Genomic DNA, 80,861 nt, shown 5'->3' on the forward strand with positions numbered 1-80,861 from the left:
GATGTAGTTCGACACCAGCGTCGGGATGCCGATCCCGAGGTTCACATACATGCCGTCGCGCAGTTCCTTCGCGGCGCGGGCGGCCATCTGATCACGGTTCCAGGGCATCTCGTTGATCTCTCCGGTGAGCGGTTGTTGATCGGTCAGTGTCGCGTGACGAGGGCGGGGGTGGGGGCCGCGTCGAGAAAGTCGAGGATGCGCGCCAGGCAGATCTCGCCGTAGGCCGCGTTGGCGTGCGAATGGTCGTCCTCGCCATGCGGCTCGCCCTGGGCGAGGTTGATCGAACCCTGGCTGAAGCGCGCGGCCGTCAGCCCGTTCGGCTGGATGGTTTCCCCGGGCTGGCGGATGAGGGAAATGTCCCGTTCGGCGAGCACCGAGGCGAGCACGTCGGAATAGGCGCCGAGCACCGCGGCGATCCCCCGCGGGTCGGGCGCCAATCCGCGCCAGCCCCGGTACCGCGGATCCTCGCTTCCGACGCAGGTCTCGGCGGGGCGGCTCTTCTCGAGGACCGCCACCGGCCCGGCGGAGAGGCGCGCCAGGAACTTCACCGGCAGGACGCCTTCCGCGATGGTCCGGCAGATCGCCTGGAAGGCGGAGGGCGAGAGACGGCTCTGGGCGCCCACCTCGCGGAGCCCGTCGACGTCGCAGCCGAGCATGAGTTCGCTGAGCGCCTTGAAGCGATCCACGAATCCTACCAGCAAGATCAGGTCGAACTCCGAGAGATCGACATCGGCGCGGCCGTTCAGCCGCTCCGCCATCTCGGTGATCCGCGGCCGTTCCCCGCGGCCCGTCGGGGCGCCGAAGCGCCGGCCGTTCAGGCGCAGGAACCTGAAGAAGGGCATCGGCACCGCGAAGAAGCTGATCCGATGCCGCGGATGCTCCTCGCCAAGGGCGCTCCAGGCGTGGCGGAGCGGGACGGTGTGCGAATTGCCGAGAATGAGCGCGTGGGTCATCCGGCGAAGGCCTCCAGCAGGGAGTCCTCGCAGATCGCCCGCTCGGCCCGCCTGAACCGTTTGGCCTTCGTGCCCGCCCGACGGGCCGGCTTCCTCGCCGGCGCGGGGCGCGCCTCGATGCCATGGGCGCGCTTGAAGAGATCCATGGCCGCTGCGACACCCTGGGCCGAGACGCTCCGCAGGTCGGGTTCGAAATAGGCGCCGCGCGCGTTCTGGGAGGTGATGACCTCGAAGGAGGGGAAGTAGTCGATGTCGTCATGGCGCGCGACCAGCATTCCGCAGACCGCGCGCAGCACCGACTTGGAGTAGCAGGTCGCGACCTCGACATGCTCGCCGCTCGCCGTCGCGGTGAGCGGGACGGGCGAGACGGTGACGAGGAAGCGCACCTTCGGGTTCACCGCCTTCAGGCTGGCGCGGAAATGCTCGAAATCCGCGAGAACCTCGCCGGCGTCGTAGTTCTTGAACGAGTAGACCTCGGGATCGTGCCGGCCGGCGATCGTGCCCGGCGCGGTCGGATAGACCGTGCCGCTCGCGGTGTGGATCCAGGCCTCCGTCAGCCCGAAGGTGAAGACGAAGAGATCGGCGGAACGGAACGCCTCCGCGACGCGCGCGAGGTGATGGCGGCGATGCGCGCGCACCAGTTCCTCGCTCTCGAGCCCGTCGGGCTCGACGCCCGGGCGCTGCGCGTCGAAGAAGCGCGGGCCGCGGCGCCAGACGGGTTCCGCGGGCCGGACCCGTCCCTCCGCCTCGTCGAAGAGCTGGGCGAGCTGGCGGGTGGTATAGATATTGGCATAGCGCCCGGTGAAGACCCGGTAGCCGAAGCGCCGTGCCAGCGCGTCCGGGACCGACGCCGGCAGCGGCTCGGCGTCGAGCACGTTGAAGCCCGACTCGCGCAGCGCGCGGCCGACATGCTGGGCGAAGCAGCTGCCGGCGGTGGCGATGCGCATGTCGCGCGTCACCGGGAAACGGGGCGTGTAGACCTCCCCCGGATCGAGGGGCGCGCGCTCGCTCACGCCGGCGCGCCAGAAGGCGCGCGGCGGGAGCGTGGAGTAGGGAGAGGTGTTCTCCTGCTCCGTCATGCTCAGGCGGCGCGGATGGTGCGCTGCTCGACCCGCTTTTCCGCCTTCGCCTCGACGATGCGATGGACGAAGATGCCGGGCGTGTGGATGTGGTCGGGATCGAGGCTGCCGACGGGGACGATCTCCTCGACCTCCGCGACGCAGATCCGGCCGCAGGTCGCGGCGTTCGGATTGAAGTTCCGCGCGGTCTTTCGGTAGACGAGGTTGCCCTGCGCGTCGCCCTTCCAGGCCTTCACGATCGAGAGGTCGGCGACGATCCCGCGCTCGAGGATATAGGTCTCGCCGTCGAAGTCCTTTTGCTCCTTGCCCTCGGCGATCACCGTGCCGACGCCGGTCTTGGTGTAGAAGCCGGGGATGCCCGCGCCGCCGGCGCGCATCCGCTCGGCGAGCGTGCCCTGCGGGTTGAACTCGAGCTCGAGCTCGCCCGAGAGGTACTGGCGCATGAATTCCGCGTTCTCGCCGACATAGGAAGAGATCATCTTCCTCACCTGCCGGGTCTGGAGCAGCAGGCCGAGGCCGAAATCGTCGACGCCCGCGTTGTTCGAGGCGACGGTCAGTTCCTTGACGCCCGCGTCGCGGATCGCCGCGATCAGGCTCTCCGGGATGCCGCAGAGGCCGAAGCCGCCGGCCGCGATCAGCATGCCGTCCGTGAGCAGCCCGTCGAGCGCCGCCGCCGCCGTTGGATAGACCTTCTTCTTCATCTCGACCCCCTGTTCGTCCGGCCTTCGCAGTCCGCTCAGTCTTAGTCCAGAAAGGCGGCTTCCGTGTCAAGCTGCGGCCCCGGTATCGGCCGAGACCCGGGGGTCAGAGCCGGTTGAGCAGCGCCGTCAGTTCCGCCCGGAGCCCCGCGACCTCGGCCGCCGCGGTCGAGCGCGGCTGGGTCTCGTTCGCGGTCGCGCCCGAGAGGAACGCCTGGCCATAGGCGATCCGGTTGCCGAACTGGGTCGCGAGCAGGAGCGCGCGCGCGTCGCCGAGCAGCCCCAGCACCTCCTCGATCGAGCCGTGCCGGGGCGGCACGCGGTTGAGCAGGATCCGCAGTTCGGTTCGGGCCTTGCGCGACGCGTCGAGCACCGATCCGAGCGCCCAGACATCCATCGCCGAGGGCTGGCAGGGGGCGACGATCAGGTCGCTGTCGCGGATCACGCTGTCGAGCAGGGTGGAGGCCGCGCCGGGGCAGTCGATCAGCACGTAGTCATGCGCCTTGCGCGCCGCCCTGATGTCGGACGAGGCGCGGTAGTCCTTCGTCTCCACCAGCGTAAGCTCGGGATCGGCCCGGATCTCCGCCCAGCGGCTGAGCGAGGCCTGCGGATCGAGATCGACCAGCGCGACAGAGCGCCCCGCCATCGACCAGGCGGTCGCGAGATGCGCGAGCGCGGTGGTCTTGCCCGAGCCGCCCTTCTGCTGGGCGAACGTCACGACCTTTCCCATATTCTGGGTCTCCCTGCCCGTTTTCCTCTTTATATTGCGATTTCGTGAACGTGGAAGCGCCAATTCGCCCGGGGCGGAGGGTGCACCCGCGCGAATGGCTATGGCCCCGGGGCGGCGGGCGCGCTAGACAGCCGCCGCGACGCGCGCGGTCGGGAGATGATGAGCGAATGGCCAGGATCACCTATATCGAATTCGACGGCACCCCGCACGAGGTCGAGGTCGCGAACGGCCTGACGGTGATGGAGGGCGCGCGCGACAACGACATTCCCGGGATCGAGGCCGATTGCGGCGGCGCCTGCGCCTGCTCGACCTGCCATGTCTATGTCGATCCCGCCTGGATCGACCGGCTGCCGCCGCGCGACGAGATGGAGGCGGACATGCTCGATTTCGCCTGGCAGCCCGATCCGGTGACGAGCCGGCTGACCTGCCAGCTGAAGGTCACGGACGCGCTCGACGGCCTCGTCGTGCGGATGCCCGAGAAGCAGATCTGAGGCTCGAGCCGCGCCCTCGCCGGGGCCGCCTGCCCAATTTTGGATCACTGCCCGCTCCCGCCCGATCATCAGGCAATCCCTGAAGCAGTTTCGCCGGCTGGCGCCGCCGCTTTTCTGGACATGATCCCGGTGTGAACGGATGATGACCGGAGCGAGGGGTGTACGCCGCGCTTCCGTGCCGCCGCCGGCGGTTCCGACGCGCGCATTGGCGGCGACCGACCCTCGGATGCAACGAGGAGATTGCCGATGGCGGAAGCCGTTCATGCCGTGGACCAGGTGTTGCCGGCGCCGAAACTGTTCACGCTGGGCCTGCAGCACGTGCTGGTCATGTACGCGGGCGCGGTCGCCGTGCCGCTCATCGTCGGGCGCGCGCTGCAGCTCGCACCCGAGGACGTGGCCTTCCTGATCTCGGCCGATCTCTTCGTCTGCGGGATCGTCTCGATCATCCAGTCCTTCGGCATCGGCCCGTGGTTCGGCGTCAGGATGCCGGTGATGATGGGCGTGACCTTCGCCTCGGTCGGGCCGATGGTCTCGATCGCGCTCGCCAATCCCGGGCCGGACGGGGCGCGGATGATCTTCGGCGCGATCATCGGCGCGGGCATCCTCGCCATGCTGATCGCGCCGCTGATGGGGCGGCTGCTGCGCTTCTTCCCGCCGGTGGTGACAGGCACGATCATCCTCGTGATCGGCGTCTCGCTGATGCGGGTGGGCATCAACTGGATCTTCGGCACCCCCGTCGGGCCGACCGCGCCGAAGCTGGTCGACCCGGCCTTCACCGACTGGCTGAAGGCCGCGACCGACGCCGCGGCGACGGGCGCGATCCCCGCGCCGCCGGCGAAATTCGCCCCGGCCGCGACGATGGACAACCCGCTCTACGCGCCACCGCTCAACATGCTGATCTCGATCATCGTGCTCTGCGTCATCGTCGCGATCGCGCGCTATGCGAGAGGGTTCCTCTCCAATATCGCGGTGCTGCTCGGCATCGTCGTGGGCGGGCTGCTCGCCGTCGCCTTCGGGATGATGCATTTCGACAAGATCGCCGCCGCGCACTGGTTCGCCCCGGTGACGCCGTTCCACTTCGGCGCGCCGATCTTCGACCCGGTGCTGATCCTCACCATGACGCTGGTGATGATCGTGGTGATGATCGAATCGACCGGCATGTTCCTCGCGCTGAGCGAGATGACCGGCAAGCCGATCAACCAGAAGCAGCTGACCGCCGGCCTCCGGACCGACGGGCTTGGCACGCTGATCGGCGGGATCTTCAACACCTTCCCCTATACGAGTTTCTCGCAGAACGTCGGGCTCGTCGGCGTGACCGGGGTGCGCTCGCGCTTCGTCTGCGTCGCGGGCGGGCTCATCATGGTCGTGCTCGGGCTGCTGCCGAAGATGGCGGCGATGGTCGAGTCGCTTCCGACCGTGGTGCTGGGCGGCGCCGGGCTCGTGATGTTCGGCATGGTCGCGGCGACCGGCGTGCGCATCCTCTCGGCGGTCGATTTCGCGAGCACGCGCAACAACCTCTTCGTCGTGGCGATCTCGCTCGGCCTCGGGATGATCCCGCTGGTGGCGCCGAACTTCACCATGTGGCTGCCGCATGCGATCCACCCGCTGATCGACTCGGGCATCCTGCTCGCCTCGATCGGGGCGGTGCTGCTCAACGCCTTCCTCAACGGCGCGGGCGGCACGGCGGAGGAGATGCGCGCCGCGGCGATGGCGGGCGGCGAGCACTGAGAGGGCCCGCCCGTCCCCGCCACCGGGGACGGGCGGGCGTCGCGCCCGGAACAAAGCCTCCGCCGCCCGGTTCGATCTCCATAGGAGAGCCATGGGGAGGCGAGCGATGGCGGCGGAGACGGGCGTGCGGAGTTTTCCGGTTTCGGCGGGCATCCTGCTCGGGCTGGGGATCGGCGGTTTCTTCGACGGGATCGTGCTGCATCAGCTGCTGCGCTGGCACCACATGGTGAGCGGCTGGCGCCCGGTCTCCGACCTGCCGGCGCTCGAGTTCAACACGCTCTGGGACGGCCTCTTCCACCTGACCACCTATGTCTTCGTGATCGCGGGCCTGCTGATCCTGTGGCGCGCGGCGCGCCGGCGCCAACTCGCCTGGTCGCATGGGATGTTCTTCGGGACGCTGCTGATGGGCTTCGGCCTCTTCAACCTGGTCGAGGGACTCGTCGACCATCAGCTGCTCGGCGTGCATCACGTGAATGAACTGGCACCGCCGGAGCAGTGGATCTACTGGGACATCGGCTTCCTGATCTGGGGCGCGGCGATGCTCGTCTGGGGATGGGCGCTGATGCGCCGGGGCCGGCGGGAGATGGAGATCACCGCCCGGATCCTCGGGGAGCGGGTCTGACGCCCGCGTTCCGCGGAGCCTCCGCGAAAAAGCGGAAGCCGCCGCCCGGGGTCGGGCGGCGGCTTCTCTCGTCCGGGCGGCCCTTGTCAGGCCAGCATGCCGAGCGGATGCTCGATGTTCTCCTTGATCGCCGCGAGCAGCGTCGCGCCGAGCGCGCCGTCCATGACACGGTGATCGACGGAGAGCGTGACCGACATCACGTTGGCGACCTTGATCTCGCCATCCTCGCCGACCACCGGCTTCTTCACGCCCGCGCCGACGGCGAGGATCGCCGAATGCGGCGGGTTGATGACCGCGTCGAAATTCTCGACCCCCATCATGCCGAGGTTCGAGATCGCGAAGCTGCCGCCCTGGTATTCGTGCGGCGCGAGCTTGCGGTCGCGGGCGCGTTTGGCGAGGTCCTTCATCTCGGTCGAGAGCGTCGAGAGCGCCTTCGCATCCGCGTCGCGCAGCACCGGGGTGAAGAGGCCGCCCTCGATCGCCACGGCGACGGCGATGTCGGAGGTCCGGAGCCTCAGCAGCCGGTCGCCCGCCCAGACCGCGTTGGCCTCCGGCACCTGACGGAGCGCGACGGCGCAGGCCTTGATGATGAAGTCGTTGACCGAGAGCTTCACGCCCCGGGCCTCCAGTTCCTTGTTGAGCTGGGAGCGGAACTTCATCAGCGCGTCGAGCTGGACGTCGCGGCGCAGGTAGTAGTGCGGGATGGTCGACTTGGCTTCCGACAGGCGCGCGGCGATCGTCTTGCGCATGCCGTCGAGCTTGACCTCCTCGTAGGGACGCCCCTCGTACATCGCCTTGATCGCGTCGAGCGCCGGTCCGACGGGCCCCGCCGCCTTCGCCGGCGCGGGCGCCGCGATCGGGGCGGTGTCGGCGGGTGCGGCGGCCTTCGGCGCGGCGCCCGGCTTCGCGCTCTCGACATCGGCCTTCACGATCCGGCCGCCCGGACCCGTACCCTTCACCTGCGCGAGGTCGAGCCCCTTCTCCGCGGCGATTCGCCGCGCGAGCGGCGAGGCGAAGACCCGGCCGCCCTCCGGTTTCGCGGTCGGCTCGACCGGCTGGCCGGCGCTCGCGCCGTAGCCCTTGAGCCCCGCGGGCAGCGCGTCCGCGGCCGGTTCGGCGGCGGCGGCCGCCGCCGGGGCCGGGGCCGCCGGAGCGGGAGCGGCGGCGAGCGCGTCGGCCGATTCGCCTTCCTCGAGCAGGATCGCGATCGGCTCGTTCACCTTCACGCCCTCGGTGCCCTCGGCGATCAGGATCTTGCCGACGGTACCCTCGTCGACGGCCTCGAATTCCATCGTGGCCTTGTCGGTCTCGATCTCGGCGAGGACCTGGCCGGAGGAGACGGTGTCGCCCTCCTTGACCAGCCATTTCGACAGCGTGCCCTCCTCCATCGTCGGAGAGAGCGCCGGCATCAGGATGTTGATGGACATGTGCGCCCCCTCAGCGATAGGTGACCGACTTCACCGCCGCGATGACTTCCGCGGTGGTGACGAGCGCGAGCTTCTCGAGATTGGCGGCGTAGGGCATCGGCACGTCCTTGCCGGCGCAGTTGATCACCGGCGCGTCGAGATAGTCGAACGCCTCCTGCATGATCGTGGCGGAGACGTAGTTGCCGATCGAGCCCTGCGGGAAGCCTTCCTCGACCGTCACGCAGCGATTGGTCTTCCTCACCGAGGCGATCACGGTCGCGGTGTCCATCGGGCGGAGCGTGCGCAGGTCGATCACCTCGGCCTCCACGCCCTCCTTCGCCAGTTCCTCGGCGGCCTGGAGCGCGTAGTTCATGCCGATGCCGAAGGAGACGATGGTGACGTCCTTGCCCGGCCGCGCGATCTTCGCCTTGCCGAAGGGGATGGTGAAGTCATCGAGTTCCGGCACCTCGAAGGAGCGGCCGTAGAGGATCTCGTTCTCGAGGAAGATCACCGGATTCGCGTCGCGGATCGCCGATTTCAGGAGGCCCTTCGCATCCGCCGCCGTGTAGGGCATCACTACCCTGAGGCCGGGGATGTTGGCGTAGAGCGCGGCGAAATCGTGGCTGTGCTGCGCGGCGACGCGCGCCGCGGCGCCGTTCGGCCCCCGGAACACGATCGGGCAGCCCATCTGGCCGCCGGACATGTAGAGCGTCTTCGCGGCCGAGTTGATGATGTGGTCGATCGCCTGGAGGGCGAAGTTGAAGGTCATGAACTCGACGATGGGCCGGAGCCCCGCGAAGGCCGCGCCGACCGCGATGCCGGTGAAACCGTGCTCGGTGATCGGCGTGTCGATCACGCGCTTCGGCCCGAATTCGTCGAGCAGGCCCTGGCTGATCTTGTAGGCGCCCTGGTACTCGCCGACCTCCTCGCCCATCAGGAAGACGTCGCCGTCGCGGCGCATCTCCTCGGCCATCGCGTCGCGCAGCGCCTCGCGCATGGTCTGGGTCTTGAAGGTGGTGCCCTCGGGCACGTCGGGCTCCTGCGCCACCGGCTCGGCCACCGCGGCGGCGGGCTGGGCGGCGATCGGCGCCTCGGGCTTGGGGGCCTCCTCGGCCTTCTCGGCCGCGGGGGCGGGCGCCGCGGCGGCCGACTCGGCGGCGGAGGCGTCCTCGCCCTCGCCGAGCAGCACGGCGATCGGCGTGTTCACCTTGATTCCCTCGGATCCCTCGGGAACGAGGATCTTGCCCACCGTCCCCTCGTCGACCGCCTCGAATTCCATCGTGGCCTTGTCGGTCTCGATCTCGGCGAGGATCTGGCCGGAGGTGACGGTGTCGCCCTCCTTCACCAGCCATTTCGAGAGCGTGCCCTCTTCCATCGTCGGCGAGAGCGCCGGCATCAGGATCTGCGTTGCCATCTCTTTCGCTCCCCTCAGGCGTAGACGTCGGTCCAGAGCTCGGCCTCGGCCGGCTCGGGGCTGTCCTGGGCGAATTGCGCCGCCTCGTTCACCACGGCCTTGATGTCGCGGTCCACCGCCTTCAGCTCGTCCTCGGTGGCGAGCTCGCCCGCGACGAGCATGTCGCGCACATGGTCGATCGGGTCGCGTTCCTCGCGCATCTTCTGCACTTCCTCGCGCGTGCGGTACTTCGCGGGGTCGGACATCGAATGGCCGCGGTAGCGATAGGTGTTCATCTCGAGGATGTAGGGGCCCTCGCCGGCGCGGCAGTGGCCGATCGCCTTCTCGGCCGCCGCCTTCACCGCGAGGACGTCCATGCCGTCCACGGCCTCGCCCGGGATGCCGAAGGCTTCGCCCCGGGTGAAGAGGGCGGGGGTCGAGGAGGCGCGCTTCATCGACGTGCCCATCGCGTACTGGTTGTTCTCGATCACGAAGACGCAGGGCAGCTTCCAGAGGCTCGCGATGTTGAAGGTCTCGTAGACCTGGCCCTGGTTCGCCGCGCCGTCGCCGAAATAGGCGAAGGAGACGTTGTCATTGCCGCGGTACCAGTTCGCGAAGGCGAGGCCCGCGCCGATCGGCACCTGCGCGCCGACGATGCCGTGGCCGCCGTAGAACTTCTTCTCGGAGGAGAACATGTGCATCGAGCCGCCCTTGCCGCGGGAATAGCCCCCCTCGCGGCCCGTGAGCTCGGCCATCACGCCCTTCGGGTCCATGCCGCAGGCCAGCATGTGCCCGTGGTCGCGGTAGGAGGTGACGCGCTGGTCGCCTTCCTTGGTCGCGGCCTCGAGCCCGACGACGACCGCTTCCTGGCCGATGTAGAGGTGGCAGAAGCCGCCGATCAGGCCCATGCCGTAAAGCTGGCCGGCCTTCTCCTCGAAGCGCCGGATCAGCAGCATGTCGCGGTAGTAGGCGAGCAGTTCCTCCTTCGACGCGTTGGGCTTGGCGGAGGCACGTCTTGTCGTAGCCATCAGTGTTCCCTCCCGGGGATCCCAGATAGTTCAACCTTAAACTATTTCATTATAGCTGGCTGGCGGGGAGATGAAACCCCCCCTGGCGCGCGGCGGCGATGGTCAGCGGATGATGATCTCGTCGGGCCGGCCGAGGCCGAGCACCTGGCGCGCGCGCTCGTCGAGCAGTTCGAGATCGACCGAGCCGGTCGAGAGGCGGTGGGTCTTGCCCGCGAGCGCCGCGCGCTCGGCGCGCAGCGCGTCGAGTTCGGCCTGGAGCCCGCGGGCCTCGGCCTCGACCTGGAAGAGGCGGAAGAGCCCGTATTCGCCCTGCAGCGCGGCGAAGGCGAGATAACCGATGAGCGCGGCGACCACGATCACGAAGACCGCCCCGCCGACGCCGCCCCGGCGCTGTTCGATGTCCTGATAGCTCACGCGTCTTCTCTGCCCGGTGGTTTTGCCGGACAGCATGGCAAAGATCGCGGCGAAAGGGAATTCAGGATCTTGCCGGGAGGTGTTTTCACGGCGGGGCGGGCCGGAGCCCGCCCCGCGCGGAGCCTACGCGCGGCCCTTGTAGATGTCGACGAGCTTGTCGAGCATCGCCATCGCGTCGTCGCGCGAGCGCTGGAAGGTGTTGCGGCCGATGATCGAGCCGTTGCCGCCGCCGTCGCGGATCGCGCGGGCGTCGTCGTAGACCGCGTCCGCGCCCTTGGCCGCGCCGCCGGAGAAGACGACGATGCGCCGGCCGGCGAAGGCGGCGTCCATGCAGTGCCGCACCCGCGCCGCCTGGGTCGAGACGTCGATGCCCGCCTTCTCGTAGGCCTTCTTCGCCTCGCCCTGTTCGAGATGGTCGGTCGAGAGCTTGATCTTGATGATGTGCGCGCCGAGGAGCGCGGCGATCTGCGCGGCGTAGGCGCCGACGTCGATCGCGGTCTCGCCGGCCTTCGACAGATCCTCGCCGCGCGGATAGGACCAGATCACGGTCGCGACGCCCTTGGCCGCCGCTTCCTCGCGCATCGCCGAGATCTCCTCGAACATGTCGAGCGCCACCGAGGAGCCGGGGTAGATCGTGAAGCCGATCGCCGCGCAGCCGAGGCGGAGCGCGTCGTCGACGCCCGAGGTGATCGCCTGGCTGAAGGGCGCGGCGCCCGGAACGAGCGAGTTCGACGAATTGACCTTCAGGATAGTCGGGATCTGGCCCGCGAAGGTGTCGGCGCCCGCTTCCAGCATGCCGAGCGGCGCGGCATAGGCGTTGAGCCCGGCGTCGATCGCGATCTGGTAGTGGTAATGCGGGTCATAGGCGGGCGGGTTCGGCGCGAAGCTGCGCGCGGGGCCATGCTCGAAGCCCTGGTCGACCGGCAGGATGATCATCTTGCCCGTGCCGCCAAGACGTCCGTGCATCAGCATCCGGCAGAGGTTGCCCTTCACCCCCGGGTTGTCGGTCTCGTAATAGCCGAGGATCTTCTGCACGGTACGCGTCGACTTCATGGTCTTACCTCTAAGGAATGAACTCTGGAAACGGGAGAAGCCGGGGTCAGGCCTCGAGCGCGGCGACGCCCGGCAGGGTCTTGCCCTCGAGCCATTCGAGGAAGGCGCCCCCCGCGGTCGAGACATAGGTGAAGCTCTCGGCCGAGCCGCTGGCGTTGAGCGCGGCGACCGTGTCGCCGCCGCCGGCGACCGAAAGGAGCCTGCCCGCCTTCGTCAGCGCCGCCGCCTCGCGCGCGGCCGCGTCGGTCGCGGTATTGAAGGGCGGGATCTCGAAGGCGCCGAGCGGGCCGTTCCAGACCAGCGTCCTGGCCGAGTCGAAGGCGGCCTTCACCGCCTCGGTCGCCGCGGGGCCGGCGTCGAGGATCATCTTGTCGGCCGGGCAGGCGTCGGCGGCCACGACCTCGGAGGCGGCGCCCGCCTTGAACTCGCCCGCCACGACCACGTCGGAGGGCAGGAGCAGCGCGCAGTTCGCGGCCTTCGCCTTCGCCATGATCTCCTTCGCGGTGCCGGTCATCTCATGCTCGCAGAGCGACTTGCCGACGTCGATTCCCTCGGCGGCGAGGAAGGTGTTCGCCATGCCGCCGCCGATGACGATCGAATCGACCTTGTCGATCAGGTTGCCGAGCAGTTCGAGCTTGGTCGAGACCTTGGCGCCGCCGACCACGGCGACCACGGGATGCTCGGGCTTGCCGAGCGCCTTCTCGAGCGCCATCAGCTCCGCCTGCATCAGCCGCCCCGCGCAGGAGGGCAGCAGGCGCGCGATGCCCTCGGTCGAGGCATGGGCGCGGTGCGCCGCGGAGAAGGCGTCGTTGCAGTAGACGTCGCCGAGCGCCGCGAGCTGTTTCGCGAATTCGGGATCGTTCTTCTCTTCCTCGGCGTGGAAGCGCGTGTTCTCGAGCAGCAGGATACCGCCGTCGGGCAGATCCTTCACCGCGGCCTCGGCGGTCGGGCCGACGCAATCCTCGGCGAAGAGGATCGCCTGGCCCAGCACCTCGGCGAGCGCCGGCAGCGTGACGCGGAGGCTCATCGAGGGCGTGACCTTGCCCTTCGGCCGGCCGAAATGGGCGAGCAGCACGGGCCGCCCGCCCTTGGCGAGGATGTCCTGGATCGTCGGGGCGATGCGTTCGATCCGGGTCGCGTCGGTGACCTCGCCGTTTTCGACGGGAACGTTGATATCGACCCGGGTCAGGACGACCTTTCCGTCGAGATCGATGTCGTCGAGCGATTTCCAGCCCATGTAGCCCCCTCAAACTGCCGGCCGGAAGGGCCGGCGATCACAGCAACGCCTCGGCCTCCGCGGCGACCGCCTCGGCGGTGATGCCGAAACGCGGGTAGAGATCCTCGATCGGGCCGGAGGCGCCGAAGCTCGACATGCCGACGAAGCCCGCCTTCTTCTCCGCGCCGCGCTCGCCCATCAGCCAGCGGTCCCAGCCCTGGCGCACGCCGGCCTCGACCGCGACGCGGACCGCGCCGGAGGGCAGAACCTTCTTGCGGTAGCTCTCCTCCTGGGCGGCGAAGAGTTCGAAGGAGGGCATCGAGACGACGCGGGTGCCGATTCCCTTGCCCTGCAGGATGTCGCGCGCCTTCATCGCGATCTCGACCTCGGAACCGGTCGCGAGCAGGATCGCGCGGCGCTTGCCCTCCGCCTCGGCGAGGACATAGGCGCCCTGCGCGGAGAGGTTGCGGCGGCTGTGCGCGGTGCGCAGCACGGGCAGGTTCTGCCGGGTCAGTGCGAGCACGCTCGGCCGCTCCGCGCCCGAGAGCGCGATCTCCCAGGCCTCCGCGGTCTCGATCGTGTCGGCGGGGCGCAGCACCTGGAGGCCCGGCATCGCGCGGAGCGCCGCGAGATGCTCGACCGGCTGGTGCGTCGGCCCGTCCTCGCCGAGGCCGATCGAATCGTGGGTCAGCACGTAGACGACGCGGAGCCCCATCAGCGCCGAGAGCCGGATCGCGCCCCGCGCGTAGTCGGAGAAGACGAGGAAGGTGCCGCCGTAGGGGACGAGCCCGCCATGCGCGGCGATCCCGTTCATCGCGGCGGCCATGCCGTGCTCGCGGATACCGTAATGGACGTAGCGGCCGGCGCGGTTCGTCTCGTCGAAGACGCCGAGATCCTTCGTCAGCGTGTTGTTGGAGCCGGTGAGGTCCGCCGAGCCGCCGATCGTCTCGGGCAGCACCGCGTTGATCACCTCGAGCGCCATCTCGGAGGATTTGCGCGTGGCGACCTTCTTCGCCGCCTCCGACTGCTCCTTCTTGAAGGCGTTGATCGCGGAGGCGAGCTTCGGATGCGCCACGCCGCCGGCGATCCGCTCGAATTCCGCGCGCTTGGTGTTCGAAAGCTTGCCGAGCCGTTCGGACCAGGCGGCGCGTTCCGCCGCGCCCCGGCCGCCGGTCGCCTGCCAGGCGGCGCGGATGTCCTCGGGGATCTCGAAGGCCGGGTAGGGCCAGCCGTAGATCTCGCGGACCTTGGCGATCTCCTCGTCGCCGAGGGGCGAGCCATGGGCGGATTTGGTGTCCTGCTTCGTCGGCGCGCCCCAGCCGATATGGGTCTTGCAGTCGATCAGCGCGGGCTGGCCGCTCGCGCGCGCCTCGCGGATCGCGCGGTCGATGTCCTCGGGGTCGTGGCCGTCGCAGGAATGCGTGGACCAGCCGGAGGCGGCGAAGCGCTGGAGCTGGTCTGTCCGGTCGGAGAGGCTGACCTTGCCGTCGATCGAGATGCCGTTGTCGTCCCAGAAGACGACGAGCCGGTCGAGCTTCTGCATGCCCGCGAGGCCGACCGCCTCCTGGCTGATGCCCTCCATCAGGCAGCCGTCGCCGGCGATCACATAGGTCCAGTGATCGACGAGCTTGCGGCCCCACTGCGCGGCGAGATGCGCCTCGGCGATGGCCATGCCGACCGAGGTGGCGATCCCCTGGCCGAGCGGGCCGGTCGTCGTCTCGATCCCGTTGCCGGCGTGGCGCTCCGGATGGCCCTCGGTCTTCGAGCCGAGCTGGCGGAAGCGCTTGATCTCGTCGATCGACATGCCCGGATAGCCGGTGAGATGCAGGAGCCCGTAGAGCAGCATCGAGCCGTGGCCGGCCGAGAGCACGAAGCGGTCGCGGTCGGGCCAGTTCGGATCGGTGGGATCGAACTTGAGGTATTTCTCGAAGAGCACCGTCGCCACGTCGGCCATGCCCATCGGCATGCCGGGGTGGCCGGAATTGGCCTTCTGCACAGCGTCGATCGCGAGCATTCGGAGCGCCGCCGCCTTCTTCCAGTGATCCGGGTGGCGCTGGCGGAGTTCTTCGATGGTCACGGCTGCGGGCCTTCTTGTTATGGCGCGCGGGGGCCCCCCGCGGGCGACTTGCGCACTGATAGCAGGCGATTCCGGCGGGTCAAGGCGGTTCTGGCGCCATTCCGCGCCGGAATCCGCCCGTTCGGCGCGCCCGGGCCCGTTCGGCGGCACGCGCAGATTGCATTGCGGCAAGGCACTGCCTAAAACGGCTGGGTCATCGTTGAAGGCGCGGATATGAGTCAGATCACAGAGCTCGAGGACCAGATCACCGGGGCGCTGGACCGCCTGCGCGCCGCGCTCGACGCGCGCGCCGCCCAGGCCGCGGCCCAGTCCGACGGGCCCGACCCGAAGGAGCGGATCGCGGCGCTGGAGGGCGAGAAGGCCGAGCTGGAGAACGAGCTCGAACGGCTGCAGGCGAAGCGCGACAAGGATGTCGCGGCGCTCGACGACCTGATCGCCCAGTTGAAGCCGCTGATCCAGGAGGTCGGAGATGCCTGAACTGCTGCTTGAGATCGGGGGGCGGATGTTCGAGGTCGCCTGCGAGCCCGGTCAGGAGAACTCGCTCCACCGCGCCGCGCGCCTGCTCGACACCGAGGCGACCAAGGTCGAGACCGCGATCGGGCGCCAGCCGGAGAAGCGGACGCTGCTGCTCGCGGGGCTGATGCTCGCCGACACGACGAGCAGCCTCGAGGACCGGCTGGCCGCGACCGAGGACCGGCTGCGCAGCGCCGAGGAGCGGGTGCGGATCGCCGAGGCGAAATCGGCGATGCTGGCCGCGAACGCGCTGAAGATGGAGACGGAGGCGACGCATCGCATCTCCGCCGCCGATATCGAGAAGCTGCGCGAGGAGAACGAGGGCGCGGTGCTCGCGCTCACCCGCGTGCTGCAGGAGGTGAACGAACTGGCCGCGCGCGTCGAGAGCGGCGAGTGAACGAAAGAGGGCGGATCCCGGTCCGCCCCCGAAGCGGCGGGCGGACCGGGGTCCGCCGCCCCGCTCAGCTGTTGGCTTCGCGGATCTTCTCGGCCGCGGCCGCGTCGAAGGCGATGCCGTTCTCGCTCAGGAGCTGGTCGAGCTCGCCCGAGAGCGTCATCTCGGTCACGATGTCGCAACCGCCGACGAATTCGCCCTTCACGTAGAGCTGCGGGATCGTCGGCCAGTCCGAGAAGCTCTTGATCCCGTCGCGGATCGCCGGATCGGCCAGCACGTCCACGTCCTTCCAGGCGATGCCCATGTAGTTGAGCACGCCCGCCACCCGGCTCGAGAAGCCGCATTGCGGCATCGAGGCGGTGCCCTTCATGAAGAGCACCACGTCGTTCGCGGTGATCTCGGCGCGGATCTGGTCGTGCGCCGCCGTCTGCGTCGTCGTCTCGGTCGTCATCTGTCGGTTACTCCGGTGCCTTGGTCGTCAGCGCGAGCGCGTGCAGCTCGCCGTTCGAACCATCCATCTTTCCCTTGAGGGCCGCGTAGACGAGCTGGTGCTGCCTCACCCGGTTCAGCCCGCGGAATTCCTCCGCCGTCACGGTCGCCGCGTAGTGGTTGCCGTCGCCGGCGAGGTCGGTGATCTCGACCCTGGCGGTCGGGAAAGCCTCCCGGATCAGATGTTCGATGTCAGCGGCTTCCATCGCCATGGCGGCGGCTCTCCTCGCAAGTCTTGGAACAAATCTAGGTCGGGGCGGGCGCGCGTGCAAGGCCGCGCCCCGGCCGATGGACGCACCGACGCCTGGGCGGATCAGTCGTGGATGAAATCGCCGAAGGAGCGCGGGCCGTCGCCGGTCTCGAACTCGCCCGTCACCTTCATCGCCACGGGGTCGATCCGGCTCATCGTGTTGTCGAACCAGTTCGCGACATAGAGCGTCCCGCCGTCCTTCGTCGCCTCGATCCCCTCGGGATAGTCGCCCACCTCGATCTCTCCCAGCGGCTCGAGGCTCGCGAGGTCGAAGACGGTCAGGTCCGAGCCGTAGGAATTGGTGACGAAGCCGCGGCCCCGGGCGAGCGCGACCTTGTAGGGCCGCTCGTCCGTCTTCACGGTCCCGACCACCTTGCGCGCGGCGATGTCGATGACGCTCACCTGGTTCGCGTAGACGTCCGCCGTGTAGGCGCGCCGGCCCTCGGCGTCGATCGTGACGCCGAACGGGTGCTGGCCGACCGGGATCACGGCGAGGCGCGTGAGCGTCTTCGCATCGATCACGCTCACCTGGTCGCTGTCGCGGTCGGCCGTCAGGATCGTCGCCCCGTCGGGCGTGACCGCGATGCCCGATGGTCCCTCGCCGGTCTCGACCGAGCCCTCGACCGCGCCGTCGCGGAGCACGCTCAGGCGGCCGCCGTACCAGTCGGCGACGTAGATCTCGTCGGTGACGGGATTGGCGGCGATGCCGAGCGGGCCGCCGCCGACCTCGATCGGCGTCAGCGCCGCCGTCTTCGGGTTGATCGCCGTGACCCGGCCGTTCTCGGGGCTCGTCACGTAGACGAGGCCCGAGGGCGCGACCGCGACGCCGGCGGGCGCCCCGGGGATCGACCATTCGCGCAGCTTCTCCCCGGTCGCGAGATCGACCTCCCAGACCGAATTCGCGCCCTGGTTGGTGACGAAGCCCAGTTCCGCGCGCGCCGCGCCGGGCAGCGCCGCGGCCAGTGCCAGGCAGAGGGCGGGGAGGGGGGAGGGGCGCCGCATCGGGCTCAGTTCGTCTTCTCGATCTCGGATTTCAGCGCCGCCAGACCGGACTGGTAGAGCTTCGTCACCGCCGCGATCGCCGCCTCGTCGTTGAGTTCCGCCGGCGGATCGTTGTTCGGGAAGCCGCGGTAGAAGGCGCCCTTCCAGTGCACGGTGCTGCCGCCGTCGGGGCCGTCGTCCACCTCGATGGTCGAGGAATAGTTGGTGACCGGCAGGACCTTCACGTCGACCGACTCGATGCGGTACTTGTAGGAGCGTTTGGTGGCGTCGTACTTGTCGAGTACTTCGACGATCTTCGGGCCGCTGGCGTCGTTCAGCGTCAGCGTGCGTTCCGAATCGATCTCGTTGCCGTTGGTCGCCTCGGTCGAGACGACGCCGGGCAGCCAGGACATGTCGTCGAAATTGCCGACCCGGGCCCAGACCGTTTCGGGCGGGGCGGCGATGTCGATCGTCTCCTCGACCTTCTGGCGCACCGGGCCGTGCGCCGAGGCGGCGACGGGTGCGAGGGCGACCGCCAGGGCGGCGATCGCGACAGACACGAATTTCATGGTTCCTCCCACGCGGGTTCCCGCTCGCGGCGGATGTTGGACCCCCGCCCGTCAGCTTTCAACCGCGGGGGTGTCGTACATTAGTCTCGGTAGCCCGCCCTCGAAACCGGCGCGCAGTTCCGCGAGCGGGATCGACTCCGCGCCGAGCACGAAGGCCGCGCCGCCGGCCCGGCCCACGACCTGCGCGGGCACGCCGGCGCGGTCGGCGGCGGCGAGAAGCGCGCCGTGATCGGTCGTCGCGACCAGATAGCGCGCCTGATCCTCGCCAAAATACCAGCCGAGCGGCTCGCCCTCGGCCTCCGCCAGCGCGAGACCGAGGTTCGCGGCGAGCGCCATCTCGGCGGCGGCGACCGCGAGACCGCCGTCGCCGAGGTCATGCGCGGCGGTGATCAGGCCTGCGCGATGGGCGCTCCGCACGAACTGGCCCGCCGCGCGTTCGGCGGCGAGATCCACCGGCGGCGCGTCGCCCTCCTCGCGGCCGAAGAGTTCGGCGAGCAGGATCGACTGGCCGAGATGGCCGGCGGTCTCGCCGAGCAGCACGAGCGCGTCGCCCGCCCTCGGCGCCACGCCGATCACCTCGTCGAGCGAGGCGAGCAGGCCGACCGCGCCGATGGTGGGCGTCGGCAGGATCGCCGCGCCGTCGGTCTCGTTGTAGAGGCTGACGTTGCCCGAGACGATCGGCATGTCGAGCGCCGCCACCGCCGCGCCGATGCCTTTGATACAGCCCACGAACTGCCCCATGATCTCGGGCTTCTCGGGATTGCCGAAGTTGAGATTGTCCGTGGTCGCGAGCGGCTTCGCGCCCGACGCGCAAAGGTTGCGGAACGCCTCGGCCACCGCCTGCATGCCGCCGCGTTCCGGATTCGCGCGGCAGTAGCGGGGCGTCACGTCTGAGGTGAAGGCGATGGCCTTCTCCGTGCCGTGCACCCGCACGATCCCGGCGTCGGAGCCCGGGCGGATCACCGTGTCGGCCATCACCATGTGGTCGTACTGGCTCCAGACCCAGGCGCGGGAGGCGAGGTTCGGGCTCGCCATCAGCCGCCGGAGCGCCTCGGCCGGCGCGATTTCCGGCAGCGGCCCGAGCGGCTCCGCGGCCGGGGTCGGCACCCAGGGCCGGTCGTATTCCGGCGCCTCGCCCGAGAGCGCCTTCAGCGGCAGGTCGGCCTTCACCTCGCCGTTCAGCGTGATGAGGAACCGGTCCTCGGGGATCGTCTCGCCGACGATGGCGAAATCGAGGTCCCATTTCTCGAAGACCGCGCGCGCCTCGGCCTCCTTCTCCGGATTGAGCACCATGAGCATCCGCTCCTGGCTTTCGGAGAGCATCATCTCGTAGGCGCTCATGTGCGTCTCGCGCACCGGCACCTTCTCGAGGTCGAGCCGCACGCCGAGATCGCCCTTGTCGCCCATCTCGACGGCGGAGCAGGTGAGGCCGGCGGCGCCCATGTCCTGGATCGAGATGACCGCGCCGGTCTTCATCAGCTCCATGCAGGCTTCCATCAGCCGCTTCTCGGTGAAGGGGTCGCCCACCTGCACCGTCGGGCGCTTCTCCTCGATCGAGTCGTCGAATTCGGCCGAGGCCATCGTCGCGCCGCCCACCCCGTCGCGCCCGGTCTTGGCACCGAGATAGACGACGGGCATGCCGACGCCCGAGGCCGCCGAGTAGAAGATCGCATCGGTCCGGGCGAGGCCGGCGGCGAAGGCGTTCACGAGGCAGTTGCCGTTGTAGGCGGCGTGGAAGCGCAGCTCGCCCCCCACGGTCGGCACGCCGAAGGCGTTGCCGTAGCCGCCGATCCCCGCGACGACGCCGGAGAGCAGCGCGCGGGTCTTCGGGTGGTCCGGGCTTCCGAAGGAGAGCGCGTTCATCGCGGCGATCGGGCGCGCGCCCATGGTGAAGACGTCGCGCAGGATGCCGCCCACGCCCGTCGCCGCGCCCTGGTAGGGCTCGATGTAGGAGGGGTGGTTGTGGCTCTCCATCTTGAAGACGAGCGCGTCGCCGTCGCCGATGTCGACGATGCCCGCGTTCTCGCCGGGACCGCAGATCACTTGGGGGCCGGAGGTCGGCAGCGTGCGGAGCCATTTCTTCGAGGATTTGTACGAGCAGTGCTCGTTCCACATCGCCGAGAAGATGCCGAGCTCGGTCAGCGTGGGCGTCCGGCCGATCAGGTCGAGGATGCGCCGGTATTCGTCGGGCTTCAGCCCGTGCGCCTTGACGAGATCCTCGGTGATTTCCGGCTCGCGGTCGAGAAGGGCGCCTGACATGAATGATCCCCGTGGGTCGCTCCGATGCCCGCTTTTACTGGCGCGCGCCGGGGAGTGAAAGGGGGCCGGGGGCCGGGATCGGACGGAAGGACCAAGGCGAAGGTGCGTATTGCGCCACCGGCCGATCCGCGGTTCCCTGCGCCCGATGGAGTTCTGGTTCCGCGGCAAAATTGGGCGGCGACGGCTTTCGGCGTCCGGTCTTTGGCCAGTTCCGCGAAAGAGGGCGGCCTTCGTCCCCAAAGGCGGGACGGGGCGGCGATCTTGCTCCATGAAGGACATCGGGAAGGACATCGGGCGAAAGGGCTCCGTCCGACCGACCGAAATTCTCGTGGCAGGGGGCAAGCATGGCTGCAGATGGGGAAACGCGGATCAGCGCGCCGGCGACGGAGGAGGACGAGGCCATCCGCTTTCTCGGCCGGCTTCTCGGCAACACCCTCCGCGCCCAGGAGGGCGGGCTCGCCTACGAGACGATCGAGGAGATCCGCCGCGCCTCGGTCGAGCTGCACCGGGTCGGCGACGAGGCGGCCTATCAGCGGCTGCACGACATGATCGCCGCGCTGCCGGAGGACCTGACGCTGCAGGTGCTGCGGGCCTTCACCTATTTTCTGCACCTGCTCAACATCGCGCAGGACGAGCAGATCCTCATCGATCATCGCGCCGCCTCCGGCCAGCCGTTGGCCGATGCGATCGACGCGGCGCGCGGCGCGGGGCTTTCCGATACCCAGATCGCGGCCTTCTTCCGCGAGGCGCTGGTCAGCCCGATCCTCACCGCGCATCCGACCGAGATCCGGCGGCAGAGCACGATGCGCGCGGAATTCGCGCTCTCGCGCCTGCTCGACGAGCGCATCCAGGCCCGCCGGGTGGGGCGCGACAGTTCGGAGATCGAGAAGGGGATCGAGCGCGAGGTCGAGACGCTCTGGCAGACGCATCTGCTGCGCCGCTCGAAACTCAGCGTCACCGACGAGATCAAGAACAGCCTCGCCTATTACGACCACACCTTCTTCCGCGCGGTGCCGAAGCTGCAGGACACGCTGCTGAAGGCGCTGGGCAGGACCACCTTCGGCTATGACTTCCCCGCCTTCCTGCGCGTCGGAACCTGGATCGGCGGCGACCGCGACGGCAATCCCTTCGTGACCGAGGAGGTGCTGCGCGAATGCTTCCGGCTCCAGGCCGGCCGCGCGCTGCGCCACTATCTCGAGGAGGTTCACCGGCTGGGCGCCGAGCTTTCGATGTCGGCGCGGGTGGTGCGGGTGAGCGACGAGCTTCAGGCGCTGGCCGACGCCTCGCCCGACATGTCGCATCACCGGCAGGACGAGCCGTATCGCCGGGCGCTGATCGGGATCTATGCCCGGCTCGCCGCGACGCTGAAGGAGATCGACCCGCTGACGCCGATGTCGCTCGCGACCGTCGATCCCAAGATCGGGCCGTCGATGCCGACGACGCCCGGCGAGCCCTATGCGAAGGCCGAGGATCTGCTGCGCGAACTCGACGTGATCGACCGGTCGCTCCGCGCGCATCAGGCGATCGCCGTCGCCGATGGCCGGCTGCTCGACCTGCGCCGCAAGCTCAGAAGCTTCGGCTTCCACCTCGCGAGCGTCGACCTGCGGCAGAACTCGGCGGTGCACGAGGCCACCGTGGCCGAGCTCTTCGAGGCGATCGAGCCCGGAAGCGACTATCTCGGCATGGACGAGGCGGCGCGCGTCGCGGCGCTGCGGCGCGAACTCAACTCGCCCCGCTCGCTGATCCGGCCGTTCTGGACCTATTCGGAGAAGACCGCCGGCGAGCTTGGCCTCTTCCGCGCCGCGAAGGAGATCATCGACCGGTTCGGCCCGAGGGCCATCGTCACCTCGATCATCTCGAACGCGCAGTCGGTCTCGGACGTGCTGGAACTCTGCGTGCTCCTGAAGGAGGCGGGGATCCTCGGGCTCGACGGCAAGTGCTCGGTCGCGATCGTGCCGCTCTTCGAGACCATCGCCGACCTCCAGAACGGCCCGGGCATCATGCGCGCGCTGTTCGACACGCCGGAATACCGCCGCGTCGTCTCCGCCCAGAAGAACGAGCAGGAGATCATGCTCGGCTATTCCGACAGCAACAAGGACGGCGGCCTCGTCACCTCGAGCTGGGAGCTCTTCAAGGCGGAGCGGGCGCTGGTGGCGCTGTTCAGGGAAAGGGAGATCCGGCTCCGGCTCTTCCACGGCCGGGGCGGCTCGATCGGGCGGGGCGGCGGCCCGACGCGGGAGGCGATCATCGCCCAGCCGCCGGGCGCGGTCGCGGGCCAGATCCGGCTGACCGAGCAGGGCGAGGTCATCTCGTCGCGCTACTCGCATTCCGAGATCGGCTACGCGCATCTCGAGACGCTGGTCGCGGCGACGCTGGAGGCCACGCTGATGCCCGCCGCCGAGGCCTCGCTGGAGGAGCATGTCGGCATCATGGATGCGATGTCGGAACATGCCTTCCGCGCCTACCGGAGCCTCGTCTTCGAGACCGAGGGGTTCGAGGAGTTCTTCTGGTCCTCGACCGTGATCAGCGAGATCGCCGCGCTCAACATCGGCTCGCGTCCCGCCTCGCGCGCCAAGACGCGCTCGATCTCCTCGCTCCGCGCGATCCCCTGGGTGTTCTCCTGGGCGCAGTGCCGGATCATGCTGCCGGCCTGGTACGGCTTCGGCTCGGCGGTCGCGGAATGGTGCGAGGCGAACGGCGATCCGGAGGGCGCGCGGCTCGCGGCGCTCAGCGCGGAATGGCCGTTCTTCCATGCGATGGTCTCGAAGATCGACCTGATGATCGGCAAGAGCGATCTCGCAATGGCCGCCAACTACGCCGATCTCTGCGAGAACCGCGAGATCCGCGACCGGATCTTCGGGCGGATCACCCGCGAATGGGAACTGACGGTGCGCGCGCTCGAGATGATCACCGGCTCCTCGCCGGTGGAGCGCAACCAGGGCGGCGAGGCCAAGGCGAAGCTGCGCCACCGCACGCCCTATCTCGACGCGCTGAACCACATCCAGGTGGAACTGCTGAAGAAGACGCGGCTCGCGGGACCCGACGAGATGTCGGAGAAGACCCACCGCGGGATCCTGCTCTCGATCAACGGCGTCGCCTCGGGCCTGCGCAACACCGGCTAGGCCGGCGGTCCGGATCTCCCCGCGGCACAGCCCGCGGGGAGATCCGGAGGCCTCAGCCGATCCGGTAGTTCGGGCTCTCCCGCGTGATCTGCACGTCGTGCACGTGGGATTCGCGCAGGCCCGCGTTGGTGATCCGGACGAATTCGCAGTTGCCGCGCATCGAATCGATCGTCGCGTGGCCGGTATAGCCCATCGCCGCGCGCAGCCCGCCCACCATCTGGTGCAGCACCGCGTTGACGCCGCCCTTGTAGGGCACCTGACCCTCGATCCCCTCGGGGACGAGCTTTTCCGCGCTGACCTCCTTCTGGAAGTAGCGGTCGGCCGAGCCGCGCGCCATCGCGCCGAGCGAGCCCATGCCGCGGTAGGACTTGAAGCTGCGGCCCTGGTAGAGGATCACCTCGCCCGGCGCCTCGTCGGTGCCGGCGAGGATCGAGCCCACCATCGCGCAGGCCGCGCCCGCGCCGATCGCCTTGGCGAAGTCGCCGGAGAACTTGATGCCGCCGTCGGCCACGACCGGATGGCCGGTCTTCGCGGCCTCCTCGGCGCAGTCGCTGATCGCGGTCATCTGCGGCACGCCGACCCCCGCGACGATGCGCGTGGTGCAGATCGAGCCCGGGCCGATGCCGACCTTGACCGCGTTCGCCCCGGCGTCGAGCAGCGAGCGCGTCGCCGCGGCGGTCGCGACGTTGCCGGCGAGGATCTGGCAGTCGGGCGCGTGTTCCCTGAGCCGCCTGACCGCGTCCACGACGCTCGAGGAATGGCCATGGGCGGTGTCGATGACGATGAGATCGGCGCCCGCCTCGAGCAGCGCGACCGAGCGCTCGAACCCCGCCTCGCCGACGGTCGAGGCGGCGGCGACGCGGAGCCGGCCGAGGTCGTCCTTGGCGGCGCGCGGGTTCAGCACCGCCTGTTCGAGATCCTTGATCGTCAGGAGCCCGGTCAGCCGCCCGCCCTCGTCGACGACGAGGAGCTTCTCGATCCGGCGGCTCTCCATCAGGCTCTTGGCCTCGTCGAGCGCGGCGGGCTCGCGCAGCATCGCGAGGTTCTCGGAGGTCATCATCGCGCTCACGGGCGTGTCGTCGCTCGAGGCGAAGCGCATGTCGCGATTGGTGACGATGCCGACGACGACGCCCCGGTCGTCGACGACCGGGAAGCCGGTGATCCGGTAGCGTTCCTGCAGCGCCTTGGCGTCGCGCAGCGTCTGGTCGGGGCGCAGCGTCACCGGGGCGTAGACCACGCCCGAGACGAAGCGCTTCACCCGCTGCACCTCGGAAGCCTGGCCCGCGACGTCGAAATTGCGGTGGATGACGCCGAGGCCGCCCGCCTGGGCCATCGCGATCGCCATGCGCGATTCGGTCACCGTGTCCATCGCCGCGCTCAGCAGCGGGATGTTGAGCGTGATCTTCTCGGTGACCCGGGTCCGGACATCCGCGGTCGCCGGCAGGATCTCCGACGCGCCCGGCACCAGCAGTACGTCGTCGAACGTCAATGCTTCGCGAAATTCCATCTGCGTGACTCTCCAGGACCGGCCGCGAGGGGATTGGCCCGTCCTATTCCACGCGGCCGGGGAAAAGGGAACCCTTTCGAGGCGGGTTGACGCCGGTCGGCGCCGGGACGTTGAAACCCGGCGCCCCGGGCCTAGCCTCGCAAGGCGCGGGGCGCGTCGCCGCTCCGCGTGGCACGGGAGAGAGAATGATCGAGATCGGAGTGATCAGCGAGCGCTGGCTGGAGGCCGCGGCCGGACTCGCGCGGGCGGGTGTGCCCTATCTGATCCTGGCGGGGGCGGTGATCGCCGCGCTCGCGCTGCATCGCGCCGGCGTCTGGATCATGGCCCGGCTGCTGGTGCATGACCGGAGCTTCGCGGCGCGGGCGATCCGGCGCACCAAGCGGCCGACGCGGCTCGCCTTCGTCGCGGTGGCGCTCCTCATCGCGCTCTCCACCGTCAGCCTGCCCTTCGCGGTCGAGGCGCAGGCCCGCCACCTGGTCGCGGCGATGCTGATCGTGCTGGTGGGCTGGGCCGCCGTCCTGCTGGTCGCGCTCGTCTCGGACATCCTGCTGAGCCACTACCGGCTCGACGTCGAGGACAACCTCCAGGCCCGGCGCCAGATCACGCAGGTGCGCATCCTGCGGCGCACGGTCCAGAGCCTCGTCGTGCTCTTCACCATCGCGGCGGTGCTGCTGACCTTCCGCCAGATCCAGCAGTACGGCGTGAGCCTGCTCGCCTCGGCGGGGGCGGCGGGGATCATCCTCGGCCTCGCGGCGAAGCCGGTGCTCTCGAACCTGATCGCGGGCATCCAGATCGCGATCACCCAGCCGATCCGGATCGAGGACGTGGTGATCGTCGAGAACGAATGGGGCTGGATCGAGGAGATCGGCTCCTCCTTCGTCACCGTGCGGCTCTGGGACTGGCGGCGGCTGGTCGTGCCGCTGAGCTATTTCGTCGAGCAGCCGTTCCAGAACTGGACGCGGGAATCGGCGGCGATCATCGGCGAGGTGCGCTGGCACGTGGACTATGGCGTGCCCGTCGGCGCGGTGCGGAAAAAGTTCGAGGAACTCGTCGCCGCCTCGCCGCTCTGGGACCGGCGGGTGGTGAACCTGCAGGTGGTCGACTCGACGGGGGAGGGGATCCAGCTGCGCGGCCTGATGAGCGCGCGCAATTCGCCGATCGCCTGGGATCTGCGCTGCGAGATCCGCGAGAAGCTCATCGACTGGCTCCAGGCCGAATATCCCGAGCACCTGCCGCGCCAGCGCTTCGAGACCCGCGCGCGTCCGGCGCCCGAACCCGCGCGCGCCGCCGCCGAATGAGGGGCGCCCCGCCAAGGGCCGGGCGCCCGGTCCGTCAGGGCTCCACCGGGAGGTAGAGTTCGCCCTTCTCGCGGAACTTCTCCGCCATCTCCGCGAGTCCCGATTTCCGGGCCTCCGCGCGGATGTCGTGGCTGATCCGCATCGAGCAGAACTTCGGCCCGCACATCGAGCAGAAATGCGCGACCTTGTGCGCCTCCTTCGGCAGGGTCTCGTCGTGGAAGGCGCGCGCGGTGTCCGGGTCGAGGCCGAGGTTGAACTGGTCTTCCCAGCGGAACTCGAAGCGCGCGCGGCTGAGCGCGTCGTCGCGGATCCGCGCCGCCGGGTGGCCCTTGGCGAGATCGGCGGCGTGGGCGGCGATCTTGTAGGTGATGACGCCGGTCTTGACGTCGTCGCGGTCCGGCAGGCCGAGATGCTCCTTCGGCGTCACGTAGCAGAGCATCGCCGTGCCGTACCAGCCGATCATCGCCGCGCCGATCCCGCTGGTGATATGGTCGTAGCCTGGCGCGATATCGGTCGTGAGCGGCCCGAGCGTGTAGAAGGGCGCCTCGCCGCAGAGGTCGAGCTGCTTCTCCATGTTCTCCCGGATCTTGTGCATCGGCACATGGCCGGGGCCCTCGATCATCACCTGGCAGTCCTTCGCCCAGGCGATCCGCGTGAGTTCGCCCAGCGTCTCGAGCTCCGCGAACTGCGCCGCGTCGTTCGCATCGGCGATCGAGCCGGGGCGCAGCCCGTCGCCGAGCGAGAAGCTCACGTCATGGGCGCGCATGATGTCGCAGATCTCGTCGAAATGCTCGTGGAGGAAGCTCTCGCGATGGTGGTGCAGGCACCATTTCGCCATGATCGAGCCGCCGCGGCTGACGATCCCCGTGACCCGGTCCGCGGTGAGCGGGATATGCGCGAGCCGCACGCCCGCGTGGATGGTGAAATAGTCGACCCCCTGTTCGGCCTGTTCGACCAGCGTGTCGCGGAACACCTCCCACGAGAGATCCTCGGCGATCCCGCCCACCTTCTCGAGCGCCTGGTAGAGCGGGACGGTCCCGATCGGCACCGGGCTGTTGCGGATGATCCACTCGCGGATGTTGTGGATGTTGCGGCCCGTGGAGAGGTCCATCACCGTGTCCGCGCCCCAGCGGATCGCCCAGACCATCTTCTCGACCTCCTCCTCCATCGAGGAGGTGACGGCGGAATTGCCGATGTTGGCGTTGATCTTCACGAGGAAGTTGCGCCCGATCACCATCGGCTCGAGTTCGGGGTGGTTGATGTTGGCGGGCAGGATCGCGCGGCCGGCGGCGATCTCGGCGCGGACGAATTCGGGCGTGACCTGATCGGGGATCGCGGCGCCGAAGCTCTCGCCGTCGCGGGCGGCGGCGCGGCCGAGGTTCTCGCGGATCGCCGCGTATTCCATCTCGGCCGTGACGATCCCGGCGCGGGCATAGGCGAGCTGCGTGACCGCCGCCGTCCCCTTCGCCCGGCGCGGGCGCGGCGGGCTGGCGAAGGCGGGGACGAGCCGCGCGCCCTCGGCGAAGCCGTTGTCCTCGGGCTTCACCACGCGGGGGGCGGCCACTTCCTCGGTGTCGCCGCGCGCGGCGATGAAGGGCGCCCGGGCGGGCGCGAGGCCGCGGGCGATGTCGATCTCCGCCGCGGGATCGGTGTAGGGGCCGGAACTGTCGTAGACCGCGACCGGCGGCTCTCCCGCGCTCGGGTGCGGGTCGATCTCGCGCAGCGGCGCGCGGAGGCCCGCGTGCAGGCTACCTTCGCGATAGACCTTGCGCGAGGCGGGGAAGGGGCCGGTGGTGACGCTCGGGGGCGCGGTATCTTTCATGGCGATGCTCCCTGGAAGAGGACGAACCTTCCGGAGCGACCGCGTGGATCACGGGATGCGCGCTTTCAGCGCGGATATGAGCCATGGCACCGTCCCTCCGCCAGCGTGAACTGGATCAGGTTCAAAGGGTCACCGCGCGTTCTAGCGGTATCTCAGCCCCTTGCCGGGACTCCCCTGGTTAGGCCTCGCAATAGAGCGGCGAAGCGCCGCCGGGTCAACAGTCTACTTCCTCCGTCGCCTCCCCGGCCCTGGCCCCGCCGCGGAAGCCGGTCGCGACCACGAACTTCTCCGAGGAGTCGCTCCGGCTCGAGGGCGGCTTGACGTGGCGGACCTTGGCGAAGAGCCGGTTCAGCCGGGTGACGATGGAGGGATCGGCGCCGCCGCCGAGCACCTTGGCGACGAAGGTGCCGCCCGGGACCAGCACGTCCTCGCAGAGGTCGATCGCCGCCTCGACGAGGGCGGTGATGCGCATGTGGTCGGTGCGCGGATGGCCCGAGGCCGCCGCCGCCATGTCCGACATCACCACATCCGCCTGGCCGCCGAGCCAGTCGCGGATCTGTCCGTCCGCCCCCTCCTCGAGGAAGTCGAGCACGTGAAGCTCGGCCCCCGGGATCGGCTCGACCTCCTGCAGGTCGATGCCGAGGACGCGGCCCCGGGGCTTGCCCGCCCGCTCGCCGAGCGCGTTGACGCGCGCGACCGCGACCTGGCTCCAGCCGCCGGGGGCGTGGCCGAGATCCACGACGCGCGCGCCGGGCTTGAGGAAGCCGAACTTGTCGTCGATCTCGGTGATCTTGTAGGCCGCGCGGCCGCGGTAGCCCTCGGCGCGGGCGCGCTGGACATAGGGATCGTTCAGCTGGCGCTGGAGCCAGAGCGTCGAGGAGAGCTTGCGGCCCTTCGCGGTCTTCACCCGCACGGTCAGATCGCGGCGGCCGCGGCCCGAACCCTGTTTCCTGCTGTCGCTCATCTTCCGTCCGTTTCGGCGCTGGCCCGCCCCCTCTCTGCGCGGGCGGGGCGGCGGGGTCAAGCGTGGGGGCGGTCCCGGGCCTATTCGGGGCGCGGTCCGTCGCCGAAGGCGCCGTTGGCGCTCATCATCGCGAACAGCATCCCCTCGCGCAGCCCGCGGTCGGCGACCCGCATCGAGTCGGTCGGCCAGACCCGGAGCAGGGTCTGCAGGATCGCCGCGCCCGACATGATGAGTTCGGACCGGTCGCGTCCGAGGCCGACATCCGTCCGCCGCCCCTCGGGGCCGAGGCGCAGGAACCGGCCGATCACCTCGTCGATCGCCTTGGCGCTCAGATGCATCCCGTCCACCTTGCGCCGGTCGTAGCGGCGGAGCCCGAGATGGGCCGCGCCGACGGTGGTCACGGTCCCGGAGGTCCCGATCATCTGGAAGCCCGTGCTGTCGCGCTCGGCCAAGCCCTGGAGATAGGGTTTGAACCCGGTGATCTGCTCCTCGAAGAACCAGGACATGAGCGCGAAGCGCGCCGCGTCGTCGGCCACGTCGTTGTAGCGTTCGTGCAGCGTCGCGACGCCGAGCGGGACGGAGATGAAATCGACGATCCGCGCGCCGCGCGCCAGCGGTTCCGGCCCGACGCGAAGGTTGACGATGGCCTGGGCGCGGCCCTCGGGCGGCACGTCGGAAAGGTCGATCCAGACGAGCTCGGTCGAGCCGCCGCCGATGTCGAAGACCAGCACCTGGGTCGCATCCTCCGCGACCAGCGGCGCGCAGGAGATGACCGCGAGCCGCGCCTCCTCCTCCGGCCGGATCACCTCGAGCCGGAGCCCGGTCTCGCGCGTCACGCGGGCGAGGAAATGCCGTCCGTTGCGCGCGCGCCGGCAGGCCTCGGTCGCGACGAGCCGCATCGTGCCGACCTGATAGCGGCGCAGCTTGTCCGCGCAGACCTCGAGCGCGGAGATCGTGCGCGCGATCGAGCCATGGGAGAGGTGGCCGGTCCGCTCGAGCCCCGAGCCGAGCCGGACCGATTTCGCAAATGCGTCCACGACGCGGAAATGCCCGCCTTCGGGGGTTGCGATCAGCATCCGGCAGCTGTTCGTGCCCAGATCGAGGGCTGCGTACAGCTCCGGTTCAGCCCGCGCAGGTTTACAACCTGGGCGCTTTGGGGGCGCCGGTGCGACACGATCCTGCGCGGACACCTGAAGGTCCTGCGCCATTTGGTAACCGAGACATGCGCCGGCGGGTCAGTCCGCCGGTTTTGTCAAGAAAGTTACATGAGTGATGGACGCGACGCAAGGAGAGCCCCCGACGCTCACGTCGGGGTGTCCGCCACGCGCCGGCCGGAAGCCTCAGGCCGCGCCGCTCTTCGCCAGCGGGATCTCCCGGTAGCCGAGCGAGACGCAGAGGTCATAGGAGAGATTGGGATTGTTGAGCGTGTAGATGTGCAGATGCTCGACGCCCTCGGCCATCAGCGCCTCGACCTGCTTGCGCGCGAGTTCGATCGAGAGCGAATAGGCGTCCTCCGCCGTTTCCGTCTTCTCGAAGGCCTCGTGCATCCAGGCCGGCACCCGCGCCTGGCAGCGGGCGGCGAAATTGACCATCTTGCGGAAGTTCTCGACCGGCAGGATGCCCGGATGGATCGGCGCGGTGATGCCGGCCTTCGCGCAGAGGTCGCGGAAGCGCAGGAAATCCTCGTTCTCGAAGAAGAACTGGGTGAGCGCGTTGCTCGCCCCCGCCTCCAGCTTGCGCCGGAGATTGGCGATGTCGCTCTCGAGGCTCTCGGCCTCCGGATGCTTCTCCGGATAGGCGGCGACGGAGATCTCGAAATCCCCGGCCTCGCGCAGCGCGGCGACGAGTTCGGCCGCGCCCGCGAACCCGCCCGGATGCGGGGTGAAGCGGGTCTCGCCCTTCGGCGGATCGCCGCGCAGGCCGACGATGCGGCGCAGTCCGAGCCGCGCGTAGTTGCGCGCGACGCCGAGCGTCTCCTCGCGCGTCGCGCCGACGCAGGTCAGATGACCCGCGACGTCGAGCCGGGCGCGGTCGAGGATCGCCTGGATCGCGGCGTAGGTCCGGTCCCGCGTCGTGCCGCCCGCCCCGTAGGTGACCGAGACGAAGTCCGGCCCGAGCGGCGCCAGCCGCTCGACCGAGCGCCACAGGCGCAGGCTCGCCTCGGGGGAATGCGGTGGAAAAAATTCGAAGGAAAGGCTCGGAAGAGCCCTGGTCGCTGTCTCAGCCATGATGCACCGGTCCGTACCGACAATGATTTTCGCGGGTGCGACCATACATGAGCTACGACTTTCCGGCAACGGCTAACGCGGGGCCGGACGCGGAACGGCGGCGGGTTCCGCGCGCCATCCGGGCGCGGCGCGCCGGCGCGCCGGCGCGCCGGCGAAGAGCGCGGCGAGCTTCGCGGCTTCGCGGTCGATGTCGTGGCGCTCCAGTACCCGCGCGCGCGCCGCCAGCCCCATCGCGGCGAGAGCCGGGCGCGGCGTCCGCGCCAGCGCGACCAGCGCCTCGGCCAGCGCGGCGCCGTCTCCCGCCGGAACGAGCCAGCCCGTCTCCGGCCGGACCAGTTCCGGAATGCCCGCCACATAGGTCGAGACGACCGGCCGCGCCGCCGCCATCGCCTCCATCACCACCATCGGCAGCCCTTCGGCGAAGCTTGGCATCACCAGCGCGTGCGCGGCGTCGAGCTCGGCGCGTACCCGCGCCTCGTCGACCCAGCCGGTGATCGTGACGCGCCGGGCGAGCCCCCGGGCCGCGATCGCGGCCTCGAGCGCGCCCCGCAGTTCCCCGTCGCCGACCAGCGTCAGGCGGATGTCCTCGTCCCGCGCCGCGCGGGCCAGCGCGTCGATCAGCAGCAGCTGGCCCTTCTGTTCGACCAGCCGGCCGATCGAGACGAGCCGGACCGGCCCTTCGGGCAGCGGCGCGGGGGCCGGGAAATGCCCGGGCTCGATCCCGCAATGCACGACCTCGATCCGGGGCCAGTCCGCCGCCGGCGCCCAGCGCCGGAGCTGCGCGCTTCCGAAGGCGCTCACCGCGACCGTGAAGGCCGAGCCCGCGATCTTGCGCCCGAGCGCCAGCGCCTCGGGCCGGTCGAATTCCTCCGGCCCATGCGCGGTGAAGCTGTAGCCGAACCCGCCCAGCGCCGCCGCGAGCAGCGCGACGGCGGTCGAGTTGGTGCCGAAATGCGCGTGCACGTGAGATATCTCCCCGGCGCGGCAGCGGCGCGCGAGCCAGGCGGCCTCGGCGAGATAGACGAGATGGCGAAGATAGCGCCGCTCCGCGCGGCGCCCGAGCCAGAGGGCGAGGCGGAGCGCGCGCGCGGCCCGGAGCGGCGCCCGCGCCGCCTCGAGGCCCAGCGTGGCGAGCAGCCGGGCGGGGCCGCGGGCGAGGATGTATTCGACGCGCTCCTGCTCGGCGATGTCGCCCGGATCGACGAGCGGCGCGCCGTGGCCGCGGAGCGCGAAGCGCCGGATCTCGACGCCGCGCCGCTCGAGCGCCCGGATCTCGCGGCGGATGAAACTGTGCGAGGGCGCTGGATAGGTGTTGATGAGATAGGCGATCCGCATCCCGTTCCTCCCGCGCGGGGCGCCCGCCGGGGCGCCGTCGTCAGGGTTTTGTTTAGGGCTTTGGCCCAAACGAACCGTAAACGCCGTGACCGCCGGAGCCCCGAGATGACGACGATCCCCGACGATCCCGGCGCGCGCGCCCGTTTCCGCCCGGCCCGGCGCGCCGCTCCGCTGGCCGATCCCGGCCTCGTCGGCCGCGTCCTGCGCGGCTCCGCCTTCGTGATCCTCGGCTATGGCGCCTCGCAGGCGATCCGGCTCGCCTCGAACCTGATCCTGACCCGGCTGCTCTTTCCCGAGGCCTTCGGGCTGATGGCGCTGGTGACGGTCGCGATGATCGGGCTCGGCGCGTTTTCCGATGTCGGCGTCGGTCCGGCGATCGCGCACAGCCGCCGGGGCGACGATCCGGCCTTCCTCCACGCCGCCTACACGCTGCAGGTCGGCCGGGGCTTCGCGCTCTGGATCGGCGCCTGCCTGGTCGCCTGGCCCGTCGCCGCCTTCTATGGCGAGCCGGCGCTCGCGCGGCTCCTGCCCGCCGTGGGCTTCTGCTCGGTGATCACCGGGTTCAATTCGGTCGCGGTCGAGACCGCGCACCGCCATCTGCTGCTCGGCCGGGTGACGCTGATCGAACTCGCGAGCCAGGCCGCGGGCACGATCGCCATGGTGATTCTCGCCTTCGCCACCCGGTCGATCTGGGCGCTGGTGCTCGGGGGCGCGGCGGCCTCGGCCGCGAAGCTCGCGCTCAGCCATCTCTGCCTGCCCGGACCGCCGAACCGGCTCGGCTGGGAGCCGGCGGCGCGGCGCGAGCTGGTCCGGTTCGGGCGCTGGATCTTCCTCAGCACGCTCTGCGGCTTCCTGCTGTCGCAGGGCGACAAGCTGATCCTCGGCAAGTATCTCCCGCTCGAACTGCTCGGGATCTACAACATCGGCTTCTTCCTCGCGAGCTTCCCGCTGCTCCTCGGCAAGGCGCTGACCGAGCGGATGGTGATCCCGCTCTACCGCGAGCATCCGCCCGCGCGCTCGGCGCGGAATTTCGCGCGGCTCAGGCGGATGCGTGCGATCCTGACCGGCGGGATCCTCGCGCTTCTGGCGCTGATGGCCTTCTCCGGCGTCTGGCTGGTCGATCTGCTCTATGACGCGCGTTTCGCGACGGCGGGGCCGATCGTGGTCCTGATCGCGGTGGCGCAGATGCCGCAGGCGATCGGGCTCACCTACGATCTCGCCGCGCTCGCGGCGGGGGAGTCGCGCCGGTTCTTCCTCCAGATGGCGCCGCGCGCGCTGGCGCAGGCCGCGCTCCTGCTTCTGGGGGCGGCGAGCTTCGGCCTGCCGGGCGCGCTCGGGGGGCAGGCGCTCGCGGCCGTGCTCACCTATCCGCTGATCGTGCGGCTCGCGCGCCGCTACGGCGCCTGGGACGCGGCGCATGACGCGGGCTTCGCCGCGCTCGGCCTGCTTCTTGGCGGGCTCGCGCTCTGGGCGCGCTGGCCGGAAGTCGCGGGGCTCGCCAGCCTCGGCTGACACGGGCCCCGCGCGCCCTCAGGCGTAATAGGGCTCGACCGGCCCGTCCTCGGCGCGGTTCAGGATCACGCCGAGAAGCGGCGTCTCGCCGAAGAGTTTCTCGCAGCTCCGGATCTGCGTCGGGGTGGTGATCCCGGCGCCCGCGACGAGCAGCAGCGCGTCGAGCCGGGGCAGGATCGCCAGCACATCGTCGCAGGCCAGCGCCGGCGGCAGGTCGCAGAGGATCACGTCCGGGGCGAAGCCGGCCTCGATCCGCGCCAGCGCCGCGGCCGTTCCCGGCTCCTCGAGCAGTTCCGCCGGATTGCCGACCGGCGCCGCGTTGAGGCCGAGGGCGAGGTTGGGACCCACGCGGCGCAGATGGTCCGCCGGCGCGGTCCGGCCGGCCAGCAGATCCTCGATGCGCGCGCTTCCCCGCTGGCCCAGCGCCTTCGCGAGGCTCGGGATGCGCAGATCGAGATCGAGCGCGATCACCCGGCAGCTCTCCCGCCGCGCGACGCTGAGCGCGAGATTGGCGGTGACGAAGGTCTTGCCGCAGCCGGGGCTCGCCGAGGTGATCCCGACCCGCCGCCAGCCCCGCTCGCGCAGCGCGCGCAGCATGCGCGTGCGCAGGAGGTCGAAGGGCACATGCGCGGGATCGCTCCGCCCGCCGGCCACGATCCGGTTCCGCGCGAGCCGCCGGGGCTCGAGCACGGCCTCGGCCAGCGCCGCCCAGGCGGCTTCCGATCCCGGCGCGGTCCCCCCCGCGAGCCCTCTCTCCATCATCGTCATCGTTCCCAACTCCCACCGCGGCGACCAGACGCCATGGGGCGAAGATAAGCGCGCATCAGGCTCTCAGGAGTAAACTCCCGAAGCGGATCTCCGTCATGGTTAATCTTAACGCTGTTAGAGTTCGAAAACAGGTCGTCATCCGTGTATCCGTTGTTGCGTGGGGTTTGGGTGGTTCTCTGGTATATTCGGAAAACTACCCAGTAGTTGGGTGACATATATTAAAATGAGTGGCACGTTTTCGTTACGTGTTCGTGGCGTTGATATCGCCGTGAACATGCCGGACCGGGTGCGTCTTCTCGACGACGTCAGGGCGCGGCTGCGCGCCGGCGCGGGTTTCGCGATTGCGACGCTGAATCTCGATCACATGGTCAAGCTGCGGCGGATCCCGGAATTCACCGACGCCTATCGGCGCCAGGATCTCGTGACGGCGGATGGCAATCCGATCGTCTGGCTCTCGTGGCTCGCGGGGCGGCCGGTGTCGCTGGTTCCGGGTTCCGATCTCGTCGAGCCGCTGGCGGCGCTGGCGGCGGAGGAGGGCAAGCCGGTCGCGCTCATCGGCTCGACGCCCGCCGCGCTCGAGCGCGCGGCGCGGCATCTCGGCGCGGCGCATCCGGGGCTTCGCATCGCCGCCTGCCTCGCGCCGGGCCGGGGGTTCGATCCGGCCGGGGCGGAAGCCGATGCGATGATCGCGGCGCTGGGCGCGTCCGGGGCACGGATGGCCTTCCTCGCGCTCGGCGCGCCGAAGCAGGAGATGTTCGCGGCCCGCTGCCGCGAGGCGCTGCCCGGGGTGGGGCTGGTCTCGGTCGGCGCGGGGCTCGACTTCCTCGCGCGGACCCAGCGGCGCGCGCCGGCCTGGATGCGTCGGGCGGCGCTCGAATGGCTCTGGCGGGTCGGCACGGACCCGCGGCGGCTCGCCCGGCGCTACGCCGAATGCGCGCTGGCCCTGCCCGGGCTCGCGCTGGGCGCCGCGCGGACGCGGGGCTGAGGAGCCGCGCGGAAGGCGTCGTCGCGCCGCTCGGGCTCAGCGCTCCGGCGACGCGGTCGTGTCGGCGGCGGGGGGCGGGGCGGCGAGGCCCGCCGCCCGGGCGAGCCGGGCGACGATCGGGCCGAGCGGCGTCACGGCCCGGTCCACCGCGCCAAGGCCGAGGCCGAGGAGCACGACCAGCGCGAGCCAGCGCAGGCGGCGCCTCCGCCGCTCGCCCGGCGCGTGGACATAGGGGATCGCGACGACCGGGCGCAGGCCGAGCCGGCGTTCCATCGCCGCGGAGCTTCGGGGCGCGCTGTTCAGGATCTCGAGCATGAACCCGATCCCGCCCGCGAGCGCGACGCTCGCCCCGGCGCCGAGCGCGACGATCTTCTTGCGGTTCGGCCCGACCGGCAGTTCCGGCACCTCGGCGGATTCGACGATGCGGAACCGTTCCGCCCGCTCGCTCGCCTCCAGCTCGGCGCCGGTGCGGGCCTCGGCGTGGCGCCGGGTCACGTCGGTCGAGAGCGCCCGCGCTTCGCCGAGCCCGCGGCTCAGCGCGTCGAGTTCCGCGCCGACCCGCGGCGTGTCGCGGATCGAGGCCTCGAGCACCTCCGCCCGGGCGGCCATCTCGTCGCCCTGCGCCCTCAGCCGATCGATCTGCGCCGAGAGCTGGGCGCTCTGCCGCTCGAGCGCGGCGCGGCGTTCCGCCGCCGGGCCGTCGCCCGGCGCCGCGCCCCTGGCGCCGGCGGGCGCCAGCAGCGCCTTCACCGCCGCGATCTGTTCGCGCAGCTTGCGGATCTCCGGATGGTTCGGCGCCAGCGCGCTTCCCTTCGCGATCAGCGCGAGTTCGAGTTCGCGCAGCCGCGCCTCGCCGGGATCGGCGGTCGCGCCGTCGAGCGGGCGCGCCCCGGCCGCGGCCGCGCCAAGGTCGGCGCGCTTGACCTCGAGCTCCATCGCCCGGCGATCGATCCCCAGCATGTCCTCGCGGAGCCGGGCGAGCGCGCCGCGGCGCGACTCGAGGCTCTCGGGCAGCGCGTCGGCATGGGCCGCCTTGAAGGCGGCGATCTCGGCCTCCTTCGCCTCCAGCGCGGCGCGGAGCCGCGCATCCTCGGACTGGAAATAGGCCAGCGTGTCCTCGGCCCGGCCGGCGCGGACCAGCCGGTTGCGCGCCACCGCCTCGGCCGCGAGATCATTCGCGATCGTCGCCGCCTTGACGGCGTCGTCGAGCGTGACGGAGATCGTGAAGGCGAAAAGCCCGCCGCCGGTTCCGCCCCCCCAGGGGTTCGTCTGGCCGGTCGCCGTCGAGATGCTCTCGATCCGCGTCGCATCGCGCAGGAGTTCGCGCCGCGCCTCGCGCGTCGCGCCGGGCAGGTCGAAGAGGTCCATCCGGTCGAGCAACGCGTCGAGACTGTCCCGCGCCATCAGCTGTTCCTCGATCAGCTGCAGCCGGGCGGTCGCGGACAGATCGACGGTCGAGCGGGCCAGCTCGTCCGGGATCCGCGGGCTCTCGACGAGGATCTTGGTCGTCGCCTCGAAGCTCGGCGGGCGGGAGAGCGCGAAGGCGACGGTGAGCGCGCCGCCGGTCAGCACGAGCGGCAGCGCGAGCGGCAGGCGCCGCCGCGCGATCCGGGCGAACTCGCCGATCATTTCCTTCGGGTCCATCCGCGTTCCTCCCGGTCGTCGCGACTTCGCCGCGCATCCTCGGGGGCGGGGGTTTACAACCCGTGACCGGATCCCCACGATCGCGAACGCGGATCCGGACGGAGGGGGCTCGCCTCACATTCGCGGCATCGCGGGTGCGAAGAACCCTGACAGCCCGCCGAAAACACGCTAAAACAAGGACTTCCGTCAGCGGTGGCGCTGTGGCGTTTTCGCGACGGAAAGGTTTCCGTCCCCCGTTGAACTTCCGTGACGATCAGAACGAGGCGCCCCTGACACAGATGTATCAGACACCGATCGCCCCGCCGCCCCCGTCCGAGGACGCGCGGGACAGCACCGCTCCGGCCGAGACGGCGCGCCCGGCGCGGAGGTTCCGCCCCGGCCGCTGGGCCGTGCTGCTCGTCGTCCTCGCGGCCGCGGGCTATGGCGGGTGGCGGGCCTGGTCGGCCGACGAGGCCACCCTGCTCCGGCCTCCCAGCGCGCCCGTGACGGTCGGCGACGTCGAGGTGAACGTGCTCGCGACCGGCATGCTGAAGCCTTCGAAGCTCGTCGCGGTCGGCTCCCAGGCCTCGGGGAGGATCACGGATCTGCCGGTCAGCGTCGGGGATACCGTGAAGCGGGGCGACCTGATCGCGACGATCGATTCCACCCGGCAGGAGAACGACCTCAAGACCTCCGAGGCGACGCTCGCCGCGACGAGGGCGCAACTCGTCGAGAAGCAGGCGACGCTCCTGAACGAGAAGAAGACGCTGGAGCGGCAGCGCACGCTCGCCGCGCGCAACACGATCGCGGCCTCCGATCTCGACACGGCCGAGGCCGCCGTGGCGGTGACCGAGGCGCAGATCGAGGCGACCGGGGCGCAGATCGAGGCCGCGCGCGTCGCGGTGGAGAGCGCGAAGGTCAACCTCGGCTACACGCGGATCACCGCGCCGATGGACGGAACCGTGCTCGCCGTCGTCGCGCAGCAGGGGCAGACGGTGAATGCGACGCAGTCCGCGCCGACGATCGTGGTGCTCGGCGATCTCTCGACGATGACGATCCACGCCGAGATCTCCGAGGCCGACGTGGTGCGCGCGCGGCCCGGGCAGCCGGTCTGGTTCACGATCCTCGGCGATCCGGACACGCCGCATCCTGCGACGCTTTCCTCGATCGCGCCCGCGCCCGACAGCGTGGTCGACGACCAGATGCTGACCGGCTCGACCAGCGACGCGAGTTCGGAGGCGATCTATTACAACGGGCTCTTCACGGTACCGAACCCGGACGGCGAACTCCGCACCTACATGACGGCGCAGGTCCGCGTCGTCATCGACCGCGCCGAGGGCGTGCTGACGGTGCCGGCCTCGGCGCTGGGCCAGCGGCGCGAGGACGGCCTGACCGAGATCGGGGTGCTCGGCGCCGACGGCGCGGTGGAGTGGCGCTGGGTCGAGGTCGGGTTGAACGACCGCGATCGGGCCGAGGTCCGCTCCGGCCTGACGGAGGGGGAGCGCGTCGTGCTCGGCGCCGGAACGGCGGCGGACGACGGCCAGCAGGGCAGCGCGGCCCGGCGCGCGGCGGCGCGCATGCCTCCGCCGCCGATGGGCCTCTAGGGGGCGGGCGCGTGAGCGAGAGCGCCTATCTGGAGGCGGCGCCGCGGCGGCGGCCCCGCGCCCGGGCCGCGGCCGGGACGCCGATCCTGTCGCTGCGGGGGATCCGGCGGGAATATCCGTCGGGCGAGGAAACGGTGACGGTGCTGCGCGGCGTCGATCTCGACATCGGCCGGGGCGAGATGGTCGCGATCATGGGCGCCTCGGGCTCCGGCAAGTCGACGCTGATGAACATCCTCGGCTGCCTCGACCGGCCGAGCGGCGGGCGGTACCTGATCGAGGGCCGCGACGTCGCCGCGCTCGACCCCGACGCGCTGGCCGCGCTGCGCCGCGAGCATTTCGGCTTCATCTTCCAGCGCTACCACCTGCTGCCGGAACTGAGCGCGCTCGGCAACGCCGAGATCCCGGCGGTCTACGCCGGCGCCCCGCCGGGCGCGCGGCGGGCGCGGGCCGCGGAGCTGCTCGGGCGGCTCGGCATGGGCGAGCGACTCCACCACCGGCCGGGCCAGCTTTCCGGCGGCCAGCAGCAGCGCGTCTCCATCGCCCGCGCGCTGATGAACGACGCCGACATCATCCTCGCCGACGAGCCGACGGGCGCGCTCGACAGCCACAGCGGCGAGGAGGTGCTGCGCATCCTCGAGGAACTGCACGCGGGCGGCCGGACCATCGTGCTCGTCACGCACGACCCGAAGGTGGCCGCGCGGGCGGAGCGGGTGATCGAGGTCAGCGACGGCGAGATCGTCTCGGACACGCGCCAGCCGCGGGCGGCCAATGTCGCGGTGCTGCCGGCGCGCGGCCGGTTCGGGGGGCGGGAAGATGTCGGGCGGCGCGGCCTCCCCGGCTTCGCGGGGATCTGGCTCGGCCGGCTCGGCGAGGCGTTCCGGATGGCGCTGATCTCGATGGCCGCGCACCGGCTGCGCAGCTTTCTCACGATGCTCGGCATCATCATCGGCATCGCCTCGGTCGTGAACGTGGTGGCGCTCGGCCGCGGATCGCAGGAGCGCGTGCTCGCCAACATCTCGAGCCTCGGCACCAACACGCTGGAGATCTTCCCGGGCGAGGACATGGGCGACGTGCGCTCGGGCCGCGTGCGGACGCTCCTCGCCGCCGACGCCGCCGCGCTGGCGCGCGAGCCCTTCGTCGTCGCGACGACGCCCACGGTGCAGAAGGGGGTCACGCTGCGCTACGGCGCGATCGAATCGAGCGCCCAGGTGGTCGGGGCGAGCGCGGGCTTCTTCGTCACCAAGGGGATGACCATCGCGAGCGGCGCCTTCTTCGGCGACGACGCGGTCGCCGCGCGCGATCAGGTCGTGGTGATCGACACCAACACCCGCGACCTGCTCTTTCCAGACGAGCCGAGCCCGATCGGCAAGGTCATGCTGGTCGGGCGCATGCCCGCGCGGGTGATCGGCGTCGCGGAGCGCCAGGCGACCTTCGGGAACGCGACGAGCCTCGTCGTCTACATGCCCTATACCGCCGTCCAGACCCGGCTCATCGGTGACGAGAGTCTCAGGAGCATCAATCTCCGGGTCGACGACGCGACCGACATGGGCCAGGCGCAGCAGGCGGTGACCGCCTTCCTCGCCGCCCGGCACGGGGCGCGCGACTTCTTCATCATCAACAACGACGACATCCGCCAGACGATCACCAGCACCGCGAACACGCTCGCGATGCTGATCGCCGCCATCGCCGTCATCTCGCTCGTCGTCGGCGGGATCGGGGTGATGAACATCATGCTGGTCTCGGTCAGCGAGCGGGTGTCGGAGATCGGCGTCCGGCTCGCCGTCGGCGCCCGGCGCGGCGACATCCTGCGGCAATTCCTGGTCGAGGCGGTCGTGCTCTGCCTCGTCGGCGGCGTGCTCGGCATCCTGACCGCGCTCGGCATCGGCTGGGCGATCACCGCGGCCAACGCGCAGTTCGCGCTGGTCTATTCGACCGGTGCGATGCTCGCGGCCGTCGGCAGCGCGACCGCGATCGGCGTCGTCTTCGGCTACCTGCCCGCGCGCCGCGCGGCCCAACTCGATCCCGTCGCGGCGCTGAGCCGGGCGTGAGGCTCAGGGGCGGATTCCATGCTTCGCGAGGCGCCTGGCCTGGCCTGGATCCGGCCTCCTGCTCGCGTCCCGTCCACTCCTTCGATGAGCCATGCCCTGAACTGTAACGCGAAGGGTACCCCGGAACCGGCTTGTCGCCGGGGCGCAGGATCGTGTGTGTCTCAATCCATTGAGATAATGAGATAATAAATTCAGAGCCTGGATGAAGTGGTGCCGCGTGAGGGATTTGAACCCACGACCTTCGCTTTACAAGAGCGCTGCTCTACCAGCTGAGCTAACGCGGCGGTGCGGGGGTTATAGCGTCGGGGGCCGGTCGCGCACAAGCGGCGGTGGTCAGGCGAGGACGTTCTCGATGCGCGACACGCCCTCGTCGATCACCACGCGCATCGCATTGGCCGCGCGCTCGGGATCGCGGGCGGCGATGGCATGGGCGATGCGCAGGTGGTTCGCCGCGCAGCTCGCGAGGCCGCTCGGGCTCAGCGCCGGCGAGGAAAGCTGGAGCGAGACGGCGAGCGCCGCCTCGATCAGGCTCGAGACCGAGCGCATGAACGGGTTGCGCGAATATTCGGCGATGGCGATGTGGAATTCCAGGTCGACCTTGGCGATCGATTCCTCGGTGTGGTCGGGCCGGTCCATCCGTTCCGCGATCGCGTAGAGCTCCAGGATCTCGTCGTTGGTCGCATGTTTCGCCGCCAGCGCGGCGGCCGCGGGTTCGAGCGCCAGCCGCATCTCGGCGAGGTGGACGACGAAATCGAGATCGACCCCGGCGCCGAGCCGCCAGCTCATCACGTCCGAATCGACGAAATTCCAGCGGACCTTGGGCAGGACGCGGGTGCCGACGCGCGACTTCGCCTCGATCAGCCGCTTGGCGGCCAGCGTCTTCATCGCCTCGCGCAGCACGGTCCGCGAGACGCCGAACTTCTCCATCAGCTCCTGGTCGCCGGGCAGGATCGACCCTTCGGGAATTTCGCCCGCGACGATCGCGCGTCCGAGTTCTTCGACCACGTGGCCATGACTGCCGCGCGGCCGCGGCCCGTGGATGCGGTTGTCGAGGATGCCCATGCTCTATCCTCCGGCGAAGGCACGTTGATCCGTCGATCTGCCCGTCCGCTCGTGAAAGAGCAAGATGACGCGGCGCAGCACGATGAAGAGAAAGAGCAGGAGCCCGACGACGATCTTCGTCCACCAGGACGAGAGGGTGCCGTCGAAGACGATGTAGGTCTGTATGAGCCCCTGGATCATCAGCCCGAAGAAGGTGCCCGCGACGAGGCCCGAGCCGCCGGTCAGCAGCGTGCCGCCGACCACCACCGCGGCGATCGCGTCGAGCTCCACGCCCACGGTCGCGAGCGAATAGCCGGCCGAGGTGTAGAGCGTGTAGGCGAGCCCCGCGAGCCCGGCGAGAAAGCCCGACAGCGCGTAGAGCTGGATCGTCGTCCGCCGGATCGGCACGCCCATCAGCTCCGCCGACTGGATCCCGCCGCCGAGCGCGTAGACATTGGCGCCGAAACGCGTGCGTCCCGCGACGAGCGAGCCGAGGAGGAAGACGCCAAGCATCAGGAGCCCGAGAAAGGTGAGCCGCCCCTTGCCGGGCAGCAGGTAGTAGAGGCCCGTCAGCTGGTCGAGGAAGGGATGCGAGATCGGCACCGACTCCGTCGAGATCAGGAAGGCGGCGCCGCGCGCGAGGAACATCCCCGCGAGCGTGACGACGAAGGGCGGCATCGAGAGTCCGTGGATCATCAGCCCCATCGCCGCGCCGAACAGGGTCGAGACGGCGAGGGCGAGGGCGAAGGCCGCCGCCGGATGCACGCCCGCCCGCACCAGTACCGCGACGAAGACGCTCGTGAAGGCGATCACCGAGCCGATCGAGAGGTCGATCCCGCCAGAGAGGATCACGAAGGTCATCCCGACGGCGGCGATGCCGAGGAAGGCGTTGTCGGTCAGCAGGTTTCCCGCGACCCGCGTCGAGAGCATGTTCGGGAACTGCGCGACGCAGAAGGCGTAGGCGGCGAGGAAGATCACCACGGTCGCCGCGAAGGGCAGGTTGCGGGCGCGGATCAGGGGGGCGCGGGCGCTCATGTGCGGGACCTCCTCGGCTCCTTGAGATCGGCCCGGACGCGGGCGGCCGCGGCGAGGCTGTTCGCGACCACGGGCGATTGCAGCGCGAGGATCACGATGATGACCACCGCCTTGATGATGAGGTTGAACTCGGGCGGCCAGCCGGAGATCAGGATGCCGGTGTTGAGCGCCTGGATGATCAGCGCGCCGATGAGCGAGGCGGAGATCGAGAACCGCCCGCCCGAGAGCGCGGTGCCGCCGATCACCACCGCGAGGATCGCGTCGAGTTCGAGCCAGAGCCCGGCGTTGTTCGCATCCGCGCCCTTGATGTCCGCCGTGACGATCAGCCCGGCGATGGCGGCGCAGAGCCCGGCGGCGGCGTAGACGAAGACGATCAGGAAACGCGCCCGGATCCCGATCATCATCGAGGCGCGGCGGTTGATCCCCACCGCCTCGATCAGCAGGCCGAGCGCGGAGACGCGCACCAGCAGGCCGATGGCGAGCCCGGTGAGCACCCAGAGGATCACCGGCATCGGCACGCCGAGGAAGGCGCCCGAGCCGAGGAAGGCGAAGGCGGGGCGGTTGAAGGTCAGGATCACGCCCTCGGTGATGAGCTGCGCGATGCCCCGGCCCGCGACCATCAGGATCAGCGTGGCGATGATCGGCTGGATGTCGATGAGCCCGACGAGGAGCCCGTTCCAGACGCCGCAGAGCAGCCCGACGCCCAGCGCGGCGAGGATCACGACCGCGAGCGGATGGCCCGCGGCGACCATCGAGGCCGCGACGGCGCCGGTGATCGCGATCGTGGCGCCGACGGAAAGGTCGATCCCCTTCGTGGCGATCACGAGCGTCATGCCGATCGAGAGCAGCGCGACGGGCGCCGCGCGCACCAGCACGTCCATCGGGCTGCCGTAGAGCCTGCCGTTCTGGAAGGTCACATGCGCGAAGCCGGGGGCGATCAGCGTGATCGCCACGACGACCAGCGCGAGCGCGATCAGCTGCGGCGCGAGGCGGCGAAGACGTGTGGCGATCCAGGTCACGCGGCGCTCTCCTCCGGATCGGCGGCCATGGCGGCCATGATGGACTGGGTGGAAATCTCCGCCCCGCGGAGCTCGCGCACATGGCGGCGGTCGGAGAGGACCACGACCCGGTGCGAATAGGCGACGAGTTCCTCGAGTTCGGAGGAGATCACGACGAGCGCCATGCCCTCGGCGCAGAGCTGCTCGATCAGCCGGATGATCTCGGCATGGGCGCCGATGTCGATGCCGCGCGTCGGCTCGTCGAGGATCAGGAAGCGCGGATCGGTGGCGAGCCAGCGGGCGAGGATGACCTTCTGCTGGTTGCCGCCGGAGAGGAACTTGATCGGTCGCTCCGCCACCGGGGGGCGGATGTCGAGCGCGCGGATGTATTTGCGCGCGATCTCCGCCTGCTCGCGCGGCGAGAGCGGCTTCGCCCATCCCCGGCGCGCCTGGAGCGCGAGGATGATGTTCTCGCGGACCGAGAGATCGGCGATGATTCCGTCGGTCTTGCGATCCTCCGGGCAGAAGCCGAAGCCGAGCTTCACCGCCTCGGGCGGGGAGGCGAGCGGGACCTCGCGCCCGTCGATCTCCAGATGGCCCGAATCGGCCCGGTCGATGCCGAAGAGCAGGAAGGCGGTCTCCGACCGGCCGGAGCCGAGCAGCCCGGCGATGCCGACCACCTCGCCCGGACGCGCGTCGAGATCGAAGGGCGCGACGCTGCCCCGCTTGCCGAAGTCGCGGAAGCGGATCGGCGCCGGGGCATGCGCGGCCTCGGCCGAGATCTCGGCGCGGTGATGCGTCTCCTCGTCGAGTTCGCGGCCGAGCATCATGCCGATCAGGTCGCGTTTCGGCAGGTCCGCGATCGCGCGGCAGCCGACGCGTTCGCCGTTGCGCAGCACCGTCACCCGGTCGGCGATCGCATAGACCTGGTCGAGGAAATGCGTGATGATCACGATGCCGAGCCCGCGTGACCTCAGTTCGCGCAGGATGCCGAAGACGAGATCCACCTCGCGCGCGTCGAGGCTCGCGGTCGGCTCGTCGAGGAACAGGACCTTGCCGGAGAGATCGGCCGCGCGGGCGATCGCGATGATCTGGCGCACGGCGACGGAATAGTGCGACAGGCTCTCGCCCACGTCGAGATGAAGCCCGTAGCCCGCGAGCAGCGCCTTCGCCTCGCGCTCCATCCGGCGCCGGTCGATCAGGCCGAAGCGGCGCGGCTGGCGGCCGAGATAGAGGTTCTCCGCGACGGTCAGGTTCTCGAGGAGATTGACCTCCTGATAGACGGTGCCGATCCCGAGATCCTGCGCCTCGCCCACGTCGCGGGGCGAGACCGGCCGGCCCTCCAGCGCGATCGTGCCGGCGTCGCGGCGATAGGCGCCGGTCAGGATCTTCACGAGCGTGGACTTGCCCGCGCCGTTCTCCCCGAGCAGGGCGTGGATCTCGCCGGCGCGCACCTCGAAATCGACATTCGCGAGCGCGCGGATCCCGAAGAAGGATTTCGAGATGCCCCGGCTTTCGAGCAGCGCCTCACGCGTCATGCCCTGGCCTCCCTTCGCAGGATCGCGCCGCCCCGGGGCGAACCCCGGAGCGGCGCCGGGACGGGGACGCGAGGTCTCCGCCCCGGGTTGGATCAGTAGCCGAGGTCCTTCTTGGACTCGTAGACCGCCTTGGGGTCGTCGGAGGCGGTGTAGAGCTTGGACTCCGTCTGGATCCACTTCGGGGGCACGGTGCCGTCCTTGAGATAGGCCTCGAGCGCGTCGAAGGCGGGGCCGGCCATGTTCGGGGTCAGTTCGACGGTGGCATTCGCCTCGCCGTTCTCCATCGCGAGGAAGATGTCAGGCACCGCGTCGATCGACACGACCTTGATGTCGGAGCCGGGCTTCAGCCCCGCTTCCTTCATCGCCTGGATCGCGCCCACCGCCATGTCGTCGTTATGGGCGTAGACCGCGCAGATGTCCTTGCCGCCGTTCTCGGCCTTGATGAAGCTCTCCATCACCTCCTTGCCCTTGGTGCGGGTGAAGTCGCCCGTCTGGCTGCGGGCGATGGTGATGTTCGGATGGCCGGCGATCGCCTCCTCGAAACCCTTCTTGCGGTTGATCGCGGGCGAGGACCCGGTGGTGCCCTGAAGCTCCATGACCTTGCACTCCTGATCGCCGACCGCGCCGACGAGCCAGTCGCCCGCGACCTTGCCCTCGTGCACCTGATCGGAGGTGACGGCGGTCAGGTAGAGATCGTCCGGCGCGTCGATCTGGCGGTCGAGCAGGATCACCGGGATGTCGGCCTCCTGGGCTTCCTTCAGCACCGCGTCCCAGCCGGTCGCGACCACCGGGGCGATCAGGATCGCGTCGACGCCCTGGGCGATGAAGCCCCGCACGGCCTTGATCTGGTTCTCCTGCTTCTGCTGCGCGTCGGCGAACTTCAGATCGACGCCGCGGTCCTTCGCCTGTTGCTGCGTGACGGTCGTTTCCGCGGCGCGCCAGCCGGATTCGGAGCCGATCTGGCTGAAGCCGACGGTCAGCGCGCTGGCCGAGACGGTGCCGGCGAAGGTCGCGAGAAGGGCGGCCGCTCCGGCGGCCGCGACAGTGCGGAACATGTTATCCTCCATGAGTGCGTGAGGTCTTGTGCGGCCTCTGTCTGCCTGGATATTGTAGTACAAATTGGCGGTCAACGAAAAGATCGAATGCGCCATGCAAGGGAGCCGTCCTCACGATGTCCGGGGCAGGATGAATGTACAATATGCTGGAATGTAAAGATATGATCGCATCGCGCCTAGGCCGTGGGTGTCAGGCGCTGGGCGGGGCAGGGCGCGCTCGCCCGCCGGAATAGTACGATTTTTATGCATCTTCTCCAGCGGACGCGGAGGAGAGGCGCGGGTGAGGCGGCGGTGGTGCGAGGGCGAATCGGCCGGGTCCGCCGGACGCGTGGATGACCGAGGGAGGACGGACCTTGAAACTAGCGCTCGTGGGGCTCGGCAAGATTGCCCGGGACCAGCATCTGCCCGCGATCGAGGCGACGCCCGGCGCGCGTCTCGCCGCGATCGCGAGCCGTCACGCGGGGCTCGACGGCCTGCCATGCTACCCGACGATCGACGCGCTACTGGCGGCGGAGCCGGGGATCGACGCGGTGACGCTCTGCACCCCGCCCGACAGACGTTTCGCCCAGGCGCTGGCGGCGCTCGACGCGGGCAAGCACCTGATGCTCGAGAAGCCGCCCGGCGCGACGCTCGCCGAGGTCGCGGCGCTCGGCCGCCGCGCGGCCGCGGCCGGGGTCACGCTCTTCGCGACCTGGCATTCGCGCGAGGCGGCGGCGGTCGGCCCCGCGCGGCGGTGGCTGGCGGGGCGCGAGATCCGGAGCGCGCGGATCACCTGGAAGGAGGATGTCCGCCATTGGCACCCGGGGCAGGGCTGGATCTGGGAGCCGGGCGGGCTCGGCGTGTTCGATCCCGGCATCAACGCGCTCTCGATCGCCACCGCGATCCTGCCCGATCCGCTCCTCGTCGCGCGAAGCGCGCTTCATTTCCCGTCGAACCGCGCCACGCCGATCGCGGCCGAGGTCGACATGGTGACCGCAGCCGGCGCGCCGGTCGCGATGGAACTCGACTGGCGCCAGACCGGGCCGCAGACCTGGGACATCTCGGTCGAGACCGACGACGGCGCGCTCACGCTCTCGAAGGGGGGCGCGGTGCTCACGATCGACGGCGCGGAACAGCTGGCCGAACCGGACGAGGAATACCGCCGGCTCTATGCCCGTTTCGTCGAACTCGTCGCGGCGGGGGAGTCGGACGTGGACATGAGCCCGCTGATGCTCGTCGCCGACGCCTTCCTCGTCGGCCGCCGCCATGTGGTGGAGCCCTTCTTCGACGCGCCGGAGATGGCGACGTGAGCGCCGCGGCCGAACGCGTCGCGGCCGGCGACGGCGTCGAGGCGATCACCCTGTCGCTCGGCCGGATCCGGGCGCGGATCCTGACACTCGGCGCGAGCCTCGCCGCGCTCGAGGTGCCGGACCGCGAGGGGCGGCTCGACGACGTGGTGCTCGGCCACGACACGGCGGCGGAGTACCGCGCGCACCGGGGCTTCCTCGGCGCGACGATCGGGCGCTATGCGAACCGGATCGCGGGCGGGCGCTTCGCGCGGGAGGGGACCGTTCATCAGGTCGCGCCGAACGACGGGCCGAACGCGCTGCACGGCGGCGCGGACGGGTTCGACCGGCGCGACTGGGAGGTGATGGCGGTCAGCGCCGGCGCGACGCCCGAGGCGCGGCTTCGTCTCGTCAGCCCGGATGGCGATCAGGGCTTTCCCGGGCGCCTCGAGGCGGAGTTGAGCTATCGCCTCGTCGAGGAGGAGGGCGAGGCGCGGCTCGAGATCGAGATGGCCGCGCGGACCGACCGGCCGACGCCGGTCAACATGACCAATCACGCCTTCTTCAACCTGGAGGGCAATCTCGCCAGCCCCGAGCTGATGCGCGACGTGATGGACCATCGCCTGACCATCCACGCGAGCCGCTACCTGCCGGTCGACGCCACCGCGATCCCCGAGGGCGGGCCGGAGCCGGTGGCGGGCACGCCCTTCGACTTCCGCGCGCCGCGGCGCATCGGCGAGGCGATCCGGGCCGGCACGCCGCAGCTGCTGCGCGGGCGGGGATACGACCACAACTTCTGCCTCGATGGCGTGACCGATGGCGCGCTGGGCTGGATCGGCGCGGGCCCCCTCACGCTCGCGGCGGAGGTCTGGGCGCCGGTCTCGGGCCGGGTCGCCCGCCTCTGGACGGACCAGCCCGGCCTGCAATTCTATTCCGGCAACTTCCTCGATGGCCGCGTGCCGGGCAAGGGCGGGGTCGCGCCGCGCGCGGGCGACGCCTTCTGTCTCGAGCCGCAGGCCTGGCCGGACAGTCCGAACCGCCCCGACTTCCCCTTCTCCTGGCTGGAGCCGGGGCAGGAATACCGGCACCGGACGCGGCTCGGCTTCTCCGCGCGGTAGCTCGCGGAGATCCGCGCGGAATTCAGGGCAGGCGCACGCGCGGCGCGGGGACGCCCATCGCGCGGACGCGGCGGGCGAAGGTCGCCCCGGCGAGCGGTTCGCGCGCGCGCTCCTCCTCGCTCATCCCTTCCCAGGCCGAGGTGACCACGAGCCGGGCGAGGTCGGGGCCGCAGAAGGCGGGGCAGCTGACCTGACGCGCGGGGAAGCTCTCGGCGAAGAGCATGTGCCCGTCCGCGTCGTAGCAGGCGACCCGTCCCGACCCCCATTGCGCGTTCCAGAACCGCCCGGCGGCGTCGATCACCGCGCCGTCGGGATGGAGCTTCTCCGCGCTCAGGTCGAGAAAGACCCGCTTCGGTCCGCTGGGCCAGCCGGTAACCGGATCGACCGGCTGCGTCCAGACCGTGGAGGTCGGCGTGTCGGCGAAATAGGCGCGGGCGCGGTCGCGGTCGAAGCAGATCGCATTGGCGATCGAGACGCCGTCGTGAAGCCGGCGCAGCTCGCCCTCGTGATAGCGCCAGATCGCGCCCCGGCCCTTCTCCGCCTTCTTGCCCATCGTGCTGATCCAGAACCCGCCCCAGGGATCGGCGCGGCCGTCGTTCGAGCGCGTCTCCGGCCGGTCCGCCTCGAGCGGGGCGAGCAGGCGGCGTTCTCCGGTCGCGAGGTGGAAATCCCAGAGCCCGGTCTCGGAGGCGAGGATCAGCCGGTCGCGGTCGATCCATCCCGCCGCCGAATGCAGTTCGTCCAGTTCCCAGGCCAGTTCCTCGCTCCCGTCCCGGCTGAGCAGCCGGCGGCCCAGGATGTCGAACCAGAAGGCGCTCCGCCGGTCGGGATGCCAGAACAGACCCTCGCCGAGTTCGCAGATCCGGGGGTCGAAGATCTCGGCTTCCTCGCCCGTCTCGCTCATGCCGATGCCTCCCGCGCCGCGTCATAGGCCGCGACGACGCGCGCGGCGGCGGCGGCGGTGTCTTCCGGGCTCTGGCCCGGCCGGTAGAGCGCCGTGCCGATGCCGAAGCCGCGCGCGCCGGCCGCGAACCAGTCGCCGAAATTCGACGCGTCGGCGCCTCCCACGGCGTAGACCTGGGTCTCGGAAGGCAGGACCGCCCGGATCGCCTTGAGCCCCTCGGTGCCGATCAGGAAGGAGGGGAAGATCTTCAGCGCCGTCGCCCCGGCGCGGAGCGCCGCGAAGCATTCGGTGGGCGTCAGCACGCCGGGATAGGAGGCCATGCCCGCCGCGCGGGTGGCGGCGATCACCTCCGGGTCGCAGTTGGGCGAGACGACGATCCGCGCGCCGATCCCCGCCAGCCGCGCCACCGCCGCCGTTTCGAGCACCGTTCCGGCCCCGATCTCGGCCTCGGCGCCGAAGCGGCGGACCAGCGCCTCCACGCTCGCGAAGGGATCGGGGGAGTTCAGCGGCACCTCGATCATGCTGATGCCCTGGGCGATCAGCGCCTCGGCATGAGCCGGGGCCTCGTCGGGGCGGATGCCGCGCAGGATCGCGATGAGGGCGCGGGACATGGGCTCACTCCAGTTCCATTAGGGCGCGGGCGGCGCGCAGGCCCGCGAGGGTCGCCTCGGTGGCATGCAGCCGTTTCGGTTCGGCGGCGCCGGCGCGCGCGAGCGCGGCGGCGTAGAGGTCCGACAGCCGTCCCGCGCCGATGACGACGAGCGGCCGATCCTGCCAGCGGGGCCGGCAGGCGGCGAGTTCGCTTCCGATCAGCAGGCCCGAGAGCCGGCCCGCGCCCGCGTCGGGCGCGAGCCCGTCGAGCAGGCCGGCCGCGCGGATGCCGAAGAGGCCGGCGGGCAGGGCACCGGGCTCGGCGAGGCTCTCCCCGACGGCGGCCCCGAAGGCGGCGTCGAAGGCGGCCGGATCCTCGCCCGCGCCCGCGAGCCCGTGGCGCAGCACCGAGCGCGTCGCGAGCAGTTCGAAGAGTTCCCCGGTCAGGAAGCTCTGGAAACCCGTCACCGCGCCGCCCGCGACCGACGCCCATTTGCAATGCGTTCCGGGCAGGCAGATCGTGCCGTCGAAGCCGGGATCGCGCGCGAGCGCGCCCGCGATCTGCGTCTCCTCGCCGCGCATCACCTCGTCGCGGGGGGCGCGCTGGCAGAGGCCGGGCAGGATGCGGACCGCGAGCCCCGCCGGCGCGTCGGGCGGCGTGACCGCGCCCGTCCCGAGCGGGGCCGTCGGGACCGGCAGATACGGCGCCTCGCACCAGCCCTGCCGCGCGCCGGCCATGCCGCAGATCAGGACCGGCAGCGGCCGGCCCGGATCGCGCGGGGTCCAGCCCCGGATGAGTTCGCTCAGCACGCCCGGATATTCCCCCGGCGCGAGCCGCCCCATTCCCTTTTCGGAGGCGCGGCAGGCCAGCACCTCGCCCGCCCCGGTCATCGCCCAGGCGCGCAGGTTGCTGGTGCCCCAGTCGATCGCGAGCCAGTCGACGACGGCCGGTTCGAGCACGGCGGGGTCGGCCTCCGTCTCCGGCGCGCCCATCAGTGGCTGTCCCTGCCGACCGGCGCGCCGCGGCAGCCCCTGAGGAAGTCGAAATCGGCGCCGGTATCCGCGCCCTGCACATGGGTGTGGAAGAGCTGCGCGTAGCCGCCGACCGGGGGTTCGAAACCCGGTTTCCACGCCGCCAGCCGCTCCGCCAGCTCGGCGTCCGGAATGTCGAGATGGATCCGCCGGGCCTCGACGTCGATCTCGATCATGTCGCCGTCGCGTACCACCGCGAGCGGGCCGCCGACCGCCGCCTCGGGCGAGGTGTGCAGGATGACGGTGCCATAGGCGGTGCCCGACATGCGCGCGTCCGAGATCCGCACCATGTCGGTGATCCCCTTGCGCAGCACCTTGGGTGGCAGGCCCATGTTGCCGACCTCCGCCATGCCCGGATAGCCCTTCGGACCGCAGTTCTTCATCACCATGACGCAGGTCTCGTCGATGTCGAGCGCCTCGTCGTTGATCTTCGCCTTGTAGTCGTCGATGTCCTCGAAGACGACCGCGCGGCCACGATGCTTCAGGAGCCGCGGCGAGGAGGCGGAGGGTTTCAGAACCGCCCCGTTCGGCGCGAGATTGCCGCGCAGCACGGCGATGCCGCCATGGCTCGTCAGCGCGCGCTCGGTTGGCAGGATCACGTCCTCGTCGTGGTTGCGGACATCCTTCACCTGGTCCCAGATCGACTCGCCCGCGACGGTCAGCGCGTCCCTGTTGAGAAGCCCCGCCTCGCCGAGCCGCTTGATGACCACGGGCAGGCCGCCGGCGTAGAAGAACTCCTCCATCAGGTACTTGCCCGAAGGCATCAGGTTCACGATCGTCGGCACGTCGCGGCCGCAGCGGTCCCAGTCGTCGAGCGTGAGGTCGACGCCGACGCGCCCGGCGATGCCGAGCAGGTGGATGACGGCGTTGGTCGAGCCGCCGATCGCGCCGTTCGTCCGGATCGCGTTCTCGAACGCCTGCTTCGTCATCACGTCCGAGGGCTTCAGGTCGTCCTTCACCATCTGCACGATGCGACGGCCGGTGAGTTGCGCCATCATCCGGCGGCGCGAATCGACCGCCGGGATCGCCGCGTTGCCCGAGAGCGCCATGCCGAGCGCCTCGGCCATCGAGGCCATGGTCGAGGCGGTGCCCATCGTGTTGCAGGAGCCGGGCGAGCGGCTCATCGAGGCTTCCGCCTCGGAGAATTCCTCGGGCGTCATCTCGCCCGCCTTCACCGCCTCGGAGAATTTCCAGAGGTGCGTGCCCGAGCCGACCCGCTCGCCCCGGAAGTAACCGTTCAGCATCGGCCCGCCGGTCACGACGATGCTCGGCAGGTCGCAGGAGGCCGCGCCCATCAGCAGCGAGGGCGTGGTCTTGTCGCAGCCCACCATCAGCACGCAGCCGTCCATCGGCTGGCCCCGGATCGCTTCCTCCACCGCCATCGCCGCGAGGTTGCGGAACATCATCGCCGTCGGGCGGAACGCGCTCTCGGAGGCGGAGAAGACCGGCACCTCGACCGGAAAGCCGCCCGCCTCGTAGACGCCCCATTTCACCCGCTCCGCGAGGTCGCGCAGATGCGCGTTGCAGGGGGTAAGCTCGGACCAGGTGTTGAGGATGCCGATCACCGGCCGCCCGTCGAAGAGATCGGCGGGAAAGCCCTGATTTCGCATCCATCCCCGGTGATAGATCTGATCGCGGCCGGTGCCGCCGAACCATTCCTGCGAGCGGAGGCGGCGCGGCCAGGGTTTCGGGGTAAAGGCGGTCATGGCAGGCTCTCCGTGGTCTGGTCCGGGCGTCCGGCCCGGCCGGGGGATGCCGCCCCCGGGGCGGTCATCACAAGGCGTCGACGGTCACGACCGTCTCGGCGTCATCCCCGGCGATCGCAAGCGGATTTCGAAGCGGCAGGCCGAACTCCGGCGCCGAGATCTCGAACACGTCGCCCGGCTCGGTCCGCACACCCTCCGCGAAGGAGAGCGTCGCCGTGCCGAACATGTGGACGTGCAGGTCGCCCGGCTGGCGGAACAGGTCGTACTTGAAGTGGTGGTGCTCGAGGTTGGCGACCGTGTGGCTCATGTTCGCCTCGCCCGAGAGGAACGGCGCCTCGAAGATCGCCTTCCCGTCGCGGATCACCCGCGAGGTTCCCCGGATGTCATGGGGCAGGTCGCCGACGAGCAGTTCCGGCCCGAAGGAGGCGGGGCGGAGCTTGGAATGGGCGAGGAAGAGGTAGTTCATCCGCTCCAGCACATGGTCGGAGAACTCGTTCGCGAGCGTGAAGCCGACCCGCCGCGGACGGCCGTCCCCGTCGATCAGGTAGAAGCCCGCGATCTCCGGCTCCTCGCCGCCGTCGAGCGCGAAGGCGGGCGAGGTGAGCGGATCGCCCGGCGCGACCGCGAGCGCGCCGGTGCCCTTGTAGAACCATTCCGGCTGGACGCCGACCTTGCCCTGCTCCGGCTTGCCGCCCTCGATCCCCATCCGGAACATCTTCATGCTGTCGGACATGCCCTCGGGATTGGTGTGCATCGCGTCGCGCGCGGAAGCCGAGCCCGTGTGGGTGAGACCCGTCCCGGTCAGGAACATCCGCGCGGGCTCGGGATGGCGCAGCGGCACGTCGAGCGCGTCGCGTTCGAGCAGGGCGAGCAGGTCCACGGCCTCGCCGCCCGCGGGCAGGACGTCGCGGATCGGGCGGTCCTCGGCGATGGCCCGCGTGGCGAGATCGTAGATCGAGCCGATGCCGGGGACGAGCCGCGCCGCCTCCCCCTCGCGGGCGATCACGCCCCCCGATTTCAACTGGCTGAGGTGAAGTGTCATCCCTGCTTGCTCCGGTTGTAGACGTCGAAGATCACGGCGGCGAGCAGCACGAGACCCTTGATGACCTGCTGGTAGTCGATGCCGATGCCGAGGATCGACATGCCGTTGTTCATGACGCCCATGATGAAGGCGCCGACGACCGCGCCGACGATCTTGCCCGCGCCGCCCGACATCGAGGCGCCGCCGATGAAGCAGGCTGCGATCACGTCGAGTTCGAACGAGACGCCGGCCTTTGGCGTCGCGGTGTTGAGCCGGGCGGCGAAGATGAGCCCGGCGAGCGCGGCCAGCGCGCCCATGTTGCAGAAGGTGAGGAAGACCAGCCGCTCGGTATTGATGCCCGAGAGCTTCGCCGCCTTCTCGTTGCCGCCGATCGCGTAGATCCGCCGGCCGATGGTCGTCGAATTGGTGAGGAAGGTATAGGCTGCGATCAGGACCGACATGGTGATGAGCACGTTCGGCAGGCCGCGGTAGGTCGCGAGCAGCCAGGCGATGTAGACGATCGCGAGTGCCACGAGCGCGTTCTTGACCGCGAAGATCGTGAAGGGCTCGCCCTCGATCCCGAAGCGGACGTGGCGCGCCCGCGCACGGGCGGAGAGCCAGACGATCGTGGCGGCGGCGAGCACGCCGAGCACGATCGCCGTGACGTTTGGCTTGCCCACCCCGAAGAGATCCGGGACGAAGCCGGTCGAGAGCAGCTGGAACGCCTTCGGGAACGGCCCGACCGACTGGCCGGCGAGGAGCCACAGCGTCAGCCCGCGAAAGACCAGCATGCCGGCGAGCGTGACGATGAAGGAGGGGATGCGCCAGTAGGCGACCCAGTAGCCCTGCGCCGCGCCGATCGCCGCGCCGCAGACGAGGCAGATCGCGATCACCAGGACGACCGGCAGCCCCCATTGCACCAGCATCACGGCGGCGAGCCCGCCGATGAAGCCGGAGACCGACCCCACGGAAAGGTCGATATGCCCCGCGACGATCACGAGCAGCATGCCGAGCGCCATGATGATGATGTAGCTGTTCTGCAGGAACAGGTTCGTCAGGTTCACCGGCCGGAGCAGCGTGCCGTCGGTCACGACCTGGAAGAAGGCCATGATCAGCACGAGCGCGATCAGGATGCCGTATTCGCGCAGATGGGTCTTGAGATGGGAGCCGAGCGTGGCGCTTTCGGCCGCCTCCGTATTGGTCTTGGCGTGGGACACGGGAATCAGCCCTCCTGTCGGCCCTGCACGATCATGGACATGATCCGTTCCTGGCTGGCCTCGGTCTTGCCGAGCTCGCCCATCAGCGCGCCCTCGCACATCACGTAGATCCGGTCGCACATGCCGAGCAGTTCGGGCATCTCCGAGGAGATCATGATGACGCCCCGGCGCTGGGCGGCGAGCTCGTTGATGATGTTGTAGATTTCATACTTGGCGCCGACGTCGATGCCCCGCGTCGGCTCGTCGAGGATCAGCACCTCGGGGTCGGTGAAGAGCCATTTCGCGAGCACGACCTTCTGCTGGTTGCCGCCGGAGAGGTTCATCACCTTCTGGAACACCGAGGGCGTGCGGATGCGGAGCGCGCGGCGGTAGTCCTCCGCGACCTGCCGCTCGGAGGCGGTGTCGAGCACGCTCCGCTTCGAGACCCGCTCGAGGGCTGCGAGCGTCGTGTTGCGCAGGATCGTCTCCTCGAGGATCAGCCCGAGGCTCTTGCGGTCCTCGGTCACGTAGGCGAGGCCGCTTGCGATCGCGGCCTGCACGGTGGAGACGTCGATCTCCTTGCCGCGCAGCCGGGCGGTGCCCGAGATCTCGCGGCCGTAGCTCCGCCCGAAGAGGCTCATCGCGAATTCGGTGCGGCCGGAGCCCATGAGCCCCGCGATGCCGACCACCTCGCCGGCGCGGACGCGGAGCGAGACGTCGCGGATCATCTGGCGGCCGACCTGCTCGGGATGCCAGACGTTCCAGTGCTCGACCTCGAGCAGCGTCTCGCCGATCTCGGCGTCGCGGTCGGGATAGCGGTGGGCCATGTCGCGGCCGACCATGTCGCGGATGATCCGGTCCTCCGCGATCGCGCCGCGCTCGCAGGCGAAGGTCGATACGGTCGCGCCGTCGCGCAGCACGGTGACGTTGTCCGCCACCCGCCGGATCTCGTTCAGCTTGTGCGAGATCAGGATCGAGGTGATGCCCTGGGCGCGGAATTCCAGCAGCAGGTCGAGGAGCGCCTGGCTGTCGTTCTCCTGCAGGCTCGCGGTCGGCTCGTCGAGGATCAGGAGCTTCACCTCCTTCGAGAGCGCCTTGGCGATCTCGACGAGCTGCTGCTTGCCGACGCCGAGCTTGCCGACCGGGATGCCCGGGGCTTCCACCAGCCCCACCTTGCGCAGGAGCTCCGTGGCGCGGACGTAGGAATCGGCCCAGTCGATCACCCCCGCCGTCGCGATCTCGTTGCCGAGGAAGATGTTCTCGGCGATCGAGAGCAGCGGGACGAGCGCGAGCTCCTGGTGGATGATGATGATCCCCTTCGCCTCGCTGTCGGAAATGCCGCGGAAGGCGACGGGCTGGCCGTCGTAGAGGATCTCGCCCTCGTAGGAGCCGTGCGGGTAGACGCCCGAAAGCACCTTCATCAGCGTCGACTTGCCCGCGCCGTTCTCGCCGCAGATCGCATGGATCTCGCCCCGGGAGACGGTCAGGTTGACGTTGTCGAGCGCTCTGACGCCCGGGAAGGTCTTGGTGATGCCGCGCATCTCGAGAAGGGCCGTCATGATCGTCTCGCCTGGGGCATCGGGGGGATCCCGAAGGGGCGGCCGGGGCCGCGGGGGGAGATCCGTCCTGGTCCGGAAGAAGTCCCGGGCGCGCGGCCCGGGACAGTTCGGGAGACGCGCGCGGCCGCGCCGCGCGCGCTCCGGGGAAGGGTCACTGGAGCTGGTTCGTGGTGTAGTAGCCGGAGCCGACCAGCACCTCTTCCCAGTTCGACGCGTCGACCGCGACCGGTTCGAGCAGGTAGGAGGGCACGACCTTGACGCCGTTGTCGTAGGTGGTCGTGTCGTTCACTTCCGGCTCCTGGCCGCTCATGAGCGCGTCGACCATCTTCACGGTCACGCCGGCGAGCGCGCGGGTGTCCTTGAACACGGTCGAATACTGCTCGCCCGCGATGATCGACTTGACCGAGGGCACCTCGGCGTCCTGGCCGGTGACGATCGGCATCTTCATGTCGCCCGAGCCGTAGCCGACGCCCTTGAGCGAGGAGAGGATGCCGATCGAGAGCCCGTCATAGGGGGAGAGCACGCCCTGGATCTGCTTGTCGGTGTAGTTGGCCGAGAGCAGGTTATCCATGCGCGACTGCGCCACCGCGCCGTCCCAGCGCAGCGTGCCGACCTTGTCCATGCCCATCTGGCCCGAAGGGATCTTCACCGTGCCCGCGTCGATCAGCGGCTGCAGCACCGACATCGCGCCGTCGTAGAAGAAATAGGCGTTGTTGTCGTCCGGCGAGCCGCCGAAGAGTTCGACATTGTAGGGGTCGTCGCCGAAGCGCGCCTTCATCCCGTCGACGAGACTGGTCGCCTGCAGGACGCCGACCTTGAAGTTGTCGAAGGTGGCGTAATAGTCGACGTTCGGCGTGTCCCGGATCAGCCGGTCATAGGCGATCACCTTGATGTCGGAGGCCTTGGCGTTCTCCAGCGCGTTGGTGAGCGTGGTGCCGTCGATCGCCGCGATCACGAGGACGTTCACGCCCTTCACGATCATGTTCTCGACCTGGCTCAACTGATTCGGGATATCGTCCTCGGCGTATTGCAGATCGGTGTCGTAGCCGGCGGCCTTGAACTGCTCCACCATCGCGTTGCCGTCGGCGATCCAGCGCGCCGAGGATTTCGTCGGCATCGCGATGCCGATGGTCCCCTTGCCGTCGGCGAAGGCCTGACCCGCGAACAGGGTCGCGCCGATCGCGGCGGCGGCCGCGAGCATTCCGAATTTCATGCTGTCCTCCCCGGAAGGCGCCTCGCCTCCGGCGGGCGCCGTTTCTTTCGGCCGCCATGCGACCCGGAGCCTACTTTTCGCTCGGTTCCACATATCAATCAAATTACATTGTGGCCATTCGTGTTATCAAAACTGGTATGTGACATGGCGGGCGAGCCGATCCTGAACCTCAAGCTCAACCAGTTGCGGCTGATCGGCGCGATCGCCGAGCATGGCCAGTTGCGCCTCGCGGCGGAGATGCTGGCGATCACCCAGCCGGCGGCCTCGCGCATGCTGGCCGAGATCGAGCGGGTGGTCGGCGCGCCGCTCTTCGCCCGGCATCCGAAGGGGATGGGGCTGACGCCGCTCGGTCAGGTGATCGCGCGGCGCGCGCACGAAATGGCGGTCGAGATGCGCGATCTCTCGCGCGAGGTACGCGCCTTTCGCGAGGGGCGGGGCGGGGAGGTCGCGGTCGGCGCGGTGACGGGGCCGGCGGTCGGCTACCTCGTTCCCGCGATCCGGCGCCTGCGCGCCGAGGCGCCGGAGGTCGAGGTGCGGGTGGACGTGGCGCCCTCCGCGACGCTGGTGCGCGGGCTGAGCGCGGCGGATTACGACTTCGTGCTGGGCCGCCCGCTGCCCGAGAGCGACCGCCGCGCCTTCGAACTGCGTCCCGCCTGGCACGAATGGGTGAGCTTTCTCGTCCGGCGCGAGCATCCGCTGGCCGCGCGCGACCGGGTCGGCCTGGCCGATCTGCGGGAATTCGACTGGATCATTCAGGAGCGCGGCACGCCGATCCGGACCGCGGTGGACGAGGCGCTGTCGCGCGAGGGCCTGCCGGCGCCGCCGAGCATCGTCTCCACCTCCTCGCTCGTGGTGATGATCGCCTTCCTCTCCCAGACCGACGCGGTCGCGCCGATGGCGCGGGAGGTCACGCGGATGATGACGCGCACGCCGGTCAGCGCCGGTTTCGTCCAGCCGCGGCTGGCGCGCGACCTGATGGTCTCGCCCTATTACATCATCCGGGCGCGGGGACGCGCGCTGTCGCCGGCGGCGCTGCGCCTGCTCGCGCTGGTGGAGGAGGAGCTCGACACCCGGGCGCCCGAGGGAATGGCCGAGGGCGAGGGCTAGTCCGGGTCGATCACGCGCAGATAGGGGCGGAGGCCCTCGCCGGGGCCCCGGGCGTGGGGATTGCCCTCGATCGCGCGGAGCCTCGGGGGCTGGCCCGCGAAGGCCGGCTGTTCCTCGGCGAAGCCCGGGAGGGCGCGGCGCGGCGCCTCCGCCGCCGGCTGGTCGCGCGTCTCGACCGGGGAGACCGAGACGTCCTGGATCGTGAAGGAGAGGGGCGGCGCGTAATGCTCACCCTCGCCGCCGAGGCAGCCCAGCACCCGGTTGATCTCGCCCAGGTCGCCGCGCAGCGGCATGAGCAGCATCGAGGCCCGGAAGCCTCCGGAGCGCATGCGCGCCTCGAGCCGCAACTCGATCACGGCGGGCTCGCTCATCGCGACGTCGAGGAGCCGTTCGAACCGTTCACGGTCGGACTCGCCGATCAGGAAGCCCGCCTCCATGCCGCGGACCTCCATTCCCATCATCTCGCAGAGCTTCATCCCCGCGAGCCGCACGCGCAGGTTCCCCGGACTCAGCCGTTCGAGGATGAACATGTTCTCGAGCGCCGCTTCGAACTCGCGCGGGTCTATCTCGGCGCGATAGGGCGCGGCGCGTCCCGCCCTGAGCCGGTCCCAGTAGGAGTGAAGGGAGGTGAGCATCGCATCATTCATTTCGCAACTTGACCCGGCCTGACCACCTGTTTACCTCTCAGTCGGATAGAGGCGGTCATTTGGTTAACGATTTCTTCATAGGCTAACGTGAAACGCGGATTATGTCGTAGCTTTCGCACTGTTCTCCTTAATGTGCGCCGATTTTGGCTAAAATTCGGGCGTCGCGCGACCTGGGCGCCCGCGGGGATTTGAGATGGCACTCGCTTCGATGACGGGCTTCGCGGACCTTTCCGGGACGGTCGGGGATATCGCCTGGGTCTGGGAGACGCGGAGCGTCAACGGACGCAACCTGGACTTGCGTCTGCGCCTGCCGGACGGATTCGAGAGCCTGGAGGCGCCGGTCCGGATGGCCTTCGGCCAGGCGCTGAGCCGGGGGTCGGTGACCGTCGGCCTGCGCGTCGCGCGCAACGGCGGCGGGCAGGGCAACGGCGCCGCGGCCCGGGTCAATCCCGCCGGGCTCGACCTCGCGATCGAGGCGGTCGAACTGGCGAGCGAGGTGGCCGCGCGGCGGGGGCTTCCGCTCGCGCCGATGACGGCGGCGGACCTGCTGTCGGTGCGCGGCGTCTACGAATCGGACTCGGCCTCGCCCTCGGAAAACCCGGAGGTGATGGCGGCGCTGGCCGGGGCGGTGAAGCCGCTCGCGGCGAAGCTGCGCGCGGCCCGGGCCGACGAGGGCCGCGAGGTGGCGCGGATCCTCACCGAGCGGATCGACCGGATCGCGGCCCTGACCGCGGAGGCGCGCGTCGCCGCCGAGGCGCGGGGGGCGAAGGTGGCGGCGCTGCTCCGGCAGCGGGTCGAGACGGTTCTCGGCGTCGCCGGGCAGGTCGACGAGGCGCGGCTGGCCCAGGAACTGGCGCTCATCGCCGTCAAGGCCGACGTGACCGAGGAACTCGACCGCCTGGAGGCCCATGTCGCCTCCGCCCGCAGGCTTCTCGGGAGCGACGAGCCGGTCGGGCGCCGGTTCGACTTCCTGACACAGGAGTTCAACCGGGAAACCAACACGCTCTGCGCCAAATCGGGCGCCGCGGATTTGACAGCGATCGGGCTGGAGATGAAGGTGGCGGTCGATCAGTTGCGCGAGCAGGTTCAGAATGTGGAATAAGACATGAGCGCCGCGCAGCCCCGGCGCGGCCTCCTGATCATCCTGTCCTCCCCCTCGGGGGCGGGAAAATCGACGCTGTCGCGCCGCCTGCTCGCCTCCGATTCCAATGTGCGCTTCTCGATTTCCGCGACCACGCGCGATCCGCGCGTCGGCGAGGTCGAGGGCGAGCACTACTACTTCACGGGCCGCGGCGAATTCGAGGCGATGGCGGCCGCGGACCAGATGCTCGAACATGCCGAGGTCTTCGGCAATCTCTATGGCACGCCGCGCGCGCCGGTGGAGCGGGCGATCTCGCTCGGCCAGGACGTGCTCTTCGATGTCGACTGGCAGGGCGGGCAGCAGATCCGGAATTCGAGCCTGCGCGACGCGGTGGTGACGATCTTCATCCTGCCGCCCTCGATCGCCGAACTCGAGGCGCGGCTCCGCGCGCGGGCGCAGGACAGCGACGAGGTGGTGGCCGGCCGGATGGCGAAATCGCGCGACGAGATCAGCCACTGGGCGGAGTACGACTACGTGCTGGTCAACCGCGATCTCGACGCCTGCGAGGCGGACTTGCGCGCGATCATCGCGGCGGAGCGGCTGCGGCGGGACCGGCGGCCCGAGTTGCTCGGCATCGTGAACGCGCTGAACCGGGAATTCGAGGAGAGGATGGCATGACGACGCTCTACGCGCTGAACGGGGTCGCGCCCGAGCTTCCCGAGGACGGCGACTACTGGGTCGCGCCGGGCGCGCGGCTGATCGGCCGGGTGATCCTGAGGCGCGGCGCCTCGGTCTGGTTCAACGCGGTGCTGCGCGGCGACAACGAGCCGATCACGATCGGCGAGGGCAGCAACGTGCAGGACGGCTGCGTGATGCATACCGACATGGGCTTCCCGCTCGAGGTGGGGCCGGGCTGCACGATCGGCCACATGGCGATCCTGCACGGCTGCGTGGTCGGGGCGGGCAGTCTCGTCGGCATGGGGGCGACGGTGCTGAACGGCGCGCGCATCGGCGCGGGCGCGCTGATCGGCGCGGGCGCGCTCATCACCGAGGGCAAGGAGATCCCGGACGGGGCGATGGTGGTCGGCCGGCCGGGCAAGGTGGTCCGGATCATGTCGGCCGAGGAGATCGAGAAGATGCGCGGCGCCGCCCCGCGCTATGTCGAGAACATGCGCCGCTTCCGGGAGGGGCTGACGGAGCTCTGACCGGTCAGGCGGAAATCGCGCGGGGCAGGGCCGGGCCCGTGAGCCGGAGTTCGGCCGAACTTTCCGAGACGCGGTGCTCCGCCCGATACCCCTGCGCCACCAGCGCGCGGCGCAGCAGCGGAAACTGCACGATGTCGGGGCGCGGCTCCGGCACGGGCGCGCCCTCCGTCACATGCAGCCAGAGCTCCGGAGCCGCGCCGATCCGGCAGTTCTCGGCGCGGAGCCCGATCCGCTCCCCGGCCACGGCGACGCGGACGTCGCCGCCAAGCGGCAGGCTGCGCTCGAAGCAGAGGATCGCGAGATAGGCGACCCGCGCCGCCGCGCGCGACATCGTGTCCTCCTCCCCCTCGGCCCAGCTCACGCCGAAGCGGCCGGCGAACATCGCATCGGTGATCTGGCGCGCCTCGTCGAGGGATTGCCGCGCGCTCCTGTCGGCCGGGCCGAAGGCGATCCGGTAGAAGCGGAGCTTCGCCAGCGCGGTGCCGAGACTGTCGGAGATGAGCGCGAGTTCGGGCTCGCCGCCGACCCCCTCGGTCATGCGGAGGAGTTCCAGCCCATTGCCGATGGCCCCGATCGGGCTTATCAGATCATGGCAGAGACGCGCGCTCGCCAGCGCGGCGATCTCGGGCGCGCTCATGCCCCTGCCCCCGCGAACGGATGGACGGCCATGAACGAATTCCTCGAGCCCGGCAATTTCGTGCGGCACCCGAACCAGCCCGAATGGGGGCTCGGCCAGGTGCAGTCCGTCATCGGGGGAAAGATCACCGTGAACTTCGAACACGCGGGCAAGGTGGTCATCGACGGATCCCGTGTTGAGCTCTGGCCGGAATTCGGCCTGGGCGACAGGAAGTAGCAGGTCGCAGTCAAATGTTAAAGATTTGTGAAGATTCGGCTTTTTGCCCGGATTTTGCATGTCGGCGGCCTTTCGCGCGACGGCGGATGTTTGCCTGCGGGGCGTCGAGCGGTTATTGAGGTCGGGCGGATCGCGGGAAGGTCCGCGCCGCCGCCGGGGCGCTCATGACGGTAAACCTCAGTCGCTATCAGGTGAAGCTCGCGCAGGGGGCGGAGGAGGTCGCGGCCGCGCAGCGCCTGCGCTACCGCGTCTTCGTAGAGGAGATGGGCGCCGACGCCACGTCGGATCAGCGCGGGGCGCGGCGCGAATGGGACGCGTTCGACGGCTGGTTCGATCACCTGCTGCTCGTCGACCTGGCCAGCGCCGCGCGCGATCCGCTCGACCGCGTGGTCGGCGCCTACCGGCTGCTCCGCGACGACGTGGCGCGTTCGGGTCCGGGCTTCTACGGGGCGAGCGAATACGATCTCGGCCCGATCCTGCGCGACGGCCGGCGCAGTCTCGAGCTTGGCCGGTCCTGCGTCGCGAAGGAGCATCGCGGCGGGCCGGCGATGCATCTCCTCTGGAACGGTCTCGCGGAATACGTGCTGGCGCGGCGGATCGAGATCCTGTTCGGCGTCGCGAGCTTTCCCGGCGCCGACCCCGCGCGCTACGCCGAGGCGCTGGCCTATCTCCATCGCCGCCATCTGGCGCCCGAGGATCTTCGGGTGCGCGCCCGGGCCGACGCCTTCGTGCCGATGGACGCGCCCGGCGTCCGGGAGATCGACGAGCGGGAGGCGCGCAAGGCGATCCCGCCGCTCATCAGCGCCTATCTCAGGCTCGGCGGCTGGGTCGGGGAGGGCGCCTTCGTCGACCACCGGTTCAACACGGTCGATGTCTGCGTCGTCATGGACACCACCCGGATGACCGAGCGCTATCGGGCCTTCTACGAACGGGGCCGCGCGGCGTGAGAGCGGGCTGGAACGGCGCGCCGGCGCCCGTCCCGCCGCCGCTGACGCTCGCCGACCGGGCGCGGTTCTGCTGGCGGGCGCCACTGGCCTTCTTCTGGCTTCTCGGCTGTTTCGCGGTGTTTCTCCCGCTCGCCTTCCTCGACCGCGCGCTGTCGCGCCGGGGCGACGCGGCGGGGGCGCCGGCCATGGTGCGGATCTGGGCGCGGGGCGCGCTCCGGCTGCTCGGGCTGCGGGCCGAGGCGCGGGGCGCGCCCATGGCTGCTCCCGGGGCGCTGGTCGCGAACCATTCGAGCTGGCTCGACATCGTGGCGCTGCAGAGCGCGGCGCGGGTCTTCTTCGTCTCCAAGGCCGAGGTCGGATCCTGGCCGCTGATCGGCTTCATCGGCCATGCGATCGGCACGGAGTTCATCGAGCGCCGCGCCACCGAGGCCGGGCGGCAGGCGCGGGCGCTCGGCGCCCGGCTGGCGCTGGGCGACCGGCTCTGCCTCTTTCCGGAGGGGACGAGCAGCGACGGCCAGCGGGTGCTGCCGTTCAAGTCGTCGCTTTTCGCCGTGTTCCTCGACGGCGCCACCGGGCCGGAGCTTCGCGTCCAGCCGGTCACGCTGCGCTATCGCCCGCGGGCCGATCTGCCGGCGGCGCTCTACGGCTGGTGGGGCGAGATGGATTTCGGCGCCCATCTCGGTTCGCTGCTCGCGCGCTCCACCGGCGGGCAGGTCGAGATCACCTTTCACGAGCCGCTCGATCCGCGCGCTCTCGGCGACCGCAAGACGCTGTCCGCGGCGGCCGAGGCGGCGACGCGGCGAGGGTTCGACGCCTGAGGCGGACGCCGCTCAGCCGCCCGTATGGCTCATGTGCCGGCTGACCTGACCGGCGACGGTCTGGCGGGAATAATCGAAATCGTGCCCCTTCGGCTTGCGCGCGATCGCGGCGCGGATCGCCTCGACGAGCGCCGCGTCGTCGCCCGGATGCGCCCGCAGGATGGCGCGGAGATCGGCGTCGTCCTCCTGGCCGAGGCACATGTAGAGCTGGCCGGTGCAGGTGACGCGGACGCGGTTGCAGCTTTCGCAGAAATTGTGCGTCAGCGGCGTGATGAAGCCGACGCGGCCGCCGGTCTCCGCGACGCGGACATAGCGGGCCGGGCCGCCGGTCCGATCGGACGTGTCCGTGAGCGTCCAGCGCGTCTCGAGATCGGCGCGGAGGCTCCGGAGCGAGTAGTACTGGTCCAGCCGGTTCTCGTTGCCGAGATCGCCCATCGGCATCACCTCGATGAAGGTGAGATCGTGGCCGCGCGCGCCGCACCAGGCGACGAGGTCGTGGATCTCGTCGTCGTTCACGCCCTTGAGCGCGACCGTGTTGATCTTCACCCTGAGCCCGGCCTCGACCGCCGCGTCGATCCCGTCGATCACCTGCGCGAAGCGGCCCCAGCGGGTGATCTCGGCGAACCTGCGTTCGTCGAGCGTGTCGAGCGAGACATTCACCCGCCGGACGCCGCGGGCGGCGAGGTCGCGGGCGAAGCGGCGCAGCTGGCTGCCGTTCGTGGTGAGCGTCAGCTCGTCGAGCGCGCCGCTTTCGAGATGGCGGCCCATCGCCTCGAAGAAGGTCATGATCCCGCGGCGGACGAGCGGCTCGCCCCCGGTGATCCGGAGCTTGCGCACGCCGAGGCCGATGAAGGCGGAGCAGAGCCGGTCGAGTTCCTCGAGGCTCAGGAGTTCCGCCTTGGGCAGGAAATCCATGTGCTCGGCCATGCAGTAGACGCAGCGGAAGTCGCAGCGGTCGGTGACCGAGACGCGGAGATAGGTGATCGCGCGGGCGAAAGGATCGACGAGCTGTGCGGTCATGAAGGCGATGCCCCTCCCCGGGCTTCATCCTCTGGATTTTAGGCGCGGGCGCGGGCGGTTTCAAGGTGGCATGCCAGCGGATCGACCCGCCCTCTACGACCAAGGCGGGGGGTGCGCGCGCGCCCTTTGGCCTCGACTCGGGGGAGGTGCGATGGCAGGCTCCGCTTGCTGCGCCGCGGCAAATACCCTGTGAAATTTTGCCCCGAGCCTGAAACGGGCCGGGGCGAAGCAAGGTGTCCGGGGAGGTCGGATGATGCGCGAGATCGGACTCTTCACCTCGCCGGGATGGCCGTTGCCGAGCGGCGCGCGGCGCTGGGACGAGATGGCGGCGGCCTTCCAGTGGCCGAGGCCGCGCCGTTTCAACATCGCGGAGGTCTGTTGCGACGTCTGGGCGCGGATCGAGCCGAACCGTCTCGCGCTGCGGCATCTGCAGCTCGACGGCGTCGCGCGGGACTATCGTTTCGGGGAACTCTCCCGCGCGTCGCGCCGGCTCGCCAACGTGCTGGCGGCGGGCGGGGTCGGGCGCGGCGACCGGGTCGCGGTCCTGCTGCCGCAATCGCCCGAGGCGCTGCTCACCCATCTCGCCGCCTATCGGCTCGGCGCGATCGTCGTTCCCCTCTTCACGCTCTTCGGCGAGGACGGGCTGCGGTTCCGCCTCGCCGATTCGGGGGCGCGCGCGCTCGTCACGGACCAGCCCAACCTCGAGAAGATCGCGGCGATCCGGGACGAGCTTCCGGCGCTCGAACAGGTGCTCTCGATCGACGGCCGCGGACCGGGGGCGGTGGATTTCTGGCGCGCGCTGGGCTGGGCGGCGGAGACGCACGCGGGCGTGGCGACCGGGCCGGACGATCCGGCCTTCCTGAGCTACACCTCGGGCACGACCGGCCCGCCGAAGGGGGCGCTGCACGGCCATCGCGTCCTGCTCGGCCATCTGCCGGCGATCAGCCTCGCGCATGAGTTCCTGGGCCAGCCCGGGGACCGGATCTGGACGCCGGCGGACTGGGCCTGGATGGGCGGACTTACCAACGTGCTGCTGCCCTCGCTCTTCTACGGGGTGACGGTGATCAGCCACCGGATGCCGAAGTTCGACCCGGAGGCGGCCGTGGCGCTGATGGCGCGGCTCGGCGCGCGCAACGCCTTCTTCCCGCCGACCGCGCTGCAGCTGATGCGCCAGGAGGGGATCCGCGAGGTCCGCGGCCTTCGCACCGTCACCTCCGCCGGCGAGGCGCTGGGCGCGAGCCTGCTCGACTGGGGGCGGGAAGTCTTCGGGCTCACGATCAACGAATTCTATGGCCAGACCGAATGCAACGCCGTGCTCGGCAACTGCGCCGCGGTGGCGCCGGTGCGGCCGGGCTCCGCCGGCCGCGCGGTGCCCGGACACCGCGTGGCGATCCTGTCGGAGGCGGGCGAGCCGCTGCCGCCGGGCGAGGTCGGCGAGATCGGCGTCGCCGCGCCTGATCCGGTGACGTTCCTCGGCTACTGGAACGATCCCGCGAAGACGGCGGAGAAGTTCCGCGACGGCTGGCTCCTGACCGGCGACGAGGGCATGGCGGACGAGGAGGGCTATGTCTTCTTCCGGTCGCGGACCGACGACGTGATCACCTCCTCCGGCTACCGGATCGGGCCGGGCGAGATCGAGGATTGCCTGACGGGCCATCCGGATGTGGCACGGGCCGCGGTGGTGGGCGTGCCCGACCCGATCCGCACCGAGATCGTGAAGGCCTTCGTCGTGCCGAAACCCGGCGCCCGTCTGGCGGGGCTCGAGGCGGCGCTGATCGGGCGGGTGCGGGCGCGGCTCTCCCCCCATGTCGCGCCGCGCCAGGTCGAGTTCGTCGAGACGCTGCCCCTGACCGCGACGGGCAAGATTCGCCGCGCCGCCCTACGCGGAAAACGATGATGCCCCGGCCGGCGCCGTCTTGTGCGGGGCCGGTCCGATGCTACACTCCCTCCCGTGATCGCGGGATGGATGGATGAAGGTCAGCGAATTCGAATCCTTCGCGCACGAGGCCCCGACCACGGATGAGCTCTGGAACGGGCTGGTGCGTTTCGCGCGGGAGCGGGATGTCGACAAGGTCGGCTACCACCACATTCCGCCCCTCGGCGCGCCGGACGACACGGTCTCGCGGGTCCAGAACTCGGGCTTTCCGATCGAATGGGTGGCCTTCTACCTGGCCGCGCGTCAGGCGGGGAGCCTGCCCGTCACCGATTACGCCCGCTACCACGGCGAGCCGGTCTACTGGGGCGACATCGAGACGCTGAAGGAACTGACCGACGAGGAGCGGGCGCATCTCGCGACGCTGCGCGACGCGGGGTTCATTCATGGCCTCGCCATTCCCGCCTATGGGCAGAACGGCCGCAACGGCGTCTTCGCCCTCGCCCTCGCACCGGGTGTGGAGCGGCTCGATCCGCCGCTGCTCGGCGATCTGCGCTGGGCCTGCCAGGCGACGCATCTGCGCTTTTGCGCGCTGGTCCTGCCGGATCTCGGCCCGGCGCCGGCCCTCTCGCGGCGCGAGGTCGAGGTGCTGGCCTGGGTCGCGCGCGGCAAGTCCAACGCGGCGATCGGCGCGATCCTCGGCATCTCCGCGCATACGGTCGACGCGCATCTGCGGCGCGTCTATGCCAAGCTCGGCGTCTTCGACCGGATCAGCGCGGCGCTGAGGGGCATCGGCTTCGGGATCATCACGTCGGAAGCCTGAGCCTCACGCGATCCGGCGCGCCGCCTCCTTGCGGGCGAAGGACTTCAGATCGCGGCCGGGACCGTCGAGGAAGGCGGCGACGCGGGCCGGATCGCGGAGCGACAGGCTCCGGAGCCAGGCGCCGATCGCCTTCTGCGTGAACCAGTTCCGGTCCGCCACCAGCCGTCCGGCCCAGCCGAGAACGCGTTCGCGCGCCGCGAGATCGCCGGGAGAGGGATGGGTCAATTTGGTCCAGGGCAGCGTCGCGACCAGCGCGGCGCGGCGCGCCCAGGGGTTCGGATCCTCGATCCAGGCTTCGACGGTATCGAGCCTTCGCGGCTCGGCCACGAGGCGGCGTTCGCCGGCCTTGCAGGCCTGATCGGCGATCGCCCAGGCGTCGAAATCCGGCACCCAGCGCAGGAATTCCGCCCAGACCAGCGGATCGTCGGTGCCGAGCCGCGCCTGGGTGAGCAGCTTCGCGGCCGCGATCCGCGCCTCGTGCACATCGCTGTCCCAGAGCCCGGCGGCGAGCGCCACCCGCGCCGGCACGTCGAGCGCGGCGCGCCAGTCGGCCACGCAGGCATCGATGCCGGGAAGGGCGAGCCCGAGATAGCGGCGCGGCGCCTTGTGATAGGCGGCCATGGCCGGCGCCGCGGCGGGATCGGCGTCGCGTGCGAGCCGCGCCAGGGCCTCGTCGGGCGTCGTCATTCCACGGTCACGGATTTGGCGAGGTTGCGCGGCTGGTCGACGTCGGTGCCCTTGAAGACCGCCGCGTGATAGGCGAGCAGCTGCGCCGGAACCGCGTAGAGGATCGGCGCGACGAGGGGCGCCGCCCGGGGCATGGCGAGCGTGCGCCAGGCGCCGGCGCCGGCCGCCTCGATCCCGGCGGCGTCCGAGACGAGCAGCGCCCGGCCGCCCCGCGCCAGCACCTCCTGCATGTTCGACACGGTCTTGTCGAACAGCGCGTCGGAGGGCGCGAGCACGATCACCGGCACCGCCTCGTCGACCAGCGCGATCGGCCCGTGCTTCAGCTCGCCGCTGGCATAGCCCTCGGCGTGGATGTAGCTGATCTCCTTCAGCTTCAGCGCGCCTTCGAGCGCCAGCGGATACATCGGTCCCCGGCCGAGGAAGAGCACGTCGCGGGCATGCGAGACGTCGCGCGCGATCTCCGCGATCGCGGGTTCGAGCGTCAGCGCGGTGGCCATCAGGCCGGGCAGGGCGCGCAGTTCCTCGACGCGGCCGGCCTCGCCCGCGCCGTCGATCGCGCCGCGCTGGCGCGCCGCGAGGATCGCGAGGCAGGCGAGCAGCGCGAGCTGGCAGGTGAAGGCCTTGGTCGAGGCGACGCCGATCTCCGGTCCCGCGAGGATCGGCAGCGCCACGTCGCTCTCGCGCGCGATGGTCGAGGTCTCGACATTGACGACCGCGAGCGACCGGCCGCCGCGCCCCTTCAGATAGCGCAGCGCCGCGAGCGTGTCGGCGGTCTCGCCGGACTGGCTGACGAAGATCCCGAGGGTTCCGGGGCCGACCGGCGGCTCGCGGTAGCGGAACTCGGAGGCGACGTCGATCTCGACCGGAATCCCCGCGAGGCTTTCGAACCAGTATTTCGCGACGTGGCAGGCGTAATGCGCGGTGCCGCAGGCGACCATCACGATCCGCTCGCAGCCGGCGAAGTCCACCTCCTCCGGCAGATGCACCTCGGAGCGGTGCGGCGCGAGATAGCGGGCGAAGGCGTCGGCGAGCACGATCGGCTGCTCGTGCGTCTCCTTCGCCATGAAGTGCTTGTAGGGACCCTTCTCGGCGAAGACGTTCTCGACCGGGACCATGACGATGTCGCGGATCACGGCGGTGCCGTTCGCGTCGTAGAAGCGGACGCCGGTCCGCGTCAGCTCGGCATGGTCGCCTTCCTCGAGATAGGCGATCTGGGTCGTCATCGGCGCGAGGGCGAGCGCGTCCGATCCGACGTACATCTCCCCCTGGCCGAAGCCGATCGCGAGCGGCGAGCCGCGGCGGGCGACGATCATCAGATCCTCCTCGCCCTCGAAGATGAAGGCGAGCGCGAAGGCGCCCTTCAGACGGGCGAGCGTCGCGCGGACCGCCTGGAGCGGCGAGGCACCGGCGGCGAGCTCGCGATCGCAGAGGCGGGCCACGCTCTCGGTATCGGTATCGGTCTCGAAGGCCGCGCCCCCGGCCTCCAGCTCGGCGCGGAGCTCGCGGTAGTTCTCGATGATGCCGTTGTGCACCACCGCGACGCGCCCGGCCTGGTGGGGATGCGCGTTGCGGACCGAGGGGGCGCCATGGGTGGCCCAGCGGGTATGGCCGATGCCGATCCGCCCGCGGGCGGGATCGGAGACGAGCAGGTCGGAGAGTGCGATCAGCTTGCCCATGGCGCGCCTGCGCCCCAGATGCCCCGCCTCGTCGAGCGTCGCGATGCCCGCGCTGTCATAGCCCCGGTATTCGAGCCGCTTCAGCGATTCGAGGATCAGCGGCGCGACCTGATGCGTGCCGAGGATGCCGACGATCCCGCACATCAGTGGGGCGCCTTGCCGGACTTGAGCGCGCGCAGCCGCGACATGAGCCGCGTGCCGAGCCCCGCCTTGTTGCTCTGCCGCCCCCGCGCCACCGCGAGCGCGCCGGCGGGCACGTCCTCCGTCACCGTCGAGCCCGCGCCGACCATCGCCCCGTCGCCGATCCGGACCGGCGCGACCAGCGCGGAGTTGGAGCCGATGAAGACGTCGGCGCCGACCTCGGTATGATGCTTGAAGACGCCGTCGTAGTTGCAGAAGATCGTGCCCGCGCCGATATTGGTCCGCGCGCCCACGTGGCCGTCGCCGACATAGGTCAGGTGATTGATCTTCGCCCCCTCGTCGACGATCGCGTTCTTGATCTCGACGAAATTGCCGACATGCGTGTGCTCGGCCAGTTCCGCCCCGGGCCTGAGCCGCGCGAAGGGACCGACGCGCGATCCGCGGCTGACGTGGCAGCCCTCGAGATGGCAGAAGGGCAGGATCTCGGCGCCGGATTCGACCGTCACCCCCGGTCCGAAGAAGACGTTCGGGCCGATCACCGTGTCCCGCCCGACATGCGTGTCATGCGCGAACCAGACCGTGGCGGGATCGGTCAGCGTCACGCCGTTCTCCATCGCCTCGGACCGCGCCCTGGCCTGGAAGGCCGCTTCCGCGGCGGCGAGATCGGCGCGGCTGTTGACGCCGAGCGTCTCGGCCTCGTCGCAGACGATCACCTTCGCCGTCAGCCCGCGGTTTCGCGCCAGCGCGACGATGTCGGTGAGGTAGAATTCGCCCTTCGCATTGTCGTCGCGGATCTCGGCCACGAGTCCAGGCAGCAGCGCCGCGTCCGCGGCGACGACGCCGCAATTGCAGAGCCGGATCGCGAGCTGCGCCTCCGTCGCCTCCCGCGCCTCGACGATCGCGAGCAGATCGCCCGTGTCGTCGAGGATCAGCCGACCATAGGCCCCGGGCTCCGCCGCCTCGAAGCCGAGAATCACGACCGCCGCCCCTTCGGCCCGCGCCGCGATCATCGCCTCGAGCGTCTCCGGCCGGATGAAGGGCGTGTCGCCATAGAGCACGACGATGTCCCCCGTCGCGCCTTCGAGTTCCGGCAGGGCGACGCGCACCGCGTCGCCGGTGCCCCGCTGCTCCGGCTGGCGGACGGAGCGCGCCTCGGGATCGAGCTCGGCCAGCGCCGCGTCGACCTCCTCCGCGCCGACGCCGGTCACGACGATGACGCGCTCCGGATCGAGCCCGCGCGCCGAGGCGAGCGCGTGGGCGATCAGCGGCGCGCCCGCGAGCGGGTGCAGCACCTTGGGCAGATCCGAGCGCATGCGGCTGCCCTGTCCGGCGGCGAGAAGGATGACGGACGTGGGCATGCGCGGGCTCCGGACCGGTTTGCGTCGTCGCCTTCTAGCAGCCGGGCGGGGGCGCGGAAAGTCCGGCGGCGATCAGTTTCCATTTCATTTCGTTGCGGAAATGCGCCACAGAAGGGTCCGGAAACGATGGGAGGCAGGCGATGCGGGTGGCCGTGTTCGATCTCGACGGAACGCTCGCCGACACGGCGGCCGATCTGATCGCGGCTGCGAACGGCGCGCTCGCCGAGCTTGGCGTCGCCGCCCGGCTCGACGCGCGCGCCCATCGCGCCACGGCCTTCGCCGGCGGCCGCGCGATGCTCCGCGCCGGCCTCGCCGCGGAAGGAATCGAGATGCCGGAGGAGCAGGTCGAGCGCGGGTTTCCCCGCCTGCTCGTCCATTACGAGGCGGCCATCGCCGCGCGGACGCGGCTCTATCCCGGCGTCGAGGCGGCGCTCGACGCGCTGGCCGCGCGCGGCTGGACGCTCGCGATCTGCACGAACAAGCCCGTGGCGCTGGCCGAGCTCCTGCTCGTGAAGCTCGGGGTGCGCGACCGCTTCGCCGCGGTCCTCGGCGCGGACAGCCTCTCCGTGCGCAAGCCCGACCCGCTGCACCTGACCGAGACCGTGCTCCGCGCGGGCGGCGCGCCGGAGCGGGCGGTGCTGATCGGCGACACCGTGACCGACCGCGAGGCGGCGCGCGCGGCGGAGGTCCCCTGCGTGCTCGTGGCCTTCGGCCCGGAGGGGCCGGGGATCGCCCGGCTCGCTCCCGCCGCGATGATCGCGGATTACGCGGAACTGCCGGATCTGCTCGAGCGGCTGATCCCGGAAGACACCAAGGTGGCGGTTCCGAAGGGGTGAGGCGCGCCCTATTCTCGGCGGGCTCGAAAGGGGGAGAGAGGAATGACCTCGATGGATCCGCGCGCGCTGCTCCGCGCGCTCTTCGACGCGGCGGTGCGCGCGGCGCTGCCCGACAACGGCATCCGCGCCCACCTGCCGGAGCCGCCGAAGGGCCGGACGGTCGTCGTCGGCGCGGGCAAGGGCGCGGCCCAGCTCGCCCAGGCGCTGGAGCGGGCCTGGGAGGGGCCGCTCTCCGGCGCGGTGGTGACGCGCTACGGCTACGCCGCGCCCTGTGAGCGAATCGCGGTGCTCGAGGCCGCCCATCCCGAGCCAGACGAGGCCGGGCTGATCGCCGCGCGGCGGCTCTTCGACGAAGTGGCGGGTCTCGGCCCCGATGATCTGGTGATCGCGCTGATCTGCGGCGGCGGCTCGGCGCTCCTGCCCTGCCCGCCCGAGGGGCTGGGGCTCGCGGACGAGCTCGCGGTCAACCGCGCGCTTCTCGCCTCGGGGGCGCCGATCGGCGAGATGAACACGCTTCGCAAGCATGTCTCGGAAATCAAGGGCGGCCGGCTCGCCCGCGCGGCGCGTCCCGCGCGGGTGGCCTCGCTCGTGGTCTCCGACATTCCCGGCGACGATCCGGCGCTCGTCGCCTCCGGCCCGACCGTGCCCGGCGCCGGCGGACCGGAGGAGGCCCGCGCGGTGGTGGCGCGCCACGGACTCGATCTGCCGGAGGCCGTGCGCGCCTGGCTCGAAGGACCCGACTGCGCCGCGCCCGCGCCCGAGGATCCCGATTTCGCGCGCGACACGGTCGCCATCATCGCCTCCGCCGGCGTCTCGCTCGAGGCGGCGCGGGAGGAGGCGGCGCGGCTCGGCCACGAGGCGGTGATCCTGTCGGACGCGATCGAGGGCGAGAGCCGCGACGTGGCGCTGGTCCTCGCCGCGCTCGCGCGCGAGATCGCGACGCGCGACCGGCCCTTCCGCCGGCCGGTGATCCTGCTCTCGGGCGGCGAAACCACGGTGACCCTGCGCGCGAAGGGCGGCAAGGGCGGGCGCAACGCCGAATTCCTGCTCGCCTTCGCGCTGGCGGTCGAGGGGGTGGCGGGCATCACCGCGCTCGCGGCCGATACCGACGGAATCGACGGATCGGAGGACAATGCCGGCGGGCTGGTCGACGGGGAGACGGTCGCGCGCATCCGCGCCGCCGGCGCCGATCCGCGCGCCCTGCTCGACGGCAATGACGCGTGGACGGCGCTGTCGCTGGCGGGAAACCTGCTGGTGACCGGGCCGACCGGTACGAACGTGAACGACTTCCGCGCGATCCTGATCACCTGACCCGTCTCCCCGCGCGCCTCGCGACGCCGATGATGAAATCCCCGTTGCACCCTCCGCCCGGGCATGCTTATAGAGGCGCGTCCGCACCCGTAGCTCAGCTGGATAGAGCGCTGCCCTCCGAAGGCAGAGGTCACAGGTTCGAATCCTGTCGGGTGCGCCATCTCACATTTTTCACCACAGAACAGACCTAACGCCTTGAATGGGAAGGCGAAGTTAGGTGTTCGAAGTCCCTGATTCCGGCAGTATGCCAATGGCTCAAGGAAAGCCAGTCTGAGGACCGTTTTCTGGCCCACCAAATCAGAATTATTCCATATATCCCAAGGGCTTGAGAGAAACCGCAAGGCGTGTTCGAACGACTCCTCCAGGGTCTGCCTCGGCTTGCCGCTCGTGGCAAGTTTTTCGCTCGCCAGCGCCTTCTCACGCTCCAGCTTCGCAATCCGCTTCTCGTAGGCAGAGATCACGGTCGCGTTGCCAGATTCGACGATGCGGTCGAGCAGGGCTTCGATCTGCTTGTCGATCTGGCCGATGCTGGCACGGAGCGCCTTCGTCGTGTCAGCGGCTTTGGCAAGGCGCATGTCCCATGCGTCCTTGAACATCGCCTTGACCAGTCCGAAAAGGTTCTCTGACGGCTCCAGGCGTTGCAGCAGGTCTTCGAACTGGCCTTCCAGCTCGTCGCGCTTGATCGACTTGCGGTAGCTCGCGCACCCCTTCGTTGGGCAGAGATAGTAGGGATACTTCTGGCTCTTGCCCTGCGACCAGCAGGCAGTGAGCGGCTTGCCGCAGTCGTTGCACAGGATGAACCCGCGCAGCGGGAAGTCCGCGCTGATGTCCTTGCGGGCAGCCGCCTTGGCCGTGCCTTTCAGGCGGGCCTGAATCCTTTCGAAGGTTTCGAAGCTGATCAGCGCCTCGTGGTGGCCCTTGCGCAGCCCCACGCCCCAATTTGGAGCTTCGAGATACCCGGCATAGATCGGGCGGGTCAGAAGGTCGTAGATGCGCTGATTGCGTATCTCGCCGTTCGGAAGGTCCTTCGGGAAGGACGGCTGGCGCTCAAGGAAGCGCTTGACCTCGACCTGTGCCGCGAAGCGCCCCGAGGCGTAGCCTTCAAGCGCCTCCTGAAGGACGGAAGCGTTGGGCTCGTCACGGACCAGAATTCTGCCGTGACCGCTGGAGCGCTCGTATCTGTAGCCGACCGGAGCCTGAAAAACCCAATAGCCGTTCTGCATCCGCGCTCGCATGCGGTTGACGGTCTGCTCGCCGTTCTTCTGGCGCTGGTGCTGCGACACCGAGGCCAGCAGGTTCTCGACCAGCCGCGAGTCAGAGCTTTCGCCGAATTCGATGGAGGGGCTGACGAGAATACCGCCAGCGTTGCCGATCTTCATGCGCAGATCGAAATGCGCCATCAGATCGCGCGCAAGGCGGCTGATATCGTCGATAATGACGGCATGAGGCTCTTTGCGGCGCGCCTTCAGGTACGCCAGCATGGCCTGCATGCCGGGTCTTGTCGTCAGGCTTCCGGAAGTATCGTCCCGGAAGACCTCGACGACCTCATAGCCGCGATACTTGGCAAATTCCCGGCATCGCGTTTCCTGTGAGCCAAGGCCGTCGCCGCGCACCGTCTGCTTCGTGCTCGACACGCGGCAGTAAATGACGGCCTTGCTGATCTCACCATGTCGGTCTTCGTTCTTTATCATTGCACCTCCAGACCGCCGTTCGGGCTGGGAAAATCGGTTTCAACACGTTCTTCGGAAGACTTCGATTCTACCGCATCGAAGATTTCCTTCAGGCCTGGATTGGACTCATCTTCAATCTGTCCACAGACTTCTTGAAGGGGATGAACCCCAAACCCGATCTCGACAAATGTTACGACAACCGACCACAGCGCTTGCAGGAATTCTTCTTTCTGTTCGGGGGTCAGTCGAGGATCATCAAGCCAGGCCTGGTACTTCTCGACATCGACAGTAACGATTGGCCGGGCCGCAGCCGCGAAGCTGGGAGTGATGGACTTTTCGAAGGTTTGGTTCTCATCGTTCATGGCCCGCACCTCTTTAGCGGACAACATGTTGAGCCATAAATTAATTATGACACCACACGTTGTATTATGGCAAATTCTGTAGCTAGTACGGAACCCCGTCATCCAAGGGATTCTGCGGGTTTCCGGCTCGCTCTTCGGTTGCAAAGAGCGCAGCAATCTCTTCGGGCGGCTTCCATCCGGTCTTGCTGATGCAAGTTGCAAGCGCCATTCCGAGGTAGCCTTCAAGCTGCTCTTCGGCGGTCCCATTCGGGTCCGCCTTCGCATGGACACTTGCCCATGCACGAGCGAACTCGTAGCCGCGCCGCTCGACGCGGAGCGTCACAAGGACGGTTTTGCCGTCCTTGGAAATGCGCGTTCCGCGCCGCTGAAACTCTCCGTTCTTCGCCATATCCAGCCTCACAGGATTTTCGCCCAGTCGATGGGGATGATCTTCACCAGGGAACAGGTTTCCCCGTCCTTCGGGAAGATCACGCGCCTGCCCTGAACGCCGAAATAGTCGCACGAGAAGAAGTAGCGGCACGGATCGCCCATCCTCTTCGGGTGGCGGCATTCATAGGTCCAGCCGATATGGGGCGTTCCGGCGAAGACCGCGTAGCCGACCAGGATCGACAGGACGAGCGCGCGCGGACGACCGAACAGCCGCCCCGCCCGCAGCGCGATCCGCGACAGCCGACCGCCCTTCTTGCGGGGAGGCTCCGAACCGACGACTCTGATCTCAAATTCATCCATTGCCGTTTTCCTTCTTGCCGTATTGCAGGGTGATGAGTGCCGGGGCGACCGGATACGGTCCCTCGACCGGGTTGGGCTCCGCCCAGGACGCCCACGGCGCGACGAACCAGAAGGGCAGCCTGCGAGCCAGGATCGGCGGCAGCGCCTTGATCAGCAGGAGCTGCCAGTCCGCGCCCATCTGCCGGATTTCGTCCGGGGACATGAGCGGCCTTCCGGTTTCGGCCAGGTTCTCGCTTACTTCGTCGTCGTAGTAGCGTCCGAGGTTGTAGCTCGTCGTCTTGACGGTCCTTTGGCCCAGCTCCGCCGAGAGCGTCACGGCGAGGTTGTGATCCTGGACGGCGAAGAACTGCTTCACTTCGGCCTGCGAGAGGATCGTGCGGGCGGTATAGGGACCGTAGAGCCGGATCAGCTCGGCCAGCTCCTGGACGAAGACCCAGACCCGGACGCCAAGGCCCGGCAACGCCGTCAGGCTTTCGGCAAGGCCGGAGAGTCTGCCCATGTTGGCGAACTCGTCGAGCAGGAACAGAACCGGGCTCCGGCCCTTGGACCGCGCGACGGTCGTGATCGCCTGCCGGGCAACAAGGCCGAGCCATGCGCCATGCGTCGCGATCCGGTCCTGCGGGATCACCAGATAGACGGTCGCCCTGCCTTCCTTCAGCGCCCGAAAATCGACATCGGACCCGCCGACCGCCTCGCCCAGCCAGCCGACCGGATCGAAGATATCGAGCGCCTGCGAAGCGCCCTGGCGGAAGTCGGCGAACTGGTCCGCGTTCTCTTCGAGCTGGTCGCGCAGGTCGCGGCCAAGATCGGCAATCATGCCGAACAGCGCTTCGGACTTCTCCATCTCCGCAACGCACCGTTCCAGGCGCGAGTTGTTCGAAAGAACACGCCACATTTCCGGAAGGGTGCAGCGCTCGCCCGCGCCCCGCGTCGCGAGGTGCAGCATGACCGCCCGCAGGATGGCGCGCGCGCCTTCGCGGAAGTAGCGGTTGCGCGCGTCCTCCGATTCGGGGACGAGCTGGAGCGCGAGCGCCTTCGCCTCATCGGCAACGCTGCGGATCAGCGCGGGATCGCTCGCCGCCTCGATCAGCGGCTGCAACGGGTTGTAGCGATGCTGCGGCAGCCCGTGCAGGCCCCAGGGATTGAGGATGTAGACCTTCTGTCCGAACCGCTCGGCCCGGTGCTTCGCCGTGACCGCCGCCAGCTCGCCCTTCGGATCGGTGACGAACATCGAGCCCGTGTAGTGCAGCAGGTTCGGGATAACGACGCTGATGCCCTTGCCCTGACGGGCGGGAGCAGCCGTCAGCAGGTGCGCCTTGCCGCTGTAGAAGAGCGGCCTGCCTTCCTGCATGCCGAGGAACAGGCCCGACGGGTCCAGCATGCCAGCCTGTTCGCACTCTTCGAGCGTCGCGAATGCGGCCTCGCCGAAAACGCCGGAAGGCTCACTCGCAGCCTCGCGCTGGATGTACTGGCGAACAACGTTGCTGACCCCGGCAACTCCGGCCAGGGCAGCCATCGCGCCCAGGTACTTGAAGAAGCCGAGATAGGCTTCATCGGCAGGCGTCAGCTGCGCCCCGGTGATCTCCGGGAAGTTGGCGGCCAGAGCGTAGATCGAAACGCCGAGCAGCAGCGCGGCGACTGGCGAGCCGTTCCTGGGGTTGACGGGGTGTGACATGGCGACCTCCTGCTCGAAGGCGCTGGCGCAATCTTTTGCGCGATGCCTTCTGCTTCAGACGCCAGAAATGAATGAACGAGAATTGCCTGTTTCAACGCGTCTATCGCGTGGCGGGAAATCTTACGTCCCTCAACGGCTTGATTTTTATTGGGTTTAGACTTCCTAGATCGCCCCGTGAGGCGCTCGAATATCCATCCGGGCTAGCGGAAAATCCCTCTGCAAAACCCCGACGGAGCCGGACCTATGCTATGAAAATCATCCTCATCGCTAGGTCGTAGACATTATCGTTTGGCTAGTGTTTCAACTTCCAAAGTTACCGTGCATCTTTGCTGGCAAAACCCTTCGATGTAGGATTGCACTGTTAGATCACAAGCCCTCGGGGCGTATGATGAAAGTCCTGTTCGTCTGCACCGCCAACAAGCTGCGCAGCCCGACCGCCGAGCGCGTGTTCCGGGACTGGCCGGGTATTGAGGCGATATCGGCAGGAACCGATCCCGCCTCGCCAAGGCCGTTGACCAAGGAACTGGTCGCATCGGCGGACATGATCTTCGCGATGGAGAAGCACCACCGCGAATGGATCAGGAAGAAGTTCAAGGAGCGGCCAAGCGACGGGAAAATCTTCGACCTTGGCATCCCGGACGAGTTCGAACGCGACGATCCCGTCCTGGTCAAGCTGCTGGAGGCCAAGGTCGGGCTGACGTGGTCCCCGAAAACCGGACACTTTGCTAAGCTTGCCGCCAACGATGACGAGGAAGAACAGCGTGGCTGGCAAACGAAAGAATTACGGCGCCGAGTTCAAGGCGAAGGTGGCGCTTGAGGCCATTCGAGGCGAGCTGACGGTCGCGGAACTGGTGACGAAGCATGGTGTGCATCAGACCTTGATCAACACCTGGAAGCGGCAAGCGCTCGAGGGAATGTCCGGGATTTTCGCGGGCAAGGCCGAGGCGAAGGCGGCCGAAAAGGAGGGCGAGATCGAGAAGCTGCACGCCAAGATCGGCCAGCTCGTGGTGGAGCGGGATTTTTTGGCCAAAGCCTCCGGACGGTGAGCGTGTCCCGGAGGCGAGAGATGATCGAGCCAGGACACCTAGTGCTGTCGATCACCCGGCAATGCGCGCTGATCGGGATCAGCCGGTCGGCCTGGTATGGCCCGGGCAAGGCCGAGAGCCCGCTAAACCTGGCGCTGATGAAGCTGATCGATGCACAGTTCATGGAGACGCCGTTCTACGGCAGCCGTCAGATGGCGAGGCACCTGCGCAACAAGGGCTACTGCGTCGGGCGCAAGCGCGTCCGACGGCTGATGGCCAGGATGGGCCTGCGCGCTGTCTACCAGCGGCCGCGCACGACGGTGCCCCATCCGGAGCACCAGAAGTATCCGTATCTGCTCAGGGACTTGGTGATCGAGCGCCCGAACCAGGTCTGGTGCGCGGACATCACCTACATTCCCATGCGGCGCGGCTTCCTCTACCTCGTGGCGATCATGGACTGGGCGACGCGCCGAGTGCTGTCCTGGCGGCTCTCAGAGCCGGACTCGAAACTCTACGCGCCGTGCCAATACCTTGCGAGGCGCCTGGTCAGGACGCGGATATGGGCGATGAATATCCACGCCTCGGC

The 80,861-nt window shown here is 69.8% G+C and carries 74 protein-coding genes, 2 tRNA genes, 2 pseudogenes and 1 riboswitch; of the genes and pseudogenes, 28 read left to right on the forward strand and 50 right to left on the reverse strand.

What is annotated here, in order from left to right:
• The 5 genes from FJM51_RS24485 to FJM51_RS17250 all read right to left on the reverse strand — a co-directional run.
• Positions 1 to 108: CoA-transferase (locus FJM51_RS24485; RefSeq protein WP_306419447.1), on the reverse strand; the 108-nt coding region annotated here is incomplete at its 3' end.
• Between the two features lie 35 nt (positions 109 to 143).
• On the reverse strand, positions 144 to 953 hold the full coding sequence (locus tag FJM51_RS17235) for a hypothetical protein (protein WP_140455380.1): 810 nt from the start codon (positions 951 to 953) through the stop codon (positions 144 to 146).
• Entirely contained in the window at positions 950 to 2,032 is a 1,083-nt protein-coding gene (locus FJM51_RS17240) for a GSCFA domain-containing protein (RefSeq protein WP_140455381.1), read from the reverse strand. Before FJM51_RS17240 ends, FJM51_RS17235 begins: the two co-directional genes overlap by 4 nt.
• 2 nt (positions 2,033 to 2,034) lie before the next feature.
• On the reverse strand, positions 2,035 to 2,733 hold the full coding sequence (locus FJM51_RS17245; protein ID WP_140455382.1) for a CoA transferase subunit A: 699 nt from the start codon (positions 2,731 to 2,733) through the stop codon (positions 2,035 to 2,037).
• Positions 2,734 to 2,836: 103 nt separating this feature from the next.
• The gene (locus FJM51_RS17250) at positions 2,837 to 3,460 is read right to left on the reverse strand and encodes an AAA family ATPase (RefSeq protein ID WP_140455383.1); all 624 of its coding nucleotides are present in this window, start codon (positions 3,458 to 3,460) and stop codon (positions 2,837 to 2,839) included.
• 167 nt (positions 3,461 to 3,627) lie between these two features.
• Between FJM51_RS17250 and FJM51_RS17255 the strand changes: the two genes are divergently transcribed.
• The 3 genes from FJM51_RS17255 to FJM51_RS17265 all read left to right on the forward strand — a co-directional run bounded on the left by FJM51_RS17255 (position 3,628) and on the right by FJM51_RS17265 (position 6,301).
• Positions 3,628 to 3,951: a 2Fe-2S iron-sulfur cluster-binding protein gene (locus FJM51_RS17255; protein ID WP_140455384.1), complete on the forward strand. Its 324-nt coding sequence runs from the start codon at positions 3,628 to 3,630 to the stop codon at positions 3,949 to 3,951.
• Positions 3,952 to 4,197: 246 nt separating this feature from the next.
• Complete coding sequence (locus tag FJM51_RS17260; protein WP_140455385.1) at positions 4,198 to 5,679, forward strand: nucleobase:cation symporter-2 family protein; 1,482 nt, start codon at positions 4,198 to 4,200, stop codon at positions 5,677 to 5,679.
• Positions 5,680 to 5,785: 106 nt separating this feature from the next.
• Entirely contained in the window at positions 5,786 to 6,301 is a 516-nt protein-coding gene (locus tag FJM51_RS17265) for a DUF2243 domain-containing protein (RefSeq protein WP_140455386.1), read from the forward strand.
• Positions 6,302 to 6,387: 86 nt separating this feature from the next.
• Here the strand turns inward: FJM51_RS17265 and FJM51_RS17270 are convergent, their stop codons facing one another.
• The 7 genes from FJM51_RS17270 to tkt form a co-directional block, all read right to left on the reverse strand.
• Positions 6,388 to 7,728, reverse strand: coding sequence for a pyruvate dehydrogenase complex dihydrolipoamide acetyltransferase (locus FJM51_RS17270; protein WP_140455387.1), 1,341 nt, complete (start codon positions 7,726 to 7,728; stop codon positions 6,388 to 6,390).
• A 10-nt stretch (positions 7,729 to 7,738) separates the two neighbouring features.
• On the reverse strand, positions 7,739 to 9,121 hold the full coding sequence (locus FJM51_RS17275) for a pyruvate dehydrogenase complex E1 component subunit beta (protein ID WP_140455388.1): 1,383 nt from the start codon (positions 9,119 to 9,121) through the stop codon (positions 7,739 to 7,741).
• Positions 9,122 to 9,135: 14 nt separating this feature from the next.
• On the reverse strand, positions 9,136 to 10,128 hold the full coding sequence (pdhA, locus tag FJM51_RS17280; RefSeq protein ID WP_140455389.1) for a pyruvate dehydrogenase (acetyl-transferring) E1 component subunit alpha: 993 nt from the start codon (positions 10,126 to 10,128) through the stop codon (positions 9,136 to 9,138).
• A gap of 102 nt (positions 10,129 to 10,230) precedes the next feature.
• The gene (locus tag FJM51_RS17285; RefSeq protein ID WP_233713168.1) at positions 10,231 to 10,542 is read right to left on the reverse strand and encodes an FtsB family cell division protein; all 312 of its coding nucleotides are present in this window, start codon (positions 10,540 to 10,542) and stop codon (positions 10,231 to 10,233) included.
• 123 nt (positions 10,543 to 10,665) lie between these two features.
• Positions 10,666 to 11,595 (reverse strand): class I fructose-bisphosphate aldolase, encoded by a 930-nt coding sequence (locus FJM51_RS17290; RefSeq protein ID WP_140455391.1) that lies wholly within the window; start codon positions 11,593 to 11,595, stop codon positions 10,666 to 10,668.
• A gap of 46 nt (positions 11,596 to 11,641) precedes the next feature.
• On the reverse strand, positions 11,642 to 12,832 hold the full coding sequence (locus FJM51_RS17295; RefSeq protein ID WP_140455392.1) for a phosphoglycerate kinase: 1,191 nt from the start codon (positions 12,830 to 12,832) through the stop codon (positions 11,642 to 11,644).
• A gap of 37 nt (positions 12,833 to 12,869) precedes the next feature.
• Positions 12,870 to 14,888 (reverse strand): transketolase, encoded by a 2,019-nt coding sequence (tkt, locus tag FJM51_RS17300; protein WP_140455393.1) that lies wholly within the window; start codon positions 14,886 to 14,888, stop codon positions 12,870 to 12,872.
• Between the two features lie 213 nt (positions 14,889 to 15,101).
• Here tkt and FJM51_RS17305 point away from each other — a divergent pair, with 213 nt between their 5' ends.
• The gene (locus FJM51_RS17305; protein ID WP_140455394.1) at positions 15,102 to 15,365 is read left to right on the forward strand and encodes a hypothetical protein; all 264 of its coding nucleotides are present in this window, start codon (positions 15,102 to 15,104) and stop codon (positions 15,363 to 15,365) included.
• On the forward strand, positions 15,358 to 15,798 hold the full coding sequence (locus tag FJM51_RS17310; RefSeq protein ID WP_140455395.1) for a cell division protein ZapA: 441 nt from the start codon (positions 15,358 to 15,360) through the stop codon (positions 15,796 to 15,798). Before FJM51_RS17305 ends, FJM51_RS17310 begins: the two co-directional genes overlap by 8 nt.
• 64 nt (positions 15,799 to 15,862) lie before the next feature.
• Here the strand turns inward: FJM51_RS17310 and grxD are convergent, their stop codons facing one another.
• The 5 genes from grxD to purL form a co-directional block, all read right to left on the reverse strand.
• Positions 15,863 to 16,246, reverse strand: a complete 384-nt coding sequence (gene grxD, locus FJM51_RS17315) for a Grx4 family monothiol glutaredoxin (RefSeq protein WP_140455396.1) — start codon at positions 16,244 to 16,246, stop codon at positions 15,863 to 15,865.
• Between the two features lie 7 nt (positions 16,247 to 16,253).
• Positions 16,254 to 16,496 carry a BolA/IbaG family iron-sulfur metabolism protein gene (locus FJM51_RS17320; RefSeq protein ID WP_140455397.1) on the reverse strand — a complete coding sequence of 81 codons (243 nt, stop codon included), beginning with the start codon at positions 16,494 to 16,496 and terminating at the stop codon, positions 16,254 to 16,256.
• A gap of 101 nt (positions 16,497 to 16,597) precedes the next feature.
• Positions 16,598 to 17,536, reverse strand: coding sequence for a YncE family protein (locus FJM51_RS17325; protein WP_140455398.1), 939 nt, complete (start codon positions 17,534 to 17,536; stop codon positions 16,598 to 16,600).
• 5 nt (positions 17,537 to 17,541) lie between these two features.
• A complete protein-coding gene (locus FJM51_RS17330) occupies positions 17,542 to 18,084 on the reverse strand; it encodes an SRPBCC family protein (protein ID WP_140455399.1) in 543 nt (180 codons plus the stop codon).
• 51 nt (positions 18,085 to 18,135) lie between these two features.
• Entirely contained in the window at positions 18,136 to 20,343 is a 2,208-nt protein-coding gene (gene purL / locus FJM51_RS17335; protein ID WP_140455400.1) for a phosphoribosylformylglycinamidine synthase subunit PurL, read from the reverse strand.
• Between the two features lie 344 nt (positions 20,344 to 20,687).
• Here purL and ppc point away from each other — a divergent pair, with 344 nt between their 5' ends.
• Positions 20,688 to 23,465: a phosphoenolpyruvate carboxylase gene (gene ppc / locus FJM51_RS17340; RefSeq protein WP_140455401.1), complete on the forward strand. Its 2,778-nt coding sequence runs from the start codon at positions 20,688 to 20,690 to the stop codon at positions 23,463 to 23,465.
• A gap of 52 nt (positions 23,466 to 23,517) precedes the next feature.
• Here ppc and guaB read toward each other — a convergent pair whose 3' ends face one another.
• Positions 23,518 to 24,972: an IMP dehydrogenase gene (guaB, locus tag FJM51_RS17345; protein WP_140455402.1), complete on the reverse strand. Its 1,455-nt coding sequence runs from the start codon at positions 24,970 to 24,972 to the stop codon at positions 23,518 to 23,520.
• A gap of 185 nt (positions 24,973 to 25,157) precedes the next feature.
• Between guaB and FJM51_RS17350 the strand changes: the two genes are divergently transcribed.
• On the forward strand, positions 25,158 to 26,270 hold the full coding sequence (locus FJM51_RS17350) for a mechanosensitive ion channel family protein (protein WP_140455403.1): 1,113 nt from the start codon (positions 25,158 to 25,160) through the stop codon (positions 26,268 to 26,270).
• 34 nt (positions 26,271 to 26,304) lie between these two features.
• On the opposite strand, the gene thiC is transcribed toward FJM51_RS17350, so the two are convergent.
• The 5 genes from thiC to FJM51_RS17375 form a co-directional block, all read right to left on the reverse strand.
• Positions 26,305 to 28,092, reverse strand: a complete 1,788-nt coding sequence (gene thiC, locus FJM51_RS17355) for a phosphomethylpyrimidine synthase ThiC (protein ID WP_140455404.1) — start codon at positions 28,090 to 28,092, stop codon at positions 26,305 to 26,307.
• A 74-nt stretch (positions 28,093 to 28,166) separates the two neighbouring features.
• Positions 28,167 to 28,278, reverse strand: a riboswitch (TPP riboswitch).
• 28 nt (positions 28,279 to 28,306) lie between these two features.
• The gene (locus FJM51_RS17360) at positions 28,307 to 29,056 is read right to left on the reverse strand and encodes an RlmE family RNA methyltransferase (RefSeq protein WP_140455405.1); all 750 of its coding nucleotides are present in this window, start codon (positions 29,054 to 29,056) and stop codon (positions 28,307 to 28,309) included.
• A gap of 80 nt (positions 29,057 to 29,136) precedes the next feature.
• Positions 29,137 to 30,264, reverse strand: coding sequence for a Ppx/GppA phosphatase family protein (locus FJM51_RS17365; protein WP_140455406.1), 1,128 nt, complete (start codon positions 30,262 to 30,264; stop codon positions 29,137 to 29,139).
• Positions 30,265 to 30,396: 132 nt separating this feature from the next.
• Positions 30,397 to 31,284, reverse strand: coding sequence for a methylenetetrahydrofolate reductase [NAD(P)H] (metF, locus tag FJM51_RS17370; RefSeq protein ID WP_140455407.1), 888 nt, complete (start codon positions 31,282 to 31,284; stop codon positions 30,397 to 30,399).
• Positions 31,285 to 31,356: 72 nt separating this feature from the next.
• Entirely contained in the window at positions 31,357 to 32,619 is a 1,263-nt protein-coding gene (locus tag FJM51_RS17375) for a glycosyltransferase (protein WP_140455408.1), read from the reverse strand.
• A gap of 105 nt (positions 32,620 to 32,724) precedes the next feature.
• Here FJM51_RS17375 and FJM51_RS17380 point away from each other — a divergent pair, with 105 nt between their 5' ends.
• Positions 32,725 to 34,131, forward strand: a complete 1,407-nt coding sequence (locus FJM51_RS17380; protein ID WP_140455409.1) for an oligosaccharide flippase family protein — start codon at positions 32,725 to 32,727, stop codon at positions 34,129 to 34,131.
• An 18-nt stretch (positions 34,132 to 34,149) separates the two neighbouring features.
• Here the strand turns inward: FJM51_RS17380 and FJM51_RS17385 are convergent, their stop codons facing one another.
• Complete coding sequence (locus tag FJM51_RS17385) at positions 34,150 to 34,899, reverse strand: CpsD/CapB family tyrosine-protein kinase (protein ID WP_140455410.1); 750 nt, start codon at positions 34,897 to 34,899, stop codon at positions 34,150 to 34,152.
• Positions 34,900 to 35,167: 268 nt separating this feature from the next.
• On the opposite strand from FJM51_RS17385, the gene FJM51_RS17390 reads away from it, so the two are divergent.
• Positions 35,168 to 35,884 carry a WecB/TagA/CpsF family glycosyltransferase gene (locus FJM51_RS17390; protein WP_497707174.1) on the forward strand — a complete coding sequence of 239 codons (717 nt, stop codon included), beginning with the start codon at positions 35,168 to 35,170 and terminating at the stop codon, positions 35,882 to 35,884.
• A 36-nt stretch (positions 35,885 to 35,920) separates the two neighbouring features.
• Here FJM51_RS17390 and FJM51_RS17395 read toward each other — a convergent pair whose 3' ends face one another.
• Positions 35,921 to 37,528, reverse strand: a complete 1,608-nt coding sequence (locus tag FJM51_RS17395; protein WP_140455412.1) for a GumC family protein — start codon at positions 37,526 to 37,528, stop codon at positions 35,921 to 35,923.
• A gap of 278 nt (positions 37,529 to 37,806) precedes the next feature.
• Here FJM51_RS17395 and FJM51_RS17400 point away from each other — a divergent pair, with 278 nt between their 5' ends.
• Positions 37,807 to 39,111, forward strand: a complete 1,305-nt coding sequence (locus FJM51_RS17400; RefSeq protein WP_140455413.1) for an efflux RND transporter periplasmic adaptor subunit — start codon at positions 37,807 to 37,809, stop codon at positions 39,109 to 39,111.
• Between the two features lie 11 nt (positions 39,112 to 39,122).
• Positions 39,123 to 41,159, forward strand: coding sequence for a MacB family efflux pump subunit (locus FJM51_RS17405; protein ID WP_233713169.1), 2,037 nt, complete (start codon positions 39,123 to 39,125; stop codon positions 41,157 to 41,159).
• Between the two features lie 208 nt (positions 41,160 to 41,367).
• On the opposite strand, the gene FJM51_RS17410 is transcribed toward FJM51_RS17405, so the two are convergent.
• The 6 genes from FJM51_RS17410 to ytfQ all read right to left on the reverse strand — a co-directional run bounded on the left by FJM51_RS17410 (position 41,368) and on the right by ytfQ (position 46,826).
• Positions 41,368 to 41,443, reverse strand: a tRNA-Thr gene (locus FJM51_RS17410).
• Positions 41,444 to 41,492: 49 nt separating this feature from the next.
• Positions 41,493 to 42,221, reverse strand: a complete 729-nt coding sequence (locus FJM51_RS17415; RefSeq protein ID WP_140455414.1) for a FadR/GntR family transcriptional regulator — start codon at positions 42,219 to 42,221, stop codon at positions 41,493 to 41,495.
• A 3-nt stretch (positions 42,222 to 42,224) separates the two neighbouring features.
• Positions 42,225 to 43,235, reverse strand: coding sequence for a galactofuranose ABC transporter, permease protein YjfF (gene yjfF / locus FJM51_RS17420; protein WP_233713170.1), 1,011 nt, complete (start codon positions 43,233 to 43,235; stop codon positions 42,225 to 42,227).
• Positions 43,232 to 44,254, reverse strand: a complete 1,023-nt coding sequence (locus tag FJM51_RS17425; protein WP_140455415.1) for an ABC transporter permease — start codon at positions 44,252 to 44,254, stop codon at positions 43,232 to 43,234. The genes yjfF and FJM51_RS17425 overlap by 4 nt, the downstream gene beginning before the upstream one ends.
• Positions 44,251 to 45,771 carry a galactofuranose ABC transporter, ATP-binding protein YtfR gene (gene ytfR / locus FJM51_RS17430; RefSeq protein ID WP_140455416.1) on the reverse strand — a complete coding sequence of 507 codons (1,521 nt, stop codon included), beginning with the start codon at positions 45,769 to 45,771 and terminating at the stop codon, positions 44,251 to 44,253. The genes FJM51_RS17425 and ytfR overlap by 4 nt, the downstream gene beginning before the upstream one ends.
• Positions 45,772 to 45,863: 92 nt before the next feature.
• Positions 45,864 to 46,826: a galactofuranose ABC transporter, galactofuranose-binding protein YtfQ gene (gene ytfQ, locus FJM51_RS17435; RefSeq protein WP_140455417.1), complete on the reverse strand. Its 963-nt coding sequence runs from the start codon at positions 46,824 to 46,826 to the stop codon at positions 45,864 to 45,866.
• Positions 46,827 to 47,179: 353 nt separating this feature from the next.
• On the opposite strand from ytfQ, the gene FJM51_RS17440 reads away from it, so the two are divergent.
• Entirely contained in the window at positions 47,180 to 48,115 is a 936-nt protein-coding gene (locus FJM51_RS17440) for a Gfo/Idh/MocA family protein (RefSeq protein WP_267901443.1), read from the forward strand.
• A complete protein-coding gene (locus tag FJM51_RS17445) occupies positions 48,112 to 49,209 on the forward strand; it encodes an aldose epimerase family protein (RefSeq protein WP_140455419.1) in 1,098 nt (365 codons plus the stop codon). Before FJM51_RS17440 ends, FJM51_RS17445 begins: the two co-directional genes overlap by 4 nt.
• 22 nt (positions 49,210 to 49,231) lie before the next feature.
• Here the strand turns inward: FJM51_RS17445 and FJM51_RS17450 are convergent, their stop codons facing one another.
• From FJM51_RS17450 to chvE, 8 genes are all read right to left on the reverse strand, one after another.
• Positions 49,232 to 50,113, reverse strand: a complete 882-nt coding sequence (locus tag FJM51_RS17450; RefSeq protein ID WP_140455420.1) for an SMP-30/gluconolactonase/LRE family protein — start codon at positions 50,111 to 50,113, stop codon at positions 49,232 to 49,234.
• Positions 50,110 to 50,724 (reverse strand): 2-dehydro-3-deoxy-6-phosphogalactonate aldolase, encoded by a 615-nt coding sequence (locus tag FJM51_RS17455; protein ID WP_140455421.1) that lies wholly within the window; start codon positions 50,722 to 50,724, stop codon positions 50,110 to 50,112. Before FJM51_RS17455 ends, FJM51_RS17450 begins: the two co-directional genes overlap by 4 nt.
• A 4-nt stretch (positions 50,725 to 50,728) precedes the next feature.
• Positions 50,729 to 51,697 (reverse strand): 2-dehydro-3-deoxygalactonokinase, encoded by a 969-nt coding sequence (locus FJM51_RS17460; RefSeq protein ID WP_140455422.1) that lies wholly within the window; start codon positions 51,695 to 51,697, stop codon positions 50,729 to 50,731.
• A complete protein-coding gene (gene araD / locus FJM51_RS17465) occupies positions 51,697 to 53,442 on the reverse strand; it encodes an L-arabinonate dehydratase (RefSeq protein WP_140455423.1) in 1,746 nt (581 codons plus the stop codon). The genes FJM51_RS17460 and araD overlap by 1 nt, the downstream gene beginning before the upstream one ends.
• A gap of 67 nt (positions 53,443 to 53,509) precedes the next feature.
• Positions 53,510 to 54,484, reverse strand: a complete 975-nt coding sequence (gene araD1, locus FJM51_RS17470; protein WP_140455424.1) for an AraD1 family protein — start codon at positions 54,482 to 54,484, stop codon at positions 53,510 to 53,512.
• Positions 54,481 to 55,680, reverse strand: coding sequence for a multiple monosaccharide ABC transporter permease (gene mmsB, locus FJM51_RS17475; protein WP_140455425.1), 1,200 nt, complete (start codon positions 55,678 to 55,680; stop codon positions 54,481 to 54,483). Before mmsB ends, araD1 begins: the two co-directional genes overlap by 4 nt.
• A 5-nt stretch (positions 55,681 to 55,685) precedes the next feature.
• Positions 55,686 to 57,218: a multiple monosaccharide ABC transporter ATP-binding protein gene (gene mmsA, locus FJM51_RS17480; RefSeq protein ID WP_140455426.1), complete on the reverse strand. Its 1,533-nt coding sequence runs from the start codon at positions 57,216 to 57,218 to the stop codon at positions 55,686 to 55,688.
• A gap of 151 nt (positions 57,219 to 57,369) precedes the next feature.
• Positions 57,370 to 58,431 (reverse strand): multiple monosaccharide ABC transporter substrate-binding protein, encoded by a 1,062-nt coding sequence (gene chvE, locus FJM51_RS17485; RefSeq protein WP_140455427.1) that lies wholly within the window; start codon positions 58,429 to 58,431, stop codon positions 57,370 to 57,372.
• A 144-nt stretch (positions 58,432 to 58,575) separates the two neighbouring features.
• On the opposite strand from chvE, the gene FJM51_RS17490 reads away from it, so the two are divergent.
• Positions 58,576 to 59,538, forward strand: coding sequence for a LysR family transcriptional regulator (locus FJM51_RS17490; protein WP_140455428.1), 963 nt, complete (start codon positions 58,576 to 58,578; stop codon positions 59,536 to 59,538).
• Here FJM51_RS17490 and FJM51_RS17495 read toward each other — a convergent pair.
• Positions 59,535 to 60,173 carry a PAS domain-containing protein gene (locus tag FJM51_RS17495; RefSeq protein WP_181164606.1) on the reverse strand — a complete coding sequence of 213 codons (639 nt, stop codon included), beginning with the start codon at positions 60,171 to 60,173 and terminating at the stop codon, positions 59,535 to 59,537. The two genes, FJM51_RS17490 and FJM51_RS17495, sit on opposite strands and share 4 nt — an antisense overlap.
• A 205-nt stretch (positions 60,174 to 60,378) precedes the next feature.
• Here FJM51_RS17495 and FJM51_RS17500 point away from each other — a divergent pair, with 205 nt between their 5' ends.
• The 3 genes from FJM51_RS17500 to FJM51_RS17510 are packed head-to-tail and all read left to right on the forward strand — an operon-like array spanning position 60,379 to position 62,471.
• Positions 60,379 to 61,287, forward strand: a complete 909-nt coding sequence (locus FJM51_RS17500; protein WP_233713171.1) for a YicC/YloC family endoribonuclease — start codon at positions 60,379 to 60,381, stop codon at positions 61,285 to 61,287.
• A 3-nt stretch (positions 61,288 to 61,290) separates the two neighbouring features.
• Positions 61,291 to 61,944, forward strand: a complete 654-nt coding sequence (gmk, locus tag FJM51_RS17505) for a guanylate kinase (protein WP_140455430.1) — start codon at positions 61,291 to 61,293, stop codon at positions 61,942 to 61,944.
• Entirely contained in the window at positions 61,941 to 62,471 is a 531-nt protein-coding gene (locus FJM51_RS17510; protein WP_140455431.1) for a gamma carbonic anhydrase family protein, read from the forward strand. The genes gmk and FJM51_RS17510 overlap by 4 nt, the downstream gene beginning before the upstream one ends.
• Positions 62,472 to 62,475: 4 nt before the next feature.
• Here the strand turns inward: FJM51_RS17510 and FJM51_RS17515 are convergent, their stop codons facing one another.
• Complete coding sequence (locus tag FJM51_RS17515) at positions 62,476 to 63,108, reverse strand: histidine phosphotransferase family protein (protein WP_140455432.1); 633 nt, start codon at positions 63,106 to 63,108, stop codon at positions 62,476 to 62,478.
• A 30-nt stretch (positions 63,109 to 63,138) separates the two neighbouring features.
• Here FJM51_RS17515 and FJM51_RS17520 point away from each other — a divergent pair, with 30 nt between their 5' ends.
• The 3 genes from FJM51_RS17520 (at position 63,139) to FJM51_RS17530 (ending at position 65,089) form a co-directional block, all read left to right on the forward strand.
• Complete coding sequence (locus FJM51_RS17520; protein WP_140455433.1) at positions 63,139 to 63,324, forward strand: DUF3553 domain-containing protein; 186 nt, start codon at positions 63,139 to 63,141, stop codon at positions 63,322 to 63,324.
• 164 nt (positions 63,325 to 63,488) lie between these two features.
• Positions 63,489 to 64,271 carry a GNAT family N-acetyltransferase gene (locus tag FJM51_RS17525; protein ID WP_140455434.1) on the forward strand — a complete coding sequence of 261 codons (783 nt, stop codon included), beginning with the start codon at positions 63,489 to 63,491 and terminating at the stop codon, positions 64,269 to 64,271.
• Positions 64,268 to 65,089, forward strand: a complete 822-nt coding sequence (locus FJM51_RS17530) for a lysophospholipid acyltransferase family protein (RefSeq protein WP_140455435.1) — start codon at positions 64,268 to 64,270, stop codon at positions 65,087 to 65,089. Before FJM51_RS17525 ends, FJM51_RS17530 begins: the two co-directional genes overlap by 4 nt.
• Positions 65,090 to 65,101: 12 nt before the next feature.
• Here FJM51_RS17530 and moaA read toward each other — a convergent pair whose 3' ends face one another.
• Positions 65,102 to 66,109: a GTP 3',8-cyclase MoaA gene (gene moaA / locus FJM51_RS17535; protein WP_140455436.1), complete on the reverse strand. Its 1,008-nt coding sequence runs from the start codon at positions 66,107 to 66,109 to the stop codon at positions 65,102 to 65,104.
• A 253-nt stretch (positions 66,110 to 66,362) separates the two neighbouring features.
• Between moaA and FJM51_RS17540 the strand changes: the two genes are divergently transcribed.
• On the forward strand, positions 66,363 to 68,006 hold the full coding sequence (locus FJM51_RS17540) for an AMP-binding protein (protein ID WP_181164607.1): 1,644 nt from the start codon (positions 66,363 to 66,365) through the stop codon (positions 68,004 to 68,006).
• Positions 68,007 to 68,079: 73 nt separating this feature from the next.
• Positions 68,080 to 68,805, forward strand: a complete 726-nt coding sequence (locus FJM51_RS24490; RefSeq protein ID WP_140455437.1) for a LuxR family transcriptional regulator — start codon at positions 68,080 to 68,082, stop codon at positions 68,803 to 68,805.
• A gap of 3 nt (positions 68,806 to 68,808) precedes the next feature.
• Here FJM51_RS24490 and FJM51_RS17550 read toward each other — a convergent pair whose 3' ends face one another.
• From FJM51_RS17550 to glmU, 3 genes are read right to left on the reverse strand one after another with little or no spacing between them, the layout of a single operon-like run.
• A complete protein-coding gene (locus FJM51_RS17550; protein ID WP_140455438.1) occupies positions 68,809 to 69,492 on the reverse strand; it encodes a DNA alkylation repair protein in 684 nt (227 codons plus the stop codon).
• Complete coding sequence (gene glmS / locus FJM51_RS17555) at positions 69,489 to 71,312, reverse strand: glutamine--fructose-6-phosphate transaminase (isomerizing) (RefSeq protein ID WP_140455439.1); 1,824 nt, start codon at positions 71,310 to 71,312, stop codon at positions 69,489 to 69,491. The genes FJM51_RS17550 and glmS overlap by 4 nt, the downstream gene beginning before the upstream one ends.
• Entirely contained in the window at positions 71,312 to 72,667 is a 1,356-nt protein-coding gene (glmU, locus tag FJM51_RS17560; protein WP_140455440.1) for a bifunctional UDP-N-acetylglucosamine diphosphorylase/glucosamine-1-phosphate N-acetyltransferase GlmU, read from the reverse strand. Before glmU ends, glmS begins: the two co-directional genes overlap by 1 nt.
• Positions 72,668 to 72,807: 140 nt before the next feature.
• Between glmU and FJM51_RS17565 the strand changes: the two genes are divergently transcribed.
• From FJM51_RS17565 to FJM51_RS17580, 4 genes are all read left to right on the forward strand, one after another.
• Positions 72,808 to 73,503, forward strand: a complete 696-nt coding sequence (locus tag FJM51_RS17565) for an HAD-IA family hydrolase (RefSeq protein WP_140455441.1) — start codon at positions 72,808 to 72,810, stop codon at positions 73,501 to 73,503.
• A 42-nt stretch (positions 73,504 to 73,545) separates the two neighbouring features.
• Positions 73,546 to 74,814 (forward strand): glycerate kinase type-2 family protein, encoded by a 1,269-nt coding sequence (locus FJM51_RS17570; RefSeq protein ID WP_140455442.1) that lies wholly within the window; start codon positions 73,546 to 73,548, stop codon positions 74,812 to 74,814.
• 83 nt (positions 74,815 to 74,897) lie between these two features.
• Positions 74,898 to 74,974: transfer RNA gene (locus tag FJM51_RS17575), tRNA-Arg, on the forward strand.
• 184 nt (positions 74,975 to 75,158) lie between these two features.
• Entirely contained in the window at positions 75,159 to 75,440 is a 282-nt protein-coding gene (locus tag FJM51_RS17580; protein WP_140455443.1) for a hypothetical protein, read from the forward strand.
• Positions 75,441 to 75,515: 75 nt separating this feature from the next.
• Here the strand turns inward: FJM51_RS17580 and FJM51_RS25340 are convergent.
• From FJM51_RS25340 to FJM51_RS17605, 5 genes and pseudogenes are all read right to left on the reverse strand, one after another.
• A pseudogene (locus FJM51_RS25340) lies at positions 75,516 to 76,505 on the reverse strand (recombinase family protein); the annotation flags it as partial.
• On the reverse strand, positions 76,502 to 76,846 hold the full coding sequence (locus tag FJM51_RS17590; RefSeq protein ID WP_140455444.1) for a hypothetical protein: 345 nt from the start codon (positions 76,844 to 76,846) through the stop codon (positions 76,502 to 76,504). The pseudogene FJM51_RS25340 and the gene FJM51_RS17590, both read right to left, overlap by 4 nt.
• Positions 76,847 to 76,928: 82 nt before the next feature.
• Complete coding sequence (locus FJM51_RS17595) at positions 76,929 to 77,234, reverse strand: hypothetical protein (protein ID WP_140455445.1); 306 nt, start codon at positions 77,232 to 77,234, stop codon at positions 76,929 to 76,931.
• 8 nt (positions 77,235 to 77,242) lie between these two features.
• Positions 77,243 to 77,575: a hypothetical protein gene (locus tag FJM51_RS17600; protein ID WP_140455446.1), complete on the reverse strand. Its 333-nt coding sequence runs from the start codon at positions 77,573 to 77,575 to the stop codon at positions 77,243 to 77,245.
• On the reverse strand, positions 77,568 to 79,250 hold the full coding sequence (locus FJM51_RS17605) for a type IV secretory system conjugative DNA transfer family protein (protein WP_140455447.1): 1,683 nt from the start codon (positions 79,248 to 79,250) through the stop codon (positions 77,568 to 77,570). Before FJM51_RS17605 ends, FJM51_RS17600 begins: the two co-directional genes overlap by 8 nt.
• A 388-nt stretch (positions 79,251 to 79,638) precedes the next feature.
• On the opposite strand from FJM51_RS17605, the gene FJM51_RS17610 reads away from it, so the two are divergent.
• Together FJM51_RS17610 and FJM51_RS17615 are read left to right on the forward strand one after the other, a co-directional pair.
• Positions 79,639 to 80,067 carry an arsenate reductase/protein-tyrosine-phosphatase family protein gene (locus FJM51_RS17610; protein WP_210240326.1) on the forward strand — a complete coding sequence of 143 codons (429 nt, stop codon included), beginning with the start codon at positions 79,639 to 79,641 and terminating at the stop codon, positions 80,065 to 80,067.
• Positions 80,012 to 80,769, forward strand: a pseudogene (locus FJM51_RS17615) (IS3 family transposase); the annotation flags it as partial. The gene FJM51_RS17610 and the pseudogene FJM51_RS17615, both read left to right, overlap by 56 nt.
• Positions 80,770 to 80,861 lie beyond the last annotated feature (92 nt).

The organism is Amaricoccus solimangrovi (genome assembly GCF_006385685.1).
GTDB classification, from domain to species: Bacteria; Pseudomonadota; Alphaproteobacteria; order Rhodobacterales; family Rhodobacteraceae; genus Amaricoccus; species Amaricoccus solimangrovi.

Bases quoted from the DNA above. Each gene is read 5' to 3' on its own strand.
- FJM51_RS17235 (WP_140455380.1), bottom strand. From the start codon at position 953: ATGACCCACGCGCTCATTCTCGGCAATTCGCACACCGTCCCGCTCCGC.
- FJM51_RS17240 (WP_140455381.1), bottom strand. From the start codon at position 2,032: ATGACGGAGCAGGAGAACACCTCTCCCTACTCCACGCTCCCGCCGCGC.
- FJM51_RS17245 (WP_140455382.1), bottom strand. From the start codon at position 2,733: ATGAAGAAGAAGGTCTATCCAACGGCGGCGGCGGCGCTCGACGGGCTG.
- FJM51_RS17250 (WP_140455383.1), bottom strand. From the start codon at position 3,460: ATGGGAAAGGTCGTGACGTTCGCCCAGCAGAAGGGCGGCTCGGGCAAG.
- FJM51_RS17255 (WP_140455384.1), top strand. From the start codon at position 3,628: ATGGCCAGGATCACCTATATCGAATTCGACGGCACCCCGCACGAGGTC.
- FJM51_RS17260 (WP_140455385.1), top strand. From the start codon at position 4,198: ATGGCGGAAGCCGTTCATGCCGTGGACCAGGTGTTGCCGGCGCCGAAA.
- FJM51_RS17265 (WP_140455386.1), top strand. From the start codon at position 5,786: ATGGCGGCGGAGACGGGCGTGCGGAGTTTTCCGGTTTCGGCGGGCATC.
- FJM51_RS17270 (WP_140455387.1), bottom strand. From the start codon at position 7,728: ATGTCCATCAACATCCTGATGCCGGCGCTCTCTCCGACGATGGAGGAG.
- FJM51_RS17275 (WP_140455388.1), bottom strand. From the start codon at position 9,121: ATGGCAACGCAGATCCTGATGCCGGCGCTCTCGCCGACGATGGAAGAG.
- pdhA (WP_140455389.1), bottom strand. From the start codon at position 10,128: ATGGCTACGACAAGACGTGCCTCCGCCAAGCCCAACGCGTCGAAGGAG.
- FJM51_RS17290 (WP_140455391.1), bottom strand. From the start codon at position 11,595: ATGAAGTCGACGCGTACCGTGCAGAAGATCCTCGGCTATTACGAGACC.
- FJM51_RS17295 (WP_140455392.1), bottom strand. From the start codon at position 12,832: ATGGGCTGGAAATCGCTCGACGACATCGATCTCGACGGAAAGGTCGTC.
- FJM51_RS17305 (WP_140455394.1), top strand. From the start codon at position 15,102: ATGAGTCAGATCACAGAGCTCGAGGACCAGATCACCGGGGCGCTGGAC.
- FJM51_RS17310 (WP_140455395.1), top strand. From the start codon at position 15,358: ATGCCTGAACTGCTGCTTGAGATCGGGGGGCGGATGTTCGAGGTCGCC.
- grxD (WP_140455396.1), bottom strand. From the start codon at position 16,246: ATGACGACCGAGACGACGACGCAGACGGCGGCGCACGACCAGATCCGC.
- FJM51_RS17320 (WP_140455397.1), bottom strand. From the start codon at position 16,496: ATGGCGATGGAAGCCGCTGACATCGAACATCTGATCCGGGAGGCTTTC.
- FJM51_RS17325 (WP_140455398.1), bottom strand. From the start codon at position 17,536: ATGCGGCGCCCCTCCCCCCTCCCCGCCCTCTGCCTGGCACTGGCCGCG.
- FJM51_RS17330 (WP_140455399.1), bottom strand. From the start codon at position 18,084: ATGAAATTCGTGTCTGTCGCGATCGCCGCCCTGGCGGTCGCCCTCGCA.
- purL (WP_140455400.1), bottom strand. From the start codon at position 20,343: ATGTCAGGCGCCCTTCTCGACCGCGAGCCGGAAATCACCGAGGATCTC.
- ppc (WP_140455401.1), top strand. From the start codon at position 20,688: ATGGCTGCAGATGGGGAAACGCGGATCAGCGCGCCGGCGACGGAGGAG.
- guaB (WP_140455402.1), bottom strand. From the start codon at position 24,972: ATGGAATTTCGCGAAGCATTGACGTTCGACGACGTACTGCTGGTGCCG.
- FJM51_RS17350 (WP_140455403.1), top strand. From the start codon at position 25,158: ATGATCGAGATCGGAGTGATCAGCGAGCGCTGGCTGGAGGCCGCGGCC.
- thiC (WP_140455404.1), bottom strand. From the start codon at position 28,092: ATGAAAGATACCGCGCCCCCGAGCGTCACCACCGGCCCCTTCCCCGCC.
- FJM51_RS17360 (WP_140455405.1), bottom strand. From the start codon at position 29,056: ATGAGCGACAGCAGGAAACAGGGTTCGGGCCGCGGCCGCCGCGATCTG.
- FJM51_RS17365 (WP_140455406.1), bottom strand. From the start codon at position 30,264: ATGGCGCAGGACCTTCAGGTGTCCGCGCAGGATCGTGTCGCACCGGCG.
- metF (WP_140455407.1), bottom strand. From the start codon at position 31,284: ATGGCTGAGACAGCGACCAGGGCTCTTCCGAGCCTTTCCTTCGAATTT.
- FJM51_RS17375 (WP_140455408.1), bottom strand. From the start codon at position 32,619: ATGCGGATCGCCTATCTCATCAACACCTATCCAGCGCCCTCGCACAGT.
- FJM51_RS17380 (WP_140455409.1), top strand. From the start codon at position 32,725: ATGACGACGATCCCCGACGATCCCGGCGCGCGCGCCCGTTTCCGCCCG.
- FJM51_RS17385 (WP_140455410.1), bottom strand. From the start codon at position 34,899: ATGACGATGATGGAGAGAGGGCTCGCGGGGGGGACCGCGCCGGGATCG.
- FJM51_RS17395 (WP_140455412.1), bottom strand. From the start codon at position 37,528: ATGGACCCGAAGGAAATGATCGGCGAGTTCGCCCGGATCGCGCGGCGG.
- FJM51_RS17400 (WP_140455413.1), top strand. From the start codon at position 37,807: ATGTATCAGACACCGATCGCCCCGCCGCCCCCGTCCGAGGACGCGCGG.
- FJM51_RS17415 (WP_140455414.1), bottom strand. From the start codon at position 42,221: ATGGGCATCCTCGACAACCGCATCCACGGGCCGCGGCCGCGCGGCAGT.
- yjfF (WP_233713170.1), bottom strand. From the start codon at position 43,235: ATGAGCGCCCGCGCCCCCCTGATCCGCGCCCGCAACCTGCCCTTCGCG.
- ytfR (WP_140455416.1), bottom strand. From the start codon at position 45,771: ATGACGCGTGAGGCGCTGCTCGAAAGCCGGGGCATCTCGAAATCCTTC.
- ytfQ (WP_140455417.1), bottom strand. From the start codon at position 46,826: ATGTTCCGCACTGTCGCGGCCGCCGGAGCGGCCGCCCTTCTCGCGACC.
- FJM51_RS17450 (WP_140455420.1), bottom strand. From the start codon at position 50,113: ATGAGCGAGACGGGCGAGGAAGCCGAGATCTTCGACCCCCGGATCTGC.
- FJM51_RS17455 (WP_140455421.1), bottom strand. From the start codon at position 50,724: ATGTCCCGCGCCCTCATCGCGATCCTGCGCGGCATCCGCCCCGACGAG.
- FJM51_RS17460 (WP_140455422.1), bottom strand. From the start codon at position 51,697: ATGGGCGCGCCGGAGACGGAGGCCGACCCCGCCGTGCTCGAACCGGCC.
- araD (WP_140455423.1), bottom strand. From the start codon at position 53,442: ATGACCGCCTTTACCCCGAAACCCTGGCCGCGCCGCCTCCGCTCGCAG.
- araD1 (WP_140455424.1), bottom strand. From the start codon at position 54,484: ATGACACTTCACCTCAGCCAGTTGAAATCGGGGGGCGTGATCGCCCGC.
- mmsA (WP_140455426.1), bottom strand. From the start codon at position 57,218: ATGACGGCCCTTCTCGAGATGCGCGGCATCACCAAGACCTTCCCGGGC.
- chvE (WP_140455427.1), bottom strand. From the start codon at position 58,431: ATGAAATTCGGAATGCTCGCGGCCGCCGCCGCGATCGGCGCGACCCTG.
- FJM51_RS17490 (WP_140455428.1), top strand. From the start codon at position 58,576: ATGGCGGGCGAGCCGATCCTGAACCTCAAGCTCAACCAGTTGCGGCTG.
- FJM51_RS17495 (WP_181164606.1), bottom strand. From the start codon at position 60,173: ATGCTCACCTCCCTTCACTCCTACTGGGACCGGCTCAGGGCGGGACGC.
- FJM51_RS17500 (WP_233713171.1), top strand. From the start codon at position 60,379: ATGGCACTCGCTTCGATGACGGGCTTCGCGGACCTTTCCGGGACGGTC.
- gmk (WP_140455430.1), top strand. From the start codon at position 61,291: ATGAGCGCCGCGCAGCCCCGGCGCGGCCTCCTGATCATCCTGTCCTCC.
- FJM51_RS17510 (WP_140455431.1), top strand. From the start codon at position 61,941: ATGACGACGCTCTACGCGCTGAACGGGGTCGCGCCCGAGCTTCCCGAG.
- FJM51_RS17515 (WP_140455432.1), bottom strand. From the start codon at position 63,108: ATGAGCGCGCCCGAGATCGCCGCGCTGGCGAGCGCGCGTCTCTGCCAT.
- FJM51_RS17520 (WP_140455433.1), top strand. From the start codon at position 63,139: ATGAACGAATTCCTCGAGCCCGGCAATTTCGTGCGGCACCCGAACCAG.
- FJM51_RS17525 (WP_140455434.1), top strand. From the start codon at position 63,489: ATGACGGTAAACCTCAGTCGCTATCAGGTGAAGCTCGCGCAGGGGGCG.
- moaA (WP_140455436.1), bottom strand. From the start codon at position 66,109: ATGACCGCACAGCTCGTCGATCCTTTCGCCCGCGCGATCACCTATCTC.
- FJM51_RS17540 (WP_181164607.1), top strand. From the start codon at position 66,363: ATGCGCGAGATCGGACTCTTCACCTCGCCGGGATGGCCGTTGCCGAGC.
- FJM51_RS24490 (WP_140455437.1), top strand. From the start codon at position 68,080: ATGAAGGTCAGCGAATTCGAATCCTTCGCGCACGAGGCCCCGACCACG.
- FJM51_RS17550 (WP_140455438.1), bottom strand. From the start codon at position 69,492: ATGACGACGCCCGACGAGGCCCTGGCGCGGCTCGCACGCGACGCCGAT.
- glmS (WP_140455439.1), bottom strand. From the start codon at position 71,312: ATGTGCGGGATCGTCGGCATCCTCGGCACGCATCAGGTCGCGCCGCTG.
- glmU (WP_140455440.1), bottom strand. From the start codon at position 72,667: ATGCCCACGTCCGTCATCCTTCTCGCCGCCGGACAGGGCAGCCGCATG.
- FJM51_RS17565 (WP_140455441.1), top strand. From the start codon at position 72,808: ATGCGGGTGGCCGTGTTCGATCTCGACGGAACGCTCGCCGACACGGCG.
- FJM51_RS17570 (WP_140455442.1), top strand. From the start codon at position 73,546: ATGACCTCGATGGATCCGCGCGCGCTGCTCCGCGCGCTCTTCGACGCG.
- FJM51_RS17590 (WP_140455444.1), bottom strand. From the start codon at position 76,846: ATGAACGATGAGAACCAAACCTTCGAAAAGTCCATCACTCCCAGCTTC.
- FJM51_RS17595 (WP_140455445.1), bottom strand. From the start codon at position 77,234: ATGGCGAAGAACGGAGAGTTTCAGCGGCGCGGAACGCGCATTTCCAAG.
- FJM51_RS17600 (WP_140455446.1), bottom strand. From the start codon at position 77,575: ATGGATGAATTTGAGATCAGAGTCGTCGGTTCGGAGCCTCCCCGCAAG.
- FJM51_RS17605 (WP_140455447.1), bottom strand. From the start codon at position 79,250: ATGTCACACCCCGTCAACCCCAGGAACGGCTCGCCAGTCGCCGCGCTG.
- FJM51_RS17610 (WP_210240326.1), top strand. From the start codon at position 79,639: ATGAAAGTCCTGTTCGTCTGCACCGCCAACAAGCTGCGCAGCCCGACC.